This window comes from Streptomyces similanensis, from assembly GCF_039543625.1.
In the GTDB taxonomy this organism is placed as follows: Bacteria; Actinomycetota; Actinomycetes; order Streptomycetales; family Streptomycetaceae; genus Streptomyces; species Streptomyces similanensis.
The window spans coordinates 30,538-126,914 of the sequence record NZ_BAABKC010000044.1; the positions used below are offsets into that span (position 1 = coordinate 30,538).

Consider the following 96,377-nt stretch of genomic DNA (forward strand, 5'->3'; position numbering starts at 1 on the left):
GCGGGCGCGGCCGGGGTCTGGGCGGCCGGGGCGGCCGTCTCGGTCGGGGCCGGGGCGGCCTCGGCCGGAGCCTGCTCGGCGGCCGGGGCCTGCTCGGCGGCCCGCCGGGCCTCCTCCGCCCGCAGCAGCGCCTCCTCCGCCTTGCGCTGCTTTTCCAGGCGCCGCGCCTCGGCCTCGGCGTGCAGCCGGGCCTCCTCCTCGGCCTGCCGCAGCCGCCGTTCCTCCTCGGCCTTGCGCCGGGCCTCGGCCTCCGCCCGGGCCTGCTCCTCGGCGAGCAGCCGGGCGCGCTCCTCCTCGGCGCGCCGGCGCGCGTCCTCGGCCCGCTGCCGGGCCTCCTCGGCCTGCCGTTCGGCCTCGCGGCGCTGGGCCTCCTCCAGCTCGCGCCGCTTGCGCTCCTCCTCCTCGGCGCGCAGCCGGGCGAGCTGCTCCTGGCGCTCCCGCTCCAGGCGCTCCTCCTCGGCCTTCTTCCGCGCCTCCTCCTCGGCGCGCAGCCGGGCCTCTTCCTCGGCCTTCTTCCGTGCCTCCTCCTGGGCCGCGATCTCGGCCTCGGACAGCGGCAGCACCTGGTCGAGCCGGTGCCGGACGACGGTGGTCACCGCTTCGGGCTCCTGACCCGCGTCGACCACGAGGTAGCGGCCGGGGTCGGCGGCGGCCAGGGCGAGGAAGCCGGAGCGCACGCGCGCGTGGAACTCGGCCGGCTCCGACTCCAGCCGGTCCGGCGCCTCGGTGAACCGCTCGCGGGCCGTCTCCGGGGAGACGTCGAGCAGGACCGTCAGATGCGGCACCAGGCCGTTCGTCGCCCAGCGCGAGATCCGCGCGATCTCGGTCGGTGACAGGTCGCGGCCCGCGCCCTGGTAGGCGACGGAGGAGTCGATGTAGCGGTCGGTGATCACCACGGCGCCGCGCTCCAGGGCGGGCCGTACGACCGTGTCGACGTGTTCGGCGCGGTCGGCGGCGTACAGCAGCGCCTCCGCGCGGTGCGACAGGCCCTGCGAGGACACGTCCAGCAGGATGGACCGCAGCCGCTTGCCGACGGGCGTGGCGCCCGGCTCGCGGGTGAGGACGACCTCGTGGCCCTTGGCGCGGATCCAGTCGGCGAGTGCCTCGGCCTGCGTGGACTTGCCCGCGCCGTCGCCGCCCTCCAGGGCGATGAAGAAGCCCGAGGCGGCGGGCGCCGTCACCGGGTCGTCGCCGCGCAGGGCGTCGACCAGGTCCTGCCGGAGCGGTACGCCGGAGCGGTCGTCGACCTTGGCGAGGACCAGCGCGGCCACCGGCAGCAGCAGCGCGCCGACCAGCATCAGCGTGAAGGCGGCGCCGCCGTGCGCGAACACGAACTTGCCGTTCTCCAGCCGGTGCGGGCCGATTCCGGCGGCGACCACCGGGGCGAGCACGGCGCCGAGGGCGATGAAGACCCGGACCACCGCGTGCAGGTGCTCGGTCATGCGCGGCCGGCGGTAGTCCTCGGCCTCCAGGTCGAGCAGGGTGTGCCCGGTGTTGGCGGCGACGCCCGCGCTCACGCCGGCCAGGGCCAGGAGCAGCAGGACGGTGGTGACGTCCGGGACCAGTCCGGCGGCGAGCAGGGCGACGCCGGTGAGGGCGATCGCCAGCGCCAGCAGCCGGCGCCGCGACAGCGTGACGAGCGCCTTGGGCGCCGTACGGATGCCGGCCGCGACGCCGCCGGTGACGGCGAGCACCGCGAGTCCGTAGAGGACCGGGCCGCCGCGCAGGTCGGCGGTGTGCAGCGCGCACACGGCGACCGCGGCGGCGATCGCCCCGGCGACGGCCGCGGAGGCGAGCACGAGCAGCGGGACGGCCCCGGTGCGGCCCTTGTCGACGCCGGCGCCGGTCTTCGGGCGGCGCAGTCCTTCGAGCGGCGACCGCGCGCGCGGGGTGTGCGCGCCGGGCAGTTCCAGGTAGGTCAGCACGGCGAGGGAGGCGGCGAACAGTCCGGCCGCGACGTAGGAGGCGAGCGCCGCCTGGTGCTGGTCGAACCAGGCGAGCCCCGTGCCCAGCAGGTTGTTGAGCAGGGAGGCGACGACCAGGGCGGCGGCGGCCAGCGGGATCGCCAGGAAGTTCGTGCGCAGCGAGAGCCGGCGCAGGGCGTCCAGGTGGTCGGGCAGCGGGCGGACGGTGGCGCCCTCGGGCGGCGGGGCGGGCAGCAGCGCGGGGGCCGCGCTCTCCCGGCACACCGTCCACAGCCGCTCGGCGAGTCCGGTGACCAGGACGGTGACCAGCAGGAGGGTCAGCGCGTGGCCGGGGGTCCAGTCGATCCACAGCGGGGCGGCGATCAGCAGCAGGGCGCGCACGCCGTCGGCGCCGACCATGGTCCAGCGGCGGTCGAGCGGCCCCTCGGGGGCGGTGAGGGCGGTGAGCGGACCGAGGAGGACCGCTCCGAAGAGCACCGTCGCCACGATGCGCGCCGCGAAAACGGTCGCCACCGCGAACGCCGCGCCCCGGTAACCGCCGCCGAAGGAGCCCTCGGCGACCGCTGTCTGGAGGGTGAGGAGGACCAGCACCAGGAGGGCGAGGGTGTCGCCGATCCCGCCCACGAGCTGTGCGCTCCACAGCCGCTTCAGCTGCGGCCGGCGCAACAGCGCCCGGACGGCGCGCTCGCGGGAGTCCGCCACCAGCGCGTCGTCGGGGGCGGAGGCGGTGGTGGGGGCCGTTGGCTGCTCGGCTCGCGTCATGCGTTCAGCCTATCGGGACGCACCGACAACACGTGGTGACCGCCCGAACGTGTGCACGCCCCGACACCAAAGTGATGCCGGGGCGTTCGTTCCGCGAACGAGACGTGAAGAACCGGGCCGGCCCGCTCCACTCGGCCTGTCCCCGCGCGGAGAACGCCCGCGCGCGGAGAACGCCTGCGCGGGGAGCACTCGCCCGGGAGCGCCCGCACGTACGGGGAGCGCCCGCACGAGGAGGGCCCGCGCGGGCGCGCGACGCGGCGCGCCCGGGTCGGTCGCGCGCCCCGGATCAGTCCTCCGCGGCCTTCGAGGACGCCGTCTTCTTGGCGGTCGTCGCCTTGGCCGCGGTCTTCTTGGCGGTGGCGGTGGTCGTCTTCTTGGCGGTGGCGGTGGTCGTCTTCCTGGCGGCGGTCTTCTTGGCGGCCGTCTTCTTCGCCGCCGTGGCCGTCGTCTTCTTGGCCGCCGTCTTCTTGGCGGGCGCCTTCTTCGCGGTCTTCTTGGCCGGTCCCTTGGCGCGCTTCTCCGCGAGCAGCTCGAATCCGCGTTCGGGCGTGATCGTCTCGACGCTGTCGCCGGAGCGCAGGGTCGCGTTGGTCTCGCCGTCGGTGACGTACGGCCCGAAGCGGCCGTCCTTGACCACGACCGGCTTCGCGCTGACCGGGTCCTCGCCCAGTTCCTTCAGCGGCGGCTTGGCCGCGGCCCGGCCCCGCTGCTTGGGCTGGGCGTAGATCGCCAGCGCCTCTTCCAGCGTGATCGTGAAGAGCTGGTCCTCGGACTGCAGCGACCGCGAGTCGGTGCCCTTCTTCAGATACGGGCCGTAGCGGCCGTTCTGCGCGGTGATCTCCTGGCCCTCGGCGTCGGCGCCGACCACGCGCGGCAGCGACATGAGCCGGAGCGCGTCCTCCAGGGTCACCGTGTCCAGGGCCATCGTCTTGAAGAGGGACGCCGTGCGCGGCTTGACCGCGTTCTTGCCCGTCTTCGGGGTGCCCTCGGGGAGGATCTCCGTGACGTACGGGCCGTAGCGGCCGGCCTTGGCGACGATGGCGTGCCCGGTCTGCGGGTCGGTGCCCAGTTCGAAGTCGCCGCTGGGCTTGGCGAGGAGTTCCTCGGCCAGCTCCACGCTCAGCTCGTCCGGCGCCAGGTCGTCCGGGATGTCGGCGCGCTGGTGCTCCTCGGTGTCCTTCTCGCCGCGCTCGATGTACGGCCCGTAGCGGCCCACCCGCAGCACGATGCCGTTGCCGACCGGGAACGAGGACACCTCGCGGGCGTCGATGGCGCCGAGGTCGGTGACCAGTTCCTTGAGGCCGCCGAGGTGGTCGCCGTCGCCGTTGCCGGCGTCGGCGGCGCCGCCCTCACCGGTGCCTTCGCCGAAGTAGAAGCGCTTCAGCCACGGCACGGCGCGGGCCTCGCCGCGCGCGATGCGGTCGAGGTCGTCCTCCATCCGGGCGGTGAAGTCGTAGTCGACGAGCCGGCCGAAGTGCTTCTCCAGAAGGTTCACCACGGCGAAGGACAGGAAGGACGGCACCAGGGCCGTGCCCTTCTTGAACACGTAGCCGCGGTCGAGGATCGTGCCGATGATCGACGCGTACGTCGACGGGCGGCCGATCTCGCGCTCCTCCAGTTCCTTGACCAGGCTGGCCTCGGTGTAGCGGGCCGGGGGCTTGGTGGCGTGCCCGTCGACCGTGATCTCCTCGGCGCCGAGCGCGTCGCCCTCGGCGACCTGCGGCAGCCGCCGCTCGCGGTCGTCCAGCTCGGCGTTCGGGTCGTCGGCGCCCTCGACGTACGCCTTCAGGAAGCCGTGGAAGGTGATCGTCTTGCCGGAGGCGCTGAACTCGACGTCCCGGCCGTCGGCGGCCCGGCCGCCGATCTTGACCGTGACGGAGTTGCCGGTCGCGTCCTTCATCTGGGAGGCGACGGTCCGCTTCCAGATCAGCTCGTACAGCTTGAACTGGTCGCCGGTCAGACCGGTCTCGGCGGGCGTGCGGAAGCGGTCGCCGGAGGGGCGGATCGCCTCGTGCGCCTCCTGCGCGTTCTTGACCTTCCCGGCGTACGTGCGCGGCTGCGGCGGCAGGTAGTCGGCGCCGTACAGCTGCGTGACCTGGGCGCGGGCGGCGGCGACCGCCGTCTCGCTCAGGGTGGTGGAGTCCGTACGCATGTACGTGATGTAGCCGTTCTCGTACAGCTTCTGCGCGACCTGCATGGTGGCCTTCGCGCCGAAGCCGAGCTTGCGGCTGGCCTCCTGCTGGAGCGTCGTCGTACGGAACGGGGCGTACGGCGAGCGGCGGTACGGCTTGGACTCGACGGACCGGACGGAGAAGGCGGTGTTCTCCAGGGCGGCGGCGAGCGCGCGGGCGTTCGCCTCGTCGAGGTGGAGGGTGTTCGCGGTCTTCAGCTGCCCCAGGGAGTCGAAGTCGCGGCCCTGCGCCACGCGCCGGCCGTCGACCGACTGGAGGCGGGCGACCAGCGACGACGGGTCCGACGGGTCGCCGGCCCGGCCGGTCGAGAAGGTGCCCGTCAGGTCCCAGTACTCGGCCGAGCGGAAGGCGATGCGCTCGCGCTCCCGTTCGACCACGAGCCGGGTCGCGACGGACTGCACACGGCCGGCCGACAGCCGCGGCATGACCTTCTTCCACAGCACCGGGGAGACCTCGTAGCCGTAGAGGCGGTCGAGGATCCGGCGGGTCTCCTGGGCGTCGACCAGCTTCTGGTTGAGCTGGCGCGGGTTGGCCACGGCCGCCCGGATCGCGTCCTTGGTGATCTCGTGGAAGACCATGCGCTTGACCGGGATCTTCGGCTTCAGCACTTCCTGGAGGTGCCAGGCGATGGCCTCGCCCTCGCGGTCCTCATCGGTGGCGAGGAAGAGCTCGTCGGAGTCCTTCAGCAGGTCCTTGAGCTTCTTGACCTGGGCCTTCTTGTCGGCGTTGACCACATAGATCGGCTGGAAGTCGTGTTCGACGTCCACACCGAGGCGGCGGACCTCGCCGGTGTACTTCTCGGGGACCTCCGCGGCGCCGTTCGGAAGGTCGCGGATGTGCCCGACGCTCGCTTCGACGACGTAGCCGGGGCCGAGATAGCCCTTGATCGTCTTCGCCTTGGCAGGCGACTCGACGATGACGAGTCGGCGGCCGCCCTGTGCGGTCTCGCTGGTCGGGGACAACTTCGCTCTTCTCTCCGGTCGACGCCTGGATCTCGCTGGGTCTCCCCAGGCCTTGGTGGCACCCGGGGTCGGGTCGTGCTGACGCTGCGGAGTGTGACGGTACATCCCGCCCCCGTGTCAAACGGGAAAAGCCCGCAACGGCCACTCGAACGGTAACCCGACTACCGCCCTTCCTGCCGCCCGGACCGCTGACCGGCCCGTTCGGGCCGATGCGGAACGTACAGCGCCGGTTACCGGGGCCGCCGCGCTGCGACCGTTCTCACAGCGTCGTGAGACACCACGCGCCGGCGGCCAGGGACGCCAGCGCGGCCAGTGTCGCGAGGGCCGCCGAGGCCGTCCGGCCGACGCCGAGCGCGACCGGTTCGCGGTGCCGCGTCCGGTACGCCACCCACCCCAGCAAAGCCACTCCGAACAGGGCGAACACCGCCCCCGTGAAGATCGCCGGACCGCTCTCCATGTACGTCCCCTCCCCGTTCCGGTCCCCCGGTCGGGCAGGCTGGCACCCATGGGCGACGGCGCGGCCAACCTCCGGTGAACGCCGGACGGCCGGACGCGCGCGGGCGCCCGGCGGGCCGTGTCCGGTCACCGGGCGGAACCGTTCGGGCACGTGCGCACATGACCGAAAAATGGTGGAAGACGGGCCTCGCCGACCCGCCGGTTCTCAGTTCCCCGGTTCGAGGAAGCCCTGTTCGACCAGGAGCCGGATCTGCGCGGGGGTGCGGTCGCGCAGCAGCACCGGGTCCTCGCCCACCAGCTGGGCGATGGCGTCCAGGATGCGGCCGGCGCTCAGCGTGCCGTCGCAGACGCCGGCGAAGCCCGCGCCGACCGTGTCCACCGTCGTGGCGCGCCGCATCCCGCGGTGCTGGCGCAGCACCACGTGCTCCGGGTCCTCGGCGCCGGGCAACCCGACCTGCTCCTGCACGATCTCGCGGGCCAGCCGGAAGAACCCGTCAAGCAGCGCCGCGTCGTCGTGGTCGCGCAGATAGGCGATGCGGTCGAAGTGCGCGCGCACGGTCTCGCCGAGCGGCTGCTCGATGGGGTGCGGCCACTCCTCCACGGTGATCACGGGCTCGGCGGAGTCCGTCCGGCGCAGGGTGATCCAGCCGAAGCCGACCGCCTTCACCTTGCGCGCCTCGAACTCGTCGAGCCAGGCGTCGTACCGGGCCTGGTACTCCGCCGGGTCGTCGCGGTGGTCACCGGCGTCCCGGAGCCACAGCTCGGCGTACTGCGTGACGTCCTGCACCTCGCGCTGCACGATCCACGCGTCGCACCCGCGGGGCACCCACGACCTGAGCCGGTCCTGCCAGTCCTCCCCCTCCACGTGCTGCCAGTTGGCGAGGAACTGCGCGAACCCGCCCTCGTTCAGCCGCTCCCCCGACTGCTGAACGATCGTGCGGCACAGATCGTCCCCGCCCATGCCGCCGTCCCGGTACGTCAGCCGGGCGCCGGGCGAGATGACGAACGGCGGGTTGGACACGATCAGGTCGAACGTCTCGCCCTCGCGCACCGGTTCGAACAGCGAGCCCTGGCGCAGATCGGCGGCCGGGGCGCCGGACAGCGCGAGCGTGAGCGCGGTGATGTGCAGCGCGCGCGGGTTGACGTCCGTGGCGGTCACCCGCGTGGCGTGCCGGCCGGCGTGCAGCGCCTGGATGCCGGAACCGGCGCCGAGGTCGAGCGCGGAGCCGACGGGCGTACGGACCGTGATCCCGGCCAGGGTCGTGGAGGCGCCGCCGACGCCGAGGACGACGCCTTCCTCGCGGCTGCCGATCCCGCCGGCGCCGCCGACCGCGCACCCGAGGTCGGACACGATGAACCAGTCCTCGCCGTCGAGTCCGCCGTACGGCCGCACGTCCACCGTCGCGGCGAGCCCGTCCTGCCCGGCGCGCACCAGCCAGCCGGCCGCCAGGCAGTCCTCGACGGGCAGGACGTCCGACACGCGCGCGTGCGACACGGGCTGTTGCAGCAGGAACAGCCGGACCAGCAGCTCCAGCGGGGTGTCGCCGCGGGTGGCCCGGAGCGCGGGCACGGTCTCGCTGCGGGCCAGCGCCGCGTACGCGGGCGCGCCGAGCAGTTCGAGCAGTCCGTCCGCGGTGAAGGAGACGGCGAGCAGGGCGTCCCGGAGCCGGGCGGCGACGTCCGGACGGTCGGCGGTGGGCAGGGCGGGCAGGCTGGAGTCACTCACGACCCCATTGTGTCGGCTCCCACCGACATCGCACGCGCGCGTGCCGCACCGGTGTCGGGCACGCGCGCGTGGACGGTCGTCGTACGGGTCGTACGGGTCGGGCGGGTCGGGCGGGTCGGGCGGGTCGGGCGGGTCGGGCGGGTCGTACGGCTCGGGCGGGTCAGCCGTTCGCCGGCGCGGCCGAGTCGGAAGCCGAGTCGGAGCCGGACGCCGAGTCGGCGGCGGAGCCGGATCCGGAGGCGGGGGCCGACGCCGTGGCGGAGGCGGACTTGCAGCTCGGCTGCTTGGCCATCGCCTGGCCGACGTCGCCCTCCTCCAGGTTCTTCAGCGCGTCGCTGCCGCTCCGGCTCAGCTTGTCCAGCTGGGTGGCGATGTCCTTGAGGCCGTCGGCGAACTTGGCCTGGTTCTTGGTGTTGAGCTTGTCCACCTGCTGCTTGAGCGTGGCGTAGGAGGCGCCGAGGTCGTTCAGCTCCTTGACCGCGTCCTGCTGCTTCTTCCGGCCGTTGTCCACGTCGGGCGCGCCGGCCTTGCTCACGGTGGCGCCGATCGCCTTGTAGGCGTCGGACATGTCCTGGAAGGCCTGGGCGTCGGTCTTCTGGACGTCGGCCGGGCTGCTGTTGTCCGAGGTCTCCTTCTGGATCGCGGCGTTGGCGGCCTCGATCTTCTTCGCCTGCGGCTGCACCCCGTCGCACACCTGCTTGGCCCAGGTGTCGAGCGCGTCGTTCTTGTCGTCGGCGCCGCTGCTGCCGGAGCATCCCGTCAGTGCCAGTACCAGTACCGCACCGCCGGACAGCGCGGCCGCGAGCTTCTTGTTCACCGGATTGGTCCCTTCCATGGCTCTCGGCCCCGGAACATACACGCCATGGGGACGACGACCATGGTCCGGGCACCCCTTGTGTACCGGCTTGCAGCCATTTGCACCAAGCGAGAGAAGGCTCACGGGACCCGGTGAACCGGCCCGCGCACGAAAGCCGGCGGGGCGGACCGCGCACAAGCGACGGGCGGCGAGGAGCGGACCGCAGACGCGACGGGCGGGCGACGCGTCGAACGCGCCGCCCGCCCGTCGTGCGGAGTCGGTATCCCGGTACCGCGGAGGTGCCGCTGGTAGCCGGTGGCCGCTACGAGACCACCGCGGGGTCGGCCGGCTTGGCCACCCGCTCGGCGTCCTCCTCGTCCTCGTCCCCCACGGCGATCCCGCGCCGCTTGGAAACGTAGACCGAGCCGACGATCACGAGCAGCGCGAGCGCCGCGATCAGGATCCGTACGCCGATGCTCTTGTGGTCGCCGTAGGAGAACTTGATGACCGCCGGCGCGATGAGCAGCGCCACCAGGTTCATCACCTTCAGCAGCGGGTTGATCGCGGGGCCCGCCGTGTCCTTGAAGGGGTCGCCGACCGTGTCCCCGATGACCGTGGCGGCGTGGGCCTCGCTGCCCTTGCCGCCGTGGTGGCCGTCCTCGACCAGCTTCTTGGCGTTGTCCCAGGCGCCGCCGGAGTTGGCGAGGAACACCGCCATCAGCGTGCCCGCGCCGATCGCGCCCGCGAGGTAGGCGCCGAGCGCGCCGACGCCGAGCGTGAATCCGATGAAGATGGGCGCCATCACGGCGAGCAGTCCGGGCGTGGCGAGTTCGCGCAGGGCGTCCTTGGTACAGATGTCGACGACCTTGCCGTACTCCGGCGTCTCGCTGTAGTCCATGATCCCGGGCTTCTCGCGGAACTGCCGCCGCACCTCGAAGACCACCGCGCCCGCCGACCGCGACACCGCGTTGATCGCCAGCCCGGAGAACAGGAAGACGACCGCCGCGCCGGCGATGAGGCCGACCAGGTTGTTGGGCTGCGAGATGTCCATGATCAGCGTCATCGGCGCGTCGGCCCCGGTGAGCTTCGCCCCGACGTCCTGCGCGCCGGTGGTGATCGCGTCGCGGTACGACCCGAACAGCGCCGACGCCGCCAGGACCGCGGTGGCGATGGCGATGCCCTTGGTGATGGCCTTGGTGGTGTTGCCGACCGCGTCCAGGTTGGTGAGCACCTGTGCGCCCGCGCCCTCGACGTCGCCGGACATCTCGGCGATGCCCTGCGCGTTGTCGGAGACCGGGCCGAAGGTGTCCATGGCGACGATCACACCGACCGTGGTCAGCAGGCCGGTGCCGGCCAGCGCGACCGCGAACAGCGCCAGCATGATCGACGTACCGCCGAGCAGGAACGCCCCGTACACGCCGAGGCCGATCAGCAGGGCGGTGTAGACGGCCGACTCCAGGCCGATCGAGATACCGGCGAGGACAACGGTGGCCGGGCCGGTGAGGGAGGTCTTGCCGATGTCGCGGACCGGGCGCCGGGTGGTCTCGGTGAAGTAGCCGGTCAGCTGCTGGATCACGGCGGCGAGCAGGATGCCGATGGCCACCGCGACCAGGGCGAGGACACGCGGGTCGCCGTCCTTGCCGCGGATCGCCGCGTCGGTGACGCCGGTCAGGGCCGAGTACGACGACGGCAGGTAGGTGTAGACGGCCGCCGCGACGAAGGCCAGCGAGATCACCGCGGAGATGAAGAAGCCGCGGTTGATCGCGCTCATGCCGCTGCGGTCCGAGCGGCGCGGCGCCACGGCGAAGATGCCGATCATGGCGGTGAGCACGCCGATCGCGGGGACCAGCAGCGGGAAGGCGAGGCCGTCGTTGCCGAAGGCCGCCTTGCCGAGGATGAGCGCGGCCACCAGGGTGACGGCGTAGGACTCGAAGAGGTCGGCCGCCATGCCCGCGCAGTCGCCGACGTTGTCGCCCACGTTGTCGGCGATGGTCGCGGCATTGCGCGGATCGTCCTCCGGAATGCCCTGCTCGACCTTGCCGACCAGGTCGGCGCCGACGTCGGCGGCCTTGGTGAAGATGCCGCCGCCGACCCGCATGAACATCGCGATCAGCGCGGCGCCGAGGCCGAAGCCCTCCAGCACCTTCGGCGCGTCCGCCGCGTACACCAGCACCACACAGGAGGCGCCCAGCAGACCGAGCCCCACCGTGAACATGCCGACGACGCCGCCGGTACGAAAAGCGATCTTCATGGCTTTGTGCGAGACGGTGACGAGATCCTTTTCCGGCTCGCCCGCCGCGGGAGTCGCTTCCCTGGCCGCGGCGGCGACGCGCACATTGCTGCGCACGGCGAGCCACATGCCGATATAACCGGTGGCCGCCGAGAAGACGGCGCCGATCAGGAAGAACACCGATCGTCCGATGCGCTGATTCCAGTTGTCCGCGGGCAGCAGCGCGAGCAGGAAGAACACGACGACCGCGAAAACGCCGAGCGTGCGCAGTTGCCGGCCGAGGTAGGCGTTGGCGCCTTCCTGCACCGCTTCCGCGATCTTCTTCATGCTGTCGGTGCCTTCGCCCGCCGCGAGCACCTGGCGCACCAGGATTCCGGCGACCACGAGCGCGGCCAGCGCGACGGCCGCGATGGCCACCACGATGATCCGATTGTCGTGGGTCAGCACGGCGGCTGCGAGGGTTGTGGGCTGGCCAAACTGATGAGGGGTAGAAAGCCCCGCCATTCGTCCTCCTTGACGCTTGGGCTGAGCTCAAGATGTGGACGGATTGTAGGTACCGGAACCCGATCTAAACAGTGTGCGGTAAATGGAACCGGCCTCCACCCGCTCATCAGCAAATGATCGCCCGATGCTCGGGTGGCCCGAAAGCGGTAACGCCTCAAAACCATTGACCGCTGATCCATTATCAGGCTATCGATCGTGAATGAATTCACTAAATGATGGCAGGACTACCGTAGGCCTGGCATTTTTCACCGCTTCGGCGGAACGGATGCCTCACGGCGGCGCGCGGGGCGGACGAGGCGGAGCGCGCCCACCAGCACAGCCGGACGCGCCCGGCCGGGTCGGCGTCCGGCCGGGTCGGCGCTCTGTCGGGTCGGCGCTCTGTCGGGTCGGGGCCCTGCCGGGAGGCTCACCCGCCTCGTCAGGGCAGCGACGCCCTCCGCCGGGACGGCGGGTGCCAGGGGCAGCCGGGGTATCGGGCGGAACGGTGCCGCCCGCTGGGCCTGAGGGCACGCGGCGGCGGCCCACTCGGAGTGGGGCTTTCGGCCCGGAGCGGGCCGCTCGGCTGCCCGGAGTGGAATTCCCGGCCCGAAGCCGGGGCGCTCGAACAGCCGAGGAGCGGCGGCGCTCTCTCAGGCGGCCCCACCGGACGGCGGCGCCGCGCCGCGTCGATCAGCTGACGGCGCCGAATCAGCCAGCCGGCGTTACGGCACCCGAGTGACCCCGACCGGCACCCGAGTGACCCGACACGCCGACGGGCCCCGCTGGAGAGCGGGGCCCGTCGGCTGAAAGACTGAACAAACCTGAAAGACTGAACAAACCTGAACAGCCATCGGCTCAGGTGAGCACCACGGCCGGTGGAGTCGTCGGCCAGGTCATCTTGATCCGGCCCCCGCCCTCACCGCTCGTGACCTGCACGTCGTCGACGAGGCCGCTGATGACCGCGAGGCCCATCTCGTCCTCCTCGGCTTCCGCCTCGTCCACGGCCCCCGGGGCCTCCCCGGGATGGTGCGACGCGTGCGGAGCCTCGTCGCCGACCGCGATGGAGAACTGCTTCTCCTCCTCGGTCAGCGTCACCGTCACCGGCGCGGCGATGCCGCCGTTCCGGTGCAGCCCCACCGCACGGGAGCAGGCCTCGCCGACGGCGAGGCGGACCTCGTCGAGGACGGCCTCGTCGACTCCGGCCCTGCGCGCCACCGCTGCCGCCACCAGCCGGGCGGTCCTGACGTGCTCGGGCTGCGCGCTGAAGCGGAGTTCGACGGTGGCCATGCATCCCCCTAGGAGCTACGGGCGTGCTGTCGAGGGGCCGGGCCGCCGAAGAGCCCGGTCCCCCGCGTGTACTTCTTCCGCCCCGGACGACGGCCCGGGGCCGACGGTCAGTCGGTGGCCGCCACCGCTTCGTCGACCGAGGTGTGGATCGGGAACACCTTGGTCAGACCGGTGATGCGGAAGATCTTCAGAATGCGCTCCTGGTTGCAGACCAGGCGCAGCGAGCCCTCATGGGCACGCACTCGCTTCAGACCGCCGACCAGCACGCCGAGCCCGGTGGAGTCGAGGAAGTCCACGCCCTCCATGTCGACGACGAGGTGGAAATTCCCGTCGTTCACCAGCTCGACCAGCTGTTCGCGCAGCTTTGGCGCGGTATATACGTCGATTTCGCCACCGACCTCGACGACCGTACGATCGCCGACGGTACGGGTCGACAGGGACAGGTCCACGGATCCTCCAGCACCTTGCTATCGAGCGGTCGCCCCTCGGGCACCTCGGCTTGAAGCCCCCCGGGACGGTTCGCCAGCCGCGATGGCATTCAATCACTTACCGGCAGGCGTGCACGACGCCTTGGCTCCATTGTCCGTCACACCGGTGACACACTCGGTGCCAATGGCCAAGAATCACCGATCCGAAGGATCCCCGACGGACGCCGCGACCCGCCCGACGCCGGGCGCGGTCCTGGACCGGCTCGCCTCGGGGCCGAGCCGGGCTGCACGCATCACTCATACGGAGCACTTGCCCCCGCGGGCGGGTCGGCATGCCGTCTGGCCGGACCGGATTCGTCCGGAGGTCATCGCGGCCGTCCAGGCGTGCGGGATCGAGCACCCGTGGGCCCACCAGGCACGCGTCGCCGAGCACGCCCTCGACGGGGACTCGGTGGTCGTCGCCACGGGCACGGCGTCCGGCAAGTCCCTGGCGTATCTGGTGCCGGTGCTGTCCACGCTCCTGGACGGCTCCGAGGCCGCCAACGGCCGCGGCGCCACCACCCTCTACCTGGCGCCCACCAAGGCCCTGGCGGCCGACCAGCAGCGCGCCGTGCGGGAACTCGCCCGCCCCCTGGGCACCGCCGTGCGCCCCGCCGTGTACGACGGCGACACGCCGGTGGAAGAACGCGAATGGGTCCGTCAGTACGCCAACTACGTGCTGACCAACCCGGACATGCTGCACCGCGGCATCCTGCCCTCGCACCCGCGCTGGTCCTCCTTCCTGCGGGCCCTGAAGTACGTCGTCATCGACGAGTGCCACACCTACCGGGGCGTCTTCGGCTCCCATGTCGCCCAGGTTCTGCGCCGCCTGCGCCGGCTGTGCGCGCGTTATGGCGCCTCCCCCGTCTTCCTGCTGGCCTCGGCGACCGCGGCCGAGCCCTCGGCGGCGGCCGGACGCCTCACCGGGCTGCCCGTGGTGGAGGTGGCCGACGACGCCTCGCCCCGCGGTGAACTGGTGTTCGCCCTCTGGGAGCCCCCGCTCACCGAACTGCACGGCGAACGGGGCGCCCCGGTCCGCCGCACCGCCACCGCCGAAACCGCCGACCTGCTGACCGACCTCACCCTGCAAGGCGTCCGCTCGGTCGCCTTCGTACGCTCCCGGCGCGGCGCCGAGCTGATCTCGGTGATCGCCCAGGAACGGCTGGCGGAGATCGACCGGCCGCTGGCCCGGCGTGTCGCGGCGTACCGGGGCGGCTACCTCCCCGAGGAGCGCCGCGCCCTGGAACGCGCCCTGCACTCCGGCGAGCTGCTGGGCCTGGCCGCCACCACCGCCCTGGAACTAGGCGTCGACGTCTCCGGCCTGGACGCCGTGGTGATCTCCGGGTACCCCGGCACCCGCGCTTCCCTGTGGCAGCAGGCGGGCCGGGCGGGCCGCTCCGGGCAGGGCGCCCTGGCGGTGCTGGTCGCCCGCGACGACCCGCTGGACACCTTCCTCGTCCACCACCCGGAGGCGCTGTTCGACCGGCCGGTCGAATCCACCGTCCTCGACCCCGACAACCCCTACGTCCTCGCCCCGCACCTGTGCGCGGCCGCCGCCGAGCTGCCCCTCACCGAGGAGGACGTGGACCTGTTCGGGCCGGCGTGCGCGGACCTGCTGCCCCAGCTGGAGGCCGCGAAGCTGCTGCGCCGCCGGACCAGGGCCTGGCACTGGACGCGCCGGGAGCGGGCGGCGGACCTGACGGACATCCGCGGTGAGGGCGGCCGGCCGGTGCAGATCGTGGAATCCGGCACCGGACGGCTGCTCGGCACGGTCGACGAGGCCGCCTCCCACACGGCGGTGCACGAGGGCGCGGTCCACCTGCACCAGGGCCGTACCTACCTGGTGCGCTCCCTCGACCTGGACGACTCGGTCGCCCTGGTCGAAGAGGCGAACCCGCCCTACACGACGGTCGCCCGCGACACGACGGCCATCTCCGTCCTGGAGACGGACGTCACCGTCCCCTGGGGCGACGGCCGCCTCTGCTACGGCTCCGTCGAGGTCACCAACCAGGTGGTCTCCTTCCTGCGCCGACGGGTCATCACCGGTGAAGTGCTGGGTGAGACGAAACTCGACCTCCCTCCTCGTACGCTGCGCACCCGCGCCGTGTGGTGGACGGTCACCGAGGACCAGCTCGACGAGGCCCGGATCAATCCGGAGATCCTCGGCGGCGCCCTGCACGCCGCCGAGCACGCGTCGATCGGCATGCTGCCCCTGTTCGCGACCTGCGACCGCTGGGACATCGGCGGTGTCTCGATCCCGCTGCACCCGGACACGCTGCTGCCCACGGTCTTCGTCTACGACGGCCACCCGGGCGGCGCGGGCTTCGCGGAACGCGCCTTCCACACCGCCCGCTCCTGGCTCACCGCCACCCGCGAGGCCATCGCCTCCTGCGAGTGCGACGCCGGGTGCCCGTCCTGCATCCAGTCCCCCAAGTGCGGCAACGGTAACGATCCGCTCCACAAGAGAGGCGCCGTCCGCCTGCTGACGGTGCTGCTGAAGGGAGCCCCGGAGGAACCGGAGGAAGAGGCACCGGAGGAGGCACCGGCGGCTCCTTGACCCGCCCCGGTGAGGCCGGGAGCCGCCGGCCCCGCCCTCGCCCGGGCCCGCGCCGTGAACGGCCCGCGTTCCGACACCGCCGTCACATCGGAGGTGTCGCCCACGATCGCGCACCGCACGAGCCGGGTGTGCTGCGCCCGTGCCAGCCGGTCCGCCCTGGCGCAGGCGGCCGTACCGCCCTCGGACCAGTGGTCCGCCGCGGCCAGCGCCGCGAGGTCGGCGGCCCCGGCCGCGCGGTGCCGGGTGACCACGGCCTGCCCCAGTGCGAGGCCGACACCGAACACCACGCACAGCAGGGTGATCGCGCCCAGGCTCCACACAGTGGCCGAGCCGCGGTCGCGGGCCGCGAAGCGGTCCCTCATGAGGCCGCCTCCCCCGGCCGCGCCCCCACCGTCTCCTCCGCGTCCGCCACGGCCTGCTCCCGGATCGCGAAGGGCAGCGCCCCCAGCCCCGGCGGGGCGGCCGCCACGACCACCCGAACGTGCCCTTCGTCCCTGGTCACGGTGACCTTCGCCCCGTGCGGCGCGGCGCCCCGGACGGCCGCGACGACCGCGTCCTCCGGGTCCTGCCGCGCCGCGGCCCGCGCACCCACCCGGGCGGCGTCCACGCACTGGACCCGGGCGACCACGACCAGCAGCCCCCACACCAGCGCGGTCACCACCAGCACCAGCACGGGCAGGACCATGCCGGCCTCCGCCGTCACGAACCCCCGGTCGCCCCCTCGTCCGCGGCGACGCTCACATCCGGGCACTGAGCGCCCGCTTCACGATGTTCTGCAGCTCGGTCTTGACCTGTCCGCTGGTCACCACCTCGTACAGCAGCACGGCGAACGCCACCGCCGCGATGATGCCCATCGCGTACTCCGAGGTGACCATCCCCGTGTCCCGGCGCATCCGGCCCACCAGGGCACGCAGCCGTGCCCGCACCATCTCGTACATCAGAACCCCCGTGAGGTCTCGTTCCGTCGTTCCCGACGCGCCGCGCCCTTCGCGGCGGTCGTGTCCCGCGTTCCGTGCGGTGCACGCCTCGCGCACCGCACGTCCCATGCCGCACGTCCCATGCCGCACGTCCCATGCCGTGCGTCTCATGCCGTGCGAGCCTGCGTACGGCATCCACTCGTGCGCGCCGTGCGCCTCCACCGCCGCCTCAGCCGCCACCTCCTCTCAGCGCCCCGCCCGCCAGGCCGATCACCACGGGCAGTACGCCGACCGCCACGAAGGCGGGCAGGAAGCACAGCCCCACCGGACCGGTGACCAGGACGGCCGCTCTGCGGGCCCGGACCGTGGCCGAACGCGACCGCTCGGCGCGGACGTCGGCCGCGAGGCGCGCCACCGGTCCGGCGGCGGGCAGGCCGGACTCACCGGCCCGCTCCAGCAGCCGTGCCAGCGCCGCGGCGCCCGGTATCGAGGCGAGCCGACGCCAGGCGTCCGCCGGCGCGCCACCGAGCCGTACCTCCGCCGCGCCCCGGGCCAGCGCTTCCCCCACGGCTCCGCCCAGCGCCTCCCCGACCGCCTGGGCGGCGATCACGGGGCCGGCTCCGGCCGCGATGCAGGCGGCCAGCAGATCGGCGGCCAGGGGAAGCTGGCGGGCGGCCTCGGCCGTGTCGAACTCCGCTTCGGGCCGGCCGAGGGCCCGCTGCCGCCACCGCCACAGCCCGGCCGCGCAGGCCAGCCCGACGACGGTTCCGGTGAGCCCGCCGATCAGCACCCACCCGGCGCCGACGACTCCCGCGACCGGCAGCCACCGCCGCGCCGCCCGCGGGACGGGGAGCCGAAGCCCGGAGCGCTCCGCCCGTCGGGCCGCCCCCGGGTCCAGCAGCGAGAGCAGTCGCCGCCTGGCTCTGTGCTCCCGGCGCAGAGCCGTCGGCCCGCGCACCGCCGCCCAGAGGAGTACGGAGACCCCCACAATCGTCCCCAGCCTGTGGACAACGTCCGCGCTCATGCCGCCTCCGCCCGTCGCACGATGCCCGACACCCACCACAGCCCGACGCCCTCCAGCGCCCCGCCGACGACGAGGCAGCCCAGGCCGGCTCCGGTGTGCAGCAGCACGTGCAGCGGGTCGGCGCCCATCGCCGTGCCGAGCAGCAGCCCCAGGACCGGCAGGCCGGCCAGCATCACGGCGGTGGCCCGAGCGCCCGCCAACTGTGCGCGCAGGTCGTTGCGTTGGTCGCGCTCCGCGCGCAGGGCCGCTTCGAGCCGGTCGAGTCCGGCCGCCAGGCCCGCGCCCTGGTCCACCGCCACCCTCCAGCAGGCGGCGAGCCCGCGCAGTCCCTCCGCACCCGGCCGCCGTGCGGCCACGGTCAACGCGCCGGGCACGTCCCCGCCGAATCTCGCCGCCGCCAGCACCGCCGCCCGGGCCTGGCCGAAACCGCCACAGTCCCGCGCGGCGCACAACAGCGCCTCACCGGGCTGCCGTCCGGCCCGCACCTCCCCGGTGAGCGCCCCGCACAGGGCGATCACCGCGTCCGTCCGCCGCTCCCGTGCCCGGCGCGCGGTCCGGGCCAGTCGGGTACGGCGCAGCACCGGCACCGCGGCCGCTCCCGCGACCACCGGCAGCACGGACGCGCCCAGCACCGCCAGCAGCAGCCCGGCGACCGGCGCCCACCACTCCACCGCCGACCTGCCGCGCAACCGGTCCAGTTCGGCCCGCACCCGGTCCCAGCCGGGCGGCCCCACACCCACCGCTCCCGTACCCGCGTCCGCACCGGTGCCCGCGAACAGCGACCTCGCCCGTCGAGCGGTGCGACGCCTCCCGCCGGCCAGCCATACGGCCACCCCGGCGCACAGCACCGCCGCCCCCGTCGTCGGCCCCATGGACCACTCACCCACTGCGCCCACCGTTTCCCTCCCCGCTCTCGGCGCGGAGCAGCCCCCGCAGCCGCTCCCAGCCCTGTTGCGCCACGAACGCGTCCGCGCCCCAGCGCAGCGCCGGCACGGTCCGCACCAGCCCCGAGGCGTCCCGTTCCAGCACGCGCACCTCGGCGATCCGCCGCCGTCCGGCGCGGTCCCGCACCAGATGCACCACCACGGACAGCGCGGCGGCCAGTTGGCTGTGCAACGCGGCCCGGTCCAGCCCGGCGGCGGTGCCCAGCGCCTCCAGCCGTGCGGGAACGTCCGCCGCCGCGTTGGCGTGCACCGTGCCGCAGCCGCCTTCGTGGCCGGTGTTCAGCGCGGCCAGCAGATGGACCACCTCGCCGCCGCGCACCTCGCCCACGACCAGCCGGTCCGGCCGCATGCGCAGCGCCTGCCGCACCAGGTCCTCGAGGGTGACCAGGCCCGCGCCCTCCTGGTTGGCGGGTCTGGTCTCCAGGCGGACGACGTGCGGGTGGTCGGGCCGAAGCTCCGCGGAGTCCTCCGCGAGCACGATCCGCTCACCCGGCCCGACCAGCCCCAGCAGCGCGCTGAGCAGCGTGGTCTTGCCGGTGCCGGTCCCGCCGCTGACGAGGAAGGACAAGCGGGCCTCGATCAGTGCCCGCAGCACCCGGTCCCCGCCCGGTGGCACCGTGCCCGCCGCCACCAGCTCGCCGAGCGTGAAAGCGCGTGGCCGGACGACCCGCAGGGACAGACAGGCGCAGCCGACCGCGACCGGGGGCAGCACCGCGTGCAACCGGGTGCCGTCGGGCAGCCGGGCGTCGACCCACGGCCGGGCGTCGTCCAGCCGCCGGCCGGCCACCGCGGCCAGACGCTGCGCCAGGCGCCGTACGGCCGCCGCGTCGGGGAAGGCGACGGGGACCCGCTCCAGTCCGCCGCCCCGGTCCACCCAGACCTGGTCCGGGCCCGAGACGAGGACGTCGGTCACGGACGGGTCGGCGAGCAGGGGCTCCAGCGGGCCGCTGCCGATCAGTTCCGAGCGCAGCCGCTCGGCCGCGCCGAGGACCTCCGCGTCCCCGAGCACCCGGCCCTGTTCGCGCAGCGCCTGCGCCACGCGCGCGGGTGTCGGCTCGGCCCCGCTGCGCGCGAGCCACTGCCGTACGCCGTCCAACAGGTCGGCGGACATCCCGGGCCCGGAGGCCGCGCCGGGCGCGCCGACCGGTCCGGGCGGGCCGGCCGCTCCGGGCGCGCTTCGTGCGCCTGTCCGCGCGCCCGGCGCATCGGTGCGGCGCCGCTGCTCGGCCGCCGGCCTCATGCGGTGCCCGCCTCGGTCAGCGCCCGCTCCCAGAAGGCGGTGCAGAACCGGGCCAGCGGACCGCGCGCGGTCGCGCCGGGCGGTGTCCGGCCCTCGCCGACGCGGCGCAGCCCGGACTCCACGGGCACCTCGCCCAGCAGTGGCAGACCGAGCAGCCGGGCCACCTCGCGAGCATCCAGACCGGGCGCGTACGGGCCCCGGACGGCCACCCGCAGGTCCCGCAGGACCATCCCGACGGCGGAGGCCACCCGTGCGGCGGCGGCCACGGCGCGCAGTTCGGCGGGGACGACGAGCAGCCCGACGTCGAGCTGCGTGAGCACCTCGGCGACCGCTTCGTCCACGCGCCGGGGCAGGTCGACCACCACCGCACCGCCGCGCCGGCGGGCCGCGGCAAGCACCGCGCGGACCGCCTGCGGCGGCACGGTGACGCAGTCGCCCCGGTCCCAGCTGAGCACCCGGAGGGAGTGCAGCTCGGGCAGCGACTCCTCCAGGGCGCCGCCGCCGACCCGGCCGCGCGAGGCGGCGAACGCCGGCCAGCGCAGTCCCTCGGCCGTCTCGCCGCCGAGCAGTACGTCGAGTCCGCCGCCCAGCGGGTCGGCGTCCACCAGAAGCGTGCGCAGGCCCTCCCGCGCGGCGGTGACGGCCAGCGCACAGGCCAGCGTCGACGCCCCGGCCCCGCCGCGGCCGCCGATGACACCGACGGTCAGGGCGGGCCGGCCGACGCCCTCGGCGACGTCGGCGATCCGGTCGACCAGCCATTGCTCGCCGTCGGGCAGCACCAGCACGTGGTCGGCGCCGATCTCGACGGCCCGCCGCCAGACGCCAGGGTCGTCCTGATCCCGGCCGACCAGCACCACTCCGCGTCTGCGCGCGGCTCCGCGCACCCGCCGGGCGGCGTCGTCGCCGACCAGCACCAGCGGCGCGGCCTCCCAACCGCCGCCGCGCTCGGGCACCGTGGGATGGACTTCCGGCGTCGCGCCCGCTGCCGCGCACAGGCGCAGCAGGTCGTCGAGCAACTCCGCGTCCTCGGTGACGATCAGTGGTCTGCCCTGCCGCCCCGCGGCGCTGGGCGGCGGGTCGTGTGTGACGGTTCCGGTCACGGGTGTGTCCCCCTTGGCTGCGTCCGGCGCGAGACCCCTGCGGTCCCGCGCATCGGGAACATGTGAAGAACCGGCGAACGGCCTCCATATGGCGGCCGACAGAATCCGGCCATACGCGCCCGGCAAACGGAACCGGTCATGAACTCGGCCGTCGGCGGAGCGCGCAGGAATCACGGTGCAGCGTTCCGGAAAATGATGTGGATCTTGATCGAAATCTGTGGACAACTCGATGGTTGTGAAAATGGCCGTCACCCGTACCGGTGACTCATCCACCGACTCGGGTGCGACTTCCACAGAGCAGCGCTACAACTACTCACGGTCACGGATCACGGAAGCGGCGACAGCGGCTGTACGGCACGGCGACGGCGGCACGCGGCCACGCGGGGAAGGGGCGAAACGCATCCGGACATGCGACGACCCCCGCCGGGGGGGAGAGCGGGGGTCGTCTCCACGGCCGACTCGGGGGGGGAGGAGTCGGACCGGGTTAGCACGGTCGCGAACGATCCGTGACTTCCATGGTGTACCCGAGAGCCCTCTCAGGCAAACCCACGCGCCCACCTTACGCCGAATGGGCTGCCCCTATGCTCAGGGTTGTGGAAAACCACTCCTTGCCCCGCACAGCGGCCTTCTTTGACCTGGACAAGACGGTCATTGCGAAGTCGAGCACGCTCACCTTCAGCAAGTCGTTCTACCAGGGCGGACTGATCAACCGCAGGGCCGTACTGCGCACCGCGTACGCCCAGTTCGTCTTCCTCGCCGGCGGCGCCGACCACGACCAGATGGAGCGGATGCGCGAGTACCTGTCCGCGCTGTGCCGCGGCTGGAACGTGCGGCAGGTCAAAGAGATCGTCGCCGAGACGCTGCACGACCTGATCGACCCGATCATCTACGACGAGGCCGCCTCCCTCATCGAGGAGCACCACCGCGCCGGACGCGACGTCGTCATCGTCTCCACGTCGGGCGCGGAGGTGGTCGAACCCATCGGCGAACTGCTGGGCGCCGACCGGGTGGTGGCCACCCGGATGGTGGTGGGCGAGGACGGCTGCTTCACCGGCGAGGTGGAGTACTACGCCTACGGCCCGACGAAGGCGGAGGCCGTCCGTGAGCTGGCCCGGTCCGAGGGGTACGACCTCGACCGGTGCTACGCCTACAGCGACTCCGTCACCGACGTGCCGATGCTGGAGTCGGTGGGCAACCCGCACGCCGTGAACCCGGACCGCGCGCTGCGCCGGGAGGCCGTCGCGCGCGAATGGCCGATCCTCGACTTCCACCGGCCCGTGCGGCTCAAGCAACGGCTGCCCGGGTTCTCGGTGCCGCCCCGACCGGCCCTCGTCGCGATGGCCGCGGTGGGAGCGGCGGCGGCGACGGCCGGGCTGGTCTGGTACGCGAGCCGGCGCCGGGGCGCGATCGCCTGACCGCCCGCGGCCCCGTTAACAGGGACACGGAATTCCACCCGGGGCCCGGCCCGCCCGTTTAGTTCACGTTTGAACCTGAAAGTAAAGAAGTGTGACGAGGGGTTCCGCTTGCCCCTCGCTTGCAGTACAAAGGACTCAACGGCCCGCGAGACCGAAGGACATCCGAAAGGATCACCTTTAAAACGCATTTGGCCCCACGGACCGAAGCATGAACACCGGGCACCCACGCGACGTCGACCCGTCGATTACGGGCCAGCCGCACCAGGTGACGGGCAAAGATCCCGGCCTGATGGGCGACATTTCGAGGACGCTTGGTAACCGGGTGGTCATGCCGGCGGCGGTACGAGTATTCGTACCGCCGCAACCCTGTGCGCGGCCGTTCCGGGCGCAGCGCCGACGCCCGTCCGCCGCCGCCCGCCCGGCGCCGTTCCCCTGCGCCGCCCGCGTCCTACGCCGCTCCGCGCTGCAGCGCCTCGCAGACCGCCGTCGACTCGCGTGCGCCCAGCTCGACCGCCCTGGCGCAGTGGGTGATCCAGGCCGCCATGCCGTCGGGGGTGCCGGAGACATAGCCGTCCAGAGCGGCCACATACGCGGCCCGGCCCAGCTCCGCGTGGCCGACCTCGGCCGGGCAGATCGACTTCGGGTCCAGGCCGCTGCCGACCAGGACGATGCGCTCGGCCGCCCGTGCGACCAGGCCGTTGTGGGAGACGAAGGGACGCAGCGCCAGCAGCTCGCCGTGCACGACGGCGGCCGTCACCAGAGCGGGCGCCGAACTGCCCGCGATGATCAGCTGCGACAGCCCCTCCAGCCGCCCGGAGACCTCGGCCGCGCCCGGCGGCGCCAGCTCGACCAGCGGCTCGTCGACGGGCTCGCCCGCCTGGCGCGGCCGCCCGACGGCGGCGTCCTCGCGTCCCGCGGCGGCCACCAGGTGCAGCCGGGCCAGGACTCTGAGCGGCGACTGCCGCCAGATCGACAGCAGCTGGCCGGCCTCGGCCGTCAGCCGCAGGGCCGCGCCCAGGACCCGCGCCTCGGCGTCGCCACTGAAGTCCGTGCGCCGGCGCACCTCCTCCAGGGCCCAGTCCGCGCCGGACAGCGCCGCGGAGCCGCGTGCGCCGCGCAGCGCCGCCTCCGAGGTGATCGCGTTGCTCCGGCGCCGCATGATCCGGTGCCCGTAGACCCGGTCCACTGCCTTGCGCACGGACTCCACGGACTCGGCCACACCGGGCAGGGAGCCCAGGGCCGCGAGCGGGTCGGCGGTCGCGCCTGTCGTACTCATGAGTCCGACCCTACGCACCCGTACGGCCCCTTCCCCGAAGGAGTGGTCTTCTTCACGCGAGGCACCACCCAGCGCATGCGCCCCACTACGCTTGGTGAACATGAAAATTGCTTTCGTCGGGAAGGGCGGCAGCGGCAAGACCACTCTGTCCTCCCTCTTCGTCCGGCACCTCGCGGCGGCCGGCGCACCGGTCGTCGCCGTGGACGCGGACATCAACCAGCACCTGGGCTGCGCGCTGGGCCTGGAGGAGTCCGAGGCGACGGCGCTGCCCGCGATGGGCGACCGGCTGCCGCTGATCAAGGACTATCTGCGCGGCGACAACCCCCGTATCGCCTCCGCGGAGACGATGATCAAGACCACTCCGCCCGGTGAGGGCTCACGGCTGCTGCGCGTGAGCGAGGACAACCCGGTCTACGACGCCTGCGCCCGGGAGGTGGAACTCGACGGCGGCGCCGCGCGTTTGATGGTCACCGGCCCCTTCACGGACGCCGACCTGGGGGTCGCCTGCTACCACTCCAAGACCGGAGCGGTGGAGCTGTTCCTGAACCACCTGGTGGACAGCCGCGACGAGTACGTCGTGGTCGACATGACGGCCGGCTCCGACTCCTTCGCCTCCGGGATGTTCACCCGCTTCGACATCACGTTCCTCGTCGCCGAGCCGACCCGGAAGGGGGTCTCCGTCTACCGCCAGTACAAGGAGTACGCCCGGGACTTCGGCGTCGTGCTGAGGGTCGTCGGCAACAAGGTGCAGGGCCAGGACGACCTGGACTTCCTGCGCGCCGAGGTCGGCGAGGACCTGCTCGTGACCGTCGGGCACTCGGACTGGGTACGCGCCATGGAGAAGGGCCGGCCGCCCCGGTTCGAGTTCCTGGACGACGCCGACCGCCGGGCCCTGCGCCTGCTTCAGGTGGCCGCCGACGCCACCTACGAGCTGCGCGACTGGGAGCGGTACACCCAGCAGATGGCCCACTTCCACCTGAAGAACGCCGCCTCCTGGGGCAACGAGCGGACGGGGGCCGATCTGGCGGCGCAGATCGACCCCGGATTCGTCCTGCGCGAGGGCGTCACCACCCCCGCTTGACGGCCCGCCCTACGGCTTGGGCGCCCCGGGAACTCCCTTGGGCGCCGGAGCCGGCCGGCCCGACAGGAAGGACGCCCACCCCTGCTTCGGGGCCTCGCCGACCTCCAGCCCGCGCAGCTTGGCGAGGGTCTGCGGGTCCTGGGCGTCCAGCCAGTCGGTGAGCTGGTGGAAGGAGACGCAGCGCACGTCGGGCTTGTTGCACACCTCCTTCACCACGTCCTCGACGGCGCGCATGTAGGTGCCGCCGTTCCAGGACTCGAAGTGGTTGCCGATGACCAGCGGCGCCCGGTTGCCGTCGTAGGCCCGGTAGAAGCCCTTGAGCAGGCCGTCGCGCATCTGGTCGCCCCAGTAGCCGAACTTGTCGGGGTCGCCCTGGGTCAGGGTGCCCGACTGGTTGACCATGAAGTTGTAGTCCATGGTCAGCTGCTCGAAGGTGTGCCCGGGGAAGGGGACGAGCTGCATGGACAGGTCCCACAGCCCTTCCTTCTTCTTGGGCCACACCTGGTTGTTGACACCGCTGCTGTCGTAGCGGAAGCCCATCCGGCTCGCCGCCTTCATGAAGTTCTTCTGCCCCTCCAGGCAGGGAGTGCGGCCGCCGATCAGCTCCTTGTCGTAGTCGAAGGGCAGCGGCGACAGGTTCTTGAGGCCGCTGTTGGTCTTCCAGGTCTTCACGAACTGCTTGGCCTGGTCGATCTCGCTCTTCCACTCGTCGACCGACCACTGGCCGACCCCGCCGTCGGGGCCGCAGAAGTGGCCGTTGAAGTGGGTGCCGATCTCGTTGCCCTCCAGCCACGCCAGGCGCACCTGCTGGGCCGTGTCGGTGATGCCCTGGGCGTCGTTGAAGCCGATCTCCGAGCTGCCCGGAGCGTGCTGCGGGGGCCGGTACAGGTCGCGCTTGTCCTTCGGCAGCATGTACACGCCGCTGAGGAAGAACGTCATCTTGGCGTTGTTCTCCTTGGCGACCTCACGGAAGTGCGAGAACAGCTTCTGGCTGTCCTCGCCCGCGCCGTCCCAGGAGAACACGACGAACTGCGGGGGCTTCTCACCCGCCTTCAGCCGCTCCGGCTTGGGCAGGTACGGCTGGGCGCCGGTGTACGCGGTGGACCCGTCCCCGATCAGGCGGACGACGCTGCCGGGCGGCTGAACGACGGCCTTCTGCGGGCCGTGCAAGCCGTGCTGGGGAGCGTCGGTGCCGCTCGCACAACCGGCGAGCGACGAGGCACAGGCCGCGGCGGCGACGACGCCCACGGCGATCCTCTGGGTGGCGGCCATGTTCCGCCCACCTTCTTCCTTCTCTCGTCCAACGCCGAGACGGCGTGTGCTGGTGCTGGGCCGGCCGTCTGGTGCCGTGCCGACAGCGCCGCCAAGGTCGCACGGGAGCGAGAAGGAATTAGTACGACAAGCCGATAAAAAGCCCACATCACTCATTGAGGTGATGCATCACCTCAATTGCCACGAAAATCTATGCAAGGACTTTACGTGGCATTACTTTTACTTTGCCAAGCCTTGAATCGCTCGCTTCCGAAGGGAGGCCGGAGACATGTCGGCCTGCGCACCCGCTCACGCCACCGCTTCCGCCCGCGCACAGCACTCGCACCCGCCGCACAGCCCGCCTCCGTGGCGGCGCGGCTTCCGCCTCGCCGGCGCCGACGTCTCGGCCGCCGTCGCGGTCTTCCTGATCGCCCTGCCACTGTCCCTCGGCATCGCCCTGGCCACCGGCGCCCCGCTCCAGGCCGGCCTGGTGGCCGCCGCCGTGGGCGGGATCGTCGCCGGACGGTTCGGCGGCTCACCGCTACAGGTCAGCGGCCCCGCCGCCGGACTCACCGTCGTCACCGCCGACCTGATCGGCCGCTACGGATGGCGCACGACCTGCGCGATCACCGTCCTCGCCGGCTTCGCCCAGCTGGGCCTGGGCTGTCTGCGCGTGGCCCGGGCCGCACTCGCCGTCAGTCCCGCGGTGGTGCACGGCATGCTCGCCGGCATCGGCGTGACCATCGCCGTCGCCCAACTGCACATCGTCCTCGGCGGCAGCCCGCAGAGTTCCGTACTCGCCAACGTCCGCGCGCTGCCCTCCCAGTTGGCCGACCTGGACCCCGCCGCCCTCGCCGTGAGCGTGCTCACCCTCGCCCTGCTGCTGCTCTGGCCACGGCTTCCCGGCCGGGCCGGACACCTCCTGCGCAGAGCACCGGCTCCCCTGGTCGCCGTGGTCGGCGCCACCGCGGTCGCCTCCGCCACCGGACTGGTGCTGACCAAGGTCGACCTGCCGTCCTGGCGCAGCCACGCCCTGGCCGGCCTGCCCGAGGGGCCGGTGCTCGGACTCGTCGCGGCCGTGCTCAGCACCACCCTGGTGTGCAGCGTGCAGTCACTGCTCGGCGCGGTCGCCGTGGACAAGCTGGTGGCCGGCCGCTCCGGACCGCTCCCCCGCCCCGGCCGCTCGGACCTGGACCGGGAACTGCTCGGCCAGGGCGCCGCCAACATCGTCTCCGGAGCCCTGGGCGGCCTGCCGGTCGCAGGCGTTGCGGTGCGCAGTTCGGCCAACGTCCGCGCGGGCGCCGTGAGCCGCGGCTCCACGATGCTGCACGGCGTTCTCGTGGTGATCGCCGCGCTGTTGCTGGTGCCGCTCCTGGAGCTGATCCCGCTCGCCTCGCTCGCCGCCCTGGTGATGGCCGTCGGCGTTCAGATGGTGTCCCTGCACCACATCCGCACGGTGACTCGCCACCGAGAGGTGCTGGTGTACGCCGTCACCACCCTCGGCGTGGTCGTCCTCGGCGTCCTGGAAGGCGTGGCTCTCGGGGTCGGCGTGGCCGTCGTCCTCGCCCTGCACCGCCTCGCCCACACCCGGATCACCCACGACGAGCGCAAGGGGATCCATCACGTGCACGTCCGGGGGCAACTGACGTTCCTCGCGGTGCCGCGGCTCAGTCGGGCCCTCCATCTGGTGCCCCAAGGAACCCGGGCAGTGGTCGAGTTGGGCGGCTCCTTCATGGACCACGCCGCGTACGAGTCCCTCCAGGACTGGCAGCGCTCGCACACCGCGCAGGGCGGCTCCGTCGAGTTCACCGGACGCCGGGCCGGAATCCGCACCGGCAGCGCCTCCGTCAGCACGGCCGCCCCCCCACCCCCACCCTCGACCGCCTTCGCCGCCTCCGCTCCCACGGCGGACGCCGGGTGCCACTGCCGGCCATGGACGCCATGGCGCAACCACCGCTGCGCGAACGTCACGGACCCGGACACCGCCCACCCCGAGGTCATGCTCCGCGAACCGGGCCCCGAAAGAGCGTCCGCCTCCGGCTCCGCGCCCCCGCACAGCCCCGCGTCTCCTCACAACTCCGCTCACCGCACCGGGCGGGACCCGAGCAGACAGCAACTCGCGCGCGCCATCAGCACCTTCCAGCGCAACACCGCGCCACATGTGCGGGACGAACTGGCCCGGCTGGCACAGGAGGGCCAGAAGCCGTCGCAGCTCTTCCTCGCCTGCGCAGACTCCCGAGTGGTGACGTCGATGATCACGGCCAGCGGCCCCGGCGACCTCTTCGTCGTGCGCAACGTCGGCAACCTGGTGCCACCGCCGGGCGCAGGAGGCGGTGACGACTCGGTGGCGGCCGGGATCGAGTACGCGGTCGACGTGCTCGGGGTGCGCTCCATCACGGTGTGCGGCCACTCGGGTTGCGGAGCGATGCGGGCCCTGCTCGACTCCGGCCCCGGACCCAGCCCCAGCCCCAGCCCCAGCCCCAGCCCCAGCCCCAGCCCCAGCCCCAGCCCCAGCGATGGTCAGTCCTCGCTCGGGCGGTGGCTGCGGCATGGGCTTCCCAGTCTCGTTCGGATGGCCGACCCTGACGTCCGCGCACCCGTACTGGACGGGAGACCGCCCGCCGACGCGGTCGAGCGGCTGTGCCTCGCCAATGTGGTCCAGCAGTTGGAACACCTGCGCGCGCACGACTCGGTCGCCCGGGCGCTGCGTGAAGGCGTACTGGAGCTGCACGGTCTGTACTTCCATGTGGCGGAGGCGCAGGCGTATCTGCTCTCGGACACGGAAGGCACGAAAGACGGGAAAGGCGGGGAAGGCCGGGGAGGCGGGGAAGCCGTCTTCACCCCCGTGCAAGCGGCGGAGGACCTGCCGAGCCCGGCCTGACCCGCACTCCGGGCGACACGCGCCCCGCGCGCGTGGCCGACTCCGCTCCCCGGTGGGCCATGCTGAACCCGGACCATCCGCCATCCGTGGGATGGATTGAACAGTTCCGGCCACCGTAAAGCTCTCGCACGCCACCCGAGCTGTGCGAATACTCCACAACAGGTCTAAACCAATTTCTCGTCGACCCTTGTCATCGGACCCCCCGGTCTGATGAGCTGTGGCCTGGGACACAACGGACACCCTGGGAAAGGGAGATGTCGTGAGCAACGAAAGCCTGGCCAACCTCTTCAGCGGGGATAGGTAAGGACTCTCGTTGCCTGACCTGCGGTTACGTGTCCGCGCGGGGTCCCAAGAGCGTAGGCTCTGCCTCCCACACAGCCACCGGCACGGCGTACGCGGGCGTCACGGTCCCATCCGGCGCGGTCTCCTTCGGGTACGCCCACACTCCCCGCAACACCTCGCGCAGCATCGCCCGGCACGTCTCGACCGGGGTTGTGTCCCACCGGTCGAGCAGGCTGCGGATGATCGGCTGGTAGTCCGCCGGCTGCGCTTCTTCCTCGTCGGTGCGGGCGTCGGCCTCGGCGAGGGCGGCTGTCGCCTTCGCCTGGTCGGCGGTGAGGCGGTCGCGCTCGCGTGCGTAGGAGTCCTCGGGGATCACCCCGCGGGTGAGTAGGTCTGTCTGTCGGTCGAGTTGCTGCTGTAGGTCGGCGAGGTTGGCGCGGAGCCGGGCCCGGGTGTCGGCGATCCGCTGGCGCGGTGTGGCGGTGGGTTCGGCGCGCTGCTGGGGGATCGTGGCGGCCTCGGCCTCAATCATCGCGTCCCACTCGGCGAGTCGTTCCCTGACGGCGGCCTCGGCGACGCTGCGCAGGATGTACACCCCGTCGCAGGTCCGGTTGTCCTTCATCCTGCTACAGCGGAACTGATACCCGGGCTTCACGATGAGCTGTTTTCCGGCGCCGTAGGTGGCTCCGCCGGCGGCGGATGCGGTACCGCCGCAGCGTCCGCAGCGCATGTTTCCGGAGAGCCGGTAGGCCGGCCGCCGGTTCCCGCTCGGCGTGTTGCGGGCCTGCTCGCGCTTCTCCTTGTACGCCGACCAGACGTCTTCCGGGACGATCGGATCGTGGGCGCCGGGGACCCACAGGCGGTTGGGGCACTTCTCACCGCGGCTGGCTGTGCTGTCGGGGTCCTTGGGTGGGCAGTCGCAGTCATCGGGGTGATAGCGAATCCAGCCGGCGGCGAAACCGGAGTCCATGTAGCGGGTGAGGCCGGACTGGAGCCAGGGCTTGCCCTTGGTGCCCATGTGCCCGTTGCGGCCGAGCCACTGGGTGACGGAGCCCATCGACTCCCCCTCGGCGACGCGCTCGTGCAGGGTGGTGACTACGCGGCCGGTGTCATCAGGCTCGTACCACTCGCGGTGGATGGTGCCTTCGTCTTCGTCGAGGTGGCGGCGGTGCCAGATGTACCCCCAGCGCTGGCCGCCCGTGGCGGGGAGGCCGGCCACACGGCGGTGCTCGCGGGTCTCGGCCCACTGTTCTCCGATGCGGTCGCTCTCGTACTCGGCGAACTTGAACGCCATGCCCATCTGGAGCTTGCCGAACGCGGTGCGTGTGTCGGCGGCTTCGGTCGCGCTCGCGAGTCGGCCACCGAGGGCTTCGAGGCGGGCGAGATTGACGGCGTTGCCGTGACGGGACCGGCCGAAGCGGCTGTACCTCCATACGGCTATCCCGCGTCCGGTGCGGTCCTCGACCATCTTGAGGGCGTCGGCGATCTTGCGCTTCATCTTGCGCCCGGAGACGTCGAGGTCTTCGACCCATTCGACGATGCGGGCGTTGTTGCGGTCGGCCCACGCGTTGATGGCGGCGCGCTGGATGTCGGGGCTGATCTTCTCCTCGTAGTAAGTCGAGACGCGGATGTATGCGACGAAGGGCTCACGCGTCGGTCCGAGGCGTGAGCCCTTCGGCGGGTGTTGCAGTCGTGTCACGTGGTGGACTCCCGAGACGGGCGCCGCGCCTGCGTCTCGAACGGGATCACCTCGGCGTCCGGCGGCTGCGGTTCGGTGGCGAGCCGGACGTCGTGGGCGAGGACGTCGCGTACGAGCAGGGCGGCGGCGCGGTTGACTCTGTCGGCGAAGTAGCGGCGGGTGGCGCGGTATCCGGTGACCAGGGTCGCGATCGCTCCGGTGGCCGTGGTGGCGGTTCCGGTGACGATCACAGGGCCGACCTCGTCCGTGACGATCAGCCCGGTGATCTGGATGGTGAGTCCGATCAGGAAGAGGGCGAAAGCGATGGTCGCGGACAGGTACACGTCGGTTCTGGTCACGTAGAGCGGCCTTTCTAGCTGGTGCCCTCCCTCCGGTGTTTGGTGGTGAGGGCGTTGATCATGGCGCGGATGGCGGCGCGGTCGCTTTCGTCGGTCACGCCGAGCGCCTGGAAAGCCTGGTCTTCGGTTGTGGTGGGCCGCGCGGGTGAGGGCTCGTTGCCGAGCGCTTCGCGGGGGAGGTGGCCGGCCCGTACGAGGATCGGCAGGACTGGGACGTTGAACTTCAGTCCGAGGGCGTAGCAGGTGTTGATGTCGGGCTGGCTGACGTCTCGTAGGAGTCTTGAGACGGTGGCGACGGGGATGCCCGCGTCGTCAGCGAAGCGGCGCTGTACGCCGCGCTCTGCGGGGTCGTAGCCGTGCCTGAGGAGTTGCCAGCGAAGCCAGTCGACGAATGGGGCGTCGATGGGGAGTTCCGGTTGCGAGCCGTGTGTCATACGCGCAATGTATCGCGCGCGAACGATTCATGGTGCAGCGTGCACAACTTTTAGGCGCGTTCACACGTCCCCCCGTCAGTCGCCTATGGCCTCCGAGCCGCACACTATCGCTCACTTGAACGATTCTCCACCATTCAAACACAAGCGGTAGCCCACCTGTCACGACACATGGGCACCTTCGCGCACAACCTTCGCACGTATGTTTCACGCGTGAGTGGAACCATGCTACGTTCCACTCGTGAGTGAAACGCGCTCACGAGTGATCGAACGCCGAGGTAGTACCCATGCGTTTTGACCCCAAGCCCCTGCGCGTCGCCGCCGCGGCCGTGGGCGACAACACCACCGCCGCGATCGCCCGCAAGCTGAACGCGCCGTACGGCACCGTCATCCGCTGGACGAGCGGCCGCACCATCCCCGACGGCCCCAACCTGGCCGCCATCCAGCGCACCTACGGCGTCACCGCCGCCGACCTCTTCCCGGTCGGCGCATGACCGCGCCGGCCGACCTCGATGTTGCCCGCGCCCGCGCCGCCGCCATCAAGGCCGCCGCACGCATCTGGCGCCACGGCCTCGACGCCATGGACCGCATGAGCATCCCGGACGCGGCCCGCGCCTGCTACGAGCCCGGCGGACTCTCGCTCGCCGAGCTGGAACAGCGCATCACCGCCGACCGCGCCGCCCGCCTCATCCAGCCTCGCGCCGCCGCCTGACACGACGAAGGGCCGCCCGGATGCCCCCGGACGGCCCCACCGGCCAACCCCCGAAGGGACCAACCGTGAACATCCCCCAGCGTACCCGCCCCCTCCGCGCCGCCGAGGCGATCGCCGGCCGCCGCCGCGCCACCGACCGCGCCGAGTTCGTGCGCGTCATGGCCTCGCAGCTCGACCAGATCGCGCCGGGCACCGTCCGGGTGGTCGTCGCCCCGCTGGTCGTGGAGGACACCCCGCGCACGTGGGTGGAGCTGATCGGCGCCGCCGGCCAGGTGACGAGCAGCAGTGCCGAGCAGTGCCGCGCCGCGTTCGGCCTGCTGTCCCGCGCGTTCCCGGCCGCCGACTGGAGCCGACCGCGCGAGTACGACGCCCGGGCCGGGGTCCTCGCCGTGCACACGCGGCCCGCGCCGGCGGCGCTCGGCCTCGACACCGCCGAGGTGGCCCGCTGATGATCCGCCCGACCCTCACCGCCGACGGCACGGCCGTTCGCCTGCCGGTCCGCGACCAGATCACCGCGCCCCTGCTCGACGCGCTCGCCGTGGCGTACGCCGAGGACCCGGACGGAACCGGGCTGCGCCTGATCGCACACGCGTCCGCCGTCCGGTGCCACGACCACGCCGAGGTCAGCGACGACGCCACCGAGTACGAGCGGGCGATGCGCGCCGCGGAGGCCGACGGCACCCGTGACGCCCTGCTCGGCGAGCTGCCCGCCGAGCCCCAGCTCGACCCGTTGCTGACGCCGGACGAGGCGGTCACCGTCGCGACCCGGCTCACGAAGTTCGCCGCCCACATCCGCATGAGGAGCACCCGCAAGTGACCGTCACCACCCTGCCCACCATGCGCACCGCGCCGACGCCCGCCCCGTACGGCGGCGCCCTGTCCCTCTCGCAGATGAGCCCCTACGAGGCGTGGCAGTTCTGCGAATCCCTGGCCAACACCCCGTTGCTGCCGGACCAGTACCGGAAGCAGCCCGCGTCCGTGCTGTGGGCGATGGAGTACGGCCGCGCCCTCGGGCTCGACGTGGTCACCACCATCACCACCATCCACGTGATCAAGGGCAAGCCCACCCAGTCCGCGGACCTGATGTTGGGCCGGGCCCGGTCGGCCGGCCACCGGGTCCGCATCAAGTCGGAGCGCACCCGGTGCGTGGTGGCCATCCAGCGGGCCGACGACCCCGACGATGAGTCGGTGGTCGAGTGGACGCTCGACGACGCCGTGACGGCCGGCCTGTGCCAGCTCAAGAACGATCGGCCGTGGGCGCGCGACAAAGACGGCAAGCCCACGTCGTGGGAGAAGTACCCGCGCGCCATGCTGCGGGCCCGCGCCATCGCCGAGGCCGTGCGCATCGCGTGCCCCGAGGTGCTGCATGGAGCGATCTACACCCCCGAGGAGCTGGGGGCCGTGGTCGACCAGGAAGGGCAGCCGGTCATCGTGGAGCGGAGCGACGCTCCGCAGATGACCACGGCGACCGTGGTGCAGACGACGCCGAACACGCCGCCGTCCCCGCAGGCCGAGCACCGCGACTACCTTGCCGAGGCCGTCGTCGCCACGGACGCCGACACCCGGGCCGCCATCATGGCCGCCGCCCGCGAGTCCGGTGCCCCCGAGCACTACCTCACCGCGCTCGACAACCTCCGCCGGGCGCACGAGGCCGCGACCGTCGAGGACGTGCGCAAGCTGTACAACGCGTTGGAGGCGAACGGGGAGAATGCGCAGCAGCTCGCCCGGATCGCGCAGATCGGCAGCACCAAGCCTGCCGCGAAGCCGCCGACGCCGAGCGAGCACCGCGAGACGCCCGCGCAGCAGGAGGCCGCCGTCATGGCCGCCGTCGACCGGGGCCGCGCCGACGCCGAGAACGCGCTCAGGCTCGCCGCCTCCCGCGCCAACTTGCCGACGTTGGACACCGACTTCATGCGCGTCTACGGCAAGCCGATCGCCCAGGCCGACGCCATCACCCTGCACGCGTTCCGGCAGCAGATCGAGGCCGCCATGCAGCAGGGGGCGCAGCAGTGACCGAGCCGACCCCCGAGAAGTCGGCCGCGCCGGACCCGGCCGCCGTCCGCAGTGCCGTCACCCGACAGGCCGTCCTCGGCGCCCTGCTCGACCAGGTGAAGACCGCGTACAACGACGCACGCGCCGACGCGCACGAGTTGCTGGAGCAGCAGCACAAGGCGACCGGCTCGACCAAGACGGACGCCCTGTTGCCCGACGGCATCAAGGTCGGGTCGATCTCCCGGCAGGGTGGCGAGCGGGCCGCGCAGGTCACGGACGAGGACGCGTTCGCCGGGTGGGTGCGTGACACCTATCCGACCGAGCACGTCGTCCGGATCATCCCCGCCCGCGTTGAGGTCGGCGTGCAGCCCGCGTTCGCCACGCAGGTGCTCGCCCAGGCCACGGCCGCCGGCGTCGCCCGGTTCGCGGACCCGGCCACGGGCGAGATCCGCGATGTGCCCGGCGTCGAGATCCGCCCGAGCCGGGCCGCCTCGCACCGGATCACGTACGCCCGCGGCAGCAAGGCCAGCCCGGCCACCGGCCGCGACCTGATCGCCGCCGCGTGGCGCGAGGGCCACCTTGCCGCGCACGTCTTGCCCGCCCTCGCCCCGCCGCCGGCCGCCGAGCCCGCGCCTCCCGCCGAGGACGCCCCCGCCGCATAGACCGCGCGCGCCCCGCCCCGCCGCCCGGGGCGGGCCCGCCCAATCGGAGACACCGCAATGCGCCCACTCGACTCCGCCGCCGTCAACCGCCTCGCCACTCTGTTCCGCGCGGGCGCCACCGACGCCGCCGCCGCCCGCCAGCTCAACATCGCCAAGAGCACCGCTGGCCTGTGGCGCCGCCGACTCGGCATCGCCCCCGCCCCGAAGCAGCCCTCTTCCCTCCGCTCCCCGCTCACCGTCGCCGAGAAATGGCAGCAGTTCGTCCGGCCCGTCGAGGACGGACACATGGAGTGGACCGGCCGCCGCCGCCCCGGCCCGTCCGCAGTGCTGGAGTTCACCCACCACGGCCGCGTGCACAGCGCCCGCCGCGTCGCGTTCACGATCCGCACCGGCCGTGAGCCCGAGGGCACCGTCACCACCGAGTGCGAGCGCGCCGGATGCGTCGCCCCCGCGTGCGTCGAGGACGAGCCCGGCCGCACCCGTAGCCGGCGCCACCTCGCCGTTGTCAACGGCTACGAGACCCCGCTCGCCGAGTGCACCCGCGGCCACGCCACCGCCGAGCACCGCCGCTACGACCGCGACGGCCGCCCCTACTGCGCCGCCTGCCACGCCCTCACCCACACCCAGAAAGCCGACGCCGCGTGACCGCCGCAACGCTCGACCTGTGGCCCCTCATCAACCGGCCGCCCGCCGAACCGATCCCCGGGCAGCTCGCCATCGAGGACGGCCCCCGCATCGGGTCCCTGTGCACCGGATACGGCGGGCTGGACATGGCCGTACAGCAGGTGCTCGGCGGGTCCCTCGCGTGGGTGGCCGACCCCGACCCCGGCCCGGCGCGCATCCTCGCCCACCACCACCCCGACACCCCCAACCTCGGCGACCTGACCGCCATCGACTGGACCGCCGTGCAACCCGTCGATGTCCTGATCGGCGGCTACCCGTGCCAGCCGTTCAGCCTCGCCGGCCAGTTGAAAGGAACTGACGATGAGCGACACCTCTGGCCGCACATTGCCCGTGCCCTTGGGGTTCTTCGACCCCGAGTCGCGTTCTTTGAGAACGTCGCGAACCACCTTCGAGTCGGCTTCGACACTGTCCTCTGCGACCTTGCCGACCTCGGGTTCGATGCGGAGTGGTGCGTTGTACGCGCGGACGAGGTCGGCGCTCCCCACCAGCGGCGCCGCCTGTTCATCCTCGCCACAGCTGCCGACGCCACGGGCGCGGGACGGCAAGGGGAGGACTCGCAGCGGCGACGGACTGCCCGAGACGGTCGCGTTGCTGCCGACACCGCGGACCTCGGACACGAACGGGGCGGGGGCGCACGGGGAGGGAGGCCCGGATCTGCGGACGGCCGTATCTCTGCTCCCGACGCCGCGGGCGTCGGACGGGGAGAAGGGCGGTCCGAACCAGCGGGGCAGCAAGGGCGACTTGGCGCTGCCGTCGGCGGTGGTGCAGTTGCTGCCCACACCGAGGGTGGCGGCCGGGCGGACGGGCCGGTCGGCGATCACGGGCTCCAGTTCCTCACCGAGCCTGGAACAGGCCGTGGAGTTGGCGAACGGCGAGACACCGCGGGAACTGGCGGGCCTGGCGGAAGTGCCTCCGTCGTGGAGTGGGGGAAGTTCGCCCCGGCAGTCGCGCGGTGGGAGGCGGTCACCGGCCGTCGTGTCCCCTGGGCAACTGACGATCGAGGCCGGCTGAGTCCCGCGTTCGTCGAGTGGATGATGGGCCTCCCCTCCGGTCACGTCACGGCCGTCCCGGGCCTCACCCGCACCCAGCAGCTCAAAGCGCTCGGGAACGGCGTTGTCCCGCAACAGGCCGCCGCCGCGCTGCGCTTCCTGCTCGACCGCGCCGGCCTGTCCCATCTGTTCAGGCTGGCCGCGTGACAGCCCGGCCGCGCAGCCTCCGCCTCGAGCCCCATCCCTGATCCGCCCCGGGGCAAGGACGTGCCCCGCGCCCCTCGCCCCGGGCGCACCACCCCCGTAAGGAGCACCACCCCGTGACACTCGACGCGTACGACTGGGCATGGCAGCACGCCCGCGCCCGGGGCAACGCTCGGTTGGTCGTCCTCGCCGTCGCGGACAAGACGACCGGCTCCGAAGCCGTCGCCCGGCTCGGCGTCACCGAGGCCATGCGCCGGCTCGGCGGAGTCGGCAAGGGCACCGCGGTCAAGGCCATCGCCGACGCGCTCGCCTCGGGCGACCTGGAGACCGCCGAGCCCGCCAAGGGCAGCCGCGCCGCCCTGTACCGCATCCCCGGAGCCGTCAACTACGTCCGCCGTAGCGGTCCGGATTCCAGACCACAACCGGCCGTTACGGACCGGTCCGGATTCCAGACCACTACCGGTTTGCGGTCCGGATTTCAGACCACAACCGGCCCCGCTACCGGTCTGGAATCCGGACCGGTAGCCGACGCCCCCCAAGACGGTTTGTGGTCTGAGATCCAGACCGCTTGTGGTCCGGAATCCGGACCACATCACCCACCCATAGATAGAGAGAGTGAAGGAGTGAGTGAAGGCGCGCCCGCGCCCACGTCGCTCACGGACCCGATCCCCCCGTTCGCTCGCCCCTTGGTTGACCGGATCACCGCCGCGAAGGTCTACGTCGGATGGGACCTCACCGCCGGCGAGTGGCTGCGCCTGGACGCCATGCTCCAGCGTTCCGGTGCCGACATGCTCGCCGAGCACGCCGTCACCATCGCCGCCCGCCAGCGCGTCAGCAGCGCCCGCTACTTCCTCCGGGCCTGGACGTCGCTCCCGCCCGCCCCGACCGCAGGCACTGTTCCCGCCGCCCCGAGCGGACCCGGCGCCGACGTAATCCCCCTCGACCGCGTGCCCCGCAAAAGCCGCGTCGCCCAGTCGGCCGACCACCTCGCCGCGGCCCTCGCCCGCATGGAGGCCCAGCAGTGATCCCCCGCGAAGTCGCCGCCCTGCTCGCCTACGTGGTGAAGCTCGATCCCCGCCTCGCCATCGATGACCCCAACGCCGCCGATGACCGCCTGGCCCAGTGGTGTGACCTGCTCTCCGACGTTCCCGCCCAGGTCCACGGCTGGGACGCCGCCCGCACCGCCCGCGACCACATCGCCCGCAGCCCCTACCGCATCCAGCCCAGCGACATATCCCGCCCCTGGCACGCCCACAAGGCCGACGTCCTCGGCCGCCATGTCGGCACGTTCGAGCCCACCGCCCACCCGGAGATCGACCCCGACGACGAGACCGGCGACGCCTACGTGACTGCCCTGCGCGCCGAACGTCGCGCCGTCGCCAGCGGCCAGCGTCCCCCGGACACCCACCGCGCCATCACCGCCGGCCCCATGGCCGCCCAGGTCAAGCGCCGCCTTGCCGAACTCGGCACCTACATGCCGCCGAGCGTCGCTGCCACCCTCGCCGACTACCGGCCCCACCGCGACCGCCGCGAACAGCTCGCCCGCGCAGGCGCCCCCGACCCGCTCAACGTGCCGTGCCCGTACGAGCACTGTCGCGCGCCCGCCGACCAGCCGTGCCGCGACCACCGCGGCGGGCACCGGCCGAAGCCTCACCCCACCCGCATCGACAACGCCCGCACCGCCCACTACGCCCAGGAGCAGCCGGCATGACCCCCACCCCCAAGAGCGCCCGCCAGCGGTCCCGCAAAAACCGCGGCTACGACGGCACCCGCAACGGCAGCCAGGTCCGCGTCACCGGGAAGTGGGCTGACCGCCCCGACCGGCCCGCCTCGCGCTCGACGTCCGACAAGGCCGAGGCCCGTCGGATCGCCCGCGAGTGGGCCGCCCAGGGCGCCTACGTCATCGCCGAGAAGGCCAGCGGTTTCCTGTGGCGGCCCTGGTTCGAGCTGGACGGGCCCGCGCTGCTCGCCCAGCAGGCCGCCGCCGAGGAGTCCCAGCGGGCATGGGCTCGTCGCGTCGCCCGCGAAGACGACGACCCGGAGGCCGCCGCCGCGGCCCGCGCCGCCCGCGAACACGACCACCTCGCCCGCCTGATGACCCGCCCGCCCGTCCCCCGGGACGCCACCGGCCGCGTCACCGCACGCCACACCACCGGAGGCCGCCCGTGATCCCCGCCGCCGTCCTTGCCGTCATCCGCGCCACCCTCGAAGACGCCCCCACCCGCGAGTTGCTGAACAGGCCCGGATGGACCGCTCAGCGCGTCACTCGCGACCTCGAACAGGCCGGATGGACGATCATCCCCACCCCGCCCAGGAACGCCGCCCAGCGGCCCGCGTAGCCCCTCCCCCGCTGCAACTCCCCGCTGCACGCCCACACGTGCTACGTTCCACGCGTGAGTGATTGCCGATCACTCACGCGTGGAGATCCACGGCACCGCCGTACGCATCCACCACCACGAACCGGGGCCGCCACCGAGCAGCCAGCACGAAGGGAACGCGCCAGTGGCCACACACCCCACCGACGCCGAACGGTTCGCCGCCAAGATCAACACCCGCGGCCCCCTCTCCCTCGTCCGCGGCGTACAGGGTCGGTGCCACATCTGGACCGGCGGCGCCCGCAGCAAACGCCCCCACGACGCCGGCCAGTTCGGCGAGTACTACGGCGCCTTCCACACCGCCGGCCGCACCGTCCGCGCCCACATCTACGCCTACGAGCAGGCCAACGGCCCCATCCCCGAGCCGGACGACAACGAGCCGCGCCCCGAGATCGACCACCGATGCCGCCGCCGCAACTGCGTCAACGTCGACCACCTCGAAGCCGTCGACCACCGCACCAACACCCTGCGGAGCACCGCGCCCACCGCGATCAACGCCCGCAAGACGCACTGCCACGCCGGCCACCCCTTCACCCCGGCCAACACCCGCCGCCGCAGCGACGGCAGCCGACGCTGCCGCACCTGCGAACGCACCCGCACCCGCACCACCCCCAACCCCGAAAGGCAGGCCGCCTGATGGCAGGCGAGACCGTCATGACCGTCCAGGGCAACCTGGTCGACGACCCCGAACTCAGGTTCACCCCGTCCGGGCACGCCGTCGCCAAGTTCCGCGTCGCCAGCACCCCCCGCACATACGACAAGAGCACGAACGAGTGGCGCGACGGGGAGAGCCTGTTCCTCACCGTCAACGCGTGGCGCAAGCTCGCCGAGAACGTCGCCGAGAGCCTGCACCGCGGCGCCCGCGTCATCGTTCGCGGCGCCCTCAAGCAGCGCAGCTACGAGGACAGCAACGGCGTCAAGCGCACGGTCTACGAGATCGAGGCCGAGGACATCGCCGCCAGCCTCCAGCGCGCCACCGCCGTCATCACCAAGGCCAACGGCCAGCAGCGCCAGCAGAACAGCGGCGGCTACGGCGCCCAGCAGAGCGGCTACGGCCAGCAGCCCGCAAACGACCCATGGGCCACCAACAGCCAGCAGCAGCGCGGCTACAGCGACCAGCCCCCGTTCTGACCTGCCGCCCGCGACCGGACGCCGCGCCGGCCGCGCGCGGGATCACCTCACCCAACCTGAGTCAGGAGCACCCCCTGATGAGCACCCAGCCCAACCCCGAGCCGTCGATCCCTGCCGCGGGTGACCGGTACGTGAAGCGGACCGAGCCCGACGTGGGCCGCATCGTCACCGTCACCAGCGTGTGGACCGACGAGGCCGGGCGCACCGCCGTGGCGTACGAGTGGCGCGACGACAAGCCCGGCGAGTGCGGTAGCGCGTGCCCGCTCGACGTGTTCGAGCGCACCTACCGGCCCGCGGCCGAGCAGGCCCCGGCCGACAGTCTCGCCGTGATCGACGGCCGCGACGCCCTCGCGTTCGTCGTCATCCGCCCCGCCGACGACGACCCGGACAGGGTCACCGTCGAGGCCGACGCCCGTCGCATGTCGAAGGCCGCCGCCGCGTACACCCTGCGCGTCGTCGCCGACCAGTTCGACACGGCCGCGCGCGCCGAGGGAGACGAGCCGATCCCGCACCCGGACGTCGAGGCGCAGCAGCCCACGGACCTTGCGGAATCGCCCTACGACGCCGCCCGCCGGTTCGCCCGCCGCCTGGCCGCCGTTGAGCGCCTGTGCTCCGGGCGACCCGGCTACCACTCGATCACCGTCAAAGCCTTGCTCACCGCCATGAGCGACGCCGACGACCAGGCCGAGCCCGTCTCGCCCTCGGCCGCCCTGCGCGCGGCAGGAAACGAAGCGGTCCCCGCGTTCATCCGCGCCATGAGCGACGCCGACGAGATCGAGGCGCAGCAGCCGGCCCCAGCCGACTCGCTCGCCGCCGCCGACCGCGCCGAGGTCGCCATGCTCCGCGAGCGCCTGGCCGAGGCAGTCGCCACGGTGGCGCAGTTGGAGCAAAAGCGCGTGGAGCTGGAGCGCATTGTGAACGCCGAACGCGCCGACGTCGCCGAGCTGACCAAGCAGCGCGACCGCATCGCCAACGACACCGCCAAGGCCCTCACCCCGAAGGACGGCAGCGCCTACGCCGCCGGCCTGATCGAGGCCGCCCGCCTTGCCGAGCAGGAGCGCGTGACCAACCCCCTCGGCGAGGCCGAGGAGCACGTCAACGACTGCTTCAACGACTTCGCCGCCATGCTGCGCCGCACGGCCACCAAGGCGCAGCAGTCGTGACGCTCCCCGACACCCCCGGACAGCTCATCATCGCCGCCGGGTGCTGCGCCATCGCAAGCCTGCTCTGCCTGCTCGGCGCCGTCCTCGCCGCCGCCCTCGAACGGAGAACCACCCCGCCGAGGTACCGCCGCCTGACGTGGCGGTACCTCGCCCACCGCACCGGTCTCGTCCTCTCCCTCTCGCTGCTGTTCACGGGCGTGCTGTTCTCAAACCGATGGCACCGCGCCCGCATCCTCGCCCGCAAGGAACGCCTGTGATCACCGCCCCCCGCCGCGCCGGCCGCACCAACGCCGCCCGCCAGGCCGCCGAGCAGCTGCTCGCCGACGGCCACCACGTCCACTACGCCGCCCACGCCGAACAGGTCTGCCTCACCGGCGAGTGCCGCATCGTCCCCACCGTCCTCGACGGCATCGCCCCCACCCAGGAGCCGACCCTGTGAGCAGCACCCGCCGCGCCCCCAAGCGCAAGCGCGACAAGCGCCGCGCCGAGACCGAAGCCTTGCGCACCGCCCGCCGTGACACCCTCGGCATCCTCCTCTCGCGCGTCCGGCGAAGCGTCGCACTCAGCCCGGCAGAGGCCGCCCTACTGGCCGCGCACGTCGAGGCCGAGCTGACCGAGGCCGACCGCGCCCGCGAGAGCGAGCGAGGCCAGCAACGCGCCATGGAGCAGCACCGGCAGCGCGTTACCGCCGCCGAGGAAACGATTCGCGAACTGGAGCAGCAGGCCACCGTTGCCGACGAGCGCGCCGAGTGCTGGAAGCGCCAAGCCGCCAACTGGGAACAGGCCAACGAGCAGGCCGAGCAGCGCCTCGCCCGCATCCGCGACATGACCGACAACTGGGTGCGCCACCTCCCCGCCACCATCCGCACCGCCACCGCCGCCGAAGCCGTACGCAACGCCGCCAACGGCGACGACCGCCCCGTCATGTTCGCCATCACCGGTCAGCAGGCCACCGCTGGCACCAAGGAGTTCGCCGAGCAGGAACGCGCCCGGTTCGAGCGGCTGTACACCCGCGAGACCCTGCGCGCCGACAAGGCCGAGGCCGAGCGCGACCGCCTCACCGCCGAGCTGGAAGACGCCGAGCACCGCGCCGACACGTACCGGGCCGCGTGGCATTCCGCCCGCGCCCGCGCCCGCAAGGCCACGCAGCGCGCCGAGCGAGCCGAGGAGTTCAGCAAGTTCGCCGAGGCCGCCGCGACCCGCAGCGAGCAGGGCGCCGAGGACTACCGCGGTGCCCTGTCTCACGCCCTCGGACTCGGCAACGGCGCACCCTGGGACGCCATCCACGAGCGCACCCGCGCCCTGCGCAAGGCCGACGAGCGAGCCGAGGCCGAGGCGAACCGGGAACGCAAGTACGCGATCAAGGCCGCGCAGCGCCTCGACGCCGCAGAGCAGCGCGCCAAGGCCGCCGAGCAGCAGCTCGGCCAATCGGTCGGCCGCGCAGCCCAGGCGATCACGGCGATGGGTGCCGACGTCCGCGCCGCCGAGCAACGCGCCGGCCGGTACCGCCTCGCGTGGCTCGCCTGCCGCCGCGACCGCAAGGCCGACCGCGCCGCCATGGCCGCCGAACTCCCCATCGTGCAGGCCGCGCACCGCGCCCTCGCCACCGCCGAGGAACTGTTCGTCACCAGCCCCGACGGAGCCATGCGCGAGACCGGCCGCCGCGTCCTCACCGCGTTCCTTCAGCAAGAGCCGGCCCAGCCCAAGGACGAGGCCGAGGCCGCCGAGGTGCCGCTGATCGCCGTGGGACCGGCCCGGGGCGCGCAGCTCACCGGAGCCGAGGCCGCCGAGAACCTGCGCCGATGGGCCACCTCCGGGATCTCCTTCGCCCAGCTCAACACCCGCCGCCGATGACCGCCCCGGCGCCCCGCACCGCGCGGGGCGCCCGCCCGCCCAGGAGCAGCACACCCATGCACACCCCCGCCCTCGACGCCGCCGCCGTCGCCACCATGCGCACCATCAGCGACACCGTTGCCGACCTCCGCGCCATCCGCGAGCAGTGGGGCGACCTGCTCACCGCGATCGCCCAGCCGCCGGCCGCCGTCTGGCCCCCGCTCGACAACATCAACGCCCTGCTCGCCACCCCGGCCGACGAGGACGCGCCAGCCCTCGGCCGAGTCCCGCTCGTGCTCCGCGAGCACCCCGCGCCCGCCAACCTCGACGCCCTTGACGCCGCCGTGTCCGTCGAACAGGCCCTGTTCGCCGCGTGCGACACCATCGCCGCCCGCGTGCAGCGGTCCGTCCGCCGCGTGACCGCCCGATGCGTCACCGGACCCCAGGGGCAGGCGTTCACCTTCGGCCCCGCCCTCGACCCGGACGACCGCGACGACGCGCGCCGCTGGCACCTGCCGACCAACCGGGAAGCGCTGTTGCCGCGCGCCACCGGCCACGTGCTTGCAGTCCCTCGACCCGTCACGGCCGAGGACGCGGAGGCCCACGAGAGGTGGGGCATCCGCCAGGTGCCCGGCGTGCCTGCCCGTCGTCGCCAGGCCGCCACCACCGTGGACGTTGCCACCGTCGGCAGCCGCGCACATGGTCTCCACTGGGCCGCCGTCTGGCTCGAAGGGCGCGCCCTCGGCGAGGACGTCGGCGACCTGTTCCAGCCGCTCCCCCTGCCCGTCCTCGACGACCTCGCCCAGGTAGCCCGCCGAGCCCGCGCCCGCGTCGAGCGCGCCCTCGGCCGCGACGGCAGGCCCACCACGCTCGCCGACCCCTGCCCGTGGTGCGCCGGCACCCTCACCGCCCACACCCGCAGCGGCGACCCGGCCGCCGCCGTCATTACCTGCTCGACCGGCGAGGCGTGCGGCGCACCGGCCGTCCTCGACCACGGCCGCCGCGTGTGGTCCGGTGCCGGACTGGTCGGGCTGTGGGCCGCGCTCGACGCCGCCCGGAGCAGCGCTGCGTAACCCCCAGGGCGCGCCCGCAAGTTGGGCGCGTCCTCTTTCACGCGTCCAATTGAACTGAGTTCATGAACCTAGTACAGTCGGCCATGCCGGACGACACCCGGCACGACCAAGGGAGCACCCCCGTGGACGCCTACACCACCGGACGCAGCCGCACCGGCCACTACAAGCAGCCCGGCAGCCACCTCACCTACTGCGGTCGACACGCCCTCGCCCGCACCAGCACCCACACCAAGATGTGCACCCGGTGCGTCAAGGCCGAGGCCCGCGACCGCGCCGAGGCCGAGGCCACCGCGAACGAGCACCGCCAGAACGCCCCCACCCTCGCCGAGCGCGCCAAGGTCCGTTACGCCCTGGTCGGCAAGGGCCGCCGCGTCCACTACTCGAACAACGACGACACCTTGTGTGGACGCCAGGTCAGCGAGTACACCGATGGCCTCGACGAGCGGCACGAGTCCCTGTGCACCCCGTGCATCCGGGCCGCCGAGAAGCGCGCCCACTCCCGCGCCCTTGCCGCCGCCGCGGTCGACCTCCCCGAGATCGCCGAGCAGACCGGCGCCCAGTTCCAGCGCAGCGCCCGCGCCGTCGCCGCCGTTGAGCACGCCGAGCACGTCGAGGCCGCCGTCGAGCACGCCGAAGCACTGCACGCCGCCGCGCTGGTCACCGAGGCCGACGCCACCCAAGGCACGTGGCGAGGCGACTGGATCGGGGAGCAGGCCGACGACCACGCCCTGTTCCCCGTCGATCGGCCGGCCGATCAAGGCGCACTGTTCGCCACCAACTAGCCCGCCTCGGCCCGCCCCAGCCCGGGGCGGCGCCCCTCCCAACAGGAGCAGCAGAGATGCCCAAGGACCAGCAGCCGGACGACGAGCCCACCGTCGCCGAGTACCAGCGGGCCGACGCGTCGAAGTTCCCCACGCACCCGGCCGGCCAACAGGGCGCCGTCGAGGGCATGCTCGCCGCCTACAACCGCAGCAAACTCGCCCAGAGCATCGAAGCGGACACCTCGATCGGCCGGTTCCAGCTCAGCATGCTCGCCGCGTTCGAGGAGTACGAGCACGCGCGCCGCCTTGAGATCATCGCCGCCGGCGGCGACCCCGACGAGGACCGCGACCCGTTCGAGACCGTACGCGCCATCGCGGACGGCTGGGCCGCCAGCGCCGATGACGAGGAGGCCCGCGCCGCCCTGCTCGACCACCTCGCCGACAGCCTCGACACCAGCGAGGTACGCGCGCTCCGCCTCGCCGCCGAGGCCGCCGCCGCCATCACGCCCCGACTCATTCTCGCCGACGCCGAAGCAGGCGCACGCGTCGCAGACACCGCTGACGACCTCGGCGTGAGCGAGCGCTACGTGTACCGAGTGCTCCGCGAGCAGCGCGCCGCCCAGCAGCAGGACGAGCCCGCTTGGTGCGACCGGAAGACGAGCGGCGGGCATGACTGGCACCGAAAGACGCCGAGCGCCGGCATGCGCTGCCGACTCTGCGACCTGCCTTTCAAGGACTGGTCGGGCGAGGACTGCCCGGACGCTCAGTAGCCCCAGACAGCAGCGCGGGCCCGCACACGGGGACGACACCCCCGGACGGGCCCGACTAACCACGATCGGAAGCACCCCGACCAATGGCCACCACGCACCCTACCCTCGCCGCGGAGCGCGCCGCCCGCGACGCCGACATACGCCAGCGCGCCGCCGCTGGAGCCTCCGCCCGCTCCATCGCACGCGAGACGGGCCTCCACCACACCACCGTTGCCCGCATCATCCGCACCGCCCCCGCACCGGAGCACACCACCGTGGAGCAGGTGGAGCCCTCCACACCGGAGCCCTCGCAGCAGACGGAGCGCGCCACTCCCGCACCACCCGCCCCGACCAGCGGAGACCGGCACACGCCGCCCCGCACCGCCCTCATCAGGGAACTGGCGCCGGACCTGATCCGCGACCTGAACGTGTTGGTCGACCGGCGTACCGGTGCGCTCCCCGCTCCACTCGCCGGCATCGTCCGCGCCTACGCCGACCGCGAGCGCGCCAGGTGGAGCGCAGCACTGGAGCGCCGCTTCCCCACGGAGCAGCACCGGCCGTCCGGTCGCGCGCCGGCCCGCGCGCAGGTTGCGCCGTGACCTTTCCGTGACCTAGAGTCGGGGGCGACCCCGGCGTGCCCGGAAACGAACGCCCCCGCATCAAGCACTGCGGGGGCATTCGTGTGCCCCGTGCAACCATCGCCCCGCCCCACGCGTCCCACTCGGGACAGTCACCAACCCGTGGGGGGACCACGTGAAGCACCGCGCCACCGCCGCCGTTACCGTCCTGCTCGCCGCCGCCGCGCTCACCGCGTGCAGCAGCAGCGACAGCAGCGACGACAAGCCCGCCGCGCCGCCGTACAAGATCACCCACCAGGACGACAGCGGGAACCAGCGCCGCGTACAGGTCGAGGTCACCTCGGCCAAGGATCTCCGCGCCGTGTTCGATGACGTGGCCGGCGGGCTGAAGGACGACGCCGGGTGGTTCGTAGAGATCAACTGCGCGACGGGCGGCACGGCCAAGGTCGACAACCGGCTCGCCAACGGGAAGAAGGCGGTCGGCTCCGTCGGCGCAGCGGCCACGGGTCTCGATGACGGGAAGACCGAGTACGAGGCGCAGCAGGGACGGAAGTGCCCCGCGTAGCACCACACCGCACCGACCAACGCCCCGCCGGCCGAGCCGCGGGGCGTTCCTCATGCCCAAGGAGCCCCCGTGCTGTTCAAGGTCCGCCCGACCATTGACCGCCTCGCCCAGGACGCCTACGAGGCGTACGCCGAGAGCACCGACAACAAGAACGTCCGCGGCGAGGAGCTGCCCGAGTGGGGCGACCTCACCACGCCCGTGCAAAACGCGTGGAAGCTCGCGGCCGAGGCCGTACGCCACTGCGTCGAGCTGAACGCCTGACCGCGCCGAGGGGGTGAGCCGTGGTTGCCCGCCCCATCACCGCCAAGGACCGCGCCGCCGTCAAGCGGCTGCACGGCCAGGGCAAGGCACGCAACGAGATCGCCCGCGCCATCAAGCGCAGCCCCTCGACCGTCTCGAAGCTCGCAAGCGAGCTGGGCCTGTCGTTCGACCGGGCGCCCGAGGTGGCCGCCGCGACCGCCGTCCGCAAGGCCGACCTCGCCGCGCGCCGCACCGCGTTCGCCGAGCGGCTACAGGACATAGCCGAGCGCGAGGCCGACAAGATGAGCCGGCCCACCCTGTATTGGGAGTGGGGCGGCAAGGACCACAAGTACGCCGAGAAGACGCAGCCCGAGCCGACCGCGGCCGACCGGCGCGCCATCATGGGCATCGTCGCCACCGCCCTCGACCGGTCGCTCAAGCTCGTCCCGCCGAAGGACGACGGAGCCGCCGAGAGCCGGTCCGTGATCGGCGACCTGATGGCCGGCCTTGCCCGCGACTACGCCGAACGGCACGGCGGGCCGCCGCCCGAGTTCGTGCCTGACGACCAGGCCGCCGAGGGCGACGCCGATGCGTAGCGCGCTCGCCCTGTCCCCGAAGCAGGTCGACAGCATCCTCGAAGCGCGCGCCTTCCAGAACGTTTGGGAGGGGTCGGTTCGGTCCGGGAAGACGATCGCGAGCCTGCTCGGCTGGTTGGACTTCGTGTGCAACCGGCCCGAGGGCGGCGAGCTGGTCATGGTCGGGCGCACCCGCGACTCGCTTGCGCGGAACGTGTTCGGCCCGCTGATGGACCCGACGATCTTCGGCAACCTGACCCGGGACATTCACTACACGAGCGGTGCGCCCACGGCGAACGTGCTGGGGCGCACCGTGCACACGTTGGGCGCCAATGACGCCCAGGCCGAGCCGAAGGTGCGCGGCTTGACCTGTGCCGGGGCGTACGTGGACGAGCTGACCACGCTCCCCAAGACGTTCTACGACCAGCTCAACGCCCGCTGCTCGGTCGAGGGCAGCAGAATCTACGCCACGACCAACCCGGACAACCCGAACCACTGGGCGCGCAAGGAGTACCTACTCCGCCCCCGCGAGACCCGGCTCCGGTCGTGGCACTTCGTGATGGACGACAACCCGGGCCTCAGCGACGGGTACAAGGCCAGGACCAAGGCGTCTTACCGCGGCCTGTTCTACAAGCGGAACGTTCAGGGCCTGTGGGTGATGGCCGAGGGAGCCATCTATGAGGCGTACGACGAGGCCGTCCACGTGGTGGACGAGCTGCCCGAGATGCGCCGGCACTGGCTCGGCATGGACTACGGCACGGTCAACGCCACCTCCGTGATCCTGCTTGGCGAGGGCGTCGACGGCCGCCTGTACGTGTGCGCTGAATGGCGTCACGACTCCCGGCAGGCGCAACGGCAGATGACCGATGCGCAGTACAGCGCTGCAATCCGCGCGTGGCTGACCGAGCAGGGCGTCACCCCGGAGTGGTCGTTCGTCGACCCGTCCGCCGCGAGCTTCATCCGGCAGGCGTACGAGGACGGTTTCCCCAACCTGGCCAAGGCGTCCAACGACGTCAGCGACGGAATCCGGGACGTGGCCTCGCTGCTCGCCGCCGGCGTGCTCCGCATCCACCGGTCCTGTACGGGCCTGCTCGATGAGCTGCCCGGCTACGTCTGGGACGAGAAAGCGGCGGAGAAGGGCGACGACAAGCCCGTCAAGATCAACGACCACAGTTGCGATGCGTTGCGCTACGTCGTCCATTCGACCGCCCAGGAGTGGCGGCACCTGCTCACCCTCGCCGCGTAAGGAGGTCGCCGCCGTGGCCGCGACGCCGTTCCCCACACTCCGCCTGCCCGTCCGCCTCACGATCGGCGGCCACTCCGCCGACGTCGGCACCATCACGGTCAACGGCCGCGAGCAGGTCGGGCCGCAGATCGCCGATGCACTGCGCGCCGCCGCCGACGCGTACGACCGCGTGACCGACGAGGAGGTGAGCACCGATGCCGCTCCCCGCTGACGGGTCCGCGTGGCCGCCCCCGCAGTGGGCAGAGCACTACCGGCGCATGGAGATAGACGACGCCTGGTACGCCGGGGACCGGCACCGCCTCGCCCGCGTCTACGGCCACCACGAGCACCGCGCCAGGCGCGGCCTGCTCGGCCTGTGGGGGCGCCGCTCCCGGCAGAACCACGGCCGCCGTGACCACCGGCTACACGTCCCCCTGCCCGGCGACATCGCCTCGACCTCGGCTGACCTCCTGTTCACCGACATGCCAGCTATCAAGGTCAGCGACGAGGCGACGCAAAGGCGCCTCGACACCCTGATGGACGAAGGGCGCCTTCAGCAGACCCTCTTGGGCGCAGCCGAGCAGGCCGCCGCCCTGTCCGGGGTGTTCCTGCGGACGACGTGGGCGCGGGACGTCGCCGACTACCCGATGATCACCGTCATGCAGCCGGACGCCAGCTTGCCGGAGTTCCGGTTCGGGATGCTGCGGGCCGTGAACTTCTGGCGCGAGCTGGACGGCTCGACCGACGCGCAGGTGTGGCGGCACATCGAGCGGCACGAGCCGGGCCGCATCGTGCACACCCTCTACCAGGGCACGAAGACCAACGTTGGCCGCATGGTGCCGCTCACCGAGCACCCCGACACCGCCGACCTCACCGACAGCCTCGGCAGCGACGGGCAGTCCATCGAGACCGGTATCCAGCAGCTCACGGCGTCGTACGTGCCGAACATGTTGCCGAACCGGCTCCACCGCACCGCGCCGATCGGGCGCAGCGACTACGCCGCGCCGCTTCACGACCTGTTCGACAGCTTGGACGAGGTGTGGACGAGCTGGATGCGGGATATCCGGCTCGCCCGCGCCCGGCTCATCGTCCCGGACGGCTACCTGCGGGACAACGGACCCGGCAAGGGAGCTGAGTTCGACGAGGACGAAGAGGTCTACCGGACGCTGAAGATGCCGCCCAACGAGGCAGGCGCGTCGATCACGCTCGCCCAGTTCGGCATCCGGGTCGCCGAGCACCAGTCCACCACCGAGGCCATCGTGCGCCAGGCCGCCCAGTCCGCCGGCTACTCCGCACAGTCCTTCGGGCTCGAAGGCGAAGGGCAGCCGATCACCGCCACCGAGTCCGACAGCCGCGACCGGCGCAGCACGGTCACCCGCGGGAAGAAGGCCGGGTACTTCAAGCACGGCCTGGCCGAGCAACTGCACGTTCAACTACAGCTCGACAAGGTCCTGTTCGGCCGCCCGATCACACCCGAGCGGCCGTCGATCGAGTTCGGGCCGGGCGTCGCTGAGAGCTTGCAGAGCACAGCGACCACGCTCGAACTCCTCAACCGCGCGCAGGCCGTGAGCGCGAACACCAAGGTGAAGATCCTGCACCCGGAGTGGGACGACACGGCCGTGAAGGCAGAGGCCGCCGCGATCTTGAAGGAGACCGGCGCCGCCGAAGCCCCGGACCCCGTGGGCACGTTCCCGATGTGACAGGGGGTGCGCCGTGGCGATCCATCCGGGCATGGTCGAGGATCTTGCCGCGCGCACCCGCGACCTGTACGCCGACGCCGAGGCAAGGTTGTTGGGCATCGTCGCACGGCAGCTCGCACAGGGCCTTGAAGCGCCCGGGTGGGCCACGGCCAAACTTGCCGCGATCCAGAAGGTACGGCGGGCCGCTCAGGCCGTGGTCGATGAGCTGGGCAAGGCCGTGCAGCTCGACGTGTTCGACGCGGTTGCTGACGCGTACAACACCGGGCACCGTGCCGCCGTCGCCGAGCTGGGGGCCCTGTCCGACGACGCGCGCCGCCTGGTCGACGACGTCACCCCGAACGCTCAGGCCGTCGACAGGCTCGCCGAGGAAACCACCTCCCTCCTGACCGACCGGCACCGCGCCATTCTGCGCGGCGTCGAGGACGGCTACCGACAGGTGGTCTCCGAGGTGACCGCAACGCCCCTACTGGGCGCAGGCACCCGCCGACAGGCCACCCAGGACGCCATGCGGGCGTTCGCCGATCGCGGCATCACCTCGTTCGTGGACCGGTCCGGCCGACGGTGGCAGCTCACCAGCTACGCCGAGATGGCCGTGCGCACGAGCGTGGGCCGGGCCGCGACCGAGGCCCACATGCGGACCCTGTCCGACGCGGGCGTTGACCTGGTCATCGTGTCCAACTCGCCGCGCGAGTGCCCGCTGTGCCGCCCGTGGGAACGGCGCGTGCTCAGCATCGGCGGGCCGGGCGGCCGGCGCACAGTCGAGCTGGAGCATGCCACCGAGGACGGCCGCATGATCCGCGTAGACGTGGCCGGATCGCTGGACGAGGCGCGCGCCGCCGGCTTGCAGCACCCGAACTGCCGTCACAGCGTGGCCGCATACACGCCCGGCATCACGAAGGTGGGCGACGCCGACCCGGACCCGGACGGGTACGAGGCCGGACAGCGTCAGCGGGCGATCGAGCGGAACATCCGGAAGTGGAAGAACCGCGAGGCCGCCGCGACGACCCCGGAGGAGCAGCGCGCCGCCCGCGCGAAGGTCCGCGCGCACCAGGCCGCCATGCGCGACCACCTCAGGGCGCACCCCGACCTACGCCGCCTCCCCCCTCGCGAGCAGCCCGGCGCGTCGAACCTCCCGCCGAAGCAGACGCCGGCCGCACCCGACCAGATCGAGCGCGCCCGCGTGTGGTCCGGCGACGAGCACACCGTGCGCGAGATGAGCGACGACCAGCTGTCGGCCGCGCTGCGCACCCCGCTTGACGACCGCGCCCGCATGCGGATCGAGGCCGAAGCGGACCGCCGCGACACCGCAGCCCTGCTCGAACGTGCCCACCCGCGCGGGAAGCTCGCCGACGACCTCGCCGAGTTCAGCGACGACGAACTCGGCCGCGTCCTGCCCCACGTCGACACCCCGGGCGCGCTGCGCATCGCTGGGGAGATGGACCGCCGCGACATGGCCGCGCGCCTGCCGGGCGTCCGCGCCGATCTCGTACGGCTCTCCGACGACCAGCTCGCCGCGCGGGTGCGCGAGGCCATCGCCCACAGCACCGACGACGTGAGCGAGTTGGCCGCCGAGGCGCACCGCCGCGACATGCTCGCCGAGCACTTCCCCGGCGGGCAGCTCGCCGACGACCTCACGGCCGTGGGGGACGACGAACTCGCGTGGTGCATGACGTACGCCGAGCCGGCCGAGCTGGAGCAAATCGCCGCCGAGTTCGACAGCCGGTATCCGGTGGAGCTGCCGCCGCCGGCCGCGACCGGTGACGCCGTCGCCGACATGCTCGCCGACCGCGATGCCCTCGCCGAAGCGATGGACCCGGTGCCGGACCCGGACGGGTGGGGCGCCCTCGCCGACGATGAGCAGTTCGCCGCCGAGCTGGCCGAGGAGATCGCCCGGCAGTCCGCCCGCGATGAGGCCGTGGCCGCGGGCGAGGTACCGCAGGTCTCCCGGGCCGAGGCCCGGCGCATGTACGAGGAGTACGTGTATCGGCAGATGCTCGCCGCGGACGAGGCGTGCAACGGCGTGTTGCTCAACGCGAAGGCGCGCGCCGCCGGACACTCCCCGCTTAGCCTGTTCTCAGGCCCTGCCCGGATCTCCCACGCCCGCGCGTCGGACGAGCTGAAGGCGTGGTGGGCCGAGCACGGCCGCATGACGCAGGCCGAGTTCATCGAGTCCGTGACCGGCCGCGCACAGCGATGGGCGGCCGGGGCGAAGAAGAACGAGGCCGACCACCAGAACCGGAGGTGAGCGGATGGGCGCGCGCGAGGAGATCACCCGCGCCGTACTGGACGGAGCCGCGGCCGGGCGCCGCGGCGACCCACCAACCGTCTGCCCGCACGAGGGACTGCTCCGCACGGCGTGGATCAAGGGCTACGCCCGAACCGCGCCGCCCCTGCCCGACCCGGGTGAGGACGCGTAGCACCCGCCACTGACAGCACCACCCGAACGGCCCCCAGCCAGGCGCAGGGGGCCGTTTCTGTTTGCCCCGACACGCGGCCCGCCAGGCGCGCGCCGCCCCCGACACGGCCCAGGAGGCCCCGTCATGTCCAGCCCGTTCCGACACCCCCTCGCCAGCCACCCCGCCGGTACGATCCTCGGCCGCCGCCGCGACGGCCGGCCCATCTTCGCCATCGCGGGCGGCAGCGGTGAAGGAGCCCCCGCGCCTGCGCCCGCCGCGCCGCCGGCCCCGCCCGCGCCGAGCGTCCCGCCGACCCCCGCCCCGGCACCGGCCAACCCGCCCGCGCCTGCCCCGGCGCCCGCGGCCCCGCCCGCGCCCGCGCCCGCGCAGGGGGAACCGCAGGACGTCGCTTCGCTGCCCGACTGGGCGCAGAAGATCATCCGCGACACGCGTGCCGAAGCCGCCGACTGGCGCACCAAGGCGCAGGGCACCGCGCCGCAGCCCGCGCCCGCCCCGGTGCCCCAGGGTGAGCCCGCGGCCCCGCCCGCGCCTGTGGGACCGGACCCGGCGCAGAGGCTCGCCGTCCAGACGGCAGTCATCGCCGCCGCCCCCGCGGCCGGCGTCGACATCACCCGCGTCATCGACTCGCAGGCCGCCATGACCGCGCTCGCCGCCGTCAACCCGGCCGACGCCAACGCGGTCAAGAACGCGCTGGTCGAGGTTCTGAAGACGCACCCGCACCTCGCCGCCCAGTACGGCCCCGCCCGCAGCGGCGCCGACTTCGGCCACACCACCCCCGGCGAGCGCAAGCCCGCCAACCTCTCCGACGCCATCGCCGCGCGACTCGCGGCGAGCTGACCCCCAGCCGCCCGGACCACGGGCGGCCCCGTAGACAGGAGTACCGCCCGTGCCCGCTATCTCTCTGGCCGAGGCCAAGAACAACACGACCGACGACCTCGACCTTCAGGTCATCGACGAGTTCCGGAAGGCGTCCGTCGTCCTGGACTCGCTCCAGTTCGACCAGGCCGTCAACCCGGCCGGCGGTGGGGCAACCCTCACCTACGGCTACCGCCGGCTGATCACCCAGCCGACCGCGAGCTTCCGTGCGCTCAACAGCGAGTACACGGACAGCAACGTCACCACACAGCGGTACTCCGTTGACCTCGCGGTCCTCGGCGGCAGCTTCTCTGTGGACCGCGTCATCGCGCAGATCGGCCCGGCCGCGTCCGGCGCCGTCGCGCTGAACATGGCGCAGAAGATCAAGGCCACGTCCACGAAGTTCCAGGACGCCGTGATCAACGGCGACGTCACCGAGGACGCGAACGGCTTCGACGGGCTCGACAAGGCCCTGACCGGCTCGGACACCGAGTTTCGCGCCGACAAGGTCACCGACTGGTCGGACTTCGACTCGGGCAGCCGCGCCGAGCACAAGGCGCTGGACGCCATCGATGAGTTCCTGTCCCTGCTCGACGGCGCGCCCACCCTGATCCTCGGCAACGCCAAGGCCCTGGCCCGCGTCCGCGCCGCGGCCCGCCGCGCCGGCATGTACTCGCGGAACCCCGTGGACGGCCTGCTCGGACCGGACAACCGGCCGATCGAGCGCGAGGCGTACGGCAACATCACGTTTGCCGACCCCGGCGCCAAGGCGGGCACCAACGACCCCATCATCCCCGTCGAGAACCGGACCGTGGGCGGCACCGCAGCGACCGGCCTCACCGACCTGTACGCCTACCGCGCCGGCCTCGACGGCTTCCACGGCGTGGCCACCGCGGGCGGTCAGATCGTGTCGTCCTACCTGCCGGATTTCACCAAGGCCGGCGCCGTCAAGCGCGGCGAGGTCGAGATGGGGCCGGTCGGCGTCGCCCTCAAGGCGACCAAGGCCGCGGCCGTCTACCGGAACATCAAGGTGGCCTGACCGTGGCTGTGATCACCGCGCCCGTGAAGGGCTTCACCGGTCCCGGCGTGGGTGGCCTGGTCTTCCAGGACGGCCGCGCCGAGACCGACCACCCGGCGGTCATCGCCTACGCCCGCCGCCATGGCTACGGCGTCGAGGACGAGCCGCCGCACGCCCCGCCGAGCGGGGACGGCAGACCGGACGCCGCCGAGCGTCCGGCCCGTTCCGCGTCCAAGGCCGAGTGGGTCGCCTACGCCGACCGGCAGGACCCGGGCGACCACGAGGCGATGACGAAGGAACAGCTCATCGACACGTACGGGGGGTGACCGGTGGCCCGCGTGTACGCCACCCCCGACCAGCTCGCGGCGTACACCGGGCAACCGGCCCCGGCCGACGCCGCCCGCCTGCTCTCCCGCGCGTCCCGGTTCCTCGACGAGCGCGTGTTGAAGGCATGCCTGTACGCCACCGACGACGACGGCATGCCCACGGCCCCCGAGCTGCGCGACGCGTTCCGCGAGGCCGTGTGCATCCAGGTCGGATGGTGGGACGAGGTCGGCGACAGCACCGGAGCAGCGGGCGCCGGATGGGGGTCCGTGACCCTCGGCCCGGTCACCCTCGGTCGGTCCGTTACCGACGTGTCCCCGGATGCCTCGCCCGCCCGGATGCTGGCCCCCGAAGCGTGGGACCTGCTGCGGACCCTGCCGCCGGACGTGATCCGGTGGGAGGTGATCTGGTGAAGCTGCCCGGCTGGCTGCTTCGGCACACGGTCACGATCGAGCCGTACGAGGGCGCAGGCGCGTACGGCGATGTGTTCGGGGAGCCGACCGCAGCCGCGGCCCTGGTTGCCGAGACCGTCAAGCACATCCGCGACGCCACCGGCACCGTGACCGTCTCGACCGCGCAGGTCTACGCGGGTCCCGATCTCGTCTGCCCGGTCGGCTCGCGGGTGATCCTCCCCGACGGCCGGATGACCCGGGTCCTCACCGTCTCGCACCACACCGCGCCGGGCCTGCCCGTGCCGGAATCGACGGAGGTGTACTGCGAGTGAGCCCTGTACGGATCACGTGGCACGGGCCCGCCGTCGAGACCGCACTCCGCGCCGCGGCCGCGCGCGGCGTCCGGCTCGGCACCGAGCACCTGCTCGAAGTCTCCAACCAGCGTGTCCCGATCGAGGAAGGCACGCTCGAACGCTCGGGCGTGGCCACGGTCGATGAGGGGTCCCTGACGGGCGCCGTCTCGTACGACACCCCGTATGCCGTCCGGCAGCACGAGGACATGTCGCTACGGCACGACGCCGGCCGCGAAGCGAAGTGGCTGGAGAAGGCCGCCCGGAGCGAGGCGGACACCGTCGGCCGGATCATCGACGCGCAGGTACGGAGGGCGCTCCGGTGAGCGGCTTTCTGCGGGACCTGGTCGACGGGCTCGCCCAGACGATCGCGGATGCGGGCGCGGCCACGTACCGGCCGACCGGCGTCTACAAGCCGGGCGAGACCGCGCTCACGGACACGGTGATGCCGGACAGCCCGGACCGCGCCATCGTCCTCACCGCCTACGACACCACCGACGACCCGGCCATGACGGACTGCACGGTCGCCATGCAGGTGCGTACCCGCGCGGGCGCGGACCCGCGCGACGTGGCCGACCTCGACGAGGCCGTGTTCCTCGCACTGCACGGCCTGCGGGATCAGACGTTCGGCACGGCCGCGCTCCGGTTCATGAAGCGCGACAACTCCGCCTCACTGGGCCGCGACGCCACCGGCCGGTTCGAGCGCACCAGCAACTACACCGTCCGGGCGCAGCGCCCGGCATCCGACCGCCTCGAATAGGAGGACTCCACCATGACGACCCCCGCCCCGCCGGCCGAGACCGAGACCGCGCTTGCCCGCCGGTACCGCGTCGACATCGACACCGGGACCGGCACCACCACGTGGGCATGGCTCCCCGGGATCAAGGAGTTCGCGCCGAAGGTCGATCAGACCACCCAGCCCACCACGACCTACGACGACGAGGGATGGGGCGACGAGGACGCCACCGAATACAAGTGGAGCGCGGAGATCACGATGCTCCACAGGTGCCACCCCGAAACGAAGCAGTTCAACGCCGCGCAAGAGGCGCTGCGCCTGGCGTCCAGTAACTTCGGTACCGGCTCGAAGGTGCACGTGAGGTGGTACGACCGCGAGGGCCGCCCGGAGGCGTTCGAGGGGTACGCCCTGGTCCAGTGGGAGCCGGACGGCACCGCGACCGACGACCTCGATTCCGTCAAGGTCACGCTCAAGGGCAAGGGCAAGCGCATCCCGATCACCAACCCGCTCGCGCCGGCGGGGGGCTGATCGTGGCGTTCAAGGAACTGGGAGCCCTGCTCGATGCGGGGCTCCCCCTGCCGATCGGCGGCAAGACGTACACGGTGCCGCCGCCGTCCGCCAAGACGGGCCTGCGGGTGCAGAACGTCATGCAGGCCGCCGCGACCGCGGCCGGCGGCGGCAAGGTCAGCGATGCCGTGTTGGACGACGCCGCCGAACTGGACCTGTACCGCGACGTGCTCGGCACCGCGTACGCCGAGATGATCGCCGACGGGGTGAAGTGGCCGGCGCTCAAGCACTGCGCCATGACCGCCGTCGCGTGGATCATCCAGGACGAGGACGCCGCCGAACGCTACTGGAACTCGGGCGGCGACCCTTCTCAACTGGCCCCGAACCGAGCGACGCGCCGGGCCTCATCGGGCACGGAGAGTTCGACCCGGTCTCGGGGCTCCACGAGTTCTACGACCCGCCGCCAGGGCAAGAGCGGCAGCGGAAAGAAGCGCCCGCGACGCGGGTGACGTGGCGGCAGATCCTCGCCGAGTGGCCGCTCGTGGAGAACGACCTTCACGACCAGTACGGCATCGACGTCGAGGAGCCGGGCCTACTCCAGTCCCGTTCGTGGCGCTGGCTGCGCACGCGGATCTTCGGCCTGCTCTCCGCTGACTCCCGCCTGTACCGGCAGCTCTGCCCGCCGCCGGGGGCGGCCGACCGCACCAACTGAACACCGCGCCGCGCGCGCGACCTACCCGAAGGGAGGTCCGTGGCGTGGCGCTCACCGTTGGCGAACTGGCCGCGACCATCACCGTTGACGATCGGCCCGTGACGACCGCGCTACGCCGCGTTGAGCAGGCGATGCGGCAGTCCGGGCAGCAGCTTGGCGACACCGCCGAGCGGGCCGGGCAGGGTGCCGGGCAGCAGCTCGGCGAGGGCCTTGTGCGGGGCGCTGACGGCGAGTGGCGGAACATGCGCGGCGAGCTGGTTGACGCCGTCACGGCCGCGGCCGCCGAGGCTGAAGCCGAAGCGCGCCGCGCCGGCGTTCAGGCCGGGCAGCGGTTCACCGATGGCGTGGACCAGGGCGCCCGGCAGGCGGGCAACAGCCTCGCTGAGGGCGTCCGTCGCGGCGGGGATGAGGCCGCCGACGCTGCGGGCGATGCGGGCGAGCAGGGTGGGGAGTCGTTTCTCGCTCGGATGCGTGAGCGTGGCCAGTCCGGCATGGGCGAGCTGGGCTCATCCTTCCGGGAGGAGTTCACCGGGAAACTCGCGATGGCCGCTGTCGGGGCCGCCGCGGGCGTTGCGTTGGTCGAGGGGTTCGGGGCGGCGCTCGAACAGGGTCAGATCGTGGCCAAGCTCGGCGCGCAGCTCGGGGCGACCGGGCCGCAGGCGCAGCGGTACGGCAAGATCGCGGGCCGCCTGTACACGAGCGCGGTCACGGAGGACTTCGAGAGCGCTGCGGAGACGATCCGCGCCGTGATGGGCGCGGGTCTCATCCCGGCTGGCGCGACGAACGCACAGATCGAGTCCATCGCCACCAAGGCGCAGGATCTCGCGAGTACGTTCGACGTCGACCTGACGACGTCGGCGCAGGCCGCTGCGGGCATGATCAAGAACGGCCTTGCGAAGGACTCGACCGAGGCGTTCGACCTGCTCACCAAGGGCATGCAGGGGCTTGGCCCCGCGGGTGAGGACTTGGTTGAGACGTTCCGCGAGTACTCGCCCGTGTTCAAGCAGGCCGGCTTGTCCGGTCAGACGGCGCTCGGCCTGATCCGGCAAGGCGTGCAGGGCGGATGGGTCCAGGACACCGACAAGATCGCCGACGCGTTCAAGGAGCTTCAGCTCCGTGCCACCGACGGCAGCGACGGAGTGAAGGACGCGTTCAAGGCGCTCGGTCTGGACGCGAAGAAGACCGGCGACGACATCGCCGCCGGCGGCAAGCGCGGTGAAGAGGGCATGGACCGCGTCCTTCGGAAGCTGAAGACGCTCGGGCCGGACTCGCAGGAGGCGAAGCAGATCGTCTCTACCCTCTTCGGTGGCCCTGGCGAAGACCTCGGCGCGGCTCTGTTCGCTCTGGACGTCGGCAAGGCGTCCAAGAGCATGGATGGTGCGGCCGGGGCGTCGCAGAAGCTCGGCGACAGCCTCCGCGACAACGCGGCGGCGCAGGTCGAGCAGTTCAAGCGGAAGGCGTCACAGGCGTTCATCGAGACGTTGGGCACGAAGGTCGTACCGGTGCTCAGCAAGGCCACCGGCTACCTGTCCGAACACAAAGACGTCGCGAAGGCCCTCGCGGTCGGGGTCGGTGCCCTGGGTATCGCGTTCGGGATCGCTGCCGTGTCCGTGTGGGCGATGAACTCGGCGCTTCTGGCCAACCCGATCACGTGGGTCATCGTCGGTATCGCCGCTGCGGTCATCCTCGTGATTGCCTACTGGGATCAGATCAAGGGCGCCACCCTCGCCGCCTGGGACTGGGTGGTCGCGAAGATCACGGGGGCCAAGGATCTGGCCCTGCTCGCGATCGGTGGTCTCGCCTCGATCCCGGGCGACGTGGCGCGGTGGTTCGGCCAGGCGAAGGACTGGGCGTTGGCTCACCTGCTCGCGCTGGTCGCGTGGCTGACGGGCCTGCCGGGCCGCGCGACGAGTGCGGTCTCCAGCATGGGCGCCAAGCTCGCCGCGCAGGCGTCATCCGCCTGGCGTTCCTTCACCGTCGCCACCGCCGCGAAGGTGGTTGCGTTCCTGTCCTACGTGTCGGGCTTGCCCAACAAGATCAAGAACGCGTTGGTCAACATGGGTGGCCTGCTCGTCGGCAAGGGCAAGGACGTCGTTCGCGGCTTGTGGAACGGCATCCTCGGCATGGGCGGCTGGCTCCGCTCCAAGATCATCGGGTGGGCCAAGGACGTCATCCCGGGGCCGGTCGCGAAGGCGTTGGGCATCCACAGCCCGAGCCGTGTGATGCGTGACCAGATCGGCCGGTGGATTCCGCGCGGCATCGTCGCGGGCATCGAGGGCGAAGCGCCGGCAGTCGATCGGGCGATGCGCAACCTCGTGTCCGTGCCGACGGCAGGGCAGGCAACGGCGCGCAGCGCGGCCGCCGCCGGCCCCTCCCGCACCGCGTCCAGTGCCGCCGCGCCGGACGTCGTCCGGATCGGTTCCGACGGCACCGCCCTCGGCGACCTCATGGTCAGCGAACTCCGCAAGGTCGTCGCGAGCCGCGGCGGCAACGTCCAATTCGTACTGATGGGGAAGGCCGCATGACGTTCCCGACCACGCCCTTGGGACTCAGGGGCGAACTGAAACTCGGCGACACGTGGCAGGACATCACCAGCGACCTGTACACGCGGGACCCGATCACCCACACGCGCGGGCGCCCGTACAAGTCGAACGCCGCGGACCCGGCCGTCTGCTCGGCGACCCTCCGCAACGTGGACGGGAGGTACACGCCGAAGAACGCGGAAGGCCCGTGGTACGGCCAGCTCGGCAGGAACACCCCTTTCCGCATCACCCTGCCCGGGACCGGCCGGTACCTCGACATGACGGGAACCGCCGCTCTGGCGACCACGCCGGACGCGGCCGCCCTTGACATCACCGGCGACCTCGACGTCCGGTGGGAGGGAGAGGCCGACTGGAACGCGTCCGGGGCGCAGATGCTCATCGGCAAGTGGTCCTCGGCCGCCGGGAACCGGTCCTACCACCTGCGGCTACAAGACGGGGCCGTGTACTTCCAGGTGAGCACGAACGGCACCACTGGCGTGGGCGTCGCGGGCACCTTGCCCGCTCTGCCCCGCCGGGCCGCGCTGCGCGGAACTCTCGACGCCGACAACGGGGCGGGCGGTTGCACCCTCAACGTCTACAGCGCGCCGTCCCTCCAGGGCCCATGGACCCTGCTGTACACCTTCCCCACCACCGCGCTGGGACCGATCTCGGTCTACAACAGCAACGCGCCACTCACGATCGCGCCCTCGCAAGCGGACTCGACCCCAGCCCGGCCGCCGGCGAAGGGGAAGACGTACCGCGCCGAAGTCCGCAACGGCATCGACGGCGTGCTCGCCGCCGCGCCCGACTTCACCGCGCAGGCCGCCGGCACCACCCAGTTCACGGACAGCGCGGGCCGTGCGTGGACGGTCGCCGCCGGAGCGATCACCGACCGCATCGTCCGGTTCGAGGGCGAGGTTCCCGAGTGGCCGGCGAAGTGGTCGACAAGCGCGCGCGACGCGTGGACGCCGATCACCGCCGCGGGCATCCTGCGCCGGTTGAGCGCGGGACAGCGCACCCTCGACTCGCCCCTACGGCGGCGCATCCCGTCCTACAAGCCGCTGGCCTATTGGCCGATGGAGGACGGTCCGAACGCCACCCAAGCGGCGTCGCCGACCACGGGCGTGCGACCGCTGAAGATGACCGCGACCACGTGGGCGCGTGACTCATCCCTCGCCGCGTCCAAGCCCCTGCCGACCATCAACCCGGCGACCGGCAACCCGTGCACGATGCTCGGACGGATACCCGCCCCGTCGAGCACCCTCACGAAGTGGGGAGTGCAGTGGCTGTTCCGTCTCGACCAGCCGAACACGACGACCCGCACCTTCATGCGGATTCTGTCCACCGGCACAGTCGCCGAGTGGTACATCCAGGCCAGCGCCACCGGATTCAAGATCCTCGCGAAGAACAGCGATGAGACCACCATCCTCGACAGCCCTTTCACCTGGGGAGCGCTGACCGGTGGTCCGTACGGGCGTTGGATGAAAGCCGAGTTCAGTGCCGTTCAGCAAGGCTCACTGATCAACTGGCATATCGGTTGGGTGACGGTGGGCGCCTCCGCGGTCGCCATCAACGGCACCTTGACCGGCACCGTGGGCCGCCCCACGGCTGTAGCCTCCCCGCCCGACGGTTACAGCGCCGACCTGTCCGGTATGGCTCTCGGCCACATCACCGCATGGTCGGTCGATGACAACTTCGGCTATGAGAACGCGATCACCGGGTGGGCCGGGGAACCGGCCGGTACTCGGATGCTGCGCTTGGCCGGCGAGGAGGGCGTACCGCTCCGTCTGGTCGGCGCGCCTGCCGACACCGCCCCGGTCGGCCCGCAGGGAGCCGCTGAACTGTTGGACCTGCTGCGGGAGTGCGCGGAAGCCGACGGCGGTCTCCTGTGCGAGTCACCCGACCGGCGGGAGTTGCTGTATCGCACCCGTACGAGCCTCTACAACCAGCAACCGGCACTGATCCTCGACTACAGCCGCGGCCAGCTCGCCGAGCCGTTCGAGCCTGTCGAGGACGACAGCGTGCGGAACCTGTGGGAAGTCGAGCGGGCGGGCGGCAGCAGCGGGACGGCGGAACTCACCACAGGCGCACTGTCCACTCAGGCCCCGCCGGCCGGTATCGGCCTGGTCGCCGACTCGACCACCCTCAACCTCGCCACCGACGAGCAGACAGAGCCGATGGCGAACTGGCTCCTGCACCTGTCGACCTGGGATGAGGCCCGGTACCCGTCGGTCACTCTCCTGCTCCACAAGTGCCCCGAACTGATTCCGGCCGTGCTCGACCTCCGCGAGGGCGACCTTGTCCGGATTATCAACCTGCCCCGCCAGTTCACCGGATCAGGCCGGGTCGATCTGCTGGTCGACAGCCTCGCCGAGACGCTGCTCCCCCGGGCTTGGTCCCTCACGCTGAACTGTGCGGCAGCCGGACCGTGGACGTTGGCCGAATCCGTGCTCGTCGAGGACTTCAGCCGGAGCACCTACTCGGTCACCATCACCAGCGGGGGCAACGCCCCGTGGGTGCGGTCGCAGGTCCACTACCAGTCCGACACCTGGTCGCTGAAGTCCGGGGCGATCGGCAACAACCAGGTCAGTGACGCCGTGGTGACCGTACCGACCGGGGCGACATCGCTCACGTTCTGGTACTACGTCAGCAGCGAGGAGAGCGGCCCCGGATTCGAGGGCGACCGGTTCGTGGTCCTGGTCGACGGCGTGCAGATACTGCGCGCTCAGGGCCTGACCGGATGGCGCCAGGCCACCATCCCCGTGACCGGCGCCCTCACAGTCACCTTCCGGTACGTCAAGGACAACAGCGGCGCGGCCGGGGAGGACGCCGCGTGGATCGATGACCTCATGTTCGTCAGGGGCACGGCGGCGCGGGCGGACACGGACGGCAGCACACTCGCGGCCGCCGCAGGGCCGACAGACGCAACGCTCAGCGTCAAGGTGTCCGTCGGCATGCCGTGGATCACGACTGCCGCGAACGAGAGCGAGTTCCCGTTCGATGTGGTCGTGGGCGGCGAACGCATGACCGTGACCAAGATCGTAGGCGCCTCCTCGCCGCAGACGTTCACCGTCGTCCGCTCCGTCAACAGTGTCCGCAAGGCGCAGGCCGCCGGGACCCCCGTCAATCTCGCAGAGCCGGCGGTCGTCGCCCTCTGAGAAAGGAACTCCCGTGACGTTGTGGCAACCCGGGATGCTGATCACTGCTGGGCGTCTTCAAGATGCCACTCCGTGGGTGCCGCTCACGAGTCTCGGCTCCTACCTGAGCAACGCCGCCGACGGCTCGTCGCAACCCATGGCCCGCGACGTCTTCGTACGTGACGAGGTGGTTCGCGAGTTCAAAGGGATCATCAACTGCTCGGGGGGCACGACGGCCACGTATCCGTTCTTCGCGTTCAACAGCGCCTATGCACCGTCGGACTATGAGAGGAACTGGCCCGGCGCGGGCACCGGCCCCTCTACCCCGTTCCGCGTGGCCCTGCTTACAAGCGGCACGTGGCAGCTCACCGGCCAGGCGTCGGCGGTGACGTCTCTCCGCCTCGACTTCCTCATGATCAAGTCCGCCACCGGCCGCATCCCCGGCTGACCCCTTCCGCACGACCAGCACGCCCGGCGCAGCCCACCGCGCCGGGCGTTTTTCATGCCCAGGAGGCACCACACCATGAGCACCTACTCGTACGGCATCGACGTGTCCGCCTACCAGAGCACGCAGGACTGGACGACCCGCAAGCGCGAGGGCGTCGCCTTCGCCTTCGCCAAGGCGTCCGAAGGCCAGAGCAGCCACGACCCGAAGTTCGCCACCCACATCAAGGGCATCATCAAGGCCGGTTTGGTCCCGGGCGCCTACCACTTCGCGTGGCCGAACCAGGACGCCGCGAAGGAAGCGGCGAACTACATCGCCGCGGTGAAGCCGTACGCGGGGAAGGGCTTCACGCACTGGCTCGATCTGGAGCAGTACAGCGACGGCCGGAACTACCGGGGCCGGTCGGCCGCGCAGATCAAGGCGTACGCCACGGCGTGGATCGCGGCCGTGCAGAAGGCGTTCCCGGGTCAGCGCGTCGGCGTCTACACCAGCGCCGACGACCTCGCGGCCGGCCACGTCCCGAGCGGCGTGCCGCTGTGGTACCCGGCGTACCCGGGCGCCAGCTGCGACACCTACGCCGAGGCCGTGAAGCACGCCCGGCCGAAGCCGTCCGGGCGTGAGGTGACGTTCTGGCAGTTCACCTCGAACCCGGTGGACCGGTCCGTCTGCTACCTGTCCCCGGACGCGCTGCGCGAGTGGGCCGGCGGCGCCGCGAGCAGCGGCTCGTACACCCCGCCGCCGTTCCCCAAGGGTCTCGCCCCGGGAAAGGCCGCCCCGTCCGCGGTCCCGCTTCAGCGCGCCTGCACGGTGCTCGGCCTGATGGCCAAGAGCGTGGTGGAGTCCCCGAACTACGGTCCCGCCACGCAAGCCGCTGTCGCCAAGTTCCACGACCAGCACCCGCAGTACAAGGCCAAGGGCGTGACCCGGGACCCGGCGATCGGCCCCCGCGGGTGGGCCGCCCTCTTCGCCCTCGCCTACGGCAAGTAGGCCACCGCGCCCGTCCGGCCACGGGCCGGGCGGGCGCCCCCCCAACCACCCCCCTCACGAGAGGCACCCCCCATGACTTCCGCCGCCAAGCGCAGCGTCCGCACCGTCCTTCAGACCGCCGTCGGCACGGCCGTCGCCCTGCCCGCCATCGTGCACGCGTCCGGCGTGCCCGAGTCCCTGCCGTGGGTGGCCGGCGCGCTCGCCGTCGCCGGCGGCCTTGCCCGCGTCATGGCCCTGCCCGCCGTCGAGCAGCTGCTCGACCGCTTCGGGCTCGGCCTGGTCGACGACCCCGACGGAGGCACCGGCCAGTGACGATCCCCACCCCGTCCGACCCGGCCGCGGTCGCCGTCGAGCTGGAGCGGCTACGCGGCACGATGGAAACGGGTTTCGCCCGCGTCGATGGCTCCCTCGCCCTGCTCGTGCAGCGCGGCGACCAGACGGACCGCGCCATCGCCGACCACGAGAGCCGCCTCGACGCCCTCGAACGGAACCGGTGGCCCCTTCCGGCCATGGGCGCGCTCACGGGCGTGGGCGCGCTCATCGTGGCCGTGTGGCAGGCGTCCGGCCGATGAACCGCAACGCCCCCTCGTACGGCCGTGTGGCCGCGCGAGGGGGCGCCTTCTGCGTTCCCGGGGTCAGGCTTCCTCGGGTGCTGCATCGAGCGCGTACTCGTAGCCCACGGTCAGCCGGTACGGCAGGCACCATTCCCCGTACTCGATGACGCCTTGCTCGTCCCACAGCCGGTGAGCGCCGGCCAGGATCGGGGCGCCGGTCCGCAGCGCAAGGAAGCTGGCCTCGCGGGCGTCCGCGTCGCGGCCGTGCAGGTCGTCACGGCCCCAGCGTGCCGTGCGCCCTATGGCCTGCTGGATTTTCACCAGCAGGCCGGGCGCCGTCCGGGGGTTCGTGGACAGCAGCTCGGGAACTGCTGCGGCGAAGTGCGCCGGGTACCAGGTGACGAACAGGCCGGTGCGCTGCTGCCCCTTCCCTGTGTGCCACTGCCGGTGTACCACCTGATCGCCGTCTTCAAGGTCGAAAAGCTCGGCCACGTACTGCGGCGGTTTGATCAGCTCGGCTTGGGTGACGATCAGGCTCTCGCCCTCGGCGAGGACGGAGCCGGTGCGGAGCACGCGGGTGATCCGGTCGTACGCGCTGGCCGTGACCTTGGGCGCGTTGGCCACGAAAGTTCCACGTCGCGACGTGGTGATGTAGCCCTCCACCTGAAGGTGATCGAGGCTGCGGCCGAGGGTGGCGACGGCTACGCCTTCCATCACGGCCAGCTCTCGCATGGGTGGCAGCTTCTCGCCTTCGCGTAGCTCGCCGTCGAGGATGCGGCGCCGGATGCGCTCCGCAACCTGCATGTACGGGTGTTCGGTCATGGAGGCTCCCCAGCGCCGCGTGTCCTAGTTCACCGGGACTGTACTAGGACACGCGGAATCCCGTCGAGGGAAGTGCTCGCGTACACATGGTGCACTGTCCTAGGTCACGCTACGGTCTGACCTAGCACACACGTCGAACCCCGGCGACCGCGCGAACGGCCCCGGGGCGTGGCCGACTGCGAAGGAGTCGACGTGACGAACCGTACCGTTCGTGAATCTGCGGTGACAGGACCGCACGCGTTATCTGGATGCTGTTCCCCACCGGCCGGCCCGCCGCCGCAGCTGGTCTTGCCCTCGGCCGCGGAAGCGGCGGCGCATGCTCGGAAGTTCGTTCGGGAAGTCCTGGCCGCCGATGACCAGCCCCTGGGGGCCGAGTGCGTCGATGCCGTGCTGCTCATCGCTTCAGAGCTGGTGACCAACGCCTTCCGCTACGGCAGCGAGCCGGGTGACTCACTGCTTGTCGTCGTGCTGACCACCGCCGACCGCGTGCGCGTCGAGGTGCATGACCCGGTGCGGCGCCGCCCGGCGTTCCGCGAGGAGGCGGGCACGCGGGTGCGCGGGCGCGGCCTGCACATCGTCGACACGCTCGCCACGCGATGGGACGTTGACGATCGGCCGCTCGGCAAAGCCGTGTGGGCGGAGGTGGCGCGGTGACGGAGCTGTCCTTCCGGACCGTGCCGGGTCCGGGGTTCGTCGCCGGCTGCACGGTAACAACGTGGGTCGAGGTCAGTGCGCAGGTGGGGCGCATCGCGTACCTGCTGATCGGGCACGCGCCCCCGCGGCGCCCCGGTGAGACTGCATCCTCGGTCGAGGATGGCCTCCTGGGCATGATCGGCGCGATGCGCTTGCGGCCGGCCGCTGACCGGGTGCCGGACGTCGGCGCGCGCCTCTTGCTCCGCGGCGCGTACGTCGCTCTCGACTACGGGCACCCTCAGTTCCACATGCGGATTCCGGCGCCGGGCGGCGAGTGGCTGTCGTACCTGACACGCGGCGGCCAGGTGTGCGTCACGATCGGCCTCGACCCGATCCCGCCCGGGGCCGGTCCGGACGCGGTAGGCGCGTACCTCGACCGCATCGCCGCTACCGGCCGCGCCTACATGGGCGCGACCACTCTGCGGGGCCGGTGATGGCGACGCAACGGCCGCTGCCGCCCCCCTTCATGTGGGCGTGCCCGGAGTGCGTCCGGCTGCTGCTGGAACTCGCAGAATGGTGGGACAAGTCCGAAGACTGCTTCTGGGAACAGCTCCAGCTCGCCCGGCACATAGCGGACGTCCACCCGCGCCAGGTGCCGGCGCAGCACCTTGACGGCTGTGATCTGTGCCCGGTGTACGCCCGGCGGGACGACGGCGACGCGGGCCAGGTGTGGGCGCAGCACCGAGCACGTGACCTGTTCATGCCTCCCACTCTGGCGCGGCAGTGGTGAGGCGCTATGCCCGGTCGTCGCACACGATGACGTCGATGGGCTCGCCGAGTGCGCGGGCGATGCGCCACAGGGTGTCGAGGCGGGGTGACGAGTGGGCGTTCTCGATGAGGGAGATGGCCTGCTTGTCGATGCCGGCGCGCTCGGCTAACACCTGCTGCGTGAGTCCCGCGCGGCCTCGTGCCCTGCGCAACCGATCGCCGACGCGTCGCCGGTAGGCGAGTAGTTCGGCGGGCTGGTCGTGCACCCGTCCACGCTTGCGCATTCATGATCGTTTGTCGTTACGGTGAACCGTATATTGAGCCCTTGAGTACGTGCATGATTCACTGAAAATCGCCTAGCGCTCGGTTGCGAGCCGTGTGCGCTAGGTAGGCGGCCCCCGGAGGTGTTGAGCCTTCGGGGGCCGTCGTTCGTGCTGTACCGGTGGGCGCGGTGCCAGGATGGGCAAGGGTTGACCGTGCACCCCAGGGGCCCAGAGAATCAGGCTTGTTGAATGGTCTAAACCACATGGGACGGTGTGTAGATGACGAACAACGAAAGTCCTTCCCTCTCCAACTTGTTGAGGGAGGAGCGACGCTTCGCGCCGCCCGCTGACCTGGCCGCCAACGCCAACGTCACGGCAGAGGCGTACGAACAGGCCAAGGCTGACAGGCTCGGCTTCTGGGCCGAGCAGGCCCGCCGGCTGACCTGGGCCAAGGAGCCGACCGAGACCCTCGACTGGTCGAACCCGCCGTTCGCCAAGTGGTTCAAGGACGGCACGCTCAACGTGGCGTACAACTGCGTGGACCGGCATGTCGAGGCCGGGAACGGCGACCGGGCGGCGATCCACTTCGAGGGCGAGCCCGGCGACAGCCGCGCCATCACCTACGCCGAACTCAAGGACGAGGTGTCCAGGGCCGCCAACGCCCTGCTCGAACTGGGCGTGCGCAAGGGCGACCGGGTCGCGATCTACATGCCGATGATCCCGGAGACCGCGGTCGCGATGCTGGCCTGCGCCCGGATCGGCGCCGCGCACTCCGTCGTCTTCGGCGGCTTCTCCGCGGACGCGCTGGCCACCCGCATCCAGGACGCCGACGCCAAGGTCGTGATCACGGCCGACGGCGGCTACCGGCGCGGCAAGCCGTCCGCGCTCAAGCCCGCCGTGGACGAGGCGGTCGGCCGTGTGGAGGGCGTGCGCAACGTGCTCGTGGTCCGCCGCACCGGCCAGGACGTCGCCTGGGACGACAGCCGCGACCTGTGGTGGCACGAGGCGGTCGGCCGTCAGTCGGCCGAGCACACCCCGGAGGCGTTCGAGGCGGAGCACCCGCTGTTCATCCTCTACACCTCGGGCACCACGGGTAAGCCCAAGGGCATCCTGCACACCTCCGGCGGCTACCTCACCCAGGTCGCGTACACGCACTGGGCGGTCTTCGACCTCAAGCCGGAGACGGACGTGTACTGGTGCACCGCCGACGTCGGCTGGGTCACCGGCCACTCGTACATCGTGTACGGGCCGCTGGCCAACGGCGGGACGCAGGTCATGTACGAGGGCACGCCGGACACCCCGCACCAGGGCCGCTTCTGGGAGATCGTGCAGAAGTACGGGGTGACGATCCTGTACACGGCGCCGACCGCGATCCGGACGTTCATGAAGTGGGGCGAGGACATCCCCGCGAAGTTCGACCTGTCCTCCCTGCGCGTGCTCGGCTCGGTGGGCGAGCCGATCAACCCGGAGGCGTGGGTCTGGTACCGCAAGAACATCGGCGCGGACCGCACCCCGGTGGTCGACACCTGGTGGCAGACGGAGACCGGCGGCATGATGATCTCCCCGCTGCCGGGCGTGACCGAGGCCAAGCCCGGTTCGGCGCAGCGCGCGCTGCCCGGCATCAGCGCGACCGTCGTGGACGACGAGGCGAACGAGGTGCCCAACGGCGGCGGTGGCTACCTGGTGCTCACCGAGCCGTGGCCGTCGATGCTGCGCACCATCTGGGGTGACGACCAGCGGTTCATCGACACCTACTGGTCGCGCTTCGAGGGCCGCTACTTCGCGGGCGACGGCGCCAAGAAGGACGACGACGGCGACATCTGGCTGCTCGGCCGCGTCGACGACGTGATGCTGGTGTCCGGGCACAACATCTCCACCACCGAGGTCGAGTCCGCCCTCGTCTCCCACCCCGCGGTCGCCGAGGCCGCTGTGGTCGGCGCGGCGGACGAGACGACCGGGCAGGCGATCGTCGCCTTCGTGATCCTGCGCGGCACGGTCACGGAGACCGACGACCTGGTCGCGGAGCTGCGCAACCACGTGGGCAGCACGCTCGGCCCGATCGCCAAGCCGAAGCGGATCCTGCCGGTGGCCGAGCTGCCGAAGACCCGCTCGGGCAAGATCATGCGCCGCCTGCTGCGCGACGTGGCCGAGAACCGGCAGCTCGGTGACGTCACCACGCTGACCGACTCCACGGTCATGAACCTCATCCAGTCCAAGCTGCCGGCGGCGCCCAGCGAGGACTGAGAACGGCCCCGAAGGGGCACCCGGCGGCACAGACGTCAACGCAACACAGACATCACAGCGACGCAGACGTCACAGACGTCACCGCCCTCGGGTGCCCCTTCCCCCGCCCGTCCCGCACGCCCGGCGCGCTTTGGGTAGGGTGAACAGCACAACGACAACGTAAAAAGATCCTCTAGGTGCGCCGGGAAGTCTGGTCGGCATGTGATTCGTGCTGCCGCCGCCCGGAGGTTCCCGTGACCGCGCCCCGTTCTCGTTCCCGCTCCGCCACCGCAACCGCCGCCCGCAGGGCTTTCGGGCGCCTGTCCCTGCCCGAGCGGAACGTCGTCGCGGACGCGCTGCGCACCGAGACCGTCGGCGGCGTACTGCTGCTCCTCGCCGCGCTCGCCGCGCTCGTCTGGGCGAACATTCCGGCGCTGCACGCGAGCTACGAGAGCGTCGGTCACTTCCACCTCGGCCCCGGCGCCCTCGGCCTCCACCTGTCCGTGGAGCACTGGGCGGCCGACGGCCTCCTCGCGCTCTTCTTCTTCGTGGCCGGGGTCGAACTCAAACGCGAACTGGTCGCGGGCGATCTCAAGGACCCCCGAGCGGCGGCGCTGCCGGTGATCGCCGCGCTGTGCGGCATGGCGGCGCCCGCGCTCGTCTACACCGTCACCAGCCTCGCCGGGGGCGGCTCGCTCGGCGGCTGGGCCGTGCCGACCGCCACCGACATCGCCTTCGCCCTCGCGGTGCTCGCGGTCATCGGCACCTCACTGCCCGGCGCCCTGCGCGCCTTCCTGCTCACCCTCGCCGTCGTCGACGACCTGTTCGCCATCCTGATCATCGCGGTGTTCTTCACCGACCGCCTGAACTTCGCCGCCCTCGGGGGCGCGCTCGCCGGCCTGCTGCTCTTCTGGGTGCTGCTGCGCAAGGGCGTGCGCGGCTGGTACGTGTACGTGCCGCTCGGCCTGGTCGTGTGGGGGCTGATGTACAACAGCGGTATCCACGCCACCATCGCGGGCGTCGCGATGGGCCTGATGCTGCGCTGCACCACCCGCGAGGGCGAGGAGCGCTCCCCGGGAGAGCGCGTCGAGCACCTCGTGCGCCCCCTGTCGGCGGGCCTGGCGGTGCCGCTGTTCGCTCTGTTCAGCGCGGGCGTGTCGCTGTCCGGCGGGGCGATGGCGGACGTGTTCGGCAGGCCCGAGACGCTCGGCGTCGTCCTCGGCCTCGTCGTCGGCAAGACGATCGGCGTCTTCGGCGGCACCTGGCTCACCGCACGGTTCACCAGAGCCTCTCTCAGCGACGACCTGGCCTGGGCCGACGTGTTCGCCGTGGCCACCCTCGCCGGGATCGGGTTCACCGTCTCCCTGCTCATCGGGGAGCTGGCCTTCGACGGCGACCCGACCCTCACGGACGAGGTCAAGGCCGCCGTCCTCACCGGCTCCGTCGTCGCGGCGGCGCTCGCCACGCTCCTGCTGAAGATGCGCAACGCCCACTACCGGAGGCTGTACGAGGCCGAGGAACGGGACGAGGACCACGACGGCATCCCGGACGTGTACGAGGAGGACGACCCCGCCTACCACCTCCGCATGGCCGACATCCTCGAACACCAGGCCGCCGAACACCGCAGGATCGCCGACGAGAAGACGGCCGAACGGGCCGCGCGGCGTGCCGAAGTGCCGGGCGGGGCAGGCGAGGAGAACGACAGTCCGGCATGATCTGACGGGACGGTACAAAAAACGGGACCGTCACCGGCCAGGCGGAGGTCGGGCACCGGCACGCGAAGGCGGCCGGCGCCGGACGGACGCCGGACGGAAGCACTACGCCCAGTCAGGCAGGAGAGGGAGACCGCGATGAGCGCACCCGACGGCAGCCCGGTCGGCGCCGAACGCAGCATCGGCCAGCTGTTCGCCTCGGCGACGACCGAATTGTCGGCGCTGGTGCACGACGAGATCGCACTGGCCAAGGCCCAGCTGAAGCAGGACGTCAAGCGCGGCGCGGTGAGCGGCGGCGCGTTCTCGGCGGCCGGGGCGGTGCTGGTGTTCTCGCTGCCGATGCTCAACTTCGCCCTCGCCTACGGCATTCGGACCTGGAGCGGCTGGAACCTCGCGGTCTGCTTCCTGCTGTCCTTCGCGGCCAACGTCCTGGTCGCCGGCTTGCTCGGCCTGATCGGCACGGTGTTCGCCAAGAAGGCCAAGAAGGGCAAGGGCCCGCAGAAGGTCGCCGCTTCGGTGAAGCAGACGGCCGGCGTGCTGCAACTGGCCAAGCCGCACCCGCGCCCGGAAACTCCCGCTCTGGAGGACCGCACGCCCGCCGCCATCGAGGCTGTGGCACGCTCGTCCTCATGACGGACCCCGCCACCCCTTCGGCGCAGCCGACCTCGGTCGTACGGATGGACCTGCCCGGCGACCGGAAGGTGACGCACCGGGACGTCGCCGCCAACGGCGCCCGCTTCCACATCGCCGAGGTGGGTGACGGGCCGCTGGTGCTGCTGCTGCACGGCTTCCCGCAGTTCTGGTGGACCTGGCGGCACCAGCTGACCGCTCTCGCCGACGCGGGTTTCCGCGCCGTGGCGATGGACCTGCGCGGCGTGGGCGGCAGCGACCGCACCCCCCGTGGCTACGACCCGGCGGGCCTCGCCCTCGACGTCACCGGTGTGATCCGCTCCCTGGGCGAGCCGGACGCCGCCCTCGTCGGACACGACCTGGGCGGCTATCTGGCGTGGACGGCGGCCGCGATGCGCCCCAAGCTCGTCCGGCGGCTCGCCGTGGCCTCCATGCCGCACCCCCGGCGCTGGCGCTCGGCGATGCTCGCGGACATGCGGCAGTCGGCGGCGAGTTCCCACATCTGGGGGTTCCAGCGGCCGTGGCTCCCCGAGCGCCGGCTCACCGCGGACGACGGCGCGCTGGTGGCCCGGCTCATCCGGGACTGGTCGGGGCCGCGGCTGCCGGACGACGAGGCGGTGGACGTCTACCGCCGGGCCATGTGCATCCCGTCGACCGCGCACTGCGCCATCGAGCCCTACCGCTGGCTGGTGCGCTCCCTGGCCCGGCCCGACGGCGTCCAGTTCTACCGCCGGATGAAACGCCCCGTGCGCGTGCCGACGCTGCATCTGCACGGCTCCCTGGACCCGGTCCAGCGCACCCGCAGCGCGGCCGGCTCCGGCGAGTACGTCGAGGCCCCCTACCGCTGGCGGCTCTTCGACGGCCTCGGGCACTTCCCGCACGAGGAGGACCCGGTGGCGTTCTCCACGGAACTGGTCAACTGGCTCAAGGACCCCGAGCCGGACCGGTGACGGTTCCGTAGCGGTCGGTATCCGAACGTGAACGCCTGTCCTTCGAACGGCCACTTGCCCGGCGCATAAGCCAATTGGGTTGCCCGAAGGCGGTTATCGACCTTGGGGTGGGGGCAGACGTCCCGGTATGGGCTGGACGCACGACTACAGTGACGTAGCACGCACCCGCCGTTCGGCGAGCGGTCCGGGCTCCCCTCACCGGGATGTCCCGCAACTGACGGCTACGGACCCCCGGGTGGGCATTCCGCGCATTCTGCGCCGCCGCGCCCGCTGGGTCTCCGTACGCCTGCGTCACCCACGCGGCTGACCGGCCCACGCCGAGGCGCACACCCCTTCACGGGCGCCCAGCGCACACCCCTCACGGGCACTCAGCGCGCACACGTCACGGGCACGCGACGCGCACCCGCCGGTTCACATCGCGCAGCTGTCGCTGTCCACCTGCTGGGTCGCGCCGCGTCCGCTGAGGATGTCCTGCTGGATCTCGTCGGCGGTGAGCGCGTACCCGGTGTCGGCGTCGTCGAGCGACTTGGCGAACACCACGCCGTACACCTTGCCGTCGGTGGTGAGCAGCGGGCCGCCGGAGTTGCCCTGGCGGACGGTCGCGTAGAGCGAGTAGACGTCACGGCGGACGGTGCCGCGGTGGTAGATGTCCGGGCCGCTGGCCGGGATGCGCCCGCGCACGCGCGCGGCACGGACGTCGTAGGAACCGTTCTGCGGGAAGCCGGCGACGATCGCGCTGTCGCCGCTGTGCGCGTCGGCGCCGGTGAACTGCAGGGCGGGCGCCTTCAGGTCCGGCACGTCGAGCACGGCGATGTCGCGGCGCCAGTCGTACAGGACGACGGTGGCGTCGTACTTCCTGCCCTCGCCGCCTATCTGCACGGTGGGTTCGTCGACCCCGCCGACGACGTGCGCGTTGGTCATGACGCGGCGGTCGCCGAAGACGAAGCCGCTGCCCTCCAGCACCTTGCCGCAGCTGCGCGCGGTGCCCACGACCTTGACGACGGACCGTCGGGCGCGTTCGGCGACGGCGCTGTGCCGCAGGGCCGGGTCCGGGGGTCGTACGTCGGTGATGGGCTCGTTGGCGAACGGGCTGAAGACCTGCGGGAAGCCGTTCTGCGCGAGCACCGAGGTGAAGTCGGAGAACCAGGTGTTGGCCTGGGCGGGCATCACCCCGGAGACCCCGATCAGCACCTTGGAGTTGCGCACCTCCCTGCCGACGGTCGGTATCGTCGTGCCGCCCAGGAGCGAGCCGATCACCCAGGCGACGAGCAGCAGCGCGGCGACGTTGACGAAGGCGCCGCCGGTCGCGTCCAGGGCGCGGGCCGGGGACCAGGTGATGTGGACGCGCAGTTTGTTGCCGAGGTGCGTGGTCAGGGCCTGGCCGACCGAGGCGCAGACGATGACGACGACGACCGCGACGACGGCCGCGGTGGTGCTGACCGGTGTGTTGTCCGTCAGCGCGTCCCAGATCAGCGGCAGCGCGTACAGGGCGACGACTCCGCCGCCCAGGAAGCCGATCACCGACAGGACGCCGACGACGAATCCCTGGCGGTAACCGACGACCGCGAACCACACGGCGGCGACCAGCAGCAGGATGTCCAGCACGTTCACCGTGTCGAGCCTCGCCTCATCGTCTTTCGGTCACCGGTCACCGCGGGCCGGCCGGGACCGGCGGAGCGTTTTCGGGCGCGTCCGGTCGCGTCCGGTCCGGACGGCACGGAACACCCTGTCATGACCGCCAGTCGAGTGGGACCTGCTTGTCCCGGTCCCAGGGCAGCTCCCAGCCCGCGTAGTGCAGCAGCCGGTCGATGATCCCGGCGGTGAAGCCCCATACGAGGGCCGATTCGACCAGGAATGCCGGGCCCCGGTGGCCGCTGGGGTGGACGGTCGTCGCGCGGTTGTCCGGGTTGGTGAGATCGGCCACGGGGACGGTGAAGACGCGGGCGGTCTCGGCGGGGTCGACGACGTCCACCGGGGTGGGCGTGTGCCACCAACCGAGCACGGGCGTGACGACGAAGCCGCTGACCGGGATGTAGAGCCGGGGCAGCGCACCGAACAGCTGTACGCCCTTCGGGTCGAGCCCGGTCTCCTCCTCGGCCTCGCGCAGCGCGGCCCGCAGCGGACCCTCGCCCCGCGGATCGCCGTCCTCGGGGTCGAGCGCGCCGCCGGGGAAGGAGGGCTGCCCGGCGTGCGAGCGCAGCGAGGTGGCCCGCTCCATGAGCAGCAGTTCGGGTCCGCGCGCGCCCTCGCCGAACAGGACGAGGACGGCGGACTGGCGTCCGGCGCCGTTCTCCGGCGGCAGGAAACGGCTCAGCTGGACGGGCCGCACCGTCTCGGCGACGCGCACCACCGGCGCGAGCCACTCCGGCAGCCCCGCCGCGCTGACCACCGCCGACCCGCCCGGCCCCGCCGAACCATCCGTTCCCGCCGCGCCGCCCGGCGTCCCCGCGCCGTTCCGTGCCGCCGGTCCGCCCTGTGTGCCGTCCGCCGTCCCGCTCGTCCGCGTCATCGCCACCCCCGTCCCGTTCTCGTCCTCGTCACGTCCACGCTGTGGTGCCAGCACCGTCCTGCCGTGTCCAACGCCCGGCGCCGCCGGGTTCGTTCCGCCGGGGTCACCCGTTCGCCCTGAGCGGCGGGGCCGGGGTGCCGCCCGCGTCCAGATAGGACTGCGGGGGCTTGAGGCGCTGGCCCGGGAAGCCGCCCTTCTCGTACTTGAGCAGCTTCTTCGCCTTCTCCGGGTCGGTCTCGCCCTCGCCGTACGCCGGGCACAGCGGGGCGATCGGGCAGGCTCCGCAGGCGGGCTTGCGGGCGTGACAGATCCGGCGGCCGTGGAAGATCACATGATGCGACAGCATGGTCCAGTCGCTCTTGGGGAACAGCGCGCCGACGGCCGCCTCGATCTTCCCGGGGTCGGTCTCCTCGGTCCACCGCCAGCGCCGCACCAGCCGCTGGAAGTGCGTGTCCACGGTGATGCCGGGGCGGCCGAAGGCGTTGCCGAGGACCACGAAGGCGGTCTTGCGGCCGACGCCGGGCAGCTTGACCAGGTCTTCGAGCCGCCCCGGCACCTCGCCGCCGAACTCCTCCGCCAGCGCCTTGGACAGGCCCATGACGGACTTGGTCTTGGCCCGGAAGAAGCCGCAGGGCCGCAGGATCTCCTCGACGTCCTCCGGGTTGGCCGCGGCCAGGTCCTCGGGGGTGGGGTAGCGGGCGAACAGCGCGGGCGTCGTCTGGTTCACCCTGAGGTCCGTGGTCTGGGCGGACAGGACCGTGGCGACCAGCAGCTGGAAGGGGTTCTCGAAGTCCAGTTCGGGGTGGGCGTACGGGTAGACCTCGGCCAGTTCGCGGTCGATCCGGCGGGCGCGGCGGACCAGGGCGGTGCGCGACTCGTCCTTCGGGGGCTTGGGCGCGACGGTCTTGGCGGGCGCTGCCTTCCGCACGGCGGCGGTGGCCTTCTCGGTCACGACGGTCGCCTTCTTCGCCGGCCGCGCCGCTTTCGTCACCTTCGCCGACTGTGCCACTTTCGCCGCCTTCGCCGGTTCGGCCGATTGCGCCCGCTGCGCCGGTTGCGCCGACTTCCCGGACGTCCCCGCCCTCCTCGGCTTGCTCGCCTCCGCCGCTTCCGAGCCACCCTCGGGCCCCTGTTCGCCCACGGCGGAATCCTGTCGTACGACCACTCGTCCAGCCCCCTCGGCCTGCGCTCTCACCGGCGATTTGGACACCCGGCCAGCCTACGGCCCGGTACCGACATCCGCCCCGGACCCCGAAGATCGGCGCCCGATCGGACCCCTGCCGCGTACCCCAGGACACCTGTACGGCATCCTTGTGACAGATCACACTGTTTGGACCGTCCGGCAAAATGGGGAACACGGACCCCTGGTACCCAGGGGTTCAAGATCCTCTGAGCAGGTCGACAAGGAGAGAACTCGTGGACGACGTTCTGCGGCGCAATCCGCTCTTCGCGGCGCTCGACGACGAGCAGGCCGCGGAGCTTCGCGCCTCCATGACGGAGGTGACCCTCGCACGCGGCGACTCGCTGTTCCACGAGGGCGACCCGGGCGACCGGCTCTACGTGGTCACCGAGGGCAAGGTCAAGCTGCACCGCACGTCCCCCGACGGCCGCGAGAACATGCTGGCCGTCGTAGGCCCCGGCGAGCTGATCGGCGAGCTGTCGCTCTTCGACCCGGGCCCGCGCACCGCCACGGCGACCGCGCTGACCGAGGTCAAGCTGCTGGCCCTGGGCCACGGCGACCTCCAGCCCTGGCTGAACGTGCGGCCCGAGGTGGCCGGCGCCCTGCTGCGCGCCGTGGCCCGGCGCCTGCGCAAGACCAACGACCAGATGTCCGACCTGGTCTTCTCCGACGTGCCGGGCCGGGTGGCCCGCGCCCTGCTGGACCTCTCCCGCCGCTTCGGCGTGCAGTCCGAGGAGGGCATCCACGTCGTGCACGACCTGACGCAGGAGGAGCTGGCCCAGCTGGTCGGCGCGTCCCGCGAGACGGTCAACAAGGCGCTCGCCGACTTCGCCCAGCGCGGCTGGCTGCGGCTGGAGGCCCGCGCGGTCATCCTGCTGGACGTCGAGCGGCTGGCCAAGAGGTCCCGCTGACCCCGGCCCCACCGGGGGGACCGGGCTCCGAAGGCGGCGTACCGCGCCGGGGCCTCACCCCTGAGGGATACATCGCCCGCGAAGGATCCCTCGCGCGCGTGCCCGACGCGTTCCGTCCCGTCGTCGCGGCCGCGAGGGCCCGGCTGCCGGAGGTCTACGGGGCGCGGCTGCACAGCGCGTACCTCTACGGGTCGATCCCGCGCGGCACCGCGCGCGTGGGACGCAGCGACCTGGACCTGCTGGTCGCGCTGCGGGCGGAGCCGACGGACGCCGACCGGCGGACGGCCCGGGCACTCGGCACGGCGCTCGACGCGGAGTTCACCCAGATCGACGGCGTCGGCACGCTGCTGTACGGCCGGGACCGGCTGCTCAGCGACCTGGAGCGGTACGACCTGGGCTGGTTCGTCGCCTGCCTGTGCACGCCCCTGCTCGGCGACGACCTCGCCGCGCGCCTGCCCCGCTACCGCCCCGACGACCCGCCGCTCGCCCGCGAGACCAACGGGGACCTGGACCGGTGCCTGCCCCGCTGGCGGGAGCGGATCGCGGCGGCCGAGGACACCGAAGCGGCGCGCCGGCCGCTGGTGCGGTTCATGTCACGCCACCTCGTCCGCACCGGATTCACCCTGGTCATGGCCCGCTGGCGGGGCTGGACCAGCGACCTGCACGAGATGGCCGACGCGTTCGGCGCCCACTACCCCGCGCGGGCCGCACAGCTGCGTACGGCGGCCCGGTACGGCTACGACCCGGTCGGCGACCTCGCGGTGCTGCGCTCCTACGTCGACGACCTCGGCCCCTGGCTCGCCGGGGAGTACGCGCGCGTGCACGGCGTCAAGGCGCCCAGACCCACGCCGTAGGGGCCGGGTAACCCCAGGGACGGCGGAACCGCCCGCCAGGAGGGCGCGGGGCCCTAGATGAGCCCGTGCTCCTCCAGGTACTCCAGTTGCGCCCGGACCGACAGTTCCGCCGCCGGCCACAGGGAGCGGTCCACGTCGGCGTACACATGGGCGACGACGTCGGCCGGTATGCGGTGGCCGTCCTCGACGGCCGTCTCGACCTGGGCCAGCCGGTGGGCGCGGTGGGCCAGGTAGAACTCGACCGCGCCCTGGGCGTCCTCCAGGACCGGCCCGTGGCCCGGCAGCACCGTGTGCACGCCGTCGTCGACGGTCAGGCTCCGCAGCCGGCGCAGCGAGTCCAGGTAGTCGCCGAGGCGGCCGTCCGGGTGCGCCACGACGGTCGTGCCGCGGCCCAGGATCGTGTCGCCGGTGACGACGGCCCGGTCGGCCGGGAGGTGGAAGCAGAGCGAGTCCGCGGTGTGGCCCGGGGTCGGCACGACCCGCAGCTCCAGGCCGCCCACCTCGATCACGTCCCCCGCGCCCAGGCCCTCGTCGCCCAGCCGCAGGGCCGGATCGAGGGCCCGCACGCGGGTGCGGGTCAGCTCGGCGAAGCGGGCGGCGCCCTCGGCGTGGTCGGGGTGGCCGTGGGTCAGCAGGGTCAGCGCGACGCGCTTGCCGGCCTGTTCAGCGGTGGCGACGACGGCGCTCAGATGGCCTTCGTCCAGCGGCCCCGGATCGATCACGACCGCCCGTTCGGAGCCGGGTTCGGACACGATCCACGTGTTGGTGCCGTCCAGGGTCATGGCGGAGGCGTTGGGCGCGAGCACGTTGACCGCCCGCGCGGTGGCGGGGCCGGAGAGGACGCCGCCCCGGGGCTGCCCGGGGAGCGCTGCTGCGTCCGTCATGCGCGGGGACCTTCCTGGACGTCGGCGGGGATGTGCAGGGTGAACTCGGCGTGGCCCGGCCAGGACAGCACCACCCCGCCGTCCGCCAGGCGGGCCCGCGCGATGACGGGGGTCAGATCGCGGGCCGGCGCCGCCGCGAGGGCCTCGGCGGGGCTGCCGTAGGGGAGGATCTGGCGCAGGGTGGCGAGGGTGGGCGGCATCATCAGCAGCTCGCCCCGTTCGTAGCCGCCGACCGCGTCCTGGGGGCGGATCCACACCGTGCGGTCGGCCTCCGTGGAGGCGTTCCGGGTGCGCTGCCCCTCGGGCAGGGCGGCCACGAAGAACCAGGTGTCGTAGCGGCGCGGCTCGAACTCGGGGGTGATCCACCGCGTCCAGGCGCCCAGCAGGTCCGAGCGCAGGGTCAGGCCCCGGCGGTCGAGGAACTCGGCGAAGGACAGCTCACGGGCGACCAGGGCGGCGCGGTCGGCCTCCCAGTCCGCGCCCGTGGTGTCGCCGACGACCGCGTCCGGGCCGGGCCCGGCGAGCAGGACGCCCGCCTCCTCGTACGTCTCCCGCACGGCCGCGCAGACGATCGCCTGGGCCGCCGTCTCCTCCAGCCCGAGCCGGTCGGCCCACCACGCGCGCGTGGGACCCGCCCAGCGGATCGCGCGGTCGTCGTCGCGCGGGTCGACGCCGCCGCCCGGATACGCGTACGCGCCCCCGGCGAAGGCCATGGAGGCGCGTCTGCGCAGCATGTGCACGGCGGGTCCGGCGTCGGTGTCCCGCAGGAGCATGACGGTAGCCGCGCGCCGGGGCGTCACCGGGGTGAGGGTGCCGTCCGCGAGCGCGCGGATGCGGTCCGGCCAGTCGGGGGGGAACCACTGCCCATTCGCCATGGCCGGAGGCTATCCGGTGGCGCGCGAATGTTCGAGAGGCGCCCGAGGCCGGTGGGCCTGAGGCGCCGCCATGGGACATGCCTCGGGCCCGCTGTACACCCTTCACGGCGCCGGTACGCCCGTCAGGTCACCGGCACGGCCCGCACTAGGCCGGCACGGCCCGCACTACGCCGGTACGGCCCGCACTACGCCGGTACGGCCCTTCAGGGCACCGATACGGCGCTCAGCGACGCTCAACAACTCCCAGTGGCTCTCAGCGGGCTCAGCGGGCTCAGCGGCGTTCAGCGGCCCTTACGGAACCAGCTCGACCTGGATCTCGACCTCCACCGGGGCGTCCAGCGGCAGCACCGCCACGCCGACCGCGCTGCGCGCGTGCACGCCCTTGTCACCGAGGACCTCGCCCAGCAGCTCGCTGGCGCCGTTGACGACGCCCGGCTGGCCGGTGAAGTCGGCGGCCGAGGCGACGAAGCCCACGACCTTCACCACGCGTGCGACGCGGTCCAGGTCGCCCGCGACGGACTTGACGGCCGCCAGCGCGTTCAGCGCGCAGGTGCGGGCCAGGTCCTTGGCCTCCTCCGGGGTGACCTCCAGACCCACCTTGCCGGTGACCGGGAGCTTGCCGTCCACCATCGGCAGCTGGCCGGAGGTGTAGACGTACGGCCCGGACCGCACGGCCGGCTGGTAGGCGGCCAGCGGCGGCACGACCTCGGGCAGGGTCAGACCGAGTTCGGCGAGCTTCGCCTCGACCGCGCTCACGCCTGCTTCTCCCGCTTCAGGTAGGCCACCAGCTGCTCGGGGTTCGGGCCGGGCACGACCTGGACGAGCTCCCAGCCGTCCTCGCCCCAGGTGTCCAGGATCTGCTTCGTGGCATGGACGAGCAGCGGCACGGTTGCGTATTCCCACTTGGTCATGGGGCGACTGTAGCCGCTGATCGGGGCCCCGCAGGCGGCGGCCACGACCGCGGTTGTCCACAGCCTCCCGCGTGACCCGAGCGCCGAATGGTTAGGCTCGAAGACGTGAGCAGGCTCCAGGTCGTCAGCGGCAAGGGCGGGACCGGAAAGACCACGGTCGCCGCCGCCCTCGCGCTGGCCCTGGCCACGGAGGGGAAGCGGACGCTCCTCATCGAGGTCGAGGGTCGGCAGGGCATCGCACAGCTCTTCGAAACGGAGGCGCTGCCGTACGAAGAACGGAAGATCGCCGTCGCACCCGGGGGCGGGGAGGTGTACGCACTCGCCATAGACCCCGAACTGGCGCTGCTGGACTACCTCCAGATGTTCTACAAGCTGGGCAGCGCCGGCCGGGCCCTGAAGAAGCTCGGCGCCATCGACTTCGCCACCACCATCGCGCCGGGCGTCAGGGACGTCCTGCTGACCGGCAAGGCGTGCGAGGCGGTGCGCCGCAAGGACAAGGCCGGGCGGTTCGCCTACGACTACGTCGTCATGGACGCGCCCCCGACCGGCCGCATCACCCGCTTCCTCAACGTCAACGACGAGGTGGCCGGGCTGGCCAAGATCGGCCCGATACACAATCAGGCGCAGGCGGTCATGCGGGTGCTCAAGTCGGCCGAGACGGCCGTGCACCTGGTGACGCTGCTGGAGGAGATGCCCGTCCAGGAGACCGTGGACGGCATCGCCGAACTGCGCGCCGCGCGGCTGCCGGTGGGCCGCGTGGTGGTGAACATGGTGCGGCCGCGGGTGCTGGACGCGGCCGGTCTGGAACTCGTACGGGCCGCACCGCGGACCGCCCTGGCCAAGTCGCTGTCCTCGGCCGGACTCGGCGGCGCGCGGCGCGGCGGCAACGCCGAGCGGCTGGTGGACCCGCTGCTGGTCCAGGCCGAGGAGTACGCCGAGCGGTACGCGCTGGAGCAGGAGCAGCGCTCGGCCCTGGGTGAGCTGGGCCTGCCGCTGCACGAACTGCCACTGCTCGCCGAGGGCATGGACCTGGCGGGCCTGTACGAACTGGCGAGCGAGCTGCGGAAGCAGGGGATGTCATGAGCCCGGACCCCGCGCGGGAGACCGAAGGTTCCTCCGGCCGGCCCCACGAGGGCGCCCGGCGGCTCGCGCACACGCGCGTGCTCGACGTCGATCCACTGCTCGACGACCCGAGGACGCGGATCGTGGTGTGCTGCGGCTCGGGCGGGGTCGGCAAGACGACCACGGCGGCGGCGCTCGGGCTGCGGGCCGCCGAGCGCGGCCGCAAGGTGGTCGTCCTGACCATCGACCCGGCCCGGCGCCTGGCCCAGTCCATGGGCATCGACTCGCTCGACAACGTCCCGCGCCGGGTGAAGGGCACCGAGGCGGACGGCGAGCTGTACGCCATGATGCTCGACATGAAGCGCACCTTCGACGAGGTCGTGGAGGCGCACGCGGACCCGGAGCGGGCCGCCGCGATCCTGTCGAACCCCTTCTACCAGTCGCTCTCGGCGGGCTTCGCGGGCACGCAGGAGTACATGGCGATGGAGAAGCTGGGCCAGCTGCGCGCCCGGGACGAGTGGGACCTCATCGTCGTCGACACACCGCCCTCGCGCTCGGCCCTGGACTTCCTGGACGCGCCCAAGCGGCTCGGCTCCTTCCTCGACGGCCGGCTGATCCGGCTGCTGACCGCGCCGGCGAAGCTGGGCGGACGCGCGGGGATGAAGTTCCTGAACGTCGGGATGTCGATGATGACCGGCACGCTCGGCAAGCTGCTGGGCGGCCAGCTGCTCAAGGACGTCCAGACGTTCGTGGCCGCGATGGACACCACCTTCGGCGGCTTCCGCACCCGCGCGGACGCCACGTACAAGCTGCTCCAGGCGCCCGGGACGGCGTTCCTGGTGGTGGCGGCGCCGGAGCGGGACGCGCTGCGCGAGGCGGCGTACTTCGTGGAGCGGCTGGCCGCGGAGAAGATGCCGCTGGCCGGCCTGGTGCTCAACCGCGTCCACGGCAGCGGCGCCGGCCAGCTGTCGGCCGAACGGGCGATCGCGGCCGCGGAAAATCTTGAGGACTCCCGCATTGTCGATCAGGGGGACGGGAAAGCTGAGTCTCGTAACTCTCCCGAAACACAGGGCAGTTCGCACCCGGTCGAGCCGGCCGACGCCTCCCCCGGCGCTTCGGACGGCACGTCGGCCGACGCCTCGGACGGCACCTCAGCCGGCTCCCCCTCCGGTTCCGCCGCCGAGCAGGCCGACGCCGTCGACCAGGTGACCGCTGGTCTGCTGCGGCTGCACGCCGAGCGCATGCAGCTGCTCTCGCGCGAGCGGCGCACGCGTGACCGCTTCACCGCCCGGCACCCCGAGGTGGCGGTGGCCGAAGTGGCCGCGCTGCCCGGCGACGTGCACGACCTCGCGGGGCTGCGGGACATCGGAAACCGGCTCGCGGACAACCGGCGCGAGCTGCCGGAACCGGAACCCGGCGCCTGACGGCGCGCGGCACAGGGCGCGCGGGACACACGGCGCGGGGCGCACGGCGCGGGACGCACACGGGGTGCGGCTCGCGCGGGCGTAGCCGCCCGGCGCGCGCGGCGCGCGAAGTCCCGGAGGCGCCCTCGGGCGCCCTCAGCCCACCGCCGCGTAGTCCTCGTACACCTGGTCGTCGTCGAGGGACACCAGGCCCGTCCCGCGCTCGTACTCCGAACGCGCCGTCTCCAGCAGCCGGCGCCACGAGGTGACGGTCGGCCGCCGGCGCAGCAGGGCGCGGCGCTCGCGCTCCGTCATGCCTCCCCACACGCCGAACTCGACGCGGTTGTCGAGCGCGTCGGCGAGGCACTCGGTGCGTACCGGGCAGCCGGTGCACACCGCCTTGGCCCTGTTCTGCGCTGCTCCCTGAACGAACAGTTCATCCGGATCGGTAGTGCGGCAGGCCGCCTGCGCACTCCAGTCGGTTACCCAGCCCATACCGGCGCCGTCCTCTCCCGAATCGAGGCTCCCCCACGGCGGCAGCGGCATATTCACCGCCGCCAGTTGAGGACGTTACGGAAGGTGGGCACAGCGCAACACCCCCAGCGGGCCCAATCTTGAATGGTCCGAACGGACTATGGGTGGGGCGCAGATCACCCGGGGGAGTGAGGTGACGACATCTGCGGCATTCCCGGCACACTGGGACAATTCCGTTGCGCCACAACGGACGCCGGATGCCACACGAGGCGATTTCGGGCGCGCGTCTCCCGCGCCCGCACCGTCCCGCCGCATCACCCCGGCCGCACCGCCCGACCCGCTTCCACCCGCCTGGAGCACCGGCCGGCGAAAAAACCGGGGCCGCTCCGGAACGTTTCGAGGTCGCCGGACGTATTGATTCATGGCCGTACCGCTGTGACAGTCGAGAGCAGCTTAGGCCAAGGCATATACGCGTGTCCGGCGAATGAGAACGTAGGCTGCCCCCATGCCAAAGAAGCGCTCGGGCGGTGGTCTGTCGCCAACCCAGCAGGCCGCCAAGTTCCTCGGTGTCAGTGTGCTCGCGGGTGCGGTCCTGGCCGGCATCGCCCTGCCCGCCGCCGGCGCGCTGGGGCTGGCCGCCAAGGGATCGGTCCAGGGGTTCGACGACATCCCGGCCAACCTCAGGCGCCCGCCGCTCAGCCAGCGCACCACCATCCTGGACGCCCAGGGCCGGCAGCTCGCCCAGGTGTACTCGCGCGACCGCACGGTGGTGGAGCTGAAGGACATCTCGCCGTACATGCAGAAGGCGCTCGTCGCGATCGAGGACTCGCGCTTCTACCAGCACGGCGCGATCGACCTGAAGGGCGTGCTGCGCGCCCTCAACAAGAACGCGCAGAGCGGCGGCGTCGCCCAAGGCGCGTCCACGCTCACCCAGCAGTACGTGAAGAACGTCTTCGTGGAGGAGGCCGGCGACGACCCGACGAAGGTCGCCGAGGCCACCCAGCAGACGCTCGGCCGCAAGATCAAGGAACTGAAGTACGCCATCCAGGTCGAACAGGACCTGGGCAAGAAGAAGATCCTCGAGAACTACCTGAACATCACCTTCTTCGGCGAGCAGGCCTACGGCGTCGAGGCCGCCGCCCAGCGCTACTTCTCCACGCACGCCAAGGACCTGACCCTGCCCCAGGCCGCGCTGCTGGCCGGCATCGTGCAGTCGCCGAGCCGCTACGACCCGGTCAACGACGAGGCGGAGGCCACCAAGCGGCGCAACACCGTGCTGCAGCGGATGGCCGAGGTCGGCGACGTCTCCCAGGCGGAGGCCGACAAGGCCAAGAAGGCGCCGCTGGCGCTGAAGGTGACCCAGCCGCGCAACGGCTGCATCACCGCCGTCAAGGACTCCAGCTTCTTCTGCAAGTACGTCGAGCAGGTCTTCCTCACCGACCCGGTGTTCGGCAAGACCCGCGCGCAGCGGGCCAAGATCTGGAACCAGGGCGGCCTGACCATCCGCACCACCCTGGACCCGCAGGCCCAGGCCTCGGTGCAGGACTCGCTCAAGCAGCACATCAACCAGTCGGACTCCGTCGCGGCGGCGTCCGTCCTGATCCAGCCGGGCACCGGCAAGGTCCTGGCGATGGGCCAGTCCAAGCCGTACGGCTACGGCAAGAACGAGACCGAGATCAACTACTCGGTCGGCAGCGATCTGGGCGGCTCGAACTTCGGCTTCCCGACCGGTTCGACGTTCAAGCCGTTCGTGGCGGCGGCGGCGCTGGAGCAGGGCAAGCCGGCCACGCAGGAGTACCCGTCGCCGTACAAGATGCCGTACCCGAGCCCGGTCCAGGCGTGCGACGGCAAGCGGTGGGCGAACACCGAGCACGCGGACGTGGAGAACGAGAGCACCTCCGAGCACGGCCCGTACGCCCTGAAGGAGGCCATGGCGAAGTCGGTCAACACCTACTTCGTGCAGATGATCTCCGACATCGGCCTGTGCCCGGTCGTCTCCATGACCGACAAGCTGCACGTGGTGCAGGGCAACGGCGAGAAGCTGCCGCAGGTGCCCGCGATCGCGCTCGGCTCCAAGGGCATCTCGCCGCTGACGATGGCGTCCGCGTACGCCGCCTTCGCCTCCCGCGGCACGTACTGCACGCCGGTGGCCATCGAGTCGATCACCCAGAAGATCGGCGACCAGGAGAAGTCGCTCGCGGTGCCGAGGACGACCTGCACCCGCGCGATGTCCGAGAAGACAGCGGACACCGTCAACTCCCTGCTCAAGGGCGTGATCGACTCCGGTACGGGCCAGCAGGCCGGTCTCTCCGACCGCGACAACGCCGGTAAGACGGGTACGACGGACGAGCGCAAGAACGCCTGGTTCGTCGGCTACACCCCGAACCTGTCCGGCGCGGTCTGGGTGGGCAGCGCCACCCAGAAGGTCAAGATGACCGACATCCGCATCGGCGGCGTCTACCACGACCTCGTCTACGGCGCCGACGTCCCCGGTCCGATCTGGCGCGACGCGATGACCGGCGCGCTGACCGGCAAGCCGGCCCCGTCCTTCAACCTCGTCGACATCCCGGACGGCGGTGACAAGGGCAGGGACAAGGACAAGGGAAAAGGAAACGGCCGGGGAAGGGGGGACAACGGCGGCGACCACGGTGACGACGGCGGCCTCATCGGCGGCCTCATCGGCGCGCTGACCGGCGGCGGCGCGGGCGGCAACGGAACGGGTGGCAACGGCCCGAACCCGACGTTCTCCGTCCCGGGCAACGTGATCCAGGGCCAGACCGGCGGAGGCCGGGGGAACGGGCACGGGGGGCGGCACGGCTGAGGCGACGCCGCCTTCGGCGTAGGGCGGCGGCTCGGGGGGCGGCGCGAGGCCGGCCCGATATGGCAAGCAGCGTGAAAGGGGTGCCCGACGGTCCGTCGGGCACCCCTTTCACGTACGCGGCGTGCGAACGTACACCGCGTGCGAACGTAAGCCGCGTGCGTACCGGGCCGGGTGGCGCCGCGCGTCAGCCGGCCAGCAGCTTCTTGACCGCGGCGGCCACGCGGCCGCCCTCGGCCAGCCCGGCCACCTTCGGGTTCACGATCTTCATGACTGCGCCCATCGCCCGCGGCCCCTCGGCGCCGGCCGCCCTGGCCTCCTCGACGGCCTGGGCGACGATGGCGTTCAGCTCCTCGTCGGACAGCGGCTTGGGCAGGTACGCGGCGAGCAGCTCGCCCTCGGCCTTCTCCCGCTCGGCCGACTCCGGGCGACCACCCTGCGCGAAGGCCTCGGCCGCCTCGCGGCGCTTCTTGGCCTCCTTGGTGATCACCTTGAGGACCTCGTCGTCGGAGAGCTCGCGCTTCTCCTTGCCCGCGACCTCCTCCTTGGTGATCGCGGTGAGCGTCAGCCGGAGGGTCGAGGAGCGCAGTTCGTCGCGCTCCCGGATCGCGGCGTTGAGGTCTTCCTGAAGCTTCGACTTGAGCGTGGTCATGGCTCCGATTGTCGCAGGAACGGGAGCGCCGCCGCGCACCCATTTATGCCGCCCCGCCGGGGATTCACGACGGCCGCCCCGCCGGGCGCTTCGCGACCACCGCTCCTCACGGGGTTCCCCGCGGACCGGTCGTGGCGGAGGCCCGCGTGCCGGCACCCACGTGGATCAACGCGCCCATGTGCCCGTCCCCGTGGGCGGTTTCCGCCGCGCGGCACGGTCCTGAGACGATGGACACATGCGCGCGCGATACGGAGTTCCCCTGGGCATCACGGCGGTCGCGACCGCCGGTCTTCTCTACTCGGCGGGCTTCGAGGTCCGTTCCTTCCGCCTGCGACGGGTGACGGTCCCGGTCCTGCCCCCCGGCATGCGCCCCCTGCGCGTCCTCCAGGTCTCCGACATCCACATGGTCGGCGGCCAGCGCAAGAAGCAGCGCTGGCTGCGCTCGCTGGCCGGGCTGCGCCCCGACTTCGTGATCAACACGGGCGACAACCTCTCGGACCCTGAGGGCGTGCCGGAGACGCTGGACGCGCTCGGCCCGCTGATGGAGTTCCCGGGCGCGTACGTCTTCGGGTCCAACGACTACTACGGCCCCAAGCCGCGCAACCCCGCCCGCTACCTGCTGGAGAAGACGAGCGGCCGGCACGGGCTGAACGGCAACAAGCCCGTGGCCGGCGCGATCCACAACCCCTGGGAGGAGCTGCGCGACGGCTTCGACGCGGCGGGCTGGCTCAACCTGACCAACACCCGCGGCACCTTGAAGGTCGAGGGCGTCTCGGTGGAGCTGACGGGCCTTGACGACCCGCACATCAAACGGGACCGCTACGCGAAGGTGGCCGGCGGCCCGTCCGGCACGGCCGACCTCTCGCTGGGCGTGGTCCACGCCCCGTACCTGCGCGTCCTGGACGCCTTCACGGCCGACGGCTACCCCCTGATCCTGGCCGGCCACACCCACGGCGGCCAGCTCTGCGTCCCCTTCTACGGCGCACTGGTCACCAACTGCGACATCGACACCGACCGGGTCAAGGGCCTGTCCAGCCACACCGCCGAGGGCCGCACCTCCTACCTGCACGTCTCGGCGGGCTGCGGCACCAACCGCTACACCCCGGTCCGCTTCGCCTGCCCCCCGGAGGCGACGCTGCTGACGCTGGTGGGGCGGGAGTAGGTGGTGGGGCGGAGGTAGCCGGTGGGGGGGCCGGGAGTAGCCGGTGGGGTGGAAGTAGCTGGTGGGGCGGGGGGGCGCGAGCACCGGGCACGACGCAGTCGGCACCCCACCCGCGCAACCTCCGCCACGTCCGCCGCTTCTGCCGCCCCCGCCGTATCACCCGCACAGCCCACCCGAATCGCCCGTTGTGCCCAGTCTTCCTACCGTGAGGGCATGACCGCCGCCCCGATACCCCCCACGCCCCCACCTGGGCCGATATCCCCGGCAGCAGCCTCCGCCTCCTCCCCCGCGCTCCCGGCGGACCCGGCGCCCGCGACGACCTACGAGGATGCCCTCCCCGAGGTCCCCGCGACGGCCCTGATCACCCCTGTCCCCTCCCCCATCCCGTTCCTCCGGGACATACCGGATCTCCCCGCGATTCCCGGGATCAGCGTGCTGACGCCGTCCTTCGTCCCGGCGGCGGCCGTGGTGACGCCGGTGCGCCGGCCCTGGGCGGCGGCGTACCGCCTCCTGGTCGCCGCGGCGGCAGCGGCCGCGGTGGTCGCGGAGACGCTGACCGGCCCCCCGCTCCATGTGCTCAGCCACTTCGCGATCCAGGCGAACATCCTCCTCGCCCTGGTCCTCGCCGCCTCGGCCCGCAGGGCCTGGACCGCGCGCCGCCCGCTGCCGGCGACCCTGACGGGAGCGGCAGTGCTCTACGTCACCATCGCCGCGCTGGTCGACCACCTGCTCCTGGCGGGAACCACTCCGCCGTTCTCGATCACGGGAAACCCGGGCAGCCACCCCCTGTGGCAGTCGACGGCCGCCCACCTCATCCATACGGCGATCCCACTCGCCGCCCTCCTGGACTGGCTCCTGCTGACCGTCCCGGCCCGCCCGCACCTGCGCCAGGCCGCCCCGTGGCTGCTCTACCCCCTGGCGTACCTGGCCTTCATCCTGACCCGAGGAGAAGTCCTCCCTCCGGCCACGGGCGACCGCTACCTCTACCCCTTCCTGGACGTCGCCCGGCACGGCTACAAGCACGTCCTGGGCAACGCCCTCCTGGTCGGCCTCTCCTGCTACGCCCTCGCCCTCCTCCTGATCGCCACCGACCAGGCCCGCCCGAACCCGGTCCGCCACCGCCGCTCCACAACCGGATTTCGCCTCCGGCCCCCAGTGGGCTAAAGTAAACGTCGTCGCCGCAACAAGCAGTGACATCGGGGTGTAGCGCAGCTTGGCAGCGCGCTTCGTTCGGGACGAAGAGGTCGTGGGTTCAAATCCCGCCACCCCGACAGCTGAAACACCATGTCAGGGGCCTGATCCGCTTAGCGGGTCGGGCCCCTGAGTGGTTTCTGGTACGAGATCGGTCTCGCGGTCGGCTTGCCGTGCTTGGTCGGCCTTGTCTTTGGGCTGCGTGTCAGCGCGAGGGGCGCTCGCTGAAGGTGAGCTGTCCGGGCGCTCGGGCGTGAGCGCGTCGGGAGGCTCTCGCTTGGCGCTGGCCTGGGGGTCAAGTCGTCTACTTCTGCGTTGGGTTCGCGGAGCGTACGCGCTGCCGACGGGCGTGGTCAGGGGGCTTGCGCGGCTAACTGCCCGGTGCTCGACAGTCCGTTCATCCATTCACCGCGTGTCACAGCGCGCTTGAGCGATGAGGTTTTGTCATGAGCACTACATCTGGTTCTCGTTCTCAGGATGATTCGCAGGCGTCGGGTCAGGCTCCCGTGGAGCGTCCAGGCGTGCAGGACGCCTTCGACTGGGCCGGGCTCGGGCTGTTCGTGGCGGCAGGGGTCGTCGCCGTGGTCCACTGCCTGACCGGTCATGAGGAGACAGGGGCCTTCCTCATCAACGCATGCCTCCAGACGGTGAGCGACCGTTCCCGGAAGTAGCGCGCGGCCGGCCTTCGCGGGAGACAGGGGTGGTTTCGGCGGGCTTGGGGTGTCGTCGGGGCCTGGTGTTGACGGTTTCCCGTCGTACCTTCCTGCGCTGTGCGGCGGGCGCGACTACGCTCATCAGGCATGTCACACCCTGACGAACTGCTCGTCGACATCGCCGCGATGGTGGAGTCCCAGCACAGCAGTCGGATGTCTCTGACCGTGGTGGTTCCCGGTGCCGTGATCACCGGGCGGCTGGCCCCCGAGGCCATGTGGAAGCAACGCGTGGCGGAGGTCCTACGGGACTCCGACGATCTGAGGCGGTTCTCGACCGCCTTCACCGGGGTTGATCCCGGCGCCGGTGGCGAGGAAGCGTCGCCGCCGGCGGGTCGGCCCACGCATCTGCACTTCCATGTGGCCCGGATCCTCCAGGGCAGCTTCGGCATCCCCGACACCGGCGGCATGTACCGCGTGGCGCTGAGCGACATCAGCGCCTGGACCATCGGGGACATCGGCTACTCGGACCAGTGAGGCGGCGAGCGGCCGCGGCTCCGGTCGTCGGGATCGTCCCGGCGGCGTACGGGGTCGCGGTCGCCGACGCTGGGACCTGGTGTTTTTCAGCGGGTTTCGACCGAAACAGCGCTTCGCGCGGATCCGTGCTAGCGTTGAAGTAGTTGCAGTTTGGTACCCACAAAGCTGAGTGTGCGCCTGGTGTACGTAACCGGCGCACCTTTCTGTTTTCCGGCCTGTTCCGGATGGGTCGTTTCAGCAACGGGTGCTTCACACGGAGTGAGGCATCGAGTGACCCGCAGAGGAGAAAAACATGGCCACCGGTACCGTGAAGTGGTTCAACTCGGAAAAGGGCTTCGGCTTCATCCAGCAGGACGGCGGCGGCCCCGACGTCTTCGCCCACTACTCCAACATCGCCGCCCAGGGCTTCCGTGAGCTCCAGGAAGGCCAGCGGGTGAACTTCGACGTCACGCAGGGCCAGAAGGGCCCGCAGGCGGAGAACATCACCCCCGCGTGATGCAGATACTCCGGACGCCGTGACGAACGGCGTTCACTCGATCCGGGTCGGTACCTCCTCTTCAGGAGGGCCGGCCCGGATCTTTGTGTTTTCCGGGGCGCTCGCCTCGGCGGGTCACTGGTTCCAGCTCTCGTCGTACGGGTCGGCCGGTGTCGGGACCGGGCTCGCGGCCGTCACCTCCAGGTACGGGACGGGGCCGCCGTTCACCGGGTCCGTGGTGCGGCGGGGCGTGTAGGCACCGGTGATCCGCAGCCAGGTGTCCGGTCTCAGCACCGGGGGGACGCGGCCGGTCAGGGCGATCTTGACGGGCCGGGCGTCGGCGGCGCAGCAGTTGAGCGCCATGCGGACGAGGTACGGCGTTCCGTCGCCGGCCAGGGCGACGAAGCCCGTGACCTGGACGCGCCGCCCGGCCAGGGAGCGGCCGTGGTCGTAGATCGCGCGGCTCGCGTAGTCGACCACGCTCAGGGGGAGCGGGTCGCCGGACGGGAGGGCCGCGTAGCCGTACGGCGGCTGGAGCGCGGCGCCGGAGCGGACGGCGCTGTACGAGCCGAGGGCGGGCGGGGCCACGAGGATCAGGGCGAAGAGGGGCAGGAGCAGGAGCCAGGAGACCGGGATTCGGGGGGAGGCGTGGTCGTGGCCTGGTGCTGAGTGGCCGGGGTCCGGGGGGGGGTGGTGCTCGTTCGTTTCCTCGGGGGTGGGTCCTTGTTTGTCGTGCTTGCGTTCGAACCATAGGGTCATCAGGGCTGTCACGATCAGCACCGCTCCCGACACCAGCAGCAGCGGGCGGAGGCCCGCCTTGACGTAGCGCAGGTAGAGGTCGGTGGCGCCCGCGTGCAGCAGGGCCGCGCCGAGCAGGAACAGTACGGCCGCCTGCGCCTGGCGGTTCACAGCAGCACCGCCCCGGTCAGCACCGATCCCAGTACGGCCAGGGCGAGTGTGGCGGGCGCGAAGCGCAGGGCGAAGCCGCGGCCGAAGGCGCCCGCCTGAAGGGCGAACAGCTTCAGGTCGATCATCGGTCCGACGACCAGGAACACCAGCCGGGCCGTGAGCGAGAACTGCGTCAGCGACGCCGCGACGAACGCGTCCGCCTCCGAGCAGATCGACAGCAGCACCGCCAGCGCGGCGAGCGCGAGCACCGCGACCACCGGATCACCGGCCGCCGCGCGCAGCCAGCTCGCGGGGGTGAGTGCCTTCAGTGTCGCGGCGGCCATCGCGCCCACCACCAGGAAACCGCCGGCGTGCATGACGTCGTGCCGTACCGAACCCCAGAACGCCGCGCCCCTGCTCCGGCCCTCGTGGGAGGCGTGGGCGGGTGGGCGCAGCCAGTCGGGGCGGCCCACGCGCTGCCACAGCCAGCCCATCGCGCACGCCACCAGCAGGCTCGCGGCGAAGCGGGCGAGGACCAGCCGCGGGTCGTGCGGGAAGGCGACGGCCGTGGCCGTCAGCACGATCGGGTTGATCGCGGGCGCGGACAGCAGGAAGGCGAGCGCCGCGGCCGGGGTGACGCCGCGTCTCACCAGGGCGCCGGCCACCGGCACGGAGGCGCACTCGCAGCCGGGGAGCACCGCGCCCGCCAGGCCGGCGACCGGGACGGCGAGGGCCGGGCGGGCCGGCAGCGCGCGGGCGAAGAACGACGGCGGGACGAACACCGCGAGCGCCGCCGACAGCAGCACGCCGAGCACCAGGAACGGCAGCGCCTGCACCACCACGGCCACGAACACCGTCGTCCAGCTCTGCGTCACCGGCGCGGACAGCGCCCCGCGCAGCGGGCCCTGCGCCACCACCATGACGAGCAGCAGGAGGGTCAGGACGACGGGGGAGGTGAGGTGCCAGCCGTCGGTCCGGTGCGGTGGGGCGGGGCGCGGGGCGGGTGGGCGGGAGTCGGCTACGGGTGGCTCGGGGGGGAGCGGTTCGGCTGCCTGCGGCACGGCTGGGCGGCTGGGGGCCACGGGGGTGTTACCTCCGGTGGGCTGCGTGCGCGGGTGCGCGGAGTTGGTTCTCTCGGATACGGCGGGGTGCGGGTGGTCGTTCAGTGGTGGCTGGTTCTGGAACCAGGCGTCGGGGTGGGGCAGTCTTCTCCGTCGTGGGGAGCGTTCCGAATCAAGGTGGTGCGCCGGGCGGACCGGGGGCGCACATGGTGGTGTGCGGGGACGACGGGCTCGCGCACCGGCTGGCCGCCGAGCTGCGCGGTGTGTACGGCGAGCAGGTCACGCTGGTCGTGCCGCCCGCCGAGCACACGGCCCGGCCGCCGGTGGTCGGCCGGGTCCGGACGGCGTCGGCGCTGCTGGACCGGATGGTCAGCGCGGCCGTGAACCGGGCCGGGGGCAACGGCGGCGGCAACGGCAATGGCAATGGCAACGGCAATGGCAATGGCGGGGGTGGCGGCAGCAGCGGTGGCGGTGGTGGAGACGGGCGGGTGCTGGAGGCCGGGGAGCTGACCGAGGCCGTGCTCGCCGAGGCGGGGGTGGAGCGGGCGACGGCGCTCGCGCTCGTGTACGAGGACGACGAGACCAACATCCGTGCCGCGCTCACCGCCCGCCGGCTCAACCCGCGGCTGCGGCTCGTCCTGCGCCTCTACAACCGGCGGCTGGGGCTGCACATCGAGGAACTCCTCGATCAGGCGGCCACGTTGGCCACCGGGGACGGGGACGTGCCGTCGGGCGGCGACGCGTCCACGACCGTGCTGTCCGACGCCGACACCGCCGCGCCCGCGCTGGCCGCGAGCGCGGTCGCCGGCACCAGCAAGGTGGTGCAGACCGACGGGCTGCTGCTGCGCGCGGTGGAACGGCCGCCGCCCGCACCGGGACAGGTCGCCGATCCCGGGCTGTGCACGCTGGCCCTGCTGTCGGCGACGAGCAGCGATCCGGCCGGGGCGGACGGCTCCGAGGACAGCGGTGATCAGCGGCCGCAGCTGCTGCCGGACGAGGCGGCGGTACGGGCGGCCACCGGGCGCGGGACGGTGGTGCTGGAGCAGGTGGCCTACGGCGGGCCGCCGCTGGCGTCCGGGCGCGGGGCGGGGGTCGTGTCCTCGCTCAACTCCTTGTTCTCACGGCGGTTGCGGTGGTCGCTGGCGGGGCTCGTGGGGTGTGTGTTCGCGCTGGCGGTGGCGTTGTGGGTGGTGACCGGGGTGCGGCCGGTGGGAGCTCTCTATCTGACGCTGCTGGATCTGTTCGCGATCGACGATCCCGCGCTGGGCGAGTCGTTGGGGCGGCAGATTCTGCAACTGCTGTCCGGGCTGGTGGGGTTGCTGTTGCTGCCGGTGCTGCTGGCGGCGGTGCTGGAGGCGCTGGGGACGTTCCGGTCGGCGTCCGCGCTGCGCAGGCCGCCGCGGGGGCTCGGTGGGCATGTGGTGCTGCTGGGGCTGGGGAAGATCGGGACCCGGGTGTTGACGCGGTTGCGGGAGCTGGGGATTCCGGTGGTGTGCGTGGAGTCGGGGCCGGAGGCGCGGGGGCTGGCCACGGCGCGGCGGTTGCGGGTGCCGGTGGTGCTGGGGGATGTGACGCAGGAGGGGGTGCTGGAGGCGGCGAAGATCCATCGTGCGGACGCGTTGCTGGCGGTGACCAGTTCGGACACGACGAATCTGGAGGCGGTGCTGTACGCGCGGTCCGTGCGGCCGGATCTGCGGGTGGTGCTGCGGCTGTACGACGACGATTTCGCGACGGCGGTGTACCGGACGCTGCGGGCGGCGCATCCGCGGGCGTTGACGCGGAGTCGGAGCGTGTCGCATCTGGCCGCGCCGGCGTTCGCCGGGGCGATGTTCGGGCGGCAGATCCTGGGGGCGATTCCGGTGGAGCGGCGGGTGTTGTTGTTCGCCTCGGTGGAGGTGGAGGGGCATCCGCAGTTGGAGGGGCGGACGGTGGCGGAGGCGTTTCGGGCGGGGTGCTGGCGGGTGCTGGCGTTGGATACGGGGGTGTGGGG

101 protein-coding genes, 1 tRNA gene and 2 pseudogenes are annotated in these 96,377 nt (G+C 72.2%); 71 read left to right on the forward strand and 33 right to left on the reverse strand.

Translation table 11 applies throughout. From position 1 onward, the window contains the following. From tmk to bldG, 8 genes are all read right to left on the reverse strand, one after another. Positions 1-2,687, reverse strand: a 2,687-nt coding sequence (tmk, locus tag ABEB07_RS14285; protein ID WP_345668647.1) for a dTMP kinase, incomplete at its 3' end; no start/stop codon positions are given. A 286-nt stretch (positions 2,688-2,973) separates the two neighbouring features. Then, entirely contained in the window at positions 2,974-5,841 is a 2,868-nt protein-coding gene (topA, locus tag ABEB07_RS14290; RefSeq protein WP_345668648.1) for a type I DNA topoisomerase, read from the reverse strand. A 259-nt stretch (positions 5,842-6,100) separates the two neighbouring features. Beyond that, on the reverse strand, positions 6,101-6,298 hold the full coding sequence (locus ABEB07_RS14295) for a hypothetical protein (protein WP_345668649.1): 198 nt from the start codon (positions 6,296-6,298) through the stop codon (positions 6,101-6,103). 204 nt (positions 6,299-6,502) lie between these two features. Continuing rightward, positions 6,503-8,023, reverse strand: a complete 1,521-nt coding sequence (locus ABEB07_RS14300) for a class I SAM-dependent methyltransferase (RefSeq protein ID WP_345668650.1) — start codon at positions 8,021-8,023, stop codon at positions 6,503-6,505. Positions 8,024-8,183: 160 nt separating this feature from the next. Then, entirely contained in the window at positions 8,184-8,858 is a 675-nt protein-coding gene (locus tag ABEB07_RS14305; RefSeq protein WP_345668651.1) for a small secreted protein, read from the reverse strand. A gap of 283 nt (positions 8,859-9,141) precedes the next feature. Beyond that, positions 9,142-11,553, reverse strand: coding sequence for a sodium-translocating pyrophosphatase (locus ABEB07_RS14310; protein WP_345668652.1), 2,412 nt, complete (start codon positions 11,551-11,553; stop codon positions 9,142-9,144). Between the two features lie 834 nt (positions 11,554-12,387). After that, entirely contained in the window at positions 12,388-12,819 is a 432-nt protein-coding gene (locus tag ABEB07_RS14315) for an ATP-binding protein (RefSeq protein WP_345668653.1), read from the reverse strand. A gap of 107 nt (positions 12,820-12,926) precedes the next feature. Continuing rightward, a complete protein-coding gene (gene bldG / locus ABEB07_RS14320; protein ID WP_009189842.1) occupies positions 12,927-13,268 on the reverse strand; it encodes an anti-sigma factor antagonist BldG in 342 nt (113 codons plus the stop codon). Positions 13,269-13,350: 82 nt separating this feature from the next. Between bldG and ABEB07_RS14325 the strand changes: the two genes are divergently transcribed. Further along, a complete protein-coding gene (locus tag ABEB07_RS14325) occupies positions 13,351-15,843 on the forward strand; it encodes a DEAD/DEAH box helicase (protein WP_345668654.1) in 2,493 nt (830 codons plus the stop codon). 86 nt (positions 15,844-15,929) lie between these two features. On the opposite strand, the pseudogene ABEB07_RS14330 reads toward ABEB07_RS14325, so the two are convergent. The 7 genes and pseudogenes from ABEB07_RS14330 to ssd all read right to left on the reverse strand — a co-directional run. Then, positions 15,930-16,205 (reverse strand): annotated as a pseudogene (locus tag ABEB07_RS14330) (Rv3654c family TadE-like protein); the annotation flags it as partial. Then, positions 16,202-16,594: a TadE family type IV pilus minor pilin gene (locus ABEB07_RS14335; protein ID WP_345668655.1), complete on the reverse strand. Its 393-nt coding sequence runs from the start codon at positions 16,592-16,594 to the stop codon at positions 16,202-16,204. The pseudogene ABEB07_RS14330 and the gene ABEB07_RS14335, both read right to left, overlap by 4 nt. Next, positions 16,581-16,781 carry a DUF4244 domain-containing protein gene (locus tag ABEB07_RS14340; RefSeq protein WP_345668656.1) on the reverse strand — a complete coding sequence of 67 codons (201 nt, stop codon included), beginning with the start codon at positions 16,779-16,781 and terminating at the stop codon, positions 16,581-16,583. Before ABEB07_RS14340 ends, ABEB07_RS14335 begins: the two co-directional genes overlap by 14 nt. Before the next feature lie 208 nt (positions 16,782-16,989). Then, positions 16,990-17,784: a type II secretion system F family protein gene (locus ABEB07_RS14345; RefSeq protein WP_345668657.1), complete on the reverse strand. Its 795-nt coding sequence runs from the start codon at positions 17,782-17,784 to the stop codon at positions 16,990-16,992. Beyond that, positions 17,781-18,656 carry a type II secretion system F family protein gene (locus ABEB07_RS14350; protein WP_345668934.1) on the reverse strand — a complete coding sequence of 292 codons (876 nt, stop codon included), beginning with the start codon at positions 18,654-18,656 and terminating at the stop codon, positions 17,781-17,783. Before ABEB07_RS14350 ends, ABEB07_RS14345 begins: the two co-directional genes overlap by 4 nt. Positions 18,657-18,663: 7 nt before the next feature. Then, a complete protein-coding gene (locus ABEB07_RS14355; RefSeq protein ID WP_345668658.1) occupies positions 18,664-19,839 on the reverse strand; it encodes a TadA family conjugal transfer-associated ATPase in 1,176 nt (391 codons plus the stop codon). Between the two features lie 125 nt (positions 19,840-19,964). Further along, positions 19,965-21,068, reverse strand: coding sequence for a septum site-determining protein Ssd (gene ssd, locus ABEB07_RS14360; protein ID WP_345668659.1), 1,104 nt, complete (start codon positions 21,066-21,068; stop codon positions 19,965-19,967). Between the two features lie 581 nt (positions 21,069-21,649). Here ssd and ABEB07_RS14365 point away from each other — a divergent pair. Beyond that, complete coding sequence (locus ABEB07_RS14365) at positions 21,650-22,483, forward strand: HAD family hydrolase (RefSeq protein ID WP_164583817.1); 834 nt, start codon at positions 21,650-21,652, stop codon at positions 22,481-22,483. Between the two features lie 448 nt (positions 22,484-22,931). Here ABEB07_RS14365 and ABEB07_RS14370 read toward each other — a convergent pair whose 3' ends face one another. Continuing rightward, the gene (locus ABEB07_RS14370; protein WP_345668660.1) at positions 22,932-23,759 is read right to left on the reverse strand and encodes a Fic family protein; all 828 of its coding nucleotides are present in this window, start codon (positions 23,757-23,759) and stop codon (positions 22,932-22,934) included. Positions 23,760-23,859: 100 nt separating this feature from the next. On the opposite strand from ABEB07_RS14370, the gene ABEB07_RS14375 reads away from it, so the two are divergent. Further along, a complete protein-coding gene (locus ABEB07_RS14375) occupies positions 23,860-24,840 on the forward strand; it encodes an ATP-binding protein (RefSeq protein WP_164583819.1) in 981 nt (326 codons plus the stop codon). Between the two features lie 9 nt (positions 24,841-24,849). Here the strand turns inward: ABEB07_RS14375 and ABEB07_RS14380 are convergent, their stop codons facing one another. Then, positions 24,850-26,112 (reverse strand): polysaccharide deacetylase family protein, encoded by a 1,263-nt coding sequence (locus ABEB07_RS14380; protein WP_345668661.1) that lies wholly within the window; start codon positions 26,110-26,112, stop codon positions 24,850-24,852. A 268-nt stretch (positions 26,113-26,380) separates the two neighbouring features. Between ABEB07_RS14380 and ABEB07_RS14385 the strand changes: the two genes are divergently transcribed. Continuing rightward, positions 26,381-28,972 (forward strand): bifunctional SulP family inorganic anion transporter/carbonic anhydrase, encoded by a 2,592-nt coding sequence (locus ABEB07_RS14385; RefSeq protein WP_345668662.1) that lies wholly within the window; start codon positions 26,381-26,383, stop codon positions 28,970-28,972. Between the two features lie 328 nt (positions 28,973-29,300). Here ABEB07_RS14385 and ABEB07_RS14390 read toward each other — a convergent pair whose 3' ends face one another. The 3 genes from ABEB07_RS14390 to ABEB07_RS14400 are packed head-to-tail and all read right to left on the reverse strand — an operon-like array spanning position 29,301 to position 31,725. Beyond that, positions 29,301-30,953 (reverse strand): recombinase family protein, encoded by a 1,653-nt coding sequence (locus ABEB07_RS14390; protein ID WP_345668663.1) that lies wholly within the window; start codon positions 30,951-30,953, stop codon positions 29,301-29,303. Next, the gene (locus tag ABEB07_RS14395; RefSeq protein WP_345668664.1) at positions 30,950-31,291 is read right to left on the reverse strand and encodes a hypothetical protein; all 342 of its coding nucleotides are present in this window, start codon (positions 31,289-31,291) and stop codon (positions 30,950-30,952) included. Before ABEB07_RS14395 ends, ABEB07_RS14390 begins: the two co-directional genes overlap by 4 nt. A gap of 14 nt (positions 31,292-31,305) precedes the next feature. Continuing rightward, positions 31,306-31,725, reverse strand: coding sequence for a helix-turn-helix domain-containing protein (locus ABEB07_RS14400; protein WP_345668665.1), 420 nt, complete (start codon positions 31,723-31,725; stop codon positions 31,306-31,308). A gap of 284 nt (positions 31,726-32,009) precedes the next feature. Between ABEB07_RS14400 and ABEB07_RS14405 the strand changes: the two genes are divergently transcribed. From ABEB07_RS14405 to ABEB07_RS14635, 47 genes and pseudogenes are all read left to right on the forward strand, one after another. After that, positions 32,010-32,216, forward strand: coding sequence for a helix-turn-helix transcriptional regulator (locus ABEB07_RS14405; protein ID WP_345668666.1), 207 nt, complete (start codon positions 32,010-32,012; stop codon positions 32,214-32,216). Continuing rightward, a complete protein-coding gene (locus tag ABEB07_RS14410; protein WP_345668667.1) occupies positions 32,213-32,434 on the forward strand; it encodes a hypothetical protein in 222 nt (73 codons plus the stop codon). Before ABEB07_RS14405 ends, ABEB07_RS14410 begins: the two co-directional genes overlap by 4 nt. A 65-nt stretch (positions 32,435-32,499) precedes the next feature. Then, positions 32,500-32,883 (forward strand): hypothetical protein, encoded by a 384-nt coding sequence (locus ABEB07_RS14415; RefSeq protein ID WP_345668668.1) that lies wholly within the window; start codon positions 32,500-32,502, stop codon positions 32,881-32,883. Beyond that, positions 32,883-33,251, forward strand: a complete 369-nt coding sequence (locus ABEB07_RS14420; protein ID WP_345668669.1) for a hypothetical protein — start codon at positions 32,883-32,885, stop codon at positions 33,249-33,251. Before ABEB07_RS14415 ends, ABEB07_RS14420 begins: the two co-directional genes overlap by 1 nt. Next, on the forward strand, positions 33,248-34,447 hold the full coding sequence (locus ABEB07_RS14425; protein ID WP_345668670.1) for a recombinase RecT: 1,200 nt from the start codon (positions 33,248-33,250) through the stop codon (positions 34,445-34,447). Before ABEB07_RS14420 ends, ABEB07_RS14425 begins: the two co-directional genes overlap by 4 nt. Continuing rightward, positions 34,444-35,088: a hypothetical protein gene (locus tag ABEB07_RS14430; protein ID WP_345668671.1), complete on the forward strand. Its 645-nt coding sequence runs from the start codon at positions 34,444-34,446 to the stop codon at positions 35,086-35,088. Before ABEB07_RS14425 ends, ABEB07_RS14430 begins: the two co-directional genes overlap by 4 nt. Before the next feature lie 57 nt (positions 35,089-35,145). Beyond that, positions 35,146-35,733 carry a hypothetical protein gene (locus ABEB07_RS14435; RefSeq protein ID WP_345668672.1) on the forward strand — a complete coding sequence of 196 codons (588 nt, stop codon included), beginning with the start codon at positions 35,146-35,148 and terminating at the stop codon, positions 35,731-35,733. A gap of 125 nt (positions 35,734-35,858) precedes the next feature. After that, positions 35,859-36,239 (forward strand): annotated as a pseudogene (locus ABEB07_RS14440) (DNA cytosine methyltransferase); the annotation flags it as partial. 564 nt (positions 36,240-36,803) lie between these two features. After that, positions 36,804-36,968, forward strand: coding sequence for a hypothetical protein (locus ABEB07_RS14445; RefSeq protein WP_345668944.1), 165 nt, complete (start codon positions 36,804-36,806; stop codon positions 36,966-36,968). Positions 36,969-37,081: 113 nt separating this feature from the next. Further along, on the forward strand, positions 37,082-37,990 hold the full coding sequence (locus ABEB07_RS14450; RefSeq protein ID WP_345668673.1) for a hypothetical protein: 909 nt from the start codon (positions 37,082-37,084) through the stop codon (positions 37,988-37,990). Continuing rightward, positions 37,987-38,676: a zinc finger domain-containing protein gene (locus tag ABEB07_RS14455; protein ID WP_345668674.1), complete on the forward strand. Its 690-nt coding sequence runs from the start codon at positions 37,987-37,989 to the stop codon at positions 38,674-38,676. The genes ABEB07_RS14450 and ABEB07_RS14455 overlap by 4 nt, the downstream gene beginning before the upstream one ends. Continuing rightward, complete coding sequence (locus ABEB07_RS14460) at positions 38,673-39,134, forward strand: hypothetical protein (protein WP_345668675.1); 462 nt, start codon at positions 38,673-38,675, stop codon at positions 39,132-39,134. Before ABEB07_RS14455 ends, ABEB07_RS14460 begins: the two co-directional genes overlap by 4 nt. Further along, the gene (locus ABEB07_RS14465) at positions 39,131-39,304 is read left to right on the forward strand and encodes a hypothetical protein (protein WP_345668676.1); all 174 of its coding nucleotides are present in this window, start codon (positions 39,131-39,133) and stop codon (positions 39,302-39,304) included. Before ABEB07_RS14460 ends, ABEB07_RS14465 begins: the two co-directional genes overlap by 4 nt. Before the next feature lie 163 nt (positions 39,305-39,467). Continuing rightward, a complete protein-coding gene (locus ABEB07_RS14470; protein WP_345668677.1) occupies positions 39,468-39,977 on the forward strand; it encodes an HNH endonuclease in 510 nt (169 codons plus the stop codon). Beyond that, complete coding sequence (locus tag ABEB07_RS14475) at positions 39,977-40,471, forward strand: single-stranded DNA-binding protein (RefSeq protein WP_345668678.1); 495 nt, start codon at positions 39,977-39,979, stop codon at positions 40,469-40,471. Before ABEB07_RS14470 ends, ABEB07_RS14475 begins: the two co-directional genes overlap by 1 nt. Positions 40,472-40,548: 77 nt before the next feature. After that, positions 40,549-41,634: a hypothetical protein gene (locus tag ABEB07_RS14480; RefSeq protein WP_345668679.1), complete on the forward strand. Its 1,086-nt coding sequence runs from the start codon at positions 40,549-40,551 to the stop codon at positions 41,632-41,634. Further along, entirely contained in the window at positions 41,631-41,891 is a 261-nt protein-coding gene (locus ABEB07_RS14485) for a hypothetical protein (RefSeq protein WP_345668680.1), read from the forward strand. The genes ABEB07_RS14480 and ABEB07_RS14485 overlap by 4 nt, the downstream gene beginning before the upstream one ends. Next, positions 41,888-42,073, forward strand: a complete 186-nt coding sequence (locus tag ABEB07_RS14490; RefSeq protein ID WP_345668681.1) for a hypothetical protein — start codon at positions 41,888-41,890, stop codon at positions 42,071-42,073. Before ABEB07_RS14485 ends, ABEB07_RS14490 begins: the two co-directional genes overlap by 4 nt. Continuing rightward, positions 42,070-43,488 carry a coiled-coil domain-containing protein gene (locus ABEB07_RS14495; RefSeq protein ID WP_345668682.1) on the forward strand — a complete coding sequence of 473 codons (1,419 nt, stop codon included), beginning with the start codon at positions 42,070-42,072 and terminating at the stop codon, positions 43,486-43,488. The genes ABEB07_RS14490 and ABEB07_RS14495 overlap by 4 nt, the downstream gene beginning before the upstream one ends. A gap of 56 nt (positions 43,489-43,544) precedes the next feature. Next, on the forward strand, positions 43,545-44,540 hold the full coding sequence (locus tag ABEB07_RS14500; protein WP_345668683.1) for a hypothetical protein: 996 nt from the start codon (positions 43,545-43,547) through the stop codon (positions 44,538-44,540). 62 nt (positions 44,541-44,602) lie between these two features. Continuing rightward, positions 44,603-45,322 (forward strand): hypothetical protein, encoded by a 720-nt coding sequence (locus tag ABEB07_RS14505; RefSeq protein ID WP_345668684.1) that lies wholly within the window; start codon positions 44,603-44,605, stop codon positions 45,320-45,322. A 56-nt stretch (positions 45,323-45,378) separates the two neighbouring features. Beyond that, positions 45,379-46,071: a helix-turn-helix domain-containing protein gene (locus ABEB07_RS14510; RefSeq protein WP_345668685.1), complete on the forward strand. Its 693-nt coding sequence runs from the start codon at positions 45,379-45,381 to the stop codon at positions 46,069-46,071. Positions 46,072-46,154: 83 nt separating this feature from the next. Then, positions 46,155-46,649, forward strand: a complete 495-nt coding sequence (locus ABEB07_RS14515; protein WP_345668686.1) for a hypothetical protein — start codon at positions 46,155-46,157, stop codon at positions 46,647-46,649. A 154-nt stretch (positions 46,650-46,803) separates the two neighbouring features. Continuing rightward, positions 46,804-47,193, forward strand: a complete 390-nt coding sequence (locus tag ABEB07_RS14520) for a hypothetical protein (RefSeq protein ID WP_345668687.1) — start codon at positions 46,804-46,806, stop codon at positions 47,191-47,193. A gap of 69 nt (positions 47,194-47,262) precedes the next feature. Continuing rightward, positions 47,263-47,454 (forward strand): hypothetical protein, encoded by a 192-nt coding sequence (locus ABEB07_RS14525; RefSeq protein WP_345668688.1) that lies wholly within the window; start codon positions 47,263-47,265, stop codon positions 47,452-47,454. A gap of 20 nt (positions 47,455-47,474) precedes the next feature. After that, the gene (locus tag ABEB07_RS14530) at positions 47,475-48,029 is read left to right on the forward strand and encodes a helix-turn-helix domain-containing protein (RefSeq protein ID WP_345668689.1); all 555 of its coding nucleotides are present in this window, start codon (positions 47,475-47,477) and stop codon (positions 48,027-48,029) included. Beyond that, positions 48,022-49,254 carry a PBSX family phage terminase large subunit gene (locus ABEB07_RS14535; RefSeq protein WP_345668690.1) on the forward strand — a complete coding sequence of 411 codons (1,233 nt, stop codon included), beginning with the start codon at positions 48,022-48,024 and terminating at the stop codon, positions 49,252-49,254. Before ABEB07_RS14530 ends, ABEB07_RS14535 begins: the two co-directional genes overlap by 8 nt. 13 nt (positions 49,255-49,267) lie before the next feature. Continuing rightward, a complete protein-coding gene (locus tag ABEB07_RS14540; RefSeq protein ID WP_345668691.1) occupies positions 49,268-49,465 on the forward strand; it encodes a hypothetical protein in 198 nt (65 codons plus the stop codon). Beyond that, on the forward strand, positions 49,449-50,933 hold the full coding sequence (locus ABEB07_RS14545) for a phage portal protein (RefSeq protein ID WP_345668692.1): 1,485 nt from the start codon (positions 49,449-49,451) through the stop codon (positions 50,931-50,933). Before ABEB07_RS14540 ends, ABEB07_RS14545 begins: the two co-directional genes overlap by 17 nt. Before the next feature lie 31 nt (positions 50,934-50,964). Beyond that, positions 50,965-53,178 carry a phage minor capsid protein gene (locus ABEB07_RS14550; protein WP_425589010.1) on the forward strand — a complete coding sequence of 738 codons (2,214 nt, stop codon included), beginning with the start codon at positions 50,965-50,967 and terminating at the stop codon, positions 53,176-53,178. Between the two features lie 4 nt (positions 53,179-53,182). After that, positions 53,183-53,350 carry an Rmf/CrpP fold protein gene (locus tag ABEB07_RS14555; RefSeq protein ID WP_345668694.1) on the forward strand — a complete coding sequence of 56 codons (168 nt, stop codon included), beginning with the start codon at positions 53,183-53,185 and terminating at the stop codon, positions 53,348-53,350. A gap of 123 nt (positions 53,351-53,473) precedes the next feature. Then, on the forward strand, positions 53,474-54,187 hold the full coding sequence (locus tag ABEB07_RS14560; RefSeq protein WP_345668695.1) for a hypothetical protein: 714 nt from the start codon (positions 53,474-53,476) through the stop codon (positions 54,185-54,187). 49 nt (positions 54,188-54,236) lie between these two features. After that, positions 54,237-55,244: a major capsid protein gene (locus tag ABEB07_RS14565; RefSeq protein ID WP_345668696.1), complete on the forward strand. Its 1,008-nt coding sequence runs from the start codon at positions 54,237-54,239 to the stop codon at positions 55,242-55,244. A 2-nt stretch (positions 55,245-55,246) separates the two neighbouring features. Further along, on the forward strand, positions 55,247-55,549 hold the full coding sequence (locus ABEB07_RS14570) for a hypothetical protein (protein WP_345668697.1): 303 nt from the start codon (positions 55,247-55,249) through the stop codon (positions 55,547-55,549). 3 nt (positions 55,550-55,552) lie between these two features. Continuing rightward, the gene (locus ABEB07_RS14575; protein WP_345668698.1) at positions 55,553-55,960 is read left to right on the forward strand and encodes a hypothetical protein; all 408 of its coding nucleotides are present in this window, start codon (positions 55,553-55,555) and stop codon (positions 55,958-55,960) included. Then, positions 55,957-56,271: a hypothetical protein gene (locus ABEB07_RS14580; protein WP_345668699.1), complete on the forward strand. Its 315-nt coding sequence runs from the start codon at positions 55,957-55,959 to the stop codon at positions 56,269-56,271. The genes ABEB07_RS14575 and ABEB07_RS14580 overlap by 4 nt, the downstream gene beginning before the upstream one ends. Then, positions 56,268-56,615 (forward strand): hypothetical protein, encoded by a 348-nt coding sequence (locus ABEB07_RS14585; protein WP_345668700.1) that lies wholly within the window; start codon positions 56,268-56,270, stop codon positions 56,613-56,615. Before ABEB07_RS14580 ends, ABEB07_RS14585 begins: the two co-directional genes overlap by 4 nt. Continuing rightward, on the forward strand, positions 56,612-57,049 hold the full coding sequence (locus ABEB07_RS14590; protein ID WP_345668701.1) for a minor capsid protein: 438 nt from the start codon (positions 56,612-56,614) through the stop codon (positions 57,047-57,049). The genes ABEB07_RS14585 and ABEB07_RS14590 overlap by 4 nt, the downstream gene beginning before the upstream one ends. 12 nt (positions 57,050-57,061) lie before the next feature. Beyond that, entirely contained in the window at positions 57,062-57,553 is a 492-nt protein-coding gene (locus ABEB07_RS14595; RefSeq protein WP_345668702.1) for a phage tail tube protein, read from the forward strand. Positions 57,554-57,555: 2 nt separating this feature from the next. Beyond that, entirely contained in the window at positions 57,556-58,041 is a 486-nt protein-coding gene (locus ABEB07_RS14600; RefSeq protein ID WP_345668703.1) for a DUF7426 family protein, read from the forward strand. Continuing rightward, a complete protein-coding gene (locus tag ABEB07_RS14605; protein ID WP_345668704.1) occupies positions 58,038-58,244 on the forward strand; it encodes a hypothetical protein in 207 nt (68 codons plus the stop codon). The genes ABEB07_RS14600 and ABEB07_RS14605 overlap by 4 nt, the downstream gene beginning before the upstream one ends. A 44-nt stretch (positions 58,245-58,288) precedes the next feature. Further along, complete coding sequence (locus tag ABEB07_RS14610; RefSeq protein WP_345668705.1) at positions 58,289-60,769, forward strand: phage tail tape measure protein; 2,481 nt, start codon at positions 58,289-58,291, stop codon at positions 60,767-60,769. Beyond that, a complete protein-coding gene (locus tag ABEB07_RS14615) occupies positions 60,766-63,924 on the forward strand; it encodes a hypothetical protein (RefSeq protein WP_345668706.1) in 3,159 nt (1,052 codons plus the stop codon). Before ABEB07_RS14610 ends, ABEB07_RS14615 begins: the two co-directional genes overlap by 4 nt. A 13-nt stretch (positions 63,925-63,937) precedes the next feature. Further along, positions 63,938-64,351 (forward strand): hypothetical protein, encoded by a 414-nt coding sequence (locus ABEB07_RS14620; protein WP_345668707.1) that lies wholly within the window; start codon positions 63,938-63,940, stop codon positions 64,349-64,351. Positions 64,352-64,426: 75 nt separating this feature from the next. Then, positions 64,427-65,335: a glycoside hydrolase family 25 protein gene (locus tag ABEB07_RS14625; protein ID WP_345668708.1), complete on the forward strand. Its 909-nt coding sequence runs from the start codon at positions 64,427-64,429 to the stop codon at positions 65,333-65,335. A 72-nt stretch (positions 65,336-65,407) separates the two neighbouring features. Next, positions 65,408-65,647, forward strand: coding sequence for a hypothetical protein (locus ABEB07_RS14630; RefSeq protein ID WP_345668710.1), 240 nt, complete (start codon positions 65,408-65,410; stop codon positions 65,645-65,647). Beyond that, positions 65,644-65,907: a hypothetical protein gene (locus tag ABEB07_RS14635; RefSeq protein WP_345668711.1), complete on the forward strand. Its 264-nt coding sequence runs from the start codon at positions 65,644-65,646 to the stop codon at positions 65,905-65,907. The genes ABEB07_RS14630 and ABEB07_RS14635 overlap by 4 nt, the downstream gene beginning before the upstream one ends. Positions 65,908-65,970: 63 nt before the next feature. Here ABEB07_RS14635 and ABEB07_RS14640 read toward each other — a convergent pair whose 3' ends face one another. Further along, the gene (locus tag ABEB07_RS14640) at positions 65,971-66,711 is read right to left on the reverse strand and encodes a GntR family transcriptional regulator (protein ID WP_345668712.1); all 741 of its coding nucleotides are present in this window, start codon (positions 66,709-66,711) and stop codon (positions 65,971-65,973) included. Between the two features lie 192 nt (positions 66,712-66,903). On the opposite strand from ABEB07_RS14640, the gene ABEB07_RS14645 reads away from it, so the two are divergent. From ABEB07_RS14645 to ABEB07_RS14655, 3 genes are read left to right on the forward strand one after another with little or no spacing between them, the layout of a single operon-like run. Then, positions 66,904-67,365 carry an ATP-binding protein gene (locus tag ABEB07_RS14645; protein WP_345668713.1) on the forward strand — a complete coding sequence of 154 codons (462 nt, stop codon included), beginning with the start codon at positions 66,904-66,906 and terminating at the stop codon, positions 67,363-67,365. Next, a complete protein-coding gene (locus ABEB07_RS14650) occupies positions 67,362-67,838 on the forward strand; it encodes a hypothetical protein (RefSeq protein WP_345668714.1) in 477 nt (158 codons plus the stop codon). The genes ABEB07_RS14645 and ABEB07_RS14650 overlap by 4 nt, the downstream gene beginning before the upstream one ends. Continuing rightward, positions 67,838-68,134: a hypothetical protein gene (locus ABEB07_RS14655; RefSeq protein WP_345668715.1), complete on the forward strand. Its 297-nt coding sequence runs from the start codon at positions 67,838-67,840 to the stop codon at positions 68,132-68,134. Before ABEB07_RS14650 ends, ABEB07_RS14655 begins: the two co-directional genes overlap by 1 nt. A gap of 4 nt (positions 68,135-68,138) precedes the next feature. On the opposite strand, the gene ABEB07_RS14660 is transcribed toward ABEB07_RS14655, so the two are convergent. Beyond that, positions 68,139-68,396 (reverse strand): helix-turn-helix domain-containing protein, encoded by a 258-nt coding sequence (locus ABEB07_RS14660; RefSeq protein ID WP_345668716.1) that lies wholly within the window; start codon positions 68,394-68,396, stop codon positions 68,139-68,141. A gap of 258 nt (positions 68,397-68,654) precedes the next feature. On the opposite strand from ABEB07_RS14660, the gene acs reads away from it, so the two are divergent. The 5 genes from acs to ABEB07_RS14685 all read left to right on the forward strand — a co-directional run bounded on the left by acs (position 68,655) and on the right by ABEB07_RS14685 (position 74,197). After that, entirely contained in the window at positions 68,655-70,619 is a 1,965-nt protein-coding gene (acs, locus tag ABEB07_RS14665; protein WP_345668717.1) for an acetate--CoA ligase, read from the forward strand. Between the two features lie 233 nt (positions 70,620-70,852). Then, on the forward strand, positions 70,853-72,313 hold the full coding sequence (gene nhaA, locus ABEB07_RS14670) for a Na+/H+ antiporter NhaA (protein WP_345668718.1): 1,461 nt from the start codon (positions 70,853-70,855) through the stop codon (positions 72,311-72,313). Positions 72,314-72,448: 135 nt separating this feature from the next. Continuing rightward, positions 72,449-72,943, forward strand: a complete 495-nt coding sequence (locus ABEB07_RS14675; protein ID WP_164583824.1) for a phage holin family protein — start codon at positions 72,449-72,451, stop codon at positions 72,941-72,943. Continuing rightward, on the forward strand, positions 72,940-73,890 hold the full coding sequence (locus tag ABEB07_RS14680) for an alpha/beta fold hydrolase (RefSeq protein WP_176149906.1): 951 nt from the start codon (positions 72,940-72,942) through the stop codon (positions 73,888-73,890). The genes ABEB07_RS14675 and ABEB07_RS14680 overlap by 4 nt, the downstream gene beginning before the upstream one ends. Before the next feature lie 127 nt (positions 73,891-74,017). Continuing rightward, entirely contained in the window at positions 74,018-74,197 is a 180-nt protein-coding gene (locus ABEB07_RS14685) for a hypothetical protein (protein ID WP_164583826.1), read from the forward strand. Positions 74,198-74,301: 104 nt separating this feature from the next. Here ABEB07_RS14685 and ABEB07_RS14690 read toward each other — a convergent pair whose 3' ends face one another. The 3 genes from ABEB07_RS14690 to nth form a co-directional block, all read right to left on the reverse strand. Beyond that, on the reverse strand, positions 74,302-75,501 hold the full coding sequence (locus ABEB07_RS14690) for a MarP family serine protease (protein ID WP_176149905.1): 1,200 nt from the start codon (positions 75,499-75,501) through the stop codon (positions 74,302-74,304). A 118-nt stretch (positions 75,502-75,619) separates the two neighbouring features. After that, positions 75,620-76,399 carry an NUDIX hydrolase gene (locus ABEB07_RS14695; protein WP_345668719.1) on the reverse strand — a complete coding sequence of 260 codons (780 nt, stop codon included), beginning with the start codon at positions 76,397-76,399 and terminating at the stop codon, positions 75,620-75,622. Positions 76,400-76,502: 103 nt separating this feature from the next. Continuing rightward, positions 76,503-77,408, reverse strand: a complete 906-nt coding sequence (nth, locus tag ABEB07_RS14700; RefSeq protein WP_425589003.1) for an endonuclease III — start codon at positions 77,406-77,408, stop codon at positions 76,503-76,505. 407 nt (positions 77,409-77,815) lie between these two features. Between nth and ABEB07_RS14705 the strand changes: the two genes are divergently transcribed. Continuing rightward, positions 77,816-78,490, forward strand: coding sequence for a Crp/Fnr family transcriptional regulator (locus ABEB07_RS14705; RefSeq protein WP_009189818.1), 675 nt, complete (start codon positions 77,816-77,818; stop codon positions 78,488-78,490). A gap of 98 nt (positions 78,491-78,588) precedes the next feature. After that, on the forward strand, positions 78,589-79,344 hold the full coding sequence (locus ABEB07_RS14710; protein WP_345668720.1) for a nucleotidyltransferase domain-containing protein: 756 nt from the start codon (positions 78,589-78,591) through the stop codon (positions 79,342-79,344). Positions 79,345-79,397: 53 nt separating this feature from the next. Here ABEB07_RS14710 and ABEB07_RS14715 read toward each other — a convergent pair whose 3' ends face one another. The 4 genes from ABEB07_RS14715 to ABEB07_RS14730 all read right to left on the reverse strand — a co-directional run bounded on the left by ABEB07_RS14715 (position 79,398) and on the right by ABEB07_RS14730 (position 82,014). Then, on the reverse strand, positions 79,398-80,228 hold the full coding sequence (locus tag ABEB07_RS14715) for an MBL fold metallo-hydrolase (protein WP_164583830.1): 831 nt from the start codon (positions 80,226-80,228) through the stop codon (positions 79,398-79,400). Next, positions 80,225-81,103 (reverse strand): NUDIX hydrolase, encoded by an 879-nt coding sequence (locus ABEB07_RS14720; protein WP_345668721.1) that lies wholly within the window; start codon positions 81,101-81,103, stop codon positions 80,225-80,227. Before ABEB07_RS14720 ends, ABEB07_RS14715 begins: the two co-directional genes overlap by 4 nt. A 291-nt stretch (positions 81,104-81,394) precedes the next feature. Continuing rightward, positions 81,395-81,859, reverse strand: coding sequence for a RidA family protein (locus ABEB07_RS14725; protein WP_176149901.1), 465 nt, complete (start codon positions 81,857-81,859; stop codon positions 81,395-81,397). Further along, positions 81,856-82,014, reverse strand: coding sequence for a DUF4177 domain-containing protein (locus ABEB07_RS14730; RefSeq protein ID WP_009189813.1), 159 nt, complete (start codon positions 82,012-82,014; stop codon positions 81,856-81,858). Before ABEB07_RS14730 ends, ABEB07_RS14725 begins: the two co-directional genes overlap by 4 nt. Positions 82,015-82,119: 105 nt before the next feature. On the opposite strand from ABEB07_RS14730, the gene ABEB07_RS14735 reads away from it, so the two are divergent. Together ABEB07_RS14735 and ABEB07_RS14740 are read left to right on the forward strand one after the other, a co-directional pair. After that, positions 82,120-83,097 carry an ArsA family ATPase gene (locus ABEB07_RS14735; RefSeq protein WP_176149900.1) on the forward strand — a complete coding sequence of 326 codons (978 nt, stop codon included), beginning with the start codon at positions 82,120-82,122 and terminating at the stop codon, positions 83,095-83,097. Continuing rightward, positions 83,094-84,500 (forward strand): ArsA family ATPase, encoded by a 1,407-nt coding sequence (locus ABEB07_RS14740; RefSeq protein WP_176149899.1) that lies wholly within the window; start codon positions 83,094-83,096, stop codon positions 84,498-84,500. Before ABEB07_RS14735 ends, ABEB07_RS14740 begins: the two co-directional genes overlap by 4 nt. A gap of 135 nt (positions 84,501-84,635) precedes the next feature. On the opposite strand, the gene wblA is transcribed toward ABEB07_RS14740, so the two are convergent. Then, entirely contained in the window at positions 84,636-84,974 is a 339-nt protein-coding gene (gene wblA / locus ABEB07_RS14745) for a transcriptional regulator WblA (protein WP_176149898.1), read from the reverse strand. Positions 84,975-85,458: 484 nt separating this feature from the next. Here wblA and ABEB07_RS14750 point away from each other — a divergent pair, with 484 nt between their 5' ends. Further along, the gene (locus ABEB07_RS14750) at positions 85,459-87,774 is read left to right on the forward strand and encodes a transglycosylase domain-containing protein (RefSeq protein ID WP_345668725.1); all 2,316 of its coding nucleotides are present in this window, start codon (positions 85,459-85,461) and stop codon (positions 87,772-87,774) included. Between the two features lie 184 nt (positions 87,775-87,958). On the opposite strand, the gene ABEB07_RS14755 is transcribed toward ABEB07_RS14750, so the two are convergent. Then, a complete protein-coding gene (locus ABEB07_RS14755; protein ID WP_164583836.1) occupies positions 87,959-88,423 on the reverse strand; it encodes a GatB/YqeY domain-containing protein in 465 nt (154 codons plus the stop codon). Between the two features lie 235 nt (positions 88,424-88,658). Here ABEB07_RS14755 and ABEB07_RS14760 point away from each other — a divergent pair, with 235 nt between their 5' ends. The 6 genes from ABEB07_RS14760 (at position 88,659) to ABEB07_RS14785 (ending at position 92,459) form a co-directional block, all read left to right on the forward strand. Then, positions 88,659-89,585, forward strand: a complete 927-nt coding sequence (locus ABEB07_RS14760) for a metallophosphoesterase (protein WP_345668726.1) — start codon at positions 88,659-88,661, stop codon at positions 89,583-89,585. 381 nt (positions 89,586-89,966) lie between these two features. Beyond that, on the forward strand, positions 89,967-90,749 hold the full coding sequence (locus tag ABEB07_RS14765; protein ID WP_345668936.1) for a Pr6Pr family membrane protein: 783 nt from the start codon (positions 89,967-89,969) through the stop codon (positions 90,747-90,749). A 33-nt stretch (positions 90,750-90,782) separates the two neighbouring features. Then, positions 90,783-90,856 (forward strand) — tRNA-Pro (locus ABEB07_RS14770). A 441-nt stretch (positions 90,857-91,297) separates the two neighbouring features. Beyond that, the gene (locus tag ABEB07_RS14775; RefSeq protein ID WP_345668727.1) at positions 91,298-91,447 is read left to right on the forward strand and encodes a hypothetical protein; all 150 of its coding nucleotides are present in this window, start codon (positions 91,298-91,300) and stop codon (positions 91,445-91,447) included. Between the two features lie 129 nt (positions 91,448-91,576). After that, the gene (locus ABEB07_RS14780) at positions 91,577-91,963 is read left to right on the forward strand and encodes a hypothetical protein (protein WP_176149889.1); all 387 of its coding nucleotides are present in this window, start codon (positions 91,577-91,579) and stop codon (positions 91,961-91,963) included. A gap of 292 nt (positions 91,964-92,255) precedes the next feature. Further along, complete coding sequence (locus ABEB07_RS14785) at positions 92,256-92,459, forward strand: cold-shock protein (protein ID WP_164583839.1); 204 nt, start codon at positions 92,256-92,258, stop codon at positions 92,457-92,459. A 114-nt stretch (positions 92,460-92,573) separates the two neighbouring features. Here ABEB07_RS14785 and ABEB07_RS14790 read toward each other — a convergent pair whose 3' ends face one another. Both ABEB07_RS14790 and ABEB07_RS14795 read right to left on the reverse strand, forming a co-directional pair. Next, positions 92,574-93,347, reverse strand: coding sequence for a TIGR03943 family putative permease subunit (locus ABEB07_RS14790; RefSeq protein ID WP_345668730.1), 774 nt, complete (start codon positions 93,345-93,347; stop codon positions 92,574-92,576). Next, complete coding sequence (locus ABEB07_RS14795; protein WP_345668731.1) at positions 93,344-94,408, reverse strand: permease; 1,065 nt, start codon at positions 94,406-94,408, stop codon at positions 93,344-93,346. The genes ABEB07_RS14790 and ABEB07_RS14795 overlap by 4 nt, the downstream gene beginning before the upstream one ends. A gap of 185 nt (positions 94,409-94,593) precedes the next feature. Between ABEB07_RS14795 and ABEB07_RS14800 the strand changes: the two genes are divergently transcribed. After that, positions 94,594-96,377: NAD-binding protein (locus ABEB07_RS14800; RefSeq protein ID WP_345668732.1), on the forward strand; the 1,784-nt coding region annotated here is incomplete at its 3' end.

What these genes read in the sequence shown, in the direction of transcription:
- ABEB07_RS14760 (WP_345668726.1), top strand. Translation starts at nt 88,659, where the DNA reads ATGCGCGCGCGATACGGAGTTCCCCTGGGCATCACGGCGGTCGCGACC.
- ABEB07_RS14370 (WP_345668660.1), bottom strand. Translation starts at nt 23,759, where the DNA reads ATGAGTACGACAGGCGCGACCGCCGACCCGCTCGCGGCCCTGGGCTCC.
- ABEB07_RS14410 (WP_345668667.1), top strand. Translation starts at nt 32,213, where the DNA reads ATGACCGCGCCGGCCGACCTCGATGTTGCCCGCGCCCGCGCCGCCGCC.
- ABEB07_RS14460 (WP_345668675.1), top strand. Translation starts at nt 38,673, where the DNA reads ATGACCCCCACCCCCAAGAGCGCCCGCCAGCGGTCCCGCAAAAACCGC.
- ABEB07_RS14420 (WP_345668669.1), top strand. Translation starts at nt 32,883, where the DNA reads ATGATCCGCCCGACCCTCACCGCCGACGGCACGGCCGTTCGCCTGCCG.
- ABEB07_RS14550 (WP_425589010.1), top strand. Translation starts at nt 50,965, where the DNA reads ATGGTCGAGGATCTTGCCGCGCGCACCCGCGACCTGTACGCCGACGCC.
- ABEB07_RS14445 (WP_345668944.1), top strand. Translation starts at nt 36,804, where the DNA reads ATGATGGGCCTCCCCTCCGGTCACGTCACGGCCGTCCCGGGCCTCACC.
- ABEB07_RS14545 (WP_345668692.1), top strand. Translation starts at nt 49,449, where the DNA reads ATGCCGCTCCCCGCTGACGGGTCCGCGTGGCCGCCCCCGCAGTGGGCA.
- ABEB07_RS14505 (WP_345668684.1), top strand. Translation starts at nt 44,603, where the DNA reads ATGAACCTAGTACAGTCGGCCATGCCGGACGACACCCGGCACGACCAA.
- ABEB07_RS14730 (WP_009189813.1), bottom strand. Translation starts at nt 82,014, where the DNA reads ATGACCAAGTGGGAATACGCAACCGTGCCGCTGCTCGTCCATGCCACG.
- ABEB07_RS14355 (WP_345668658.1), bottom strand. Translation starts at nt 19,839, where the DNA reads ATGTCCGCCGACCTGTTGGACGGCGTACGGCAGTGGCTCGCGCGCAGC.
- ABEB07_RS14655 (WP_345668715.1), top strand. Translation starts at nt 67,838, where the DNA reads ATGGCGACGCAACGGCCGCTGCCGCCCCCCTTCATGTGGGCGTGCCCG.
- ABEB07_RS14660 (WP_345668716.1), bottom strand. Translation starts at nt 68,396, where the DNA reads ATGCGCAAGCGTGGACGGGTGCACGACCAGCCCGCCGAACTACTCGCC.
- ABEB07_RS14480 (WP_345668679.1), top strand. Translation starts at nt 40,549, where the DNA reads ATGAGCACCCAGCCCAACCCCGAGCCGTCGATCCCTGCCGCGGGTGAC.
- ABEB07_RS14305 (WP_345668651.1), bottom strand. Translation starts at nt 8,858, where the DNA reads ATGGAAGGGACCAATCCGGTGAACAAGAAGCTCGCGGCCGCGCTGTCC.
- ABEB07_RS14615 (WP_345668706.1), top strand. Translation starts at nt 60,766, where the DNA reads ATGACGTTCCCGACCACGCCCTTGGGACTCAGGGGCGAACTGAAACTC.
- ABEB07_RS14750 (WP_345668725.1), top strand. Translation starts at nt 85,459, where the DNA reads ATGCCAAAGAAGCGCTCGGGCGGTGGTCTGTCGCCAACCCAGCAGGCC.
- ABEB07_RS14405 (WP_345668666.1), top strand. Translation starts at nt 32,010, where the DNA reads ATGCGTTTTGACCCCAAGCCCCTGCGCGTCGCCGCCGCGGCCGTGGGC.
- ABEB07_RS14780 (WP_176149889.1), top strand. Translation starts at nt 91,577, where the DNA reads ATGTCACACCCTGACGAACTGCTCGTCGACATCGCCGCGATGGTGGAG.
- ABEB07_RS14365 (WP_164583817.1), top strand. Translation starts at nt 21,650, where the DNA reads ATGCTCAGGGTTGTGGAAAACCACTCCTTGCCCCGCACAGCGGCCTTC.
- ABEB07_RS14685 (WP_164583826.1), top strand. Translation starts at nt 74,018, where the DNA reads ATGGGCTGGACGCACGACTACAGTGACGTAGCACGCACCCGCCGTTCG.
- wblA (WP_176149898.1), bottom strand. Translation starts at nt 84,974, where the DNA reads ATGGGCTGGGTAACCGACTGGAGTGCGCAGGCGGCCTGCCGCACTACC.
- ABEB07_RS14555 (WP_345668694.1), top strand. Translation starts at nt 53,183, where the DNA reads ATGGGCGCGCGCGAGGAGATCACCCGCGCCGTACTGGACGGAGCCGCG.
- ABEB07_RS14515 (WP_345668686.1), top strand. Translation starts at nt 46,155, where the DNA reads ATGGCCACCACGCACCCTACCCTCGCCGCGGAGCGCGCCGCCCGCGAC.
- ABEB07_RS14315 (WP_345668653.1), bottom strand. Translation starts at nt 12,819, where the DNA reads ATGGCCACCGTCGAACTCCGCTTCAGCGCGCAGCCCGAGCACGTCAGG.
- ABEB07_RS14560 (WP_345668695.1), top strand. Translation starts at nt 53,474, where the DNA reads ATGTCCAGCCCGTTCCGACACCCCCTCGCCAGCCACCCCGCCGGTACG.
- ABEB07_RS14535 (WP_345668690.1), top strand. Translation starts at nt 48,022, where the DNA reads ATGCGTAGCGCGCTCGCCCTGTCCCCGAAGCAGGTCGACAGCATCCTC.
- ABEB07_RS14785 (WP_164583839.1), top strand. Translation starts at nt 92,256, where the DNA reads ATGGCCACCGGTACCGTGAAGTGGTTCAACTCGGAAAAGGGCTTCGGC.
- ABEB07_RS14595 (WP_345668702.1), top strand. Translation starts at nt 57,062, where the DNA reads ATGACGACCCCCGCCCCGCCGGCCGAGACCGAGACCGCGCTTGCCCGC.
- ABEB07_RS14500 (WP_345668683.1), top strand. Translation starts at nt 43,545, where the DNA reads ATGCACACCCCCGCCCTCGACGCCGCCGCCGTCGCCACCATGCGCACC.
- ABEB07_RS14720 (WP_345668721.1), bottom strand. Translation starts at nt 81,103, where the DNA reads ATGGCGAATGGGCAGTGGTTCCCCCCCGACTGGCCGGACCGCATCCGC.
- ABEB07_RS14310 (WP_345668652.1), bottom strand. Translation starts at nt 11,553, where the DNA reads ATGGCGGGGCTTTCTACCCCTCATCAGTTTGGCCAGCCCACAACCCTC.
- ABEB07_RS14325 (WP_345668654.1), top strand. Translation starts at nt 13,351, where the DNA reads ATGGCATTCAATCACTTACCGGCAGGCGTGCACGACGCCTTGGCTCCA.
- ABEB07_RS14340 (WP_345668656.1), bottom strand. Translation starts at nt 16,781, where the DNA reads ATGTACGAGATGGTGCGGGCACGGCTGCGTGCCCTGGTGGGCCGGATG.
- ABEB07_RS14475 (WP_345668678.1), top strand. Translation starts at nt 39,977, where the DNA reads ATGGCAGGCGAGACCGTCATGACCGTCCAGGGCAACCTGGTCGACGAC.
- ABEB07_RS14630 (WP_345668710.1), top strand. Translation starts at nt 65,408, where the DNA reads ATGACTTCCGCCGCCAAGCGCAGCGTCCGCACCGTCCTTCAGACCGCC.
- ABEB07_RS14740 (WP_176149899.1), top strand. Translation starts at nt 83,094, where the DNA reads ATGAGCCCGGACCCCGCGCGGGAGACCGAAGGTTCCTCCGGCCGGCCC.
- ABEB07_RS14715 (WP_164583830.1), bottom strand. Translation starts at nt 80,228, where the DNA reads ATGACGGACGCAGCAGCGCTCCCCGGGCAGCCCCGGGGCGGCGTCCTC.
- ABEB07_RS14350 (WP_345668934.1), bottom strand. Translation starts at nt 18,656, where the DNA reads ATGGGGCCGACGACGGGGGCGGCGGTGCTGTGCGCCGGGGTGGCCGTA.
- ABEB07_RS14680 (WP_176149906.1), top strand. Translation starts at nt 72,940, where the DNA reads ATGACGGACCCCGCCACCCCTTCGGCGCAGCCGACCTCGGTCGTACGG.
- ABEB07_RS14380 (WP_345668661.1), bottom strand. Translation starts at nt 26,112, where the DNA reads ATGGCCGCCACCCAGAGGATCGCCGTGGGCGTCGTCGCCGCCGCGGCC.
- ABEB07_RS14755 (WP_164583836.1), bottom strand. Translation starts at nt 88,423, where the DNA reads ATGACCACGCTCAAGTCGAAGCTTCAGGAAGACCTCAACGCCGCGATC.
- ABEB07_RS14695 (WP_345668719.1), bottom strand. Translation starts at nt 76,399, where the DNA reads ATGACGCGGACGAGCGGGACGGCGGACGGCACACAGGGCGGACCGGCG.
- ABEB07_RS14675 (WP_164583824.1), top strand. Translation starts at nt 72,449, where the DNA reads ATGAGCGCACCCGACGGCAGCCCGGTCGGCGCCGAACGCAGCATCGGC.
- ABEB07_RS14400 (WP_345668665.1), bottom strand. Translation starts at nt 31,725, where the DNA reads ATGACACACGGCTCGCAACCGGAACTCCCCATCGACGCCCCATTCGTC.
- ABEB07_RS14385 (WP_345668662.1), top strand. Translation starts at nt 26,381, where the DNA reads ATGTCGGCCTGCGCACCCGCTCACGCCACCGCTTCCGCCCGCGCACAG.
- acs (WP_345668717.1), top strand. Translation starts at nt 68,655, where the DNA reads ATGACGAACAACGAAAGTCCTTCCCTCTCCAACTTGTTGAGGGAGGAG.
- ABEB07_RS14625 (WP_345668708.1), top strand. Translation starts at nt 64,427, where the DNA reads ATGAGCACCTACTCGTACGGCATCGACGTGTCCGCCTACCAGAGCACG.
- ABEB07_RS14375 (WP_164583819.1), top strand. Translation starts at nt 23,860, where the DNA reads ATGAAAATTGCTTTCGTCGGGAAGGGCGGCAGCGGCAAGACCACTCTG.
- ABEB07_RS14295 (WP_345668649.1), bottom strand. Translation starts at nt 6,298, where the DNA reads ATGGAGAGCGGTCCGGCGATCTTCACGGGGGCGGTGTTCGCCCTGTTC.
- ABEB07_RS14345 (WP_345668657.1), bottom strand. Translation starts at nt 17,784, where the DNA reads ATGAGCGCGGACGTTGTCCACAGGCTGGGGACGATTGTGGGGGTCTCC.
- ABEB07_RS14435 (WP_345668672.1), top strand. Translation starts at nt 35,146, where the DNA reads ATGCGCCCACTCGACTCCGCCGCCGTCAACCGCCTCGCCACTCTGTTC.
- ABEB07_RS14510 (WP_345668685.1), top strand. Translation starts at nt 45,379, where the DNA reads ATGCCCAAGGACCAGCAGCCGGACGACGAGCCCACCGTCGCCGAGTAC.
- ABEB07_RS14640 (WP_345668712.1), bottom strand. Translation starts at nt 66,711, where the DNA reads ATGACCGAACACCCGTACATGCAGGTTGCGGAGCGCATCCGGCGCCGC.